The organism is Flagellimonas algicida (assembly GCF_049629585.1).
Taxonomy (GTDB): Bacteria; Bacteroidota; Bacteroidia; order Flavobacteriales; family Flavobacteriaceae; genus Flagellimonas.
Genome location: NZ_JBMYIX010000002.1, coordinates 920,750 through 1,036,092, shown reverse-complemented (window position 1 = coordinate 1,036,092; position 115,343 = coordinate 920,750). Strand labels below are relative to the sequence as shown.

Annotated in this window: 102 protein-coding genes and 1 tRNA gene (2 of these 103 running past the window's edge); 51 read left to right on the top strand and 52 right to left on the bottom strand. The window is 44.0% G+C overall.

From position 1 onward, the window contains the following. From ACPD8L_RS13500 to ACPD8L_RS13450, 11 genes are all read left to right on the top strand, one after another. Positions 1 to 326, top strand: the final stretch of a protein-coding gene (locus ACPD8L_RS13500) for a ThuA domain-containing protein (RefSeq protein WP_423943793.1). The gene continues 2,191 nt to the left of window position 1, outside the view; the window shows 326 of its 2,517 coding nt (coding positions 2,192-2,517); the start codon falls outside the window, past its left edge; its stop codon occupies positions 324 to 326. 45 nt (positions 327 to 371) lie between these two features. Then, positions 372 to 1,133 carry a ThuA domain-containing protein gene (locus ACPD8L_RS13495; RefSeq protein WP_220344483.1) on the top strand — a complete coding sequence of 254 codons (762 nt, stop codon included), beginning with the start codon at positions 372 to 374 and terminating at the stop codon, positions 1,131 to 1,133. Then, positions 1,133 to 1,543 carry a PTS sugar transporter subunit IIA gene (locus tag ACPD8L_RS13490; protein ID WP_181898134.1) on the top strand — a complete coding sequence of 137 codons (411 nt, stop codon included), beginning with the start codon at positions 1,133 to 1,135 and terminating at the stop codon, positions 1,541 to 1,543. Before ACPD8L_RS13495 ends, ACPD8L_RS13490 begins: the two co-directional genes overlap by 1 nt. Further along, entirely contained in the window at positions 1,536 to 2,006 is a 471-nt protein-coding gene (locus tag ACPD8L_RS13485) for a PTS sugar transporter subunit IIB (protein ID WP_116216183.1), read from the top strand. Before ACPD8L_RS13490 ends, ACPD8L_RS13485 begins: the two co-directional genes overlap by 8 nt. A 14-nt stretch (positions 2,007 to 2,020) precedes the next feature. Further along, on the top strand, positions 2,021 to 3,589 hold the full coding sequence (locus tag ACPD8L_RS13480; protein WP_116216184.1) for a PTS system mannose/fructose/sorbose family transporter subunit IID: 1,569 nt from the start codon (positions 2,021 to 2,023) through the stop codon (positions 3,587 to 3,589). 10 nt (positions 3,590 to 3,599) lie between these two features. Continuing rightward, the gene (gene ptsP / locus ACPD8L_RS13475; protein WP_293304497.1) at positions 3,600 to 5,327 is read left to right on the top strand and encodes a phosphoenolpyruvate--protein phosphotransferase; all 1,728 of its coding nucleotides are present in this window, start codon (positions 3,600 to 3,602) and stop codon (positions 5,325 to 5,327) included. Continuing rightward, the gene (locus tag ACPD8L_RS13470; RefSeq protein WP_165357298.1) at positions 5,324 to 5,590 is read left to right on the top strand and encodes an HPr family phosphocarrier protein; all 267 of its coding nucleotides are present in this window, start codon (positions 5,324 to 5,326) and stop codon (positions 5,588 to 5,590) included. The genes ptsP and ACPD8L_RS13470 overlap by 4 nt, the downstream gene beginning before the upstream one ends. Positions 5,591 to 5,599: 9 nt before the next feature. Then, positions 5,600 to 6,340, top strand: a complete 741-nt coding sequence (locus ACPD8L_RS13465) for a 6-phosphogluconolactonase (RefSeq protein WP_116216186.1) — start codon at positions 5,600 to 5,602, stop codon at positions 6,338 to 6,340. Positions 6,341 to 6,408: 68 nt separating this feature from the next. Continuing rightward, a complete protein-coding gene (locus ACPD8L_RS13460; protein WP_421810106.1) occupies positions 6,409 to 7,794 on the top strand; it encodes a glycoside hydrolase family 18 protein in 1,386 nt (461 codons plus the stop codon). Continuing rightward, positions 7,791 to 8,711 carry a ThuA domain-containing protein gene (locus ACPD8L_RS13455; RefSeq protein WP_423943792.1) on the top strand — a complete coding sequence of 307 codons (921 nt, stop codon included), beginning with the start codon at positions 7,791 to 7,793 and terminating at the stop codon, positions 8,709 to 8,711. Before ACPD8L_RS13460 ends, ACPD8L_RS13455 begins: the two co-directional genes overlap by 4 nt. A gap of 111 nt (positions 8,712 to 8,822) precedes the next feature. After that, the gene (locus tag ACPD8L_RS13450) at positions 8,823 to 10,037 is read left to right on the top strand and encodes an FG-GAP repeat domain-containing protein (protein WP_423943790.1); all 1,215 of its coding nucleotides are present in this window, start codon (positions 8,823 to 8,825) and stop codon (positions 10,035 to 10,037) included. Between the two features lie 61 nt (positions 10,038 to 10,098). Here ACPD8L_RS13450 and ACPD8L_RS13445 read toward each other — a convergent pair whose 3' ends face one another. From ACPD8L_RS13445 to ACPD8L_RS13430, 4 genes are read right to left on the bottom strand one after another with little or no spacing between them, the layout of a single operon-like run. Then, a complete protein-coding gene (locus ACPD8L_RS13445; RefSeq protein ID WP_423943789.1) occupies positions 10,099 to 11,244 on the bottom strand; it encodes an N-acetylglucosamine-6-phosphate deacetylase in 1,146 nt (381 codons plus the stop codon). Between the two features lie 4 nt (positions 11,245 to 11,248). Beyond that, positions 11,249 to 12,727, bottom strand: coding sequence for a sodium:solute symporter family protein (locus tag ACPD8L_RS13440; protein ID WP_423943787.1), 1,479 nt, complete (start codon positions 12,725 to 12,727; stop codon positions 11,249 to 11,251). Between the two features lie 30 nt (positions 12,728 to 12,757). Continuing rightward, positions 12,758 to 14,305, bottom strand: coding sequence for a DUF4838 domain-containing protein (locus ACPD8L_RS13435; RefSeq protein ID WP_423943785.1), 1,548 nt, complete (start codon positions 14,303 to 14,305; stop codon positions 12,758 to 12,760). A gap of 10 nt (positions 14,306 to 14,315) precedes the next feature. Beyond that, complete coding sequence (locus tag ACPD8L_RS13430; protein WP_293304481.1) at positions 14,316 to 15,077, bottom strand: 6-phosphogluconolactonase; 762 nt, start codon at positions 15,075 to 15,077, stop codon at positions 14,316 to 14,318. 221 nt (positions 15,078 to 15,298) lie between these two features. On the opposite strand from ACPD8L_RS13430, the gene ACPD8L_RS13425 reads away from it, so the two are divergent. The 5 genes from ACPD8L_RS13425 to ACPD8L_RS13405 all read left to right on the top strand — a co-directional run bounded on the left by ACPD8L_RS13425 (position 15,299) and on the right by ACPD8L_RS13405 (position 23,117). Beyond that, entirely contained in the window at positions 15,299 to 16,327 is a 1,029-nt protein-coding gene (locus tag ACPD8L_RS13425) for a LacI family DNA-binding transcriptional regulator (protein ID WP_116216191.1), read from the top strand. A gap of 263 nt (positions 16,328 to 16,590) precedes the next feature. Then, complete coding sequence (locus tag ACPD8L_RS13420) at positions 16,591 to 19,308, top strand: PSD1 and planctomycete cytochrome C domain-containing protein (RefSeq protein WP_423943783.1); 2,718 nt, start codon at positions 16,591 to 16,593, stop codon at positions 19,306 to 19,308. Beyond that, positions 19,305 to 20,828, top strand: coding sequence for a DUF1501 domain-containing protein (locus tag ACPD8L_RS13415; protein ID WP_116216193.1), 1,524 nt, complete (start codon positions 19,305 to 19,307; stop codon positions 20,826 to 20,828). Before ACPD8L_RS13420 ends, ACPD8L_RS13415 begins: the two co-directional genes overlap by 4 nt. Positions 20,829 to 20,852: 24 nt before the next feature. Further along, positions 20,853 to 21,728 (top strand): sugar phosphate isomerase/epimerase family protein, encoded by an 876-nt coding sequence (locus ACPD8L_RS13410; protein WP_423943781.1) that lies wholly within the window; start codon positions 20,853 to 20,855, stop codon positions 21,726 to 21,728. Then, positions 21,729 to 23,117, top strand: coding sequence for a c-type cytochrome domain-containing protein (locus ACPD8L_RS13405; RefSeq protein WP_423943779.1), 1,389 nt, complete (start codon positions 21,729 to 21,731; stop codon positions 23,115 to 23,117). It begins immediately after the preceding gene. Between the two features lies 1 nt (position 23,118). On the opposite strand, the gene ACPD8L_RS13400 is transcribed toward ACPD8L_RS13405, so the two are convergent. From ACPD8L_RS13400 to abc-f, 7 genes are all read right to left on the bottom strand, one after another. Further along, complete coding sequence (locus ACPD8L_RS13400; RefSeq protein ID WP_421810115.1) at positions 23,119 to 24,267, bottom strand: T9SS type B sorting domain-containing protein; 1,149 nt, start codon at positions 24,265 to 24,267, stop codon at positions 23,119 to 23,121. A gap of 3 nt (positions 24,268 to 24,270) precedes the next feature. After that, positions 24,271 to 25,221 carry a hypothetical protein gene (locus ACPD8L_RS13395; protein WP_421810116.1) on the bottom strand — a complete coding sequence of 317 codons (951 nt, stop codon included), beginning with the start codon at positions 25,219 to 25,221 and terminating at the stop codon, positions 24,271 to 24,273. A gap of 64 nt (positions 25,222 to 25,285) precedes the next feature. Beyond that, positions 25,286 to 25,987: a hypothetical protein gene (locus ACPD8L_RS13390; protein ID WP_421810117.1), complete on the bottom strand. Its 702-nt coding sequence runs from the start codon at positions 25,985 to 25,987 to the stop codon at positions 25,286 to 25,288. Between the two features lie 40 nt (positions 25,988 to 26,027). Then, entirely contained in the window at positions 26,028 to 26,909 is an 882-nt protein-coding gene (locus ACPD8L_RS13385; RefSeq protein WP_423943777.1) for a hypothetical protein, read from the bottom strand. 312 nt (positions 26,910 to 27,221) lie between these two features. Continuing rightward, positions 27,222 to 27,635 carry a potassium channel family protein gene (locus ACPD8L_RS13380; RefSeq protein ID WP_423943776.1) on the bottom strand — a complete coding sequence of 138 codons (414 nt, stop codon included), beginning with the start codon at positions 27,633 to 27,635 and terminating at the stop codon, positions 27,222 to 27,224. Positions 27,636 to 27,753: 118 nt separating this feature from the next. Then, a complete protein-coding gene (locus ACPD8L_RS13375) occupies positions 27,754 to 28,641 on the bottom strand; it encodes a leucine-rich repeat domain-containing protein (RefSeq protein WP_116216199.1) in 888 nt (295 codons plus the stop codon). A 135-nt stretch (positions 28,642 to 28,776) separates the two neighbouring features. After that, positions 28,777 to 30,690, bottom strand: coding sequence for a ribosomal protection-like ABC-F family protein (abc-f, locus tag ACPD8L_RS13370; RefSeq protein ID WP_423943774.1), 1,914 nt, complete (start codon positions 30,688 to 30,690; stop codon positions 28,777 to 28,779). Positions 30,691 to 30,756: 66 nt separating this feature from the next. On the opposite strand from abc-f, the gene ACPD8L_RS13365 reads away from it, so the two are divergent. After that, positions 30,757 to 31,161: a DUF983 domain-containing protein gene (locus ACPD8L_RS13365; RefSeq protein WP_116216201.1), complete on the top strand. Its 405-nt coding sequence runs from the start codon at positions 30,757 to 30,759 to the stop codon at positions 31,159 to 31,161. Here the strand turns inward: ACPD8L_RS13365 and ACPD8L_RS13360 are convergent. Further along, positions 31,158 to 32,213 (bottom strand): NAD(P)/FAD-dependent oxidoreductase, encoded by a 1,056-nt coding sequence (locus ACPD8L_RS13360; RefSeq protein ID WP_423943772.1) that lies wholly within the window; start codon positions 32,211 to 32,213, stop codon positions 31,158 to 31,160. The genes ACPD8L_RS13365 and ACPD8L_RS13360 overlap by 4 nt on opposite strands. A 159-nt stretch (positions 32,214 to 32,372) precedes the next feature. On the opposite strand from ACPD8L_RS13360, the gene ACPD8L_RS13355 reads away from it, so the two are divergent. Further along, complete coding sequence (locus ACPD8L_RS13355; protein WP_423943771.1) at positions 32,373 to 34,136, top strand: IPT/TIG domain-containing protein; 1,764 nt, start codon at positions 32,373 to 32,375, stop codon at positions 34,134 to 34,136. 118 nt (positions 34,137 to 34,254) lie between these two features. Then, positions 34,255 to 34,623, top strand: a complete 369-nt coding sequence (locus ACPD8L_RS13350; RefSeq protein WP_423943770.1) for a GIY-YIG nuclease family protein — start codon at positions 34,255 to 34,257, stop codon at positions 34,621 to 34,623. 472 nt (positions 34,624 to 35,095) lie between these two features. Here ACPD8L_RS13350 and porN read toward each other — a convergent pair whose 3' ends face one another. The 8 genes from porN to ACPD8L_RS13310 form a co-directional block, all read right to left on the bottom strand. Next, positions 35,096 to 35,998, bottom strand: coding sequence for a type IX secretion system ring subunit PorN/GldN (gene porN / locus ACPD8L_RS13345; protein WP_421810122.1), 903 nt, complete (start codon positions 35,996 to 35,998; stop codon positions 35,096 to 35,098). An 18-nt stretch (positions 35,999 to 36,016) separates the two neighbouring features. After that, entirely contained in the window at positions 36,017 to 37,588 is a 1,572-nt protein-coding gene (porM, locus tag ACPD8L_RS13340; RefSeq protein WP_116216207.1) for a type IX secretion system motor protein PorM/GldM, read from the bottom strand. A 66-nt stretch (positions 37,589 to 37,654) separates the two neighbouring features. Further along, on the bottom strand, positions 37,655 to 38,308 hold the full coding sequence (gene porL / locus ACPD8L_RS13335) for a type IX secretion system motor protein PorL/GldL (RefSeq protein ID WP_116216208.1): 654 nt from the start codon (positions 38,306 to 38,308) through the stop codon (positions 37,655 to 37,657). Between the two features lie 81 nt (positions 38,309 to 38,389). Then, positions 38,390 to 39,769 carry a T9SS ring complex lipoprotein PorK/GldK gene (gene porK, locus ACPD8L_RS13330; RefSeq protein ID WP_116216209.1) on the bottom strand — a complete coding sequence of 460 codons (1,380 nt, stop codon included), beginning with the start codon at positions 39,767 to 39,769 and terminating at the stop codon, positions 38,390 to 38,392. Between the two features lie 120 nt (positions 39,770 to 39,889). Next, positions 39,890 to 41,047: a formimidoylglutamase gene (locus ACPD8L_RS13325; protein WP_116216210.1), complete on the bottom strand. Its 1,158-nt coding sequence runs from the start codon at positions 41,045 to 41,047 to the stop codon at positions 39,890 to 39,892. 1 nt (position 41,048) lies between these two features. Continuing rightward, on the bottom strand, positions 41,049 to 43,532 hold the full coding sequence (gene topA, locus ACPD8L_RS13320) for a type I DNA topoisomerase (protein WP_421810124.1): 2,484 nt from the start codon (positions 43,530 to 43,532) through the stop codon (positions 41,049 to 41,051). A gap of 119 nt (positions 43,533 to 43,651) precedes the next feature. After that, complete coding sequence (locus ACPD8L_RS13315) at positions 43,652 to 44,914, bottom strand: LVIVD repeat-containing protein (RefSeq protein WP_423943768.1); 1,263 nt, start codon at positions 44,912 to 44,914, stop codon at positions 43,652 to 43,654. A gap of 59 nt (positions 44,915 to 44,973) precedes the next feature. Then, on the bottom strand, positions 44,974 to 45,708 hold the full coding sequence (locus tag ACPD8L_RS13310; RefSeq protein WP_116216213.1) for a hypothetical protein: 735 nt from the start codon (positions 45,706 to 45,708) through the stop codon (positions 44,974 to 44,976). 126 nt (positions 45,709 to 45,834) lie between these two features. Here ACPD8L_RS13310 and miaB point away from each other — a divergent pair, with 126 nt between their 5' ends. The 7 genes from miaB (at position 45,835) to groL (ending at position 52,559) form a co-directional block, all read left to right on the top strand. Continuing rightward, complete coding sequence (miaB, locus tag ACPD8L_RS13305) at positions 45,835 to 47,298, top strand: tRNA (N6-isopentenyl adenosine(37)-C2)-methylthiotransferase MiaB (protein ID WP_423943767.1); 1,464 nt, start codon at positions 45,835 to 45,837, stop codon at positions 47,296 to 47,298. Between the two features lie 3 nt (positions 47,299 to 47,301). Then, positions 47,302 to 48,579, top strand: coding sequence for a sigma-54 interaction domain-containing protein (locus ACPD8L_RS13300; RefSeq protein ID WP_116216215.1), 1,278 nt, complete (start codon positions 47,302 to 47,304; stop codon positions 48,577 to 48,579). Next, complete coding sequence (locus ACPD8L_RS13295; protein WP_421810127.1) at positions 48,579 to 49,106, top strand: LptE family protein; 528 nt, start codon at positions 48,579 to 48,581, stop codon at positions 49,104 to 49,106. Before ACPD8L_RS13300 ends, ACPD8L_RS13295 begins: the two co-directional genes overlap by 1 nt. Positions 49,107 to 49,111: 5 nt before the next feature. Then, complete coding sequence (locus ACPD8L_RS13290) at positions 49,112 to 50,008, top strand: hypothetical protein (RefSeq protein WP_421810128.1); 897 nt, start codon at positions 49,112 to 49,114, stop codon at positions 50,006 to 50,008. Between the two features lie 6 nt (positions 50,009 to 50,014). Next, on the top strand, positions 50,015 to 50,383 hold the full coding sequence (gene secG / locus ACPD8L_RS13285) for a preprotein translocase subunit SecG (protein ID WP_116216217.1): 369 nt from the start codon (positions 50,015 to 50,017) through the stop codon (positions 50,381 to 50,383). Positions 50,384 to 50,527: 144 nt separating this feature from the next. Further along, complete coding sequence (locus ACPD8L_RS13280) at positions 50,528 to 50,806, top strand: co-chaperone GroES (protein WP_116216218.1); 279 nt, start codon at positions 50,528 to 50,530, stop codon at positions 50,804 to 50,806. A 121-nt stretch (positions 50,807 to 50,927) separates the two neighbouring features. Continuing rightward, complete coding sequence (gene groL, locus ACPD8L_RS13275; protein WP_423943763.1) at positions 50,928 to 52,559, top strand: chaperonin GroEL; 1,632 nt, start codon at positions 50,928 to 50,930, stop codon at positions 52,557 to 52,559. 301 nt (positions 52,560 to 52,860) lie between these two features. Here the strand turns inward: groL and ACPD8L_RS13270 are convergent, their stop codons facing one another. The 8 genes from ACPD8L_RS13270 to ACPD8L_RS13235 form a co-directional block, all read right to left on the bottom strand. After that, complete coding sequence (locus ACPD8L_RS13270; RefSeq protein ID WP_293304444.1) at positions 52,861 to 54,594, bottom strand: efflux RND transporter periplasmic adaptor subunit; 1,734 nt, start codon at positions 54,592 to 54,594, stop codon at positions 52,861 to 52,863. Position 54,595: 1 nt separating this feature from the next. Further along, complete coding sequence (locus ACPD8L_RS13265; RefSeq protein ID WP_421810129.1) at positions 54,596 to 55,306, bottom strand: PepSY domain-containing protein; 711 nt, start codon at positions 55,304 to 55,306, stop codon at positions 54,596 to 54,598. Positions 55,307 to 55,309: 3 nt separating this feature from the next. After that, positions 55,310 to 57,805 (bottom strand): heavy metal translocating P-type ATPase, encoded by a 2,496-nt coding sequence (locus tag ACPD8L_RS13260; RefSeq protein ID WP_421810130.1) that lies wholly within the window; start codon positions 57,803 to 57,805, stop codon positions 55,310 to 55,312. 67 nt (positions 57,806 to 57,872) lie between these two features. Then, entirely contained in the window at positions 57,873 to 58,424 is a 552-nt protein-coding gene (locus tag ACPD8L_RS13255; protein WP_421810131.1) for a helix-turn-helix domain-containing protein, read from the bottom strand. 25 nt (positions 58,425 to 58,449) lie between these two features. Beyond that, complete coding sequence (locus ACPD8L_RS13250; protein WP_421810132.1) at positions 58,450 to 58,749, bottom strand: heavy metal-binding domain-containing protein; 300 nt, start codon at positions 58,747 to 58,749, stop codon at positions 58,450 to 58,452. Positions 58,750 to 58,765: 16 nt separating this feature from the next. Next, positions 58,766 to 59,986, bottom strand: a complete 1,221-nt coding sequence (locus ACPD8L_RS13245) for a TolC family protein (RefSeq protein WP_423943761.1) — start codon at positions 59,984 to 59,986, stop codon at positions 58,766 to 58,768. Continuing rightward, on the bottom strand, positions 59,983 to 63,720 hold the full coding sequence (locus tag ACPD8L_RS13240; RefSeq protein ID WP_423943759.1) for an efflux RND transporter permease subunit: 3,738 nt from the start codon (positions 63,718 to 63,720) through the stop codon (positions 59,983 to 59,985). The genes ACPD8L_RS13245 and ACPD8L_RS13240 overlap by 4 nt, the downstream gene beginning before the upstream one ends. A gap of 91 nt (positions 63,721 to 63,811) precedes the next feature. Continuing rightward, positions 63,812 to 64,174: an HYC_CC_PP family protein gene (locus tag ACPD8L_RS13235; RefSeq protein ID WP_421810135.1), complete on the bottom strand. Its 363-nt coding sequence runs from the start codon at positions 64,172 to 64,174 to the stop codon at positions 63,812 to 63,814. Between the two features lie 154 nt (positions 64,175 to 64,328). On the opposite strand from ACPD8L_RS13235, the gene ACPD8L_RS13230 reads away from it, so the two are divergent. The 7 genes from ACPD8L_RS13230 (at position 64,329) to rodA (ending at position 72,061) form a co-directional block, all read left to right on the top strand. Continuing rightward, the gene (locus tag ACPD8L_RS13230) at positions 64,329 to 64,781 is read left to right on the top strand and encodes a GAF domain-containing protein (protein ID WP_423943758.1); all 453 of its coding nucleotides are present in this window, start codon (positions 64,329 to 64,331) and stop codon (positions 64,779 to 64,781) included. A gap of 90 nt (positions 64,782 to 64,871) precedes the next feature. After that, positions 64,872 to 66,404: a bifunctional phosphoribosylaminoimidazolecarboxamide formyltransferase/IMP cyclohydrolase gene (gene purH / locus ACPD8L_RS13225; protein WP_423943756.1), complete on the top strand. Its 1,533-nt coding sequence runs from the start codon at positions 64,872 to 64,874 to the stop codon at positions 66,402 to 66,404. A gap of 55 nt (positions 66,405 to 66,459) precedes the next feature. After that, the gene (locus tag ACPD8L_RS13220; RefSeq protein ID WP_116216229.1) at positions 66,460 to 67,488 is read left to right on the top strand and encodes a rod shape-determining protein; all 1,029 of its coding nucleotides are present in this window, start codon (positions 66,460 to 66,462) and stop codon (positions 67,486 to 67,488) included. 62 nt (positions 67,489 to 67,550) lie between these two features. Continuing rightward, positions 67,551 to 68,366: a rod shape-determining protein MreC gene (gene mreC, locus ACPD8L_RS13215; RefSeq protein ID WP_293304422.1), complete on the top strand. Its 816-nt coding sequence runs from the start codon at positions 67,551 to 67,553 to the stop codon at positions 68,364 to 68,366. Then, a complete protein-coding gene (locus ACPD8L_RS13210; protein WP_116216231.1) occupies positions 68,359 to 68,865 on the top strand; it encodes a rod shape-determining protein MreD in 507 nt (168 codons plus the stop codon). The genes mreC and ACPD8L_RS13210 overlap by 8 nt, the downstream gene beginning before the upstream one ends. Positions 68,866 to 68,919: 54 nt before the next feature. After that, complete coding sequence (locus ACPD8L_RS13205; RefSeq protein ID WP_423943753.1) at positions 68,920 to 70,788, top strand: peptidoglycan D,D-transpeptidase FtsI family protein; 1,869 nt, start codon at positions 68,920 to 68,922, stop codon at positions 70,786 to 70,788. Next, positions 70,778 to 72,061 (top strand): rod shape-determining protein RodA, encoded by a 1,284-nt coding sequence (rodA, locus tag ACPD8L_RS13200; protein ID WP_116216233.1) that lies wholly within the window; start codon positions 70,778 to 70,780, stop codon positions 72,059 to 72,061. Before ACPD8L_RS13205 ends, rodA begins: the two co-directional genes overlap by 11 nt. Here the strand turns inward: rodA and ACPD8L_RS13195 are convergent. Both ACPD8L_RS13195 and ACPD8L_RS13190 read right to left on the bottom strand, forming a co-directional pair. Continuing rightward, on the bottom strand, positions 72,058 to 72,852 hold the full coding sequence (locus ACPD8L_RS13195; protein ID WP_421810140.1) for a DNA/RNA non-specific endonuclease: 795 nt from the start codon (positions 72,850 to 72,852) through the stop codon (positions 72,058 to 72,060). The genes rodA and ACPD8L_RS13195 overlap by 4 nt on opposite strands. 244 nt (positions 72,853 to 73,096) lie before the next feature. Continuing rightward, positions 73,097 to 75,277, bottom strand: a complete 2,181-nt coding sequence (locus ACPD8L_RS13190) for a carboxy terminal-processing peptidase (protein ID WP_423943751.1) — start codon at positions 75,275 to 75,277, stop codon at positions 73,097 to 73,099. 202 nt (positions 75,278 to 75,479) lie between these two features. Here ACPD8L_RS13190 and surE point away from each other — a divergent pair, with 202 nt between their 5' ends. Genes surE through ACPD8L_RS13165 form a run of 5 tightly spaced genes read left to right on the top strand, consistent with a single transcriptional unit; the run spans position 75,480 to position 80,273 of the window. Further along, entirely contained in the window at positions 75,480 to 76,259 is a 780-nt protein-coding gene (gene surE / locus ACPD8L_RS13185; RefSeq protein WP_129653490.1) for a 5'/3'-nucleotidase SurE, read from the top strand. Next, positions 76,249 to 76,536, top strand: coding sequence for a hypothetical protein (locus ACPD8L_RS13180; protein ID WP_116216237.1), 288 nt, complete (start codon positions 76,249 to 76,251; stop codon positions 76,534 to 76,536). Before surE ends, ACPD8L_RS13180 begins: the two co-directional genes overlap by 11 nt. Positions 76,537 to 76,556: 20 nt before the next feature. Beyond that, entirely contained in the window at positions 76,557 to 77,669 is a 1,113-nt protein-coding gene (lpxB, locus tag ACPD8L_RS13175) for a lipid-A-disaccharide synthase (RefSeq protein WP_423943749.1), read from the top strand. Beyond that, a complete protein-coding gene (locus tag ACPD8L_RS13170; protein WP_421810142.1) occupies positions 77,662 to 78,249 on the top strand; it encodes a C40 family peptidase in 588 nt (195 codons plus the stop codon). Before lpxB ends, ACPD8L_RS13170 begins: the two co-directional genes overlap by 8 nt. 17 nt (positions 78,250 to 78,266) lie before the next feature. Then, positions 78,267 to 80,273: a ComEC/Rec2 family competence protein gene (locus ACPD8L_RS13165; protein ID WP_423943747.1), complete on the top strand. Its 2,007-nt coding sequence runs from the start codon at positions 78,267 to 78,269 to the stop codon at positions 80,271 to 80,273. Here ACPD8L_RS13165 and ACPD8L_RS13160 read toward each other — a convergent pair. Further along, positions 80,270 to 81,802: a peptide MFS transporter gene (locus tag ACPD8L_RS13160; protein ID WP_423943746.1), complete on the bottom strand. Its 1,533-nt coding sequence runs from the start codon at positions 81,800 to 81,802 to the stop codon at positions 80,270 to 80,272. The genes ACPD8L_RS13165 and ACPD8L_RS13160 overlap by 4 nt on opposite strands. Positions 81,803 to 81,818: 16 nt before the next feature. Then, positions 81,819 to 84,017: a S9 family peptidase gene (locus tag ACPD8L_RS13155; protein ID WP_423943744.1), complete on the bottom strand. Its 2,199-nt coding sequence runs from the start codon at positions 84,015 to 84,017 to the stop codon at positions 81,819 to 81,821. Between the two features lie 181 nt (positions 84,018 to 84,198). Between ACPD8L_RS13155 and ACPD8L_RS13150 the strand changes: the two genes are divergently transcribed. The 7 genes from ACPD8L_RS13150 (at position 84,199) to ACPD8L_RS13120 (ending at position 93,796) form a co-directional block, all read left to right on the top strand. After that, a complete protein-coding gene (locus ACPD8L_RS13150; protein ID WP_421810146.1) occupies positions 84,199 to 85,503 on the top strand; it encodes a hydroxymethylglutaryl-CoA reductase, degradative in 1,305 nt (434 codons plus the stop codon). After that, complete coding sequence (locus ACPD8L_RS13145; protein ID WP_423943742.1) at positions 85,503 to 86,411, top strand: GYDIA family GHMP kinase; 909 nt, start codon at positions 85,503 to 85,505, stop codon at positions 86,409 to 86,411. The genes ACPD8L_RS13150 and ACPD8L_RS13145 overlap by 1 nt, the downstream gene beginning before the upstream one ends. A gap of 28 nt (positions 86,412 to 86,439) precedes the next feature. Further along, positions 86,440 to 87,171 carry a subclass B1 metallo-beta-lactamase gene (bla, locus tag ACPD8L_RS13140; RefSeq protein WP_293304396.1) on the top strand — a complete coding sequence of 244 codons (732 nt, stop codon included), beginning with the start codon at positions 86,440 to 86,442 and terminating at the stop codon, positions 87,169 to 87,171. Positions 87,172 to 87,340: 169 nt separating this feature from the next. Then, positions 87,341 to 88,042, top strand: a complete 702-nt coding sequence (locus ACPD8L_RS13135; protein WP_423943740.1) for a helix-turn-helix domain-containing protein — start codon at positions 87,341 to 87,343, stop codon at positions 88,040 to 88,042. 270 nt (positions 88,043 to 88,312) lie between these two features. Then, positions 88,313 to 91,540, top strand: a complete 3,228-nt coding sequence (locus ACPD8L_RS13130) for a SusC/RagA family TonB-linked outer membrane protein (RefSeq protein WP_293304392.1) — start codon at positions 88,313 to 88,315, stop codon at positions 91,538 to 91,540. Positions 91,541 to 91,552: 12 nt separating this feature from the next. Beyond that, positions 91,553 to 93,031: a RagB/SusD family nutrient uptake outer membrane protein gene (locus ACPD8L_RS13125; protein WP_423943738.1), complete on the top strand. Its 1,479-nt coding sequence runs from the start codon at positions 91,553 to 91,555 to the stop codon at positions 93,029 to 93,031. Positions 93,032 to 93,217: 186 nt separating this feature from the next. Next, positions 93,218 to 93,796, top strand: coding sequence for a hypothetical protein (locus ACPD8L_RS13120; protein ID WP_423943737.1), 579 nt, complete (start codon positions 93,218 to 93,220; stop codon positions 93,794 to 93,796). Positions 93,797 to 93,849: 53 nt separating this feature from the next. Here ACPD8L_RS13120 and ACPD8L_RS13115 read toward each other — a convergent pair whose 3' ends face one another. From ACPD8L_RS13115 to ACPD8L_RS13085, 7 genes are all read right to left on the bottom strand, one after another. Next, entirely contained in the window at positions 93,850 to 95,973 is a 2,124-nt protein-coding gene (locus tag ACPD8L_RS13115) for a peptidylprolyl isomerase (protein ID WP_423943735.1), read from the bottom strand. A gap of 84 nt (positions 95,974 to 96,057) precedes the next feature. Next, a complete protein-coding gene (locus tag ACPD8L_RS13110; RefSeq protein ID WP_116216249.1) occupies positions 96,058 to 97,347 on the bottom strand; it encodes a hemolysin family protein in 1,290 nt (429 codons plus the stop codon). 2 nt (positions 97,348 to 97,349) lie between these two features. Further along, a complete protein-coding gene (locus ACPD8L_RS13105) occupies positions 97,350 to 97,553 on the bottom strand; it encodes a hypothetical protein (protein WP_116216250.1) in 204 nt (67 codons plus the stop codon). Positions 97,554 to 97,555: 2 nt separating this feature from the next. Further along, positions 97,556 to 98,167 (bottom strand): LPS export ABC transporter periplasmic protein LptC, encoded by a 612-nt coding sequence (gene lptC / locus ACPD8L_RS13100; protein ID WP_116216251.1) that lies wholly within the window; start codon positions 98,165 to 98,167, stop codon positions 97,556 to 97,558. A gap of 1 nt (position 98,168) precedes the next feature. Next, positions 98,169 to 99,539 (bottom strand): hypothetical protein, encoded by a 1,371-nt coding sequence (locus ACPD8L_RS13095; protein WP_116216252.1) that lies wholly within the window; start codon positions 99,537 to 99,539, stop codon positions 98,169 to 98,171. 101 nt (positions 99,540 to 99,640) lie between these two features. Beyond that, the gene (gene bamG / locus ACPD8L_RS13090; RefSeq protein WP_116216253.1) at positions 99,641 to 100,906 is read right to left on the bottom strand and encodes a BamG family beta-barrel-assembly machinery protein; all 1,266 of its coding nucleotides are present in this window, start codon (positions 100,904 to 100,906) and stop codon (positions 99,641 to 99,643) included. Then, entirely contained in the window at positions 100,907 to 101,635 is a 729-nt protein-coding gene (locus ACPD8L_RS13085; RefSeq protein ID WP_423943733.1) for a type III pantothenate kinase, read from the bottom strand. Between the two features lie 99 nt (positions 101,636 to 101,734). Between ACPD8L_RS13085 and ACPD8L_RS13080 the strand changes: the two genes are divergently transcribed. Then, positions 101,735 to 101,807, top strand: a tRNA-Phe gene (locus ACPD8L_RS13080). 87 nt (positions 101,808 to 101,894) lie between these two features. Here ACPD8L_RS13080 and ACPD8L_RS13075 read toward each other — a convergent pair. The 3 genes from ACPD8L_RS13075 to ACPD8L_RS13065 form a co-directional block, all read right to left on the bottom strand. Next, positions 101,895 to 102,302, bottom strand: a complete 408-nt coding sequence (locus ACPD8L_RS13075; protein ID WP_423943732.1) for a type II toxin-antitoxin system HicB family antitoxin — start codon at positions 102,300 to 102,302, stop codon at positions 101,895 to 101,897. A gap of 43 nt (positions 102,303 to 102,345) precedes the next feature. Continuing rightward, positions 102,346 to 102,513 (bottom strand): type II toxin-antitoxin system HicA family toxin, encoded by a 168-nt coding sequence (locus ACPD8L_RS13070; RefSeq protein WP_423943730.1) that lies wholly within the window; start codon positions 102,511 to 102,513, stop codon positions 102,346 to 102,348. 803 nt (positions 102,514 to 103,316) lie between these two features. Beyond that, positions 103,317 to 103,553 carry a helix-turn-helix domain-containing protein gene (locus ACPD8L_RS13065; RefSeq protein ID WP_293304357.1) on the bottom strand — a complete coding sequence of 79 codons (237 nt, stop codon included), beginning with the start codon at positions 103,551 to 103,553 and terminating at the stop codon, positions 103,317 to 103,319. Between the two features lie 62 nt (positions 103,554 to 103,615). On the opposite strand from ACPD8L_RS13065, the gene ACPD8L_RS13060 reads away from it, so the two are divergent. Then, complete coding sequence (locus tag ACPD8L_RS13060) at positions 103,616 to 104,089, top strand: hypothetical protein (RefSeq protein ID WP_423943728.1); 474 nt, start codon at positions 103,616 to 103,618, stop codon at positions 104,087 to 104,089. A gap of 180 nt (positions 104,090 to 104,269) precedes the next feature. Here the strand turns inward: ACPD8L_RS13060 and ACPD8L_RS13055 are convergent, their stop codons facing one another. The 5 genes from ACPD8L_RS13055 to ACPD8L_RS13035 all read right to left on the bottom strand — a co-directional run bounded on the left by ACPD8L_RS13055 (position 104,270) and on the right by ACPD8L_RS13035 (position 108,717). Beyond that, positions 104,270 to 104,710 (bottom strand): hypothetical protein, encoded by a 441-nt coding sequence (locus tag ACPD8L_RS13055; protein ID WP_423943727.1) that lies wholly within the window; start codon positions 104,708 to 104,710, stop codon positions 104,270 to 104,272. A gap of 132 nt (positions 104,711 to 104,842) precedes the next feature. Beyond that, a complete protein-coding gene (locus tag ACPD8L_RS13050; RefSeq protein ID WP_423943726.1) occupies positions 104,843 to 105,796 on the bottom strand; it encodes an NAD(P)-dependent alcohol dehydrogenase in 954 nt (317 codons plus the stop codon). Positions 105,797 to 105,958: 162 nt separating this feature from the next. Next, positions 105,959 to 106,603, bottom strand: coding sequence for an alpha/beta hydrolase (locus tag ACPD8L_RS13045; RefSeq protein WP_423943724.1), 645 nt, complete (start codon positions 106,601 to 106,603; stop codon positions 105,959 to 105,961). Between the two features lie 183 nt (positions 106,604 to 106,786). Next, the gene (locus tag ACPD8L_RS13040; protein WP_423943723.1) at positions 106,787 to 107,980 is read right to left on the bottom strand and encodes a serine hydrolase domain-containing protein; all 1,194 of its coding nucleotides are present in this window, start codon (positions 107,978 to 107,980) and stop codon (positions 106,787 to 106,789) included. Between the two features lie 176 nt (positions 107,981 to 108,156). Next, positions 108,157 to 108,717 (bottom strand): hypothetical protein, encoded by a 561-nt coding sequence (locus tag ACPD8L_RS13035; protein WP_423943722.1) that lies wholly within the window; start codon positions 108,715 to 108,717, stop codon positions 108,157 to 108,159. A gap of 21 nt (positions 108,718 to 108,738) precedes the next feature. Here ACPD8L_RS13035 and ACPD8L_RS13030 point away from each other — a divergent pair, with 21 nt between their 5' ends. Then, positions 108,739 to 108,867 (top strand): hypothetical protein, encoded by a 129-nt coding sequence (locus ACPD8L_RS13030; protein WP_423943720.1) that lies wholly within the window; start codon positions 108,739 to 108,741, stop codon positions 108,865 to 108,867. A 24-nt stretch (positions 108,868 to 108,891) separates the two neighbouring features. Here the strand turns inward: ACPD8L_RS13030 and ACPD8L_RS13025 are convergent, their stop codons facing one another. The 4 genes from ACPD8L_RS13025 to ACPD8L_RS13010 form a co-directional block, all read right to left on the bottom strand. Then, positions 108,892 to 109,401 (bottom strand): hypothetical protein, encoded by a 510-nt coding sequence (locus tag ACPD8L_RS13025; protein ID WP_423943718.1) that lies wholly within the window; start codon positions 109,399 to 109,401, stop codon positions 108,892 to 108,894. Positions 109,402 to 109,508: 107 nt separating this feature from the next. Then, complete coding sequence (locus ACPD8L_RS13020) at positions 109,509 to 109,994, bottom strand: hypothetical protein (protein WP_423943716.1); 486 nt, start codon at positions 109,992 to 109,994, stop codon at positions 109,509 to 109,511. A 161-nt stretch (positions 109,995 to 110,155) separates the two neighbouring features. Next, complete coding sequence (locus ACPD8L_RS13015) at positions 110,156 to 110,632, bottom strand: hypothetical protein (protein WP_423943715.1); 477 nt, start codon at positions 110,630 to 110,632, stop codon at positions 110,156 to 110,158. A 98-nt stretch (positions 110,633 to 110,730) separates the two neighbouring features. Beyond that, positions 110,731 to 110,970 carry a helix-turn-helix domain-containing protein gene (locus ACPD8L_RS13010; RefSeq protein WP_423943713.1) on the bottom strand — a complete coding sequence of 80 codons (240 nt, stop codon included), beginning with the start codon at positions 110,968 to 110,970 and terminating at the stop codon, positions 110,731 to 110,733. Positions 110,971 to 111,078: 108 nt separating this feature from the next. On the opposite strand from ACPD8L_RS13010, the gene ACPD8L_RS13005 reads away from it, so the two are divergent. From ACPD8L_RS13005 to ACPD8L_RS12995, 3 genes are all read left to right on the top strand, one after another. Then, complete coding sequence (locus tag ACPD8L_RS13005) at positions 111,079 to 111,516, top strand: hypothetical protein (protein WP_423943712.1); 438 nt, start codon at positions 111,079 to 111,081, stop codon at positions 111,514 to 111,516. 86 nt (positions 111,517 to 111,602) lie between these two features. Next, positions 111,603 to 112,937, top strand: coding sequence for an alpha-L-fucosidase (locus ACPD8L_RS13000; protein WP_423943711.1), 1,335 nt, complete (start codon positions 111,603 to 111,605; stop codon positions 112,935 to 112,937). Positions 112,938 to 113,150: 213 nt separating this feature from the next. Beyond that, entirely contained in the window at positions 113,151 to 113,378 is a 228-nt protein-coding gene (locus tag ACPD8L_RS12995) for a hypothetical protein (RefSeq protein WP_116216278.1), read from the top strand. A gap of 516 nt (positions 113,379 to 113,894) precedes the next feature. Here ACPD8L_RS12995 and ACPD8L_RS12990 read toward each other — a convergent pair. Beyond that, positions 113,895 to 115,343: the 3' portion of a glycoside hydrolase family 32 protein gene (locus tag ACPD8L_RS12990; protein WP_423943709.1), read on the bottom strand. The gene runs 99 nt beyond the window's last position; only the last 1,449 of its 1,548 coding nucleotides appear in the window; the start codon falls outside the window, past its right edge — the gene reads right to left on this strand; it ends in the stop codon at positions 113,895 to 113,897.

Genomic DNA, 115,343 nt, shown 5'->3' with positions numbered 1-115,343 from the left:
CTGCAGCCACCCATTTGGGAGTGAGCCCAGAATTGGAGCAATCCATCAGTGCCTATCTGAATTGGATTTTAGGCACCAATCCCTATCAGGTGTGCATGATGTACGGTTATGGACAGGTCAATGTCCCCTATATGGCCTCCATGTATGGACACGGGTCAGGTATTGGGGGCATTTCCAACGGAATTACCGGTTTCAAGGAAAAGCCAGATGGTAGTGGCATCGATTTTAGATATGAGGATTCGGGCAATGAATGGAGATGGAGCGAGCAATGGATTCCCCATACCGCATGGTTTTTGCAAGCGTTGACCGCCTTGGAATCAAAATAAAAAAGGGTTTGTTTCCCGATATGACAACTTAAAAAGATCAATCAAATGAAAACGATTTCTGTACTGTTTGCAGCTTTACTGGGCTTGGCGATGACCACCTCAGCATATTCCCAAACCAAAAAGCGAATGATTGTGATCGCCGAAAGGGGTGAAATCCATGAAAGCTTTGTGGCCGCTGCTTTGGAATGGTTGGATGACTATAGCGATGCGAACCATCTTGAATATGACCTTATTACGGAAACTGATTCCATTTCCACCGATTTTTTGGCCCGGTATGATTTGTTCCTTCAATTGAACTTCCCTCCCTATCGCTGGTCGGGTGAATCAAAGGCCGCCTTTGAAGACTACATAGACAATGGCAAGGGCGCATGGATAGGGTTCCATCACGCTGCACTCTTGGGCGAGTTCGACGGTTATGGGATGTGGGGCTGGTTTTCCGACTTTTTGGGAGGCATCCGGTTCAAGGATTATATCGCCGAAAGAGTAGACGGAGAAGTCCATATTGAGGATAGGGACCACCCTATATTTAAGTCACTTCCCGAGCACTTTAACCTTCCAAGGGAAGAATGGTACACTTTTGACCGCAATCCAAGGGATGGCGCAAAGGTTCTGGCCACGGTGGATGAGGACAGCTATACCCCACCATCCGATATAACAATGGGGGACCATCCGGTCATTTGGACCAATCCCACCAAAAAAGCCAAGAATGTATACTTCCTATTTGGCCACCACGGTGGATTATTTGAGATACAAGAGTTCACCACACTTTTTGAAAATACCCTTCAATGGGCCCTAAAAAAAGATTGATGAGAAAATTTTTGATAGCAACACACGGCAAGTTTGCATCCGGTATAAAATCATCTTTGGATATGATCATCGGGGCACAGGACAACATTTTTGTCCTAGATGCCTATACCGAAAACAATGTACCCATTCAGGACCATTTGGATGCCATTCTAAATGAAATCGAAATAGGTGATGAACTGGTGGTGTTCACGGACATCATGGGAGGAAGTATCACAAACCAAATCATACAACGAATCAACTCTGGCAATGCACATATTGTTTCAGGGGTAAATCTACCCTTATTGATCGAAGTAATCCTTTCAGACCCCGACGAAGACCTTCAAAAAGTCTTGGATGATGCCGTTGAAAATGCAAAAACGCAAATCGTTTACGTGAGCAAATTGATAACTAAACAAACTCAAAATGATTAAATTAACAAGAATAGACGATCGACTAGTGCACGGTCAGGTCGCATTCACATGGGTACCTTCCCTCGGAGTGGACTGCCTTCTGGTGGCCAACGACAAGGTTGCCCAAGACGACTTTCAAAAAATGACCTTGGGCCTCGCCAAACCAGCCGGGGTGAAATTGGTGATCCGTTCCCTTGAAGAATCCATTCAGTTTTTGAACGATGAGAAAAACAAGTCCTTGAAAGTACTCATCCTAATCAACTCGGTTATGGATGCCTTTGCCTTGGTAGATGGGATCACTGAAATCAAATCAATCAATTTCGGGGGTATCCGATCCGGGGAAGGAAAACGACTCATCTCCAAATCGGTGGCCATATCAGAAGACGATAGCACACTTATACGAACCCTGCTGGAAAAAGGGGTGGAATTGGAGGTTCGTCAAGTTCCCACGGACAAAAAGCAAATGATCGAAACCCTATTATAACACCCTTCTTTTAGATGATAACCAATATTCTTATAACCCTGATAGCGGTGTTCGGTCATTTTGAGGACTTTTTGGGCACTACCCTACTCAGCAGGCCTTTGGTTTTAGGCCCTCTTGTAGGTCTCGTACTGGGCGATGTTACCCAAGGCATCATCATGGGCGCCACTTTGGAGCTGATATTCATGGGAAACATCAAAGTTGGGGCGGCCATTCCCCCCGATGTCATTACCGGAGGTGTTCTGGGAACCGCATTTGCCATCATGTCCGGCAAGGGAACGTCCATTGCATTGGGATTGGCGGTACCCATCTCCATTTTAGCGGAAATGATCTTGAGCGGACTCTTTATTTTCCGTGCCGTGTTCAATAAAAAGTTTGAACAATATGCTGAAGCAGGCGACATTCAAAAATTTCAGCGACTGCACATTATTTCTGGTTTACTCAAGCCTCTTTTAATGGGACTTATTGTCTTTTTGGCACTTTTTCTTGGTGCGGATGCCATGAAAGTGTTCTTGGATATGATTCCGCTTTGGGTGAACGATGGCTTAAAAGTAGCCGGCAACATGCTTCCCGCTTTGGGGTTTGCTTTGCTCATGCATGTAATGTTCAACAAAAAAGTGGCCCACTATTTCTTCTTGGGCTTCATTCTGAGTAGTTACTTAAAATTGCCCATGATCGCCATTGGCGGAATAGGGATTATCATAGCACTTGTCATCACCAAGTTTACAGAACAAAATTTTGATTCCGATGATGGGGACGAAACCGCAGATGGAGACGGGGCCATGTCTTCTCTTTCCAAAAAAGAAGTACGGGGTATTTTTTATCGATCCCTTGCCTTGGAAGCCAATTTCAACTTTGAGACATGTCAAAATACAGGGTTTGCATTTTCCATCATCCATATACTAAAGAAACTGTATAAGACCAAGGAGGACATTTCAGCCGCCCTTAAACGACACTTGCAGTTTTTCAATACAAGTCCATATGGTTCCACATTGATCTTAGGTGTGTCAGCAGCCATGGAAGAACAGAATGCCAAGACCAAGGATTTCAACCCAGAATCCATCAATGCCGTAAAAGTGGGCCTTATGGGACCCATTGCAGGAGTGTTCGATTCCTTGTTCTGGGGAACCTTAAAAGTGGTGGCTGCGGGTGTTGGGGCATCACTGGCCCTTCAAGGAAACATTGTTGGCCCTGTACTGTTTATCATCATATACAATGGTCCACACCTTTGGCTCAGGTACAAACTTACCTTTATTGGATATACCCAAGGAAACCGTTTTTTACAACGACTGTCAGGGAGTAAGCTAATGGATAACCTTACGTTTGGATCTTCCATTGTTGGCCTTATGGTTGTTGGGGCCATGCCCTCCCTGCTCATGTCGGTAAATACCCCAATTGAAATAGGAACAGGGGATTCCACGGTTGCATTGCAAGGAATCTTAGATCAATTGGCGCCGGGAATCATTCCATTGTTGCTGACCTTTTTGACTTACTTCTTTTTGAAAAAGAATGTGAAAGTTACCTTATTGTTATTGGGACTGCTTGTCCTTGGGTTCTTGGGAAGCATGTTCCACATATTCATCTAGACTTGTAAAAGTGGATAAAGAAGGAAAAATAGAAAAACGATTTATGGGAGTGGCCGCTTCGCCGGGCATTTCCATAGGATACGCCCATCTGATCATCAAGACCAGACCAACTTTATCTGGAATTTTGATCGATGTACAATCGATTCCCATCGAACTTGAAAAGTTTGAGGATGCCATCCGTAAGTCTATGGGACAACTTGAGCGGTTGAAGGACAAAGCAAAATCGAACCTGGAAGAAGTTGATATTCTGGAATCACATATTGAATTGTTGCAAGATCCACAGATCAACGATGAAGTCACAACCCATATTACCGAGGAAAGAAATAATGCACTGGACGCGGTGACCTTGGTCGTCAACAAAATGGCACAGCTCTTTGAAGGATTGGACGATGCCTATTTACGTGCCCGGTCTGCAGATATTAGGGATATTGGAGGTCGTATTGTGGAAAATCTACAGGGAAACCACAAAGTAATAACTCCTCTTGGCCCCAATTCCATTGTGTTGGCCAAGGAACTCTCCCCTTCGGACACCATAGCTATGGATCTGGAAAAGGTTTTGGGCTTCGCTACTGAAACCGGAGGAGCGGTTTCGCATACCGCCATCTTGGCCAAGTCCAATAATGTACCCGCAGTGTTGGGCTGTGGTGAGCTATTGGAAACCGTAATCCATGGGGATCACATCATTGTGGATGGTATCCAAGGAATAGTTATTGTGAACCCAGACGAAAATGTAAAGGAGGAATACCGACAAAAGCAGGTTGATTTCATCAAACACAAGACCTATCTCAACTCGTTGAAAGAAATGCCTGCCATTACCAATGACGGGGTTGGTATAACCCTATTGGCCAATATTTCCAATGACCAAGACATGAAGAAGGCCTTGGAATATGGGGCCAAAGGAGCTGGTCTTTTACGTACCGAGTTGATGTATATGGAAAAGGATGCCTTCCCAACTGAAGAGGAGCAATACCAATTCTATAAATCGGTGGCCATCCATGCCCAAGGCACTCCGGTCACTATAAGAACGCTTGACGTAGGCGGCGATAAACCCTTGGGGTATTTTGACCTCCCCAAGGAAGAAAATCCCTTTTTGGGGTATCGGGCCATTCGGATTTCATTGGACCAACAAGAAATATTTATCACACAGCTTCGGGCGATTCATAGAGCAGGTGTATATGGAAACCTTAAAATCATGTTCCCCATGATTTCCAATGTCATGGAGCTTCGGAAAGCCAAGGAGATTTTGAGTCAGGTCAAGGAAGAGTTGTTCTCCGAAGGCATTGTATTTGCCCCGAATATCCCCGTGGGAATCATGATCGAAGTCCCTTCAGCCGCAATTATGGCAGATGTATTGGCCAGGGAAGTGGACTTTTTCAGCATTGGCACAAATGACCTTTGCCAATATACCCTTGCCGTAGACCGCGGGAACGAAAACATCAAACAGCTGTACGACCCATTTGATCCCGCCGTGTTGAGGCTTGTTCATCAGAGTATTGAGCGGGCCAATGACCATAACATATCGGTGAGCGTCTGCGGAGAGCTTGCTTCAGACACTAGGGCTACCCTCCTTTTATTGGGAATGGGGCTAAGGGAGTTCTCCATGAGCAGTACTTCCATTCCCGAGGTAAAGGATATCATTCGCAAACATGACATCAAGAAAGCCAAAAAAATATGGAATCATGTCATGAACATGGACCATTCAAAAAGTATAACCGACTATCTCGAAAAACATATATGATTTCAAAAGAATACATCATCACGGATCCAGATGGAATCCATGCCCGACCAGCGGCAAACCTGATCAAAATTGGACGAAAATTTCAATCGACCATACAGATTAAAAAGGATAAGGACCCCATTGAACTCAACAGTATGATCGGGTTGATGACGTTGGGGGCAAAAGGGGGCGATTCCATAATGCTGACCATAGAGGGTGAGGACGAATTGGAAGCTGCCCAAGCCATAGAAGATTTTTTTCAAAACGAATTGAGTAAACCATAACAACAATACATGAAAATTACCATTACCAAGGACGAATCGGATTTTGATATCACCGCAGCATGGCGGATCATAGCACAGATTCTTGAAAAACCAAATTCCGTAATCGGGCTTTCAACGGGGCAGACCACAATCAACATGCACACCATTGTTTCCCAAATCCATAAAAAATACCCTTTTGCCGTAGATCAACTCACCTTGTTCAATGTGGATGAATTGACCAATCTTCCCCGTGAATATGCTGGCAGCTGCTATACCATGATCAAAAACCAGATTGCAGGTCCGCTAGGGATTCCAGAGGAGAATTTCATCATGCCCCCTACCATGTCCGATGACTTTGAGGCCGAAGCAACACTTTTCGAGGAGCGATTGGCAGAACGGGGTGGCGCCGATCTACAGATGTTGGGGCTAGGCACCAATGGTCATATCGGAATCAACCAGCCAGGAACCCCGTTTGAGAGTGAGACCTGGGTTTCTCCCATGGATCCAGATTTTGAGGCACGGGTGCGTAGGGAAACCAATGTTTCTGCCGATCATGAACTGGGCGGTCTAACCCGGGGCATCAAAAATATTATGCACACCCGAAAGTTAATCCTGATCGTAAAGGGAGAGCACAAGGCCGAGATGGTGGAAAAGGCCGTATTGGGACCTGTGACCACCGATATTCCCGCTTCGGTAGTGCAATTACACCCCAATTGTGAGGTATTGTTGGATGCTGCCGCCGCATCCAGAATCAAGGATAAGATTTCGTAATAAAATTGTAATGAACACTTAAGTTGATCATATAGGCCACATAAATGAATCTATTAAACCAAAAACAAATGAGGAGACTACTATTCTGTTTCGCCACATTGCTTCTATCCTACACGGGATGGGGACAATTCGCCACCACAAGCCTTCCCAAAACTTGGGACCAATATCCTTCGGGAATCCAAAAAAGGGGCTTCGGACTCCATGCATCACAATTGGTACAGATGGACAGTGACCCGGGCTTGGAAGACGTGCTATTGTTCAGTGCACACAATGGGCATTACCCCTACTTTGATCTCTTTAAAAATTACTATGTAATTCTAGATCACTACTCCAAGGAAGTGCAATACACCTCATCGGTTACCATTTCCACGGAACGGGACATCCTATTGGAAGACCGTGACAAGGATGGCAAATACGAACTCTATCGCGAGTATTTCAAGGATGATGCATTTACTGTGGATGAAGAAGGCAACCATCTGGATGTGGAGTGGTTTTATGATACGATTGAATTCGACAAAAAAGTGGTCGTGGCTTATGTGACCTCATGGAAAGAAGGGCTACCAGACCCATCGTATGTGACCCATATCAATTATGCGTTTGGACACGTCACCGATAGTTTTGATGGGGTCCGTATTGACAACGAGGAGCGTTTACAGACCATTGTGGACCTCAAAAAACAATATCCTTCCCTGGAAGTGATGTTGTCCATTGGAGGCTGGGGAAGTGGACGTTTTAGTGAAATGGCCGCCGACAAAGAAAATCGGGAGCGATTTGCAGCCGACTGCCAACGCGTGGTGGAACAATTTGGCCTTGATGGAATAGATATCGACTGGGAGTACCCTACCAGTGACTTGGCCAAAATTTCCGCTTCTCCTGACGATACCGCAAACTTTACCTTACTGATGAAAGACATCAGGAACGCTATTGGGCCTCATAAACTGTTGACCTTGGCCACGGTGGCCTCTGGGGAATACATCAATTTTAGGGACATCATGCCTTATACTGATTTTGTGAACATCATGGCCTATGATATGGGAATGCCCCCAAACCACCATTCCGCACTGTATAGATCTAAACGAACCGGAAACATCACCTCCGAGGAAGCCGTAGACGCCCATTTAAAGGCAGGTGTACCATTGGATAAACTAGTCATGGGGATGCCCCTTTATGGAAAAGGAGACCGGGACAAAGTCGGAGACGTGGATTACAAAAGTCTACTGCGGCAGACCAAATACGAGGTAAAATGGGATGAAGACGCCAAGGTCTCCTATCTGGTCAACTCACGGGGCCAGATGATATACACATTTGAGACTCCTGAATCCATAGCGTTAAAATGCCAATTCATATTAGATAGGGGACTACGGGGAGGTATGTACTGGTCCTACGAATCTGACGATGAAGAAGGGGCCATGATAAAAACCATTTACAACATCTTAAGAACCCAAAAGCCATGAAAAAACTAAAGCTGGCCCTGTTTAGCCTAATTACATTGTTGGGAGGTGCTTCCCAAATACAGGCACAAAAGACAATTAAAACGATGATAGTAACTGGACAAGATGGAAACCATTGGTGGAAAGGCAGTAGTGATGCCTTAAAACAAACTTTGGAGAACAGCGGCCTTTTTTCGGTCGATATAGAAACCACGCCCAATTGGGATGGGGATATTGCATTGTTCAATCCCAACTTTGACCAGTATGACCTAGTGGTGATCAATTATGGGGGAACCACTTGGGCCGAACCCACCCAAAAGAAGTTCGAGGAATATGTTGCCCAAGGAGGAGGTGTCGTGGTCATGCACTCTTCCATTGTGGCCATGGACGATTGGGCCGAATACAACAAAATGATTGGATTGGGCGCATGGAACGGGCGCAACGAGAAAGACGGGCCTTATGTATATTGGAAAAATGACCGCATTGTGTACGATTACGCCCCCGGAAGTGCCGGGCATCATGCCTTGCAGCATCCATTTACTGTGGTCCATAGAAAACCAGACCACCCTATTTTAAAAGGCCTTCCACCCGTATGGGAACATTTCAAGGACGAACTTTATGGGAAAACCCGTGGTCCCGCTCAACATATGGAGGTGCTGGCCACTGCCTATGATGAGCCCGAATTGGATGGCACCGGAAGGAACGAACCCATGCTTTGGACGGTAAAATATGGAAAAGGACGTGTATTTGTCACCGCCATGGGACATGCAGGAAACGACCCTGAACTAAGGTATTCCATGGAGTGTACGGGGTTTCAGGTTACCTTGCTTCGAGGTGCGGAATGGGTCGCTACTGGTAAGGTGACGCAAAATGTACCCAAAGATTTTCCCAGCGAGGGAGTCATTACCTTACGAAAACAATTCAAGTACTTGCCCCGATAGATCCAAAAGGCCTTTAGGCCTTTATTGTACAGAATTGGACCGATGGATTGGCAATGCACATTTTTTTGTGGGCATCGTCATTATTCCACTATAAACTTTAAAATATAGAACATGAAAAACGTACAACCGCACCATTACATTTTCATAGCACTGTTGGGTATCTGTACCAGTGCAAGTTCACAATCCAATGAAACCTCTTACTTTATTGATGTTACGGAAACCCATATTCCCGTTGATCCAGAAGCCCATGCTTTGGATGTTGCCTTGTTGGATGTGGATTCAGATGGGGATTTGGATGCCCTACTGGCGTTGGAATCAGACATCAACCGGCTGTACCTCAACGATGGTAAAGGAAAGTTCACATGGAAAAAAGGAGTGTTTGGAGGTGGGTCACATGACACGGAACATGTACGTATTGCTGATTTTAATGATGATGGGGTAATGGATGTCATCTTTGTTGCCGAAGATGACCAATACCATGAATATTATTTAGGCAATGGTGATACCTCCTTCCAAAATGTCAGCGACAGAATGCTTGGTCAAAGTGAAGGCAATGGACTGGATATAGGTGATGTAAATGGAGACGGGCTACCTGATATCTTGATTGGAAATTCAGGGGCTTTCGGGCAAAACTTCCTTTGGCTCAATGACAAAAACAAACCGGGATACTTTATAGACCATACGTCACAAGGATTGCCCCAAATCAATGATGGGACCCAGAGCATCGCACTGGCAGATTTGGATGGCGATGGGGATTTGGACATGGTCGTAGGTAATGAAATCCCCCCGAACAGGCTGTTTCTCAACGATGGTGAGGGAACATTTAAGGAAGTAGCAGACCAATTGGAACTTTCTGTCCCTTTGCACACTAGAAAGGTTATTTTGGTAGATGCCGAAAATGATGGGGATCGGGATATTGTATTTGCCAATCTTACCAATAATGGAGGGCAATGGGAAAAAGACCCCCGAACCCGGCTTCTTATCAATGATGGGAATGCCCATTTCAAGGACCAAACTGAACAAATGCCTTCCAATACCTTTTCAACCTATGCTGGCGCCGCTATAGATTTTGATCAAGATGGTGACATGGACCTTCTGATGAGTGCCATAGAAATCCCTCCTTTTGCTCCTATGCAAATGCATGCCTATGAAAATGATGGAAATGGAAATTTTACAGACAGAACGCATGAGATTATTCCAAAGGAAACTTTTGGCAGAAGCTGGGACATTGCCATTGGCGACGTAAACGGTGATGGTATTGATGATGCCCTCATTGGAGGATGGGGATCACAGCTGCGATTGCTGCTTGGAAAAAAACAGAGATAAAAATCAGTGCCCTCTCAATAAAGACATTGGTAAAACCTCATCATGGGGTTTGAAGTGGCATTTACTTAGAATAGACCACTCTTCCCGATTTTATGGTTTGAACAATTTCAATCTTGTTTGATCTACGTTCTAAAACCACAAGATCGGCCCTGCTGTCTTTGCTAAGGCCATAACCCTGAATGTTCATTACTTCCATTGGCTGGTTGGATGCCATGCGCCATGCCTTTGACAAGGAAACCAAACCCGAGTTTACCAAATGGTCTATACAATGAACAAGCGTTTGTGCAGAACCCGCCAAGAGTTCTGGATTTTTCTTCATGAAGAGCCTTCCCTCCCCATTCAATTCAATAGCGCCTCCAATATGGGAGGTATAGGTCCCAGCAGGTAATCCTGCAAATTGGGTACAGTCACTTACCAAAATGCTCTTCTCTGGTTTTACCTTGATAAAAATCTTCAACACGGATTCTGGAAGATGAAACCCATCGGCAATAAGGGAAATCCAGAGATCATCCGAAGCCAACTGCTCCCAAATATAATTGGGATGACGTGGTAAGTTAAGGTGGGCGGCATTTCCCAAATGGGTGGACATGCGGGCACCTGCCTTCACCGCATCCTTGATCTGATCTGGGGTCGCAGCGGTATGTCCAATGGAAACCAACACTCCCGAAGCAGTACATTTTTTAATAAAATCATCGGCTCCCTCCCGTTCCGGGGCAAGGGTAATCAGCTTTATCCGGCCTTTGGCATACTCTTGCCATGTTTTAAAAAGCTCCCAATCTGGATTTTTAATATGTTCAAGCGGATGTGCTCCACGCGGGCCTTCTTCACTGGAAAGGAACGGACCTTCCAGATGGATGCCCCCAATGGAATCATTCACAAGTTTGTCTTCCTCACAAGCTTCCACAATAGCCCGAAGGGCATTCTTTATATTCTTGTCTGAATTGGTGATCAAGGTAGGATAGAAGGTGGTGATCCCCACTTCCCATAAGCATTGAACCACCTTTGCCACCTCTTCTTTGGAAATGTTTCCACTATTGAAATCGATTCCCTTGTAACCATTTACCTGAAGATCCACCAATCCCGGGGCTATCCTATGAAAAGCTTCATTTGAAGGTACATCCACCACATGGGACATCGTCCCATTTTCAATATGGATTTCAATACCCTTCCCACTTTCAAAATGTATACCTCTCAACGGGGTTTCCATCGTATTATGCTTTTGACTTGCTATCCAATTTAAGGTGTAAATCCTTTACTTCAGCGGGCACAGGCCTATTATTCAACCATCCCCATAACACAAAAAGAAAAAATGACACCAAGGTCGGACCTCCAATTTCCAGGGCAAGGGAATGCGTTGGAAACAGTTTCAATCCCATAAAGGCCAAGAGCCCTCCAACAATGGAAATCAGGGCCGCCCTTCCATCACTTTTTGCAAAAGCGGGCAACAACCCCAAAATCATGGGAATGGAAATGGGCCCTAACAAGGCTGCAAACCAACTGACAATCAACCCAAACACTCCTCCAAAATAACTGGAATTCAGCGCAGTAATTATGGTGCATAGGGTAAAACAGAAGGTAGTGACCCTGGCAAGGCGCAACAACTTTTTATCGGTAAACATCCTTATTTTAGGAAACAAAACAGGAAGTATGTCCCTACTGATTACCGCCGATACCGTATTTGAATCCGAAGCGGTCATGGACAGGGTATTGGCAAACAATGAAGCCAGCACAAGCCCCACCAAACCGGAGGGTAAAAACTCTTTGACCAGCATTCCGTAGGAAAGGGTGGGGTCCGAAAGGTTTTCAAAGAACAATGGAGCGCTGAACATGGGATAAAAAAGCACCAAGGGCCAGACAAAATAAAGTATGGAAGATAATATGGCAGCCTTTTTGGCCATCTTTCCCGATCTGGAGGAAATGAACCGCGTTGCCAAGTTCCAGGTTCCCCCACTGTAACTAAAAAAGTTAATGATCAGTATCACACAGACAAAACCAAAGGTGTAGGGTTCATTGAACAGATTGGAATGCCCTTCCGGCAATCTGTCCCATACGGTAAAAATTCCATCGAGACCATCATCCAGTTTTAAAATGATTACCACAAACATGGTAATCCCGGCAAGCAATTGCACCATAAATTGACCAAAATCGTTCCAAACATCCGCCCAAAGCCCTCCAATGGTAATGTATATGAGTGATATCATTCCCACCAAGATGATACCGAAACTAATGGAAGTCCCGCTGAATACATTCAACAAAACGGCAATGGCGGCCAATTTGCCCCCGGTATCAAAGACCTTTATTATGGCCCCGGTCCATGCAATCAGTTGTTGGGTTTTCAGGTCGTATCGTTTGAGCAGATACTCTGTGGGGGATTGCACCCCTGAAAAAATGCGGAGGCGGGACCAGCGTGGGGCTATAAAGAATGCCGCCATCAAAGTAGCCAAGGCTACGGTAAAGGCCCACCAAACGTACAAACTGAAGCCATGGGTGTAGGCAATACCGGCATAGGCCACAAAAACAGCACCGCTATATCCCGAAACATGGTGCGAGATTCCCGATAACCACCAAGGAAGCTTTCCTCCCGCGGTGTAAAAGTCGGCCGAATTCTTTACTCGAAAGTAGGCCCAGAGACCAATGCCCAAGAGCATCAGAAAATAAAATGACAATACAATCCAGTCGAGTATCTGCATGATTTAAAATGGGATTATCCCTGTCATTGGTTATTTTGCCTTTGCAAGTCGGTCATAAAGCACCTTGACCTGCTGGACCCTTATGTTGTTCTGTTCCTGAAGTTCAGCATCATAAAGAAACCCCTTGTTGAGTTCGATGTACCGTTTGTTGAGCGTTTCCGCATCGGCCAAGACAGCGTCCAATTTTTTAAGTAAGCCTAGAGTTTCCGTAACTGAAAAATCTTTGGAATTGTATTGGGCCTCCACCGCTTTGAAATCCAAATAGTGCATCCGCAAATCGGCCATCAGCTTAAAATGCTCAAATTCCTGCTGGTTCTTTCGGGGTTCAATCTGGTTGATTTCTTTCCGAATGGGGTCATATTTGGCCTTCACGTCATCAATACTGGCACTTTGTTCAGGTTTTCCATTAGTAATCAACTCTGAATCCGCAGAAAGGAACTTCCATAACACTTGACTATCCTTATTGCTTAAACCAAACCGTTCCTTCCCATACTGCAAAGCAAAGGATTGGCCATTGATGGGAGTCTTTTTCTTCAAGGCCTCGGCATAACTCGCGATCAAAATTCGAAAACCGGACATGGGATAATTGTTCCTGATCTGTACCATATCCAGCACATCGTATCCAGAATCCCAAGTAAAACCATACACTCCGGAAGTGGACCAAGAAGTCATCACCATACCTGTGTAGCCCGCTTGTCTAGAGTAAGGGATAAAGTCGCTCTGGTTATTAAAATGTTTCTCCCATTTGGTCACATACCAATTATCCGGATGGGAGCGTATGGCCGGAGAGCCCCAAAAGGTAAAACCAATTTTCTGAAGGGAAGGAATGTCGCCAAAGTGACTTATTTTCCATCCGTAATTCCAATCCACAAAAATGGTTTCCGCCGGTAAATCCGCTGCTGCTTCGGGGTGTTTTAGAATAATATCGGCCCACATGACCGGTATTTTCCCCAATCCGATGACAATTTCTGATATCATTTTCATGTGGTCCACAAACAGCTTGGACTTGCTATATTTTTCCGATTTCTCCTTACATCGTGGACAATGTCCCAATAAATAAGTTTCATCCCCACCAATATGGATGTAATCTGAATTATGTGTTTCCGCCATATCGGTGAACAACTCCGTAAATAGGGCTTTGCTGGCTTCATCTTCCATGGGACAGAGTTGGGAAATATCCTTTTGGTCTTCTTTCAATTCACTATATCTGGGGTTCCTTAGGATATATTCCACATGTCCCAAACTCTGCTGTAGTGGAATCACTTTTATACCCAAATCGTCGCAGTAGGTAATAAAGTCATTGATTTCCTCTCGGGTGTACGAATACTTGTTGGAAATGGCGGGATGGTTCTTGAATGGATAGGTCCCCTCCCATTCCATGACCAAGGTATTCATCCCAAAATCTGCCAACTCCTTGGCAAACTCTTTTAGGGCTTCTGGCGTCATGACCTGTATCCTTAGGTCAATATGAAACCCCCTTACCTGAAAATCAGGGGTATCCTGCCCCCTCAAGATCAAAGGCATCTTAAAGCATAACACCAGAATCAACAGGGCTCTTAACATGTGTTTTGAAATCATATCGTTTCTTTTAAATTGAAATTTCCATAACTTTTTGATACGCATCTTCATCAAAGTAAAACGTGCAATCTGGGTGTGTGGTCAAGATAGATGCCGGACAGCTTTCGTTGACCGGTCCCATCAATGTATTTTTTACCGCCTCACTTTTGTTTGTTCCCAAAACAACGCAGAACATCTTTTTTGCACGGAACAAAGTGGGTACGGTCAAAGTCAGGGCTTTTTTAGGGACATTCTCCAAGCTTTCAAAGCATTTATCATTCACCTGTTGCATCCTGCAAGCTTCATCCAATTCAACTACCTTGATGGTCTTGGAATCGTTAAAGTCTGCCACTGGTGGGTCATTGAACGCAATGTGTCCATTTTCACCGATGCCCAAACAAACCATATCGATTGGCTTCTCATTCATCAAATTTGAATATCGGGAAATCTCACTTTCCACATTACCAAATGGGTCTATCAAGATTTGTTTCTTCAAGGGAACCTTTGAAAAAAGTCGCTTTTTTAAATATTCCGAAAAATGCTGTTCCGCACCTTTGGGCAAGCCCAAATACTCATCCATGTGAAAAGCGGTCACTTTACCCCATTCAATACGCTCTGAGTTTGACAAATACTCCAGCATGGCATCTTGTGAGGGTGCCGCCGCAAAAATAATCCGGACATCGTCTTGCTGCTGCTGAAGTTTAACCAAGTGTTTTTCAACTGCTCTTCCCGCTGCTTCACCTGCTTCCTTTCTGGAAGCATACACCTTTACATGGTTCTGGTTTTCTCCCATTCTGCTTTAACTAGAAAACAATTACGACCCAAATATAAAATTCGCAATACATTTATGCAAACGTTTGCATAAACTAATTTTGAATCAAAATGCACCAAATAGCGGCCATAACATTAAAAATCCACTAAATTTGTTTTTATAATTTGGAAAAAAGGTTCGAAAATTAAGTATTTGGAATTTCCAATTTCGCTGATTAACGCAAACGTTTGTAATTTGCTGTAATGTCCAACCCAAGAATAACCCTTAAAGATTTAGCAAAAGAGCTACAACTGTCGCCCTCTACCATTTCCAGGGCTATTGCGGGGCATCCGGCCATAAGCGAATCCACAAAAAAGAAGGTACGAAAAAAGGCCGAGGAGCTTGGCTTTGCACCCAACTCCATTGCTGCTGGTTTTCGGAAAAAAAGAACCCATTCCATTGGGGTGATCGTACCCCAAATAGATGTCCATTTTCATTCTTTGGTCATTAGTGGTATTGAAGACTTGGCCTATAGGGAAGGGTATAACATCACCATATTCCAATCCAAGGATTCCATCGATAGGGAAAAGGAAATTGCCAAGATCCTACAGAATAGATTGGTGGAAGGCATCATTGTGTGCCTTTCCAACGAAACCAAAAGCTACACCCATTTTAAAAGGTTGGTCAAGCTTGGGGTTCCCATCATATTCTACGATCGGGTCCCTACAGATTTTCAGGCCAATAAAGTGGTCATAGATGATTTTGGCTCTGCCTTCAAGGCCACAGAGCACCTCATAGAACAAGGGTGCAAAAGAATAGGTCATATTGCAGGAAATCAAGGTACCCCAATATTTAAGCATCGGTTTGAGGGATACAAAGCTGCACTGAAGGCGCATAATATCCCCTATAATCCTGATTTGGTCCTCGAGACCCAAAATCTCAGCTATGAAGAAGGGGCTATTTCCGCCCGTAAACTTATTGCCTTGCCGCAAATACCTGATGGAGTTTTCTGCTCCAATGACTACACGGCCATCAGCGCGGTCCAGGTTTTTCAAAAAGCTGGATTTAAGGTTCCCGAGCAAATAGCTGTTGTGGGATTCAGCAATTATCCCATATCCCAAGTAATCCAGCCCAACCTTACCACGGTAAATGATCGGGCATTCCAAATGGGAGAGGCTGCCGCCAAATTGTTGATACGGCAAATTGAGGACGAAGACAACGCCATTGACTTTGAAACCATCACCCTTAAAACGGATTTAGTGATTCGGGAATCTTCGCTTAGAAAAAAGTAATCCCAAAACCACTCTTTTGTCGATCACCAATCCAAAACTTATGTGCACCTCAAGTTTAGCACCATGCAATTTTCCTTGTTTTGATAAAAACACGACTCATTCAAAAGTCCAAAAAACAAACCACAAAAAAGTTTTCGTACAGTCTTAAGAAATTCCAATCATTACATACATTTACAAAGTGGCAAAAAAAGTACTATTTTTTGCATCATTTAATGTAGATTTTCATAATTATTCTATATAATATTTACAAATACTCAAAAAAAATGCCGATTCGACATTTTCACATATTTCTTGGAGCATCGATTTTGTCCGTTATGCTCATGGGTTGCAACACTGGTGAAAAGGTTGATTTTGCCAGTGAAGTAAGACCTATCCTGAACAAACACTGTATCACCTGTCATGGTGGGGTCAAAAAAAGTGGTGGCATCAGCTTCCTTTTTGAAGAAGAGGCCTTGGTCGAAGGCGAATCGGGCAAAAGGGCCATTGTTCCAGGCAACGCAAGTGCCAGTGAATTCATCCGCCGTCTTCATGAAGATGACCCCGAATTACGGATGCCTTATGAAAAACCGGCGTTGAACCAAGAAGAAATCGATTTACTGGAACGATGGATCAATCAAGGTGCCGAATGGGGAAAACATTGGGCCTATACCCCACCCCAAGACATTTCGGTTCCGCAACCGGATCAAGAGGCAGGCTTTTTACCCGAGAACAGTGACTTCATCCAAAGCGACATTGACCATTTTATCATGGCCCGTCTTGAAGAAAATGAGTTATCTCCCAATGCACCGGCCCCAAAAAACATCATTGCCAGGCGATTGGCCTTTGATTTAACCGGTCTACCCCCCAAAGCCGAATGGTTTACTTCCTACACTCAAGGCGAAATGGAATATGAAACTTTGGTGGACAGCCTTTTGGCTCAACCTTCCTTTGGTGAAAAATGGGCCAGTTGGTGGTTAGATCTTGCACGCTACGCGGACAGTAAAGGGTATGAAAAAGATCAAGGCAGAACCATGTGGAAGTACCGGGATTGGGTCATAAATGCCCTTAACGAAAATATGCCCTACGACCAGTTCACCACGGAACAGCTTGCCGGTGATTTATTGCCTGACCCGTCCATGGACCAACTCATCGCCACAGCCTTCCACCGAAACACCATGAACAACGATGAAGGAGGTACAGAGGATGAAGAATTCAGGGTTGCTTCAGTACTGGACCGCGTCAATACCACCTTCCAAGTATGGCAAAGTACCACCATGGAGTGTGTTCAGTGCCATAGTCATACGTATGATCCTTTCAGGCATGAGGAATACTATAATATGATGGCCTTTTTCAACAATGCCATGGATGAGGATACGCCCCATGAGGATCCTGTGTTGAAATTCTACAGCGAAAAGGACCAAAAGACCCTGAACGAAATCTTTCAATGGAACCTAAAACATGGAAACCAGGAAGTAGCCGATAAATTCAATAAGTTTTTAATGTACAACGAGCCGTTCTATCAAGTTCATCACGCGAAGAACTTTGTCAATGGCGAACTGGCCGACACCAAATACCTCTCGCTTTGGCCCAATGGTTCCTGTTACTATGATGACATTTATACCCAAGGCTCGCCCAACCTTTATTTTAAATATTGGGCCAATGACAATGGTACGGTCATGACGCTTCGAAAAGACAACAATGAAGGTGAAGTCTTGGCGCGTTTCAATATTGATAAGACTCCTCGGGAAATTATCCGTAAAGTGCCCTTTGCCGAGGTACAAGATTCCATTCGTTTGTTTTTTGAGGCCGAAAACCCAACACTGCCCCAACAGACGGGGACCAGCTTTATTTCTTGGTTTGCCTTTTTGCCCGACCTTCCCGGTGAAGGACAACCTGGACATGATCAAATCCAGAAAAAATTCCTAGATCTTTTGAACACCGTCACCCCAACGGTGCCCATCATGATAGAGAACCCGGATTATATGACCCGTACGACCCGGGTTTTTGAACGTGGAAACTGGCTTACACTGGCTGATACCGTCACCCCGGTCACACCAGCAATATTGAACCCATGGAAACAGGAATGGCCCAAAAACCGTTTGGGGCTTTCGCAATGGTTGGTGAGCAAGGAGAACCCCTTGACGGCACGCACCTTGGTAAACCGGGTTTGGCATCAATTGTTCGGAAATGGTTTTGTGGCTTCGCTTGAAGATATGGGATCGCAATCCGAACCTCCATCACACCCAGCTTTGTTGGATTGGTTGTCACTTCGGTTGATGAATGAAAATGGGTGGCAATTGAAGTCGCTCATCAAGGATATTGTCATGTCCGGCACCTATCGTCAAAGCTCTGAAGGAAATCCAACTTTACACCAAATAGACCCAGAGAACAGGCTTTATGCCCGTGGTCCACGATTACGTTTGACCGCAGAGCAGGTCAGGGACCAAGCCTTGGCCGTTTCGGGACTGTTGAGTTCAAAAATGTATGGCCCCAGTGTTATGCCCCCACAACCTGATGGGGTTTGGCAAACCGTCTACAGCAGTGAAACTTGGGTGGAAAGCAAAGGAGAGGACCGTTATCGTCGTGGTCTTTATACTTATATAAAACGCACCAGCCCATATCCCAGCTTTATGAGCTTTGATGCCAGTAGCCGTGAGGTATGTACCATCCGAAGAACCGTGACCAACACCCCTTTACAGGCCTTGGTGACCCTCAATGACCCTGTATATCTTGAGGCGGCCCACCAACTGGCCATCGATATGAAAAAAGCGGAAAATATTGAAAGTGCCATTACCCGGGGCTATGAAAAAGCCGTGTTCAGGGAATTGAGCCCAGATAAAAAACAGGCATTGTCCGAATTGTATGAAGAATCCTTGGCCACCTTTAAAATGGACGCGAAGGCCATGGATGACTTTTTGGGAACCGATGATGCCGAATTGGCCGCGTTGACTGTTGTGGCCAATGCCATTATGAACCTTGATGAATTTATTACAAAGTCATGAGCAAAGATTCTTTGGACCGATTGATCCACGAAAAACTGATGCGTGAAGCGCAGTCGCAGACCCGCCGACATTTTATGAAACAGTGCGCCACGGGAATGGGCGGCTTGGCTTTGAGCGGTTTCTTGGCTTCCTGTAATTTTCAAAAAAATGACCCGGCAGCAGCCCTTAAAAAAGGCTTGCAATTGACCGAAAGGGACCTGAATCCCTTGGCCACATTACCGCCCCCTTTTGCGCCCAAGGTGAAATCGGTGATCTATCTGCACATGGCTGGGTCACCTTCGCAGTTGGAGATGTTCGATTATAAGCCCGAGCTGGCCAAATTGCACAACCAAGACTGCCCACAATCGCTTTTGCAAGGCAAAAAATTTGCTTTTATCCGGGGTACCCCAAAACTTCTTGGGCCCCAAGCCGAGTTTGAACAGGTTGGCGAAAGTGGCAATTGGGTCTCGGAAAACCTGCCCCATTTCAAAAAAGTGGTGGATGAAGTAGCTTTTCTAAAAGCGGTGAACACGGACCAATTCAACCATGGACCCGCCCAATTGTTCATGCATACCGGAACCCCACGTTTGGGAAGACCCAGTGTTGGATCATGGGTCACTTACGGACTAGGGTCTGAAAACCAGAATTTACCCGGTTTTGTGGTACTCACCTCTGGTGGACAGGCGCCCAGTGCGGGAAAAAGTGTTTGGGGAAGTGGATTTTTGCCTTCGGTTTATCAGGGCGTACAGTGCAGGTCCAAAGGAGACCCTGTACTCTACATTGATGACCCCAAAGGCATGTCCCGTGACCTAAAAAAGAGCACTATTGATGCCATCAACAAAATCAACAAAGCCGAATACGCCCAGTATGCCGACCCAGAGATTCTGGCGCGCATCAACCAATATGAAATGGCCTATCGCATGCAGATTGCCGTTCCTGAAGTAATGAACATCAACAGTGAACCGGACAATATCAAGGAAATGTACGGGGTGGAACCTGGAAAGGAATCCTTTGCCAACAACTGTCTGCTTGCGCGAAAACTGGTGGAACAAGGAGTGCGCTACGTACAATTGTTCGATTGGGGCTGGGATAGTCACGGAACAGACCACAGTACTGCCGTGGATTTGGGACTTCGGAACAAATGCCGACAAATAGACCGACCTATGACCGCTCTCCTATTGGATTTAAAACAACGTGGTCTTTTGGATGACACCTTGGTGGTGTGGGGCGGTGAATTTGGCCGCACCCCTATGAAGGAAAACCGTGAAGGCAAGGAAATGGGCTTTATGGGCCGAGATCACCATGGTGATGCATTTACCATGTGGATGGCCGGTGGGGGCATCAAAAAAGGAGCCTGCCACGGGGAGACTGATGAGATTGGGTTCTCTGCAGTGGATGGGGCAGTTTCTGTACACGACGTTCATGCCACCATGCTGCACTTGCTTGGCTTTAACCATGAACAGTTCACTTTTGATTTTCAGGGAAGACCTTTTAGGTTGACCGATGTACACGGGGAAGTCATCAAAGAAATATTAGCGTAATTGCAACCAAACTTTAACATACTCATGAAAAAACACCTCTATCTAGTAATGATTCTTTTTGCCACTACCCTCTATCCCCAAAAAGGGGAAATCCTCTTTTTTCAGACCAACTGGGGAAACACTTTAAGTTGGGATGCATTTTGCGAACGGGCCAAAGCCTCCGGTTTTGATGGTATTGATGTTTGGCTGCCCAATGAGACGGAAAGTCAACAGCAACTCAAAGCTGCATTAAAAAAACATGACTTACAGCTTAATTTAATGCATGGGACCGACAACAGTCTTCCCTTTGAGGAAAGTTTGGAGGCCTATACAAAGAAATTGCATGTATTGGTGTCGTGGAAGCCTGTGGTGATCAACAGTCAAACCGGTAGTGACTTTTTCACTATGGAACAAAATACCGCATTTATCAAAGCGGCCAATGCCATCAGTAAGGAAACGGGTATTCCCATTTATCATGAAACCCATCGCGGGCGGTTCAGTTACACCTTGCCCATTACATTGGACTATTTAAAAAAGATATCCGATTTACGTCTTACTGCCGATATCAGTCATTGGATGGTGGTCCATGAATCCTTATTGGAAGGCAGGGATGCCATGCTTTCCGAAGTGATTGCAAAGACCGACCATATCCATGCGCGGGTAGGCCATGCCGAGAGTCCCCAAGTAAACGACCCCAAAGCTCCAGAGTGGAAAAGGGCCGTTGACCGTCATTTGGACATCTGGGAAAAGGTCATCAGAAAATTCTGGGCGGAAAATGACCGTCCCATGACGGTTACCTCAGAATTTGGGCCACCTTATTATATGCCTGCCCTTCCGTATACCCAACTTCCCGTATCGGACCAATGGGAGGCCAATGTTTATATGATGAACATTATAAAACAAAGACTCGGCATAGATTAAATGGATATTCTTTCACAGCTATTGGGGCGGTTACATCCTCTAATTGTACACCTGCCCATAGGGTTCTTGGTACTGGGCGTACTTTTATATTGGACCGACCGTAAGACAAAACAGTACACCGGGCTATTGTCCACCTTGTTCCTTTGGGCGGGGTTGGTCTCGGTCTTGGCCTGCATAAGTGGATTCCTGCTATACCAAAATGAGGGTTATGGGTTTGATACCGTCAAAGGTCACCTCTGGTTTGGAATCATCACGGCCGTGTTCTGCTTTGCATTGTATTTGAAATGGAAGTCGGATTCCGTAGCGGTGTTGCAAAAAGTGTCCTTTCCCATTATGATTGTTTTAGGGTTGGTGTTGATTTCCATCACAGGGCATAAAGGAGGTAACATCACCCATGGAGAGGGGTACCTGACCGAACCCCTTCCACGAGGGGTAAAAAAAGCACTGGGAATTCCGGTTTTTGAAGAACTCCCTATAGCATTGACCGAAGAATCCTGGGAGAATGCCGACCTGTACGCCGAAGTGGTACATCCCATCCTCAACAATAAATGTGTAAGCTGCCATGGTCCCAAACAGGCCAAAGGCGAACTGCGCCTACACCATATGGACGATATTCTATCCGGCGGCGAAAACGGTGAGGTGATCATGGCCCAAAATCCTGATGGCAGTGAACTTTTCACCCGGGTTATTTCTCCCAAAGATACCGATGGCCATATGCCGCCCAAGGAAAAAGAGCAATTGTCCAAGGAAGAGATTGCCATACTAAAAGCTTGGATCGAGGCCGGACACCCTTTTGATGGCAGTATTGCATCGCATGGATTGGACGAAAGTCTTTTTGAACCCTTCTTCCCCAAAAATGCGGAAGATTTTTATCCAGAGGCCACTTTATCCGCTTTGCCATTGGATAGTCTACGTGCCGTCAAGGAAACCGGATTGCATGTGGAGTATCTCAGCAAGGATTCCCCTTGGCTTAGGGTCACCGCAATCAATAAACCTGGATTTTCGTTGACAGATACCTTGGCCTTGACCCCCATAAACGATTTTATTGTGGAACTGGATTTGTCCAATACGGCCATAAACGATTCCATTTATCCGTATTTGGGTCATTTACCCCACTTGACCACGCTTAACTTGGGTCAAACCGAAGTCACGGACCAAGGCATTGAGGAGCTATCCCATCTTTCACATTTGAAACACCTCAACCTAACCCGTACCGGAATCACTTCAAACTTGTTTGACAAATTGGAGAATTTCCCATCCCTACAGAAAGTGTATGTTTTTGGGACTTCGTTGTCTTCCGATGGTCCAAAAGAAATCCATAAAGGATTGGAGGTGGATTATGGTGGATATACCCTTCCCAAAATTGCTTCGGATTCCATTATCTATTGAATCAGTCGCGGGCCAAGTATAAAAATCCTTGGAACTCCAGATTAAGGTCATCCATGGTAAGAAGATAAAAATAGACCCCCGATGGCAATCCACGGTTTCTATTGATGACCCATTTACCGTCCGTGGCATAGCCGTTGAATCCATTGGTGTAATTGGTCTGTTCAAAAACCAATAGGCCATTCCGGTCATAGATACGCATGCGGTTGTTCGGGGATTGTTCCAATGCATCAATCTCCAAAAAGTCATTGATACCATCGCCGTTGGGAGTAATCAAATAATTGGGCAAATCCACAATGAAGTTTGGGTTGTCCGTAGTGCCGAAAGTCAGGATTTCATAAACATTGGGGTCAAAGGTATCCGAAACCACCATCCCTTGGGAAAAATCACCCACCGCCATACCACCGAGGTTTTCCCATTGATGGTCCAATTTGTTCCAGCCCACCACAGTAATCTGTTCAATATTGGTGGTCAACAGCGATATTCCACTGCGCTCGTTCCACGAAATTTGTACCGTGGAAGGTATAGATCCCTCCAAATGCCAAAATTCTTGGGTACTGACATTTCCCAACCCCATCGCCTTGATGTTTGTATTGAAGGTTTCCGAAAAAGTGGTCGGAGTATTCGGGTCTTCATAAAAGTATGCACAAAGTGCGGTAGGATTCACGGCTTCCGATTTCAAGATCAAAGGGCGCAATTGTTCGGTATCCCCTACAGGAAAAGTAAAGCTCTGTTTTCCTTGTGCCGAAACATACCCATCAACCTTACTCATATCCGTTGCCCCGGTATGGAAAGCATCGGGCCAAAAATCCAAGGTCACAAAAGAATTTGCTCTTGTGGTCCGGATATCCCCATCCATAAAATTACCGTTGTTCGTTACCCCAATGGTAATGTCCAAAAAAAGACCAGTGGATGCTAAAATTTCCATATCGTTGAACAGTGGCGCAAAACTTCCCGAAACCAAAACAGGTGCATCACTATAAAATCCCATCAACCCTTCGTTATCATCAAAAATGCCATCATTGATCAAATTTCCATGAAGGCCTAGACCACCATCAGCATGTATTTTTAGCATGCCCCAATTGCGCATCCCATCTTGTGCCTCAAGGCATAGACTTGAAAGAAAAAATAGTATGATGCAATAGGTTTTCACGGATCAGCGTAATTTATTGATCACAAAACTCGAGGTGCCACTCCCTTCAAAGCGTACCGTACCGGAATTGGCTTCCCTGTAGGTAACAATGGTCACCACATCATTGGCACTTAATTCCAATATTTCACTTACATGGATACTGGAATGGTTATGCCCCTGTAGCAAGCTAAACGATATATAGCCCGATGCTCCCAAGGCGCCAACCGCAGTTCCGTTCACTGCAATGCGGGCATTGACATTGGTACCAAACTCCGTGTCACTTAAGATGCTGTCATCTATGCCCACTAGGGCCAAGTTGGCCCGAATATCATATCTCCCTGATTCTTTTACAATCAAGGTGTTTCCACTGACTTCGTAAAGGTTGGTACCATCGTCCACATAGTCATTGGACCCAAAAATAGGCGCAACGGTATTGTTTACGTTGAGGTTGGTGGAGGTATTGGTATTCGTCCAACGCCCTCCAAAATTGACTTTGGATGTGTGGATTACCCCATTGGCATCCGTTTTTACCACTTGGTCTGTGGTTTCGGCATTATCCATTGTCCTCACCCGGGCATAGCCATTCACATCCAAGGATTGGGAAGGCGTATTGGTGCCCACCCCCAATCTAAGGTTGGTATTGTCCCAAAAAAGTTGTGCATTGTTCTGCGTTGGGGTTCCATCGGTATCGGCAAAAAAGACTGAGCCAGGGGTTCCGGTAAAGGTGATTTCTTGCCACAAAGAACCATTCCAAATTTTGGTGCGTTGATGGTCGGCATCAGTGGTATCAAACCAAATGTCGTTCAATACGGGGGTAGATGGAGCTGTACTTCCAGTGGTGACAGTAGTATTCCTCACCGTGGTTTTGGTCCCCTTGTTATCAATTACCCTGACCTCTTGCGAATGGATAAAAAAGGGCATTCCAAGCAACAGCAGGAGTACCGTGTTTATTTTAAGACGCCGGGATTTGGTCATTTTGAAATCCTTTAAGTCCAGTAGTACAACAGTGGGAACAAGGGGAACTGCCCACTGTAACACCCTACTTTACATATTGCACCTCAATGACATCACCGGCATACACCGCCCAGTCATTGGGAGCCGATCCTCCAGGCACCAAGGTAACTGTTGATGCAGCTACCGTGTAATCCACATTGGCCACTAGCTTGGCCCCATTCCTATATACCCAAACTTGACTGAAGGCTGGCAAAACTGGGCTTCCTGTAAGTGCATAGGCGGTTTGACCTGCCGTGGCGGTAAAGCTCTCCTGACCACTTTGGATAAGGTTCAAGTCGGATGAAAGTAATTTTTTTACAGCGCCTGTAGCTTCGTCCCTTACCAAAATGGTATATCCGGTTCCGGTTCCATGGTCCGATTCCGTAGTCGCGTTCGTGGAGGGCAGTTCTGTTGAAATCAATTCAATCCCATCAAGACCGAATACATTGCCATCCACATCAATAAAAGTATCATTGGTAAGCGTGCCTCCCAGCTGCCAGGTAGTTGTGGTCACATCATTGGTGGTGTTGGATAACATGGTAATCCCATTGATGGATTGGAGGTACTTAATGGTCCCCCTGTTATCCACTACCCGTACGGCTCCACCTGTGGTAGTGGTGCCCGGGACAATATCGGTTGCTTTGGTAACATCGCCCGTGGTCTGCTGGGCGCTGGCCGTTCCAAAGGATACTATCCCGAGGACCAATAGGGCCATTCTGGTGATTATAGAATAATTTGGAGTTTTCATAGTGATTGTGATTTACATTTGGATTCTAGGTTTTTTGTTGTTAAAAGAATTGGACAATCCGAATCTCATCGTCCTGAAAACAGATGATGCCCGGGTCCAACGCAATGGTATTGCTTCCTATAGCGGTAAAGTTGATTTTGATTCCGTTGCGATACACGTCTATTTTTTTGGTGTCGGTAATGGCCAAGGGGGTAGCAAACTGGTTTTGACCATTGTTGGCCACCACCAAAGTCTCCTCACGTTGTAAAAGGAATGATCTGTCCATTTGCCTCAACACCTGGGTCGATGCATCCATGACAACCACAAAATCCGTAGGGTTGTTGGACATTTGTAATCCCTCAATAGCCAAGGTGTTGATTGAACTTGATTGTAGACTAGTGGGTCTTGTCAGCGCTCCTCCCAGTTCAATGGTATTGGTCGAAGTTTCCGTAATCCCGTTTGAAGCCTGTACGGCATTCCCCTGAACTATCCAGTTGGTCCCATCATACGTAAAGAGATCACCGGAGTTTTTGTCTACATAAATATCGCCCGCCAAAGGGTCATTTACCGTGATGGGGGAAGGCAATCCATTGCCACTTTTTGGATTTCTATTGATCAACACAAAATCTGACCCGTTCCAAATGTTTACATTGTTTTGGGTCGAATCAATCCAAACATCCCCTACTTGATTGGCAATTGGGGCCATGCTAGATGTTGTTACCGCCATTCCTGCACCACAAAGGCTTTTCCATGCAGTTCCATCAAACACAAAAATGCATTCGGCATCGGTATTATAAACCAATGCTCCATGTAGTGGTGTTATGGCACTCATTTGGGCCTGATTTACCCTTGTAAGTACCAAGGCCCTACTTGTACTTTCCAGTTCCAAAATCGATGCCCCATCCAATACTTGAAGATTCTCACCGATCTTTACTTGGGCCATACCCAAATGAATACCAAGACAGCATATTAGTGTTGTAACTATTTTACTGATTCGTCTGCACATAAAAAAACGTAAGTATCTGAATTTCTGTATTTAAGATATAAAACAATGGATGAGAATCCTTTTTTTTGTTGTGAAATCAACAAAATATGTAATTAAATACTTACAATATGTCGTTAACCATTAAAATAGATGCCAATCGAAGACTGCTAAACCATAACTATCTCACTAAAAGTAAGTTACAATACTTATTAAGAGTAATACCACTAAACATATGGATTCTGATACTCTCACCTATCTGATTTCTTGGTGCTAGTCGTTTTGCTTGTCTTTTCCAAAGAACCGTTTGTGCTTTCCATCATCTAAAATCAACCGCACAATTTTTGCGGTAAACGCCACAAAGGTGCCAATGGAAAGGAACGCATAGATTATGGTGAACATCTTTCCCAAATCCGTGGTCGGCACAAAATCGCCATACCCCACAGTAGCCATGGTCATCACCGAAAAGTACAACGAATCAATAACGGACCAATGTTCGGTTTGGGAATAGAAAAAGGTAGAGCCTATCAATAAAAACATCAAAAAGAAGCACAGGAATTTAAACTCGTCGTCCTTTCGGATTCCTTTGAGTATGGCTTTGGCAAATCGGAAAATATTGATGACAAAAGAGAGCACGGTTGTTGTATAGCTATTGGATGTACTATGGGTTGAAGTGAAGTTACACAAAAGACGGAATCTTTCCCAATATCCACAATCATCAAAACCTTTCTTGTTCTGAGAATTGCATAAAAAAAGGGGATACACGCCTGTATCCCCAAACCAAACAAACTAAAGTAATAACTAACTACTCATTTTCGTCGTCATCCTCAAATTTTGTGTCCGCCATGCGCGTACGCTCAAATTGGATGTCATTGAATCGTGGTGTCAAGGTCTTATCATCGGTATCAAAGACCAAAAACTGTTTTGTATCCATCATTTTGAGTCCAGTATAGGAATCAAATCGGTTATTTTGTAATTGCAGTACTTGTAAACTTGCCAATTGACCAAACTCTGTGGGAATCTCACCGCCCAACTGGTTGTTGGCCAACACCAATTCCTTTAGGTGGGTCAAGTTCCCCATTTCGGAGGGGATGTTTCCTTCCAGATTGTTCTCAAAAAGGCCCAAGGCTTCCAATTGGGTCAGATTTCCAATGGACTTTGGGATGATTCCTTTCAAATTATTACTGGAGAGGTTCAGTTCTTTTAAGTTAGTGAGGTTTCCGAACGAATCCGGTATGGGGCCGCTGAGAAAATTATTGAACATGGATAACACCTCCAATTGCCTCATTTTTCCAATACCTTCGGGAAGTGACCCTTTGATGCGGTTCATTTCCAAGCGAAGCACTTTTAGGTTTTTCAACTTCACAATATCCTTGGGAAGTACACCGGTAAGGCTATTGAATGCCAAATTTAATTGGGCCAAGTGTTTAAGTTTGCCCATACTTTCGGGAAGCACTCCGTCCAAATTGTTCATGAACAAGGTCAATCCCACCACATGGTTGTCCTTTACCTCAACGCCTTTCCATGTATGGATCGGGGATTCCAAATCCCACGAAACCTTCCATTGGTCTCCTTTGGTGTTGTTGTATAGGTCTACAAGGGCATTCCTCTCCTCTTGGGGGACTTCCTGGTTGGCATAGGTCCTACCTACGGAAACCAGTATACATAAGAAGAAAACGGCCAATCGAATCATTGATTACTTATTTTATCCTAAAGAATTTACCTACAAAGTAATCAAAAGACGAAAAAACTTACAAATATAATCGGCGAACTGACGGTAATTTGTTGTGAACTAGGCTAAATATGTGGTATGTAAATGGATTTTTTGCTAGTTCAGGGTCTCCAATTCGTGGGAAAGGCTCTCCCAGTCTTCCATTAAGTTCTCCAGCTTTTTCTTTTTACCCTGATATGTATCAAAAAAATTGGGGCGGGCTATCGTGCTGTCATAATCCATTAAGAGGTCATGATCTATGTCCGCTATCTCCTTCTCCAATTGTGAGATCTTTTTTTCCACCCCACTCAATTTGTTCTTGAGCGATTTCTGTTTCTTTTGGAATTGATAGTCGTTCTCCTTGGAAACCACCTCGACCTTCTGTGCTACTTTTTTCTCTCCTTTTTCTATTTTCCTGAAATCCTCTGCCTTTCGCTGTTCCAGATAAAAGTCGATATCTCCCAGATACTCTTTGATGCTACCGTCCTTGAACTCATAGACCCTATCGGTAAGCCCTTGGAGAAAATCCCGATCGTGGGACACCAAGACCAAGGTTCCTTCAAAATTTTGAAGTGCACTTTTTAGCACGTTCTTGGATTTAATGTCCAAGTGGTTGGTAGGCTCATCCATGACCAACACGTTGAACGGTTGCAGCAACATTTTGGCCAAGGCCAATCGGTTTCGCTCCCCACCGGAAAGCACCTTTACATATTTTTCCACCTCATCGCCACGAAAGAGAAAAGACCCCAAAATATCCCTGACCTTGCTTCTGTTCTTCTCATTCGCAGCATCGATCATGGTATCCAAGATGGTTTTTTCACCATCAAGATATTCTGCTTGGTTCTGGGCAAAATAGCCTAGTTGTACATTGTGCCCGGTCTTTAGGCTTCCCGTATGGTCCAACTCTCCCACCATGATTTTGGCCAAAGTGGTTTTTCCTTGTCCGTTCTGACCTACAAAAGCGGTTTTTGTACCGCGTTCAACCAATAGATCAATCTCTTTTAGAACCTCCTTTTTGCCATAGCTTTTGGAGAGATTTTCCAGTTCTGCCACCACCTTTCCGGGGTTTATGGAAACGGGGAACCGAAGGTTCATTACACTATTATCCTCATCATCCACCTCAATACGTTCTATTTTGTCCAGCTTCTTAATGAGGGACTGTGCCATGGAAGCCTTACTGGATTTGGCCCGGAACTTTTCAATCAAGCGTTCGGTCTGCTGGATCTGCTTTTCTTGGTTTTTTTGGGCGCTCAGTTGCTGTTCCTTGATTTCTTTTCGATACGCCAAAAACTTGGTGTACGGTTTGTTGTGGTCATAGATTCGGCCCAATGAAATCTCAATGGTCCTATTGGTGACATTGTCCAGAAACATTTTATCGTGCGAAACAATCACAACCGCACCTGCATAGGTTTTCAAGAACTGTTCCAACCAGATAATGGATTCAATATCCAAATGGTTGGTAGGCTCATCCAACAACAAAACATCATTGTTCTGCAATAGGAGTTTGGCCAACTCTATCCGCATGCGCCACCCCCCGGAAAAGGTATCTGTCAACTTATCAAAATCATCGCGCTTAAAACCCAATCCCAGCAATACTTTCTCGGTATCGCCTTGATAGTTGTAGCCGCCCAGAATTTCATAGCGATGGGTAACATCGTTCAAATCTACCATTAGCTGATGATAGCCCTCACTTTCATAATCGGTGCGCTCTGCCAATGCCGTATTGATTTCCTCCAGTTGTTGCTCCAAGGACTTGATATCCGAAAATGCCTGATAGGACTCCTCCAGTACGGTACGTCCTTGCTCAAAATCGATATCCTGCCTCAAAAACCCAATCTTGATGTCCTTTTCCATGGCAATGGTTCCCTCATCGGGCGCCATATCCTTGGACAATAATTTGAGCATGGTGGATTTACCCGCTCCGTTCTTACCGATAAGACCTACGCGGTCCCCACCGTTTAAACGAAACGCGATTTCTTCAAAAAGATATTCACCCCCAAAGGCTACCGAAAGATTGTGGACATTTAGCATTATATGTGACCTGAATTACAAAACAAAACTACCCAATTGCGTATTTTTGCATAAAAATCGGTGCAAATGTTAAAAAAAGGAACCAAACTGTACAGCATTTTAACAGGAAGTTGTCCTAAATGCCATGAAGAGAGTATGTACGAAAACACCAATCCGTATGCCATCTCCCAAATTTTCAACATGAACGAGCGTTGTTCGCACTGTGGCACCAAGTACAAGATAGAGCCCTCGTTTTTCTATGGCGCCATGTACGTGAGCTATGCTGTGGGCATTGCCTTTGCCGTGGCTGCCTTTGTGATCGCCTTTTTGTTTTTTGGGGCTTCTTTGGTGAATACCTTTTTTGCCATTGTGGGCACCATGATTGTTTTTATGCCCGTGATCATCCGGTTATCGCGTAACATATGGGTGAATTTCTTTTTTAAGTACGACCCCAACGCGGCATCGCACAAACACACCGTGGCAAAAGGTTAATCCCGATAGTATTTTTTGGTAAAACGTTGAATGTCCATTTCAGGGTCAATCTGTTTTTGGTGCTCAATGGCTTGGTACAATTGGTCTGAGGCATAGGGTGCAATAAGCACGCCCCTAGACCCAAAACCGTTGAGCACATACAGGTTTTTATGTTCTGGATGTTCACCGACCAAAGGTCGTCTGTCCACAACGGTTGGACGAATACCTGCCACATGGTCCACCACCTCAAAATCACATTGCAAAAAGGTAGTCAGCTTGTCCAAGAGTTCTTTTTTGGATGCTTCGGTGGGCTCGTTGGTCTTATCCTTCCATTTATAGGTAGCACCTACCCGATACAAATCCCCTCCCAACGGAATAGTGAACACAGAAGACTTGATCACTCGGTTTTCCATGTAGGTTGGCGCTTTAATCGTTAACAATTCTCCTTTGGTACCGTTCAAGGGCAGGTAGTTGAAAAAAGGGTTGTTCTGAAGTCCGTAACCACAGGCAAAGACAATCTGTTTAGCCTGTATGGTTTTATACGAAACCTTTTCATCTGCAACCGTAAGGGCGGAAAAATCAAAAGATTCTCGTTCCAGAATGCCTTTTTTATCCAGATAGGCCGCGTAGGACTCCACCAAAGTACCCGTATCTATTCTTCCGGTGTATTTGACTTCCCCAAAACCATGTGGCGCATCCAGGGCATTGTTCTGGTTGGGTACAATGGTGGTTGACAAAAAATGGTCCAACCCCGGTTTATCGGCAGCCTCAAACCAGAGGTTCTGCTCTTCAACGGAGGCAAAACGGCGCAATACAGGAACTTTATAGTCCAATTGAGCCCCTAATTTTTGCTCCAATTGGGCATAGAAAGGTTGAGCCAATTCCATTTGCTCCTTGGCCTTCCAGGCTAAGGTAAACCTCTTTAAAATAACTGGATTGTAAAGTCCGCCTGCAACTTGGGATGCTTGCTGCGAAGCATCGGAAACCACTTTAAAGGACTTCCCTTCCTTCTCCAGAACCTCACAAAAAGAGATTCCCGCCAAGCCCAGCCCTACTACAATGTAATCTACCATAGGGCCAAGGTATTGATCTTTGTTGATTTTTTAACCACAACCCTACGATTTGTGCCATCAACCCAAAACGGCCATCCATCAACCCAAAACTGTCATCCGTTAATTGCGCTCCTGAAAGCCCATTGATTACCAATATCTTGTTGATAAACAAATTTTATCATGAAAAAAATACACTACTTATACCTGGGCTTGGCCCTTGTCCTTGCCCCTGTCTCTTGCGGGAAGGACGACCCCAACCCGCCCGATGACCCGACCACCAATCCACCGACCATTGCAAGTTTTTCCCCAACGGAAGGTACTCCTGGGGCCACTGTGGAGATCATAGGAACCAACTTTAGTGCCACTGCAAGTGAAAACACCGTGAAGTTCAATGGAACTTCTGCCACTGTAAGCAGTGCCACGGCCACCAAGCTAACCGTGAGCGTTCCCAATGGTGCCACATCCGGAAAAATCGCCGTGACCGTAGATGGAGAGACCGCACAGAGTTCCGGAACCTTTACCGTGACAGAACCCTCGGCCAATGCGCCCACCATTGCAAGTTTTTCCCCAACGGAAGGTACTCCCGGGACCACTGTGGAGATCTTAGGAACCAACTTCAGTACCGTAAAAACTGAAAATACGGTCGAATTCAATGGAACCGAGGCCACGGTGAGCATTGCAAGTGCCACCCTACTCACTGTTGAAGTCCCCAATGGAGCCACCTCCGGGAAAATTACGGTCACCGTGGATGGACAGACTGCCCAAAGCAGCACCGACTTTACCGTATTGGACCCAACAACTGTTTCCATAAGCGGGTTTGCCCCGGACCAAGAAAATGTGGGTGCCCAAGTGATCATAGAGGGGGCAAACTTTGATCCCAACACTGCCAATAACACCGTTGAATTCAATGGCGTAGCCGCGCAAGTAACCGCTGCCAACGGCACAAACCTAACCGTGACCGTGCCCGAAGGGGCCACCACAGGGACCATCACCGTTACCGTGGGGCAACAGACCGTGGAAAGCGCAACGGCATTTACCGTAGGACCGTGGAGACAGCTAACAACCCCATCATGGATGGATTATCCCATACGTGGCGGTAATATGGCCGTGCTAAAAAACAACAATGACGAGGACGAAATCCATTTTGGATTTGGCCGATATAATGATGGATCTATTGCCTATACCAATACTATTTATGTCTATGACATAGAAAACGATACTTGGAAAAATAGTGGAGTATCGGAAGCAGCTGCAAGATATAATGCAGCTTCATTTGTACTGAACAATAAATGGCACATTATAACCGGAAAGAATGGCAATGGGGATATTGACGACAGTTGGTCCTATGATCCTACCACAGGAACATGGGAAAACCTTGGGGTAACCGCCTATGGCAGTGGGCTATCCTCTTTTTGTGGAGACATTGCATGTTTTGTATATGGTATAGAAGAAGATTTTGCAGAAGGTAAACTAAAGTCTTTTAATGGCTCTATATGGGTAGATAAACCATCCGCCTTAATACTTGAAAAAGGTATTTTAGATGCAGTAGGTTTTAGAATTGGTTCACAAGGCTATATTGTTACGGGTGAAGGGGCAGTGCATCTGGACTTATTACTCAAGTACAATATGACCACTGATTCATGGGCACAATTGGCCCCGGTCCCCTTCACACTCAGAACTGAAGCCATAGGTGTCGGCATGGGAACTAAAGCATACGTAGGTCTTGGAATAGATGATACTCAATCAAAATATCTAGACGATATTTGGGAATATAATCAAGGTGACAATACTTGGAGTCAGAAATCCAGTTTCCCTGGCGGAGGAAGACAGGGCGCTGCCGCCGTTGCACATGGAGAACATATCTATATTCTAGGTGGTGTTGGGAATGCCCCACAAGAAGAACTAAAGACCTTCTGGCGATACACCCCCGCTCTGGACAATTAAGAACCAACCCTTTTACAATAAAAAACGCCGCACAAATGTGCGGCGTTCTGTTTGTATTGTTCTGGAAGGCCAGCTGTTTACCGTCTGTTCTACTGGCTCAAAAACCAAAACATACTTTATGTCTTTCCTGCGAAGGCAGGAAACCACATCCCATCCCAACATGTCCCACAACATTCACCAATACTACGTTTACATTCTTACCAACCGCAAAAACGGTACTCTATACATTGGCATGACCAACAACCTACAACGGCGGGTACAAGAACATAAAAGCGGAAAATTAAAAGGTTTTACACAACGATACGGTCTCAGTCTGTTGGTCTATTATGAATTTCATCAATACGTTTCCAATGCCATTCTTAGGGAAAAACAACTCAAAAAATGGAAGCGTTCATGGAAAATACGACTTATTGAGGAAGAGAATCCGTATTGGCTAGATTTGGCAAAGGGGTGGTTTAATAATGGATTCCTGCCTCCGCAGGAATGACAAAAGAAAAGATTACGCAAAGCAACTAGCCTCCGCAGGAATGACCAAAGAAAAAGATCAAGCAAAGCAACAAGCCTCCGCAGGAATGACAAAAGAAAAGATTACGCAAAGCAACTAGCCTCCGCAGGAATGACAAAAGAAAAGATTACGCAAAGCAACAAGCCTTCGCAGGAATGACAAAGGAAAAGGATTTAGTTAACCAACAAACTTTTAGGAATGGGAATGATAAAAGAGAAAAGATTAGACAACAAAATACGCTGAAAAAAGGCAGGGACCATTGGCAGAAAAGGGCCAAACCCCTAAAACGAATCATGGTATAGCATACTTAAACAAACAAAAACGCCGCACATTTGTGCGGCGTTCTATTTTATTGAATTGGAAATATTATGTTATGTGGATTCCGAAACAAGTTCGGAATAATTCAACCATCACCTTTGAATACTACCTATGCAGTTTTCAAAGCTGGGTTTCATTAATACGCCCACATATCCTGTTCACGGTCGCGAATCGTTTCTTTGATCCGTTGTGCTTCCAGCAATTGGAACAGGGCATTGTCAAAAATGTAATCGTCTATCTTACGATCTCCGTGGACGTTGTCCTCCTTGTAGATCACCCCATTGAAACGTCTTGCGTTCAACAGCATGTCATACGAGATGGGTCTTGCGGAGTTCCGTTGGTTGTACACTTTGGCTTCGTGCAACACTTGTCGTGCGGCAGGATACCAAACCCAGAACAGCTCTACTTTGTTCTCTCCCGGGTCTATAGACTCATCGTCTATAAAGTTTACGTCCGGAGCCACTGGGGCAATCCCCAATAGACGGTACTTGAGTTCCCCTTGGCGCTTGTCAAAGTACCAGATTCCCTTTATGCGATACTCTTCAATATCGGCCGCGGTCAAATCCCTTTGGTTGATAAACTCAGGGGAAATTTGCTCACCGGCGTTCAATTGCTCGTATCCCAAATCGGTGGTATCCACTTTACTCAAGGTGGCGGAAAGATCGCCCAAGCTCCTTTTTTCGGTAAAGTACGAATCTGTGTACACCTCGGTCAGTTTCCCATTCTTGATGTTTTTCATCAACACGTGGTACAAAGACCTTCGGTCTGCCCCAATACCAATGGTATCGGTGGGATAGTACAACGGAAAGTTGACACGCTCATCCAGATCAATGGTTTCCCAAACGGTCTTGGACCATAGGATGTCCCTATCATCCACATAACCGTACTCGAGGGGAGCGTCATTGTCCTGCTCAATCTGAGCTTCGGTCTTTTTGCCAATATCGTCTGGTAACTTGGCGTTCAAAATGTTCGCCTGTCCCATCATTGATACGGGCAATACGCCCAACAATCCGATTATAATTACATTTTTCCAATTCATGATCACTTCTATACTTTATTAGTTTGTAAGCTCAACCACAACCGGAGATACTTTCTTCAACTTGTAGCTCTTGTTGTTGGTGATATAGGCTTGGATATCGAAAATCTGAACAGCATCGCCTCGCTGGGCCCTTTTCAAGGCAGACTTGGCACGGTTGTCCAATTTGTTTCCATTTACAACCACGGTAGGCTGACCAGGCACTTTGAACTTGAACTGCCCAACGGCAAGGTTCAAATCAAAATCGAAGTCTTCCAACATGGCACCAATGGTAGAGATCTCAAGATTCTTTCTTGGCATCTTAACGCTACCAGACTCTCCACGAACGGTACCACCGGGTCTTGGAATATCCTTGATACGGAACTCAGACTTGGTAGAGATACCTTTACCATCAGGCAATGTTCCTGAAGCGGTTATGGTAACAGACCTACCTGTACCTGGGTTCATTACATACTGGCTACCACTTCTTCTGGTCAAACCAGCAGCGGATGCAGATACCTTATTATCTGGAATACCAGGAATGGAGATGGTCATTGGGTTGGCAACACCTCGGTAAACCACGTTCATCTTATCTGCAGAGATAACTGCAGCATTAGGCATGGAAATGGTCGCAAAGGTATTGTTCACCTCAACGGGCACTTCTTTTCCATCCTGCATGAAGTACATGGTTCCTTTAATGGTGTGGTCACCTGGGGTACCGGCACTAATCAACATTTTAATACCTCCAGCTTCCAAAGCGTAGTCTTTACCTTCGGCCAAAGTTCTACCATCCAACGTCAACTCTGCTTTCACAGGAGTTGATGTCTTATCGGTTTTACTTACAATGATCTTACCATCATACTTTTCACCAGAGTAGTAGGCCGTTTTAGGGGCCGCCAAAGAACTGGCAAAATTGGTCAAGGATACAGCGGCGGTCAAGTTACCTTCCAAAAGGTTTTTCAATACCTCTTGCTCAGTAGTCTTGATATCGGCCTGCAATTGGGTCAATTTGGTCAAAGAGGCCACCAATGGGAACCCTTCGTAGTGATAGTTGATCCAATCTTGACGTGTACCGTCCCTTTTCTCTACCTTACCATCGGCGTCACCGGTGGCAAAACGGGTCTTTACAGCTTCTTTAACAGCGGTAAACTTCCCTTCGGGCAAGGTGTTCACTACACCTTCACGGTAATCGTTGATCTGCTTAAGGAACTCTTTTCCTTCAGGGCCTAGGTTATCTCCCTGAAAAAACTTTTGGTCCAAATAGTCAGATTTGTCCATGACCACATAATCTTTGGGATCTTCCAAATCGGCGGTCATTTCTTTTTTCAATCCTTCCAGATAGGTATAATACTTATCGGAAAGTTCTTTGATTTGCTGAGCATTTTGGTACAGTGACCCATACTCTGCCTCATTCTCTTCAGCTTTGGTTCCCAAGCTTGCCAAGAAATCGGAGTTACTGGAGTCCATTCTGGTATTGGAAGTTTCCAGCTTTTCGTTCATAAGTCCGAAAGCGGCAAGTACTTCCTTGCTCATATTAAGTGCCAACATCGCGATGAAGATCAAGTACATAAGGTTGATCATCTTCTGACGTGGTGTTTGTTTTCCTGATGCCATGTTTATCTAATTAGAATTATAAATTAATTTGATTTGGGGTTTGATATCATTTAATCGATATCCTAATTAGTTTTTGCTACCCATGGCGGAAAGCATACCTCCATATACTCCGTTCAAGGAGGAAAGGTTCGTGGCCAAAGACTCCATTTGGTCTTTCAAGGCTCCTGCATTCTGTACAACTTCCTCGTTAATGGAAGCTTGTCTGCTAGCGCTTTCCAATTGTACTTTGTACAAGCTGTTCAAAGACTCCATTTGGGCAGCGGCATGGGACAATTCCTCAGAATACTTTTTAGTGTGTTGGATGGCATCCGTGGTTGGAGTGATATTCTTGGCAGCACCTTCAAAACTCTTGATGCTCTCACCCAAGTTGGAGAAAAGCTCAGAATCGATCTTGGCTTCCTTAAGAAGGTCATCCAATTTTCTGGAAAGAAGTCCTTCTGCTTCTTGGGCATCCTTGACCTCATTCTTTTTTCCGTTGGATTGACCATTGGCCAACTCTGGATAAACCAAGGACCAATCGTATTCGTCATCCACAGGTTCAAATGCACTGATAGCAAAGATCAATGCTTCAGTAATAAGACCTACCGCAAGAAGAAGTCCACCTGTAAGTGGTCCAAACTCCCAGTGAAGGATCTTGAACAATGCACCAATGATTACCACCGATGCTCCAAGCCCGTAGGCCATGTTAAACAGCTTTTTTGTTGATTTTGACTGTGCCATAATTCTAGTTTTAATTAAGTTATATAAATAAGTATTTGGTTACTGGTTTATTTATATAATGTTCTCTCTAATTCTTAATTATTATAATCCACTTCTGCTTCCGTTGGTGGAATCCTCTTCACCCATATAGTCCTGTACGGTCCTGAAACCGATGTAACTTCTGGCGGAATCCTGATATTCATAATCCCTGGTACTCACCTGAAGGAAGTAAGCCACATCCTTCCAAGATCCACCGCGGATCACTTTTCTTTGGTTTTGTCCGGAACCTACGTTGGGGTTCATGGTGGACAAGTATTCATAGGCGCCTTGATCGAAGCTGGAGCTGGTCCATTCCGATACGTTACCGGCCATATTGTACAGATTGTATTCGTTGGGCTCAAACGATTTGGCCTCCACAGTGTACAAAGCGGCATCTGCTGCATAATCTCCACGTTGTGGTTTAAAGTTAGCCATAAAACAACCGGTATCACTGATCACATATGGACCACCCCAAGGGTAGGTACCTCCTTCAATACCACCACGGGCAGCATATTCCCACTCGGCTTCGGTAGGCAATCTGAACTGGTTCACAAATTGTCTTCCACGAGACTTTTGATCATCGTTCTTGAATTTGGTCCTCCAGTTACAGAACGCTTTGGCCTGCATCCAGTTTACCCCAACAACAGGGTAATCACTATAGGCATCATGCCAAAAGTAATCGTTGTGCATGGGCTCATTATAGGAATATTCAAAATCCCTGATCCACACTGTGGTATCCGGATAGATCTCCAACTCCTCATGCTGGATAAAGTCTTTTCTGCTTCCGGCACGGGCACGTGCTGCAGCCTCAATATTCATCCAACTGTACTTGTATTTTAGTTTGGTTACATCAATAGACCGTAGACCATTGTAGCTTTCCTCTTCCGAAAGATAAATGGAATCCATAACCTCGGCATAATATTCATCCGGATATTCGGAAGTATCCCATACCAAATCCGCATCTTTGTTCAAGGCGCGTCCTTCATAACCGGTTTCCCCTAGACCTGCATAATTGTCCAACATGTATTTGTCATACACGGAAAGGTCAGTGGTATCCGTATCCTTAAACGCATACTCCCCTATACCTTCATCCTCTGGGCTAATACCCAATTCATCTGCCAAGATGGCCAATCTGGTCCGTACAATGGAATCCTTTACCCACTCCACAAACTGACGGTACTCACTATTGGTGATCTCCGTATCGTCCATATAAAAAGAACGTACGGTAACCGTTCTTGTGGGAGCATTCAATACTTTGGCCTGGTCTTCCTCGGCTTTACCCATAACAAAGGCACCTCGTGGAATCAATTCCATTCCATAGGGTTTCTCGGGATGCCATTTCTTTCCAGGGGCCCCAACTAGTTCACCTTTCGACCTCGATTTAGAGCCGCAACTGCTAAGCAAAAAAACAAGTGCTATAGATGAAATGAATAGCTTTCTCATACTTTAGGTTAAATTTTCGATTCAAGATTATAAACGGTGCAACACAAATTCATTACTCTCAAAACTATTTTTTGAATAATTTATTGTGTAAGAACAATCAATGCTTAAAAATTAATTTGTTTAGTTAAGGCCCTTTCTATAGGCCTTGAACCACCTTTCTGGAATGTTCTGGTTGCAAGCATCCAAATAGTCCCCTTCGGTGCAAGGTAATAACGCCACCGAATTTGTTTTATTATGTTGGGGTAAAATTGATGGAACTTCAACCCACCAACGTTCGGTCACGTGGCTTTTATAAAAGACCAGTTCCTCGGTATCCGTAGGCACGGTAAACTTGGTGAAGTCCTCACTCTTGGATGTGGGCTTTTCCTGAATCCTAAAACTCAGCCCCTCTATAAAATACCATATGATCTGGGCGATCATTTGAAAGGCCTGATATGAATTTTCCCCTTCGTAGATGCCGAACAGGGATACCCGGTCGCTGATTCCCGCGTATCGGGCAATGGCGCAGATTTCCCTTCCCGTAAAACCATTGGGGGAAAAGTTTTTGTGCGATCCCATCTCGGCCGCCCTAATGGCGCGCAGGTCCAAACTTACAATGTCACTGCTTCGTAAAACAGGTTCGGCCAATTCTATGTTGGAGGCTATCTCCCCCAATCGATAGGCATCAAAGAACAATCGCTCCATAAGGTCTATTTCCTCTTGCGCATTGAAATAGCTTTGGTATCCTATGTTGGAAAAATTGAAAAGATTATTAGGCTTGTCCGTGATGATACGGCTCATATAGGAATGGGAGGAAATCAGCTCCTCATCCTCCCCAAAATCAAAACGACTATCTATGGAGACCAGGTTCACCATATCCCTGATCTTGTCAAAAGCCCTATATGTAGGTAGGGTTATGTCTTGGGTATATCCTATTATAATAGGTATAATGTTTTCTTCCAGTAGTCCAGCCGCAATTTCCTTGACCACAAAATAGGTGTCCTCAACGGTCTCACCTTCCTCCACATCCCCAATATCGATGATGGTGGAGTTCCAATTGCCCATCATAAGTCGGTACAATTGAATCCGGATTTCCTCCAAATCCAATTTTTCCGTTTTTTTCTCAAAGGCATTTCTGGATTCCTTTACTCCGAATATGGCCACATCGGCGTGGGCAAAGACGGGAAGCCCGTCCTTTTCGGTATGCATATGGATATTCTTTCCCAGTGCCTGTGGTGGCAACAATTCGGAAAATGCCAATACCTTGTCCTTGACGGGAACCAAAAAATCGAATGCCATATTATTTTTTCGCTTTTGCTTTGGCTTTTTTCTTGGGTGATTTCTTTTCCAAAAGGGCTTGGGCCTCTTCCAAGGAAATCTTTGTGGCATCTACATCCTTTGCGAGTTCCACTTTGATCCTTCCCTTTATGATATTATGCCTTCCCCATCTGGCCTTTTCTATGCGTATTTTTTCCTCTGGCCATTCTTGGACCAGTTTTTCGGCCTCTTTTTTCTTTTTATCCTCAATGAGCTGTTCAATATCGGATTGGGAAAGATTGTCAAAATCGTATTTTTTGTTCACGTTGATGAACATCCCATCCCATTTGATGAAAGGTCCAAACCTACCCGTACCCTTGGTAACTTCCTTACCTTCATAAGTAGCAATAGGGGCATCGGCTTTTTCCTTTTCCTTGATCAGTTCTATGGCGCGGTCCAAATCCACATCAAAAGCACTTTCACCTTGGGCCAAGGAGATAAATTTTTTCCCGAAACGCACATACGGTCCATATCGACCTACATTGGCTTCGATTTCCTCTCCTTTATATTCCCCTAATTTTCGAGGTAACTGGAAAAGCTCCATGGCTTCCTCAAAAGTGATGGTACCTATAGACTGATCGGGCAAAAGACTTGCGAACAAAGGTTTCTCTTCCTCATCCACGGTTCCAATTTGGACCATGGGACCAAAACGCCCCAGTCTGGCAGCCACTTGCCGCCCTGTTTTGGGGTCGGTTCCCAAAATGCGCTCCCCGCTGGCACGTTCCGCATTTTCCTCAACCTCGATTACATTCGGATGAAAATCCTTGTAGAAGGTTTTCATCATTTCTTGCCAATCTTCTTCCCCTGCGGCGATCTCATCAAAATCTTCTTCTACTTGGGCGGTAAAATTATAGTCGAGAATCTTGGTAAAGTGGTCCACCAAGAAATCATTAACGATCATTCCAATATCCGTTGGCACCAATTTTCCCTTATCGGAGCCTACCATTTCGGAAAGTCCTTTTTCGGAAACCTTCCCTTCTTCTAGGACCAACTGTACATATTTGCGTTCCGAACCTTCCACGGTTCCCTTTTCCACATAACCCCTATTCTGTATGGTGGAAATGGTAGGGGCATAGGTGGATGGTCTTCCTATACCCAATTCTTCGAGTTTCTTCACCAAGGAGGCCTCCGTATAGCGATACGGTGCCCGTGTAAAGCGCTCTGTGGCCGATATAAAAACATTCTGAAGGGCCTCACCGACCTGCATGGCCGGAAGCATACCTTCCTGTTCCTCGGTCAAATCCTCTTCATCGGTACTTTCCAAGTATACTTTTAGGAATCCATCAAACTTGACCACTTCCCCATTGGCCGTGAACTCTTCGTTATGGGAATTGGCCTTGATCTTTACATTGGTACGCTCCAATTGGGCATCACTCATTTGGGAGGCCAAGGTTCGTTTCCAGATAAGTTCGTAGAGTTTGGCCTGATCCCTTTCCAGGGAGGGCGACTGTAATTTCATATCCGTGGGGCGAACGGCTTCGTGTGCTTCCTGTGCCCCTTTTGATTTCCCGGTAAAGTTCCGTACTTGACTGTAGTTCTCCCCATAGTTCTGAACAATGGCTTCTTTGGCAGCGCTCAGCGCTTCGTTGGATAGGTTCACACTGTCCGTTCTCATATAAGTAATGAGTCCAGCCTCATACAACCGTTGGGCCACTTGCATGGTCCTGCTCACCGAAAAGTAGAGTTTCCTGGATGCTTCCTGCTGAAGGGTGGAAGTGGTAAATGGAGGAGCCGGGGATTTTTTTGCCGGTTTTTTGTCCAAATTCGCCACCGAAAAATCGGCGCCTATGTTCTGCTCCAAAAAAGTGGTCGCAGCCTCTTTGGTGGGAAAGGTTTTGTTGAGTTTGGAAGAAAATACATTCCCATTTGCAGTCTTAAAATCGGCCCTGATCCTGAACGATGCCTCGGGGGTGAACCCTTCAATTTCACGTTCCCGTTCCACAATCAAACGAACGGCCACGGATTGCACCCGTCCTGCCGAAAGTCCCGGTTTAATTTTTTTCCAAAGTACCGGGGAAAGCTCATAACCCACCAATCGGTCCAAGACCCTACGGGCCTGTTGAGCGTTCACCAAGTTATAGTTGATGTCCCTTGGGTTCTCAATGGCTTTTTGGATGGCCGATTTGGTAATGGAATTGAAAACAATACGCTTGGTCTTGTCCTTATCCAATTTCAGTTCTTCTGCCAAGTGCCATGAAATGGCCTCTCCTTCCCGGTCCTCATCACTGGCCAACCAAATAGTTTCCGCTTTTTTTGCCAAGTCCCTCAGTTTTTTCACCAAGGCCCTCTTGTCCTTGTCCACGGTATATTTTGGCTTAAAATCGTTTTCTACGTCTACGCCAAGTTCCTTGGAGGGCAGATCGGCAATATGTCCAAAACTGGATTCAACTTGAAACTCTTTTCCTAAAAAACGTTCTATGGTCTTAGCCTTTGCGGGGGACTCAACAATCACTAAATTCTTTGGCATGCACTGGGTTTTGTGGTAACAAAAGTATATCAAAATTTCGATTTTGAATTTTTTCCAAACTTTTGGGCAAAAAAATATCCCGTGAAAAACGGGATATTGAACTATAAAGTGGTGTCTTTTTAGTTGAGTCCTATCTGGCTGATAAGCTTTATTCCATCTTCCAAGTATTCATATTGATACAGTACCTCATCCCCTACCATGATCAAATGATTTTCCAAGGGAATGACATCAAACGTAACAATATCTTCAAAATGATTTAACTCCTGGAGGTCATTGATATCGGTCTTGTCATATACTTTGAGGCCAGAATCCCCATCGCAGATAAAAAGCTTTTCATCCTTGATCCCCAAACCATATGGCCCATCCATGGAATAGATAATGGCCAGCTCTGGGTTTTCAATATTGGAAATATCCACTATGTACAATCCACTTTCCGTAGCCCCGCACCAATTGCCGCCCCGCAAAGTAACATAGGCATAGTCCCCATCGACCACTACCGGGTCGCACGCGGTCCCATGCTCAAATTCGGAAACGAAAGTAGGTTCGGCAGGATTGGTAATGTCATAAATGTACATCCCGCGCATACTGCCCAAAAACAAATGATTGTCCCTATTGAAAATGGTCTCAATATCGAATCCGGCGTAGACATCTTCCTTCTCTTCCGGATTTTCCAGATCGGAAATATTAAAAATGTTGATGTTATGGCTGTCCACTGCATAGAGGTAATCGTCCACAATCTTAAACCGGGCCAAAGAACCGCCTTGCCCAGTTCCACCCCCCGCATCAGTGGCCACATTGGCATCTTCAGCGAAGGCAATCATATAATTTCCGAAACGGGTCTGGTATTCCTTTTCGGTAAGGCTCTCGGTGACCACTTCCCAGCCAACAAGAATTCCGTCCCCAATATTGTTAAACTCACCATATTCCACTACATCGGCTTCAAAAGGAAAAAAAGCTTGATTGTTCAATACATTTTTCAATCGGGCCACCTGATGAATATTGTTGATGTCCGAGATATCAAGCACCACCAAATCCATAAGACTGTCCGCATACAGATAATCGTCCTTGATGGAGATATCCACATTTCCGATAATCTTGATAAATCCGATTTTTACGGGTTGCTGTGGATTGGCATTGTTGATCACATGAATGCCCTGATACTTGTCATTGACAAAAATGTAGTCTTTATAGGTATATATCTTTCCAGATTCTTCAATGGGACGTGGTGCTATCACGTCCACACTTTCCGAAAATTCGGCTTGGCTCATGACAACGGGTTTGGCCACCAAGTACTCGGTATACTCCCCTTTGGGCTCATCGTTGTCACAAGAAATAAAAAGCAGTAGGGTCAAGGAAAATAGGAACAGGATTTTCTTTTTCATGGGTGTTGTTTTTATAACCCTAGATGAAAATCCAATAATAAAGTTGCGCAAAATTTGCCTTAAACTTCCATATCATCCTGAAATCCAATGGTGTTCTTATAGATAAAATATACTGGTATCTTACTCAACATGGCCGTAAAAAAGAACCCCACAAAGCACAATATTACTCCCAACTGAGCCACCAATCCCATCACAAGAAGCAAAGCAAAGATGATTCCCCAATTTTTGTTTCCCAAAGCGAATCCTGCCTTTGCCATCTCCATTCCCGTCAAATCTTTGCCAAAGGCCAAAAAAGCAGGGAACAAAGACATGGGAACAGCCAAGTAAATGGCACCCAACCCACAGGTGAGCATTGCCAAAAAAACCAATCCCAACATAATAAGGGAAAGCATCAGCGCCTTCCCCAAATACGGTTTCTTCAAATAGAAAAAATAGGCGTCCTTTCCTACTTCCCCAAGATCGTTCTGCTGGCATATCCTCAAAAAGGCCGCATTTAAGCAAAGACCTATGGTCATCACAGCAAGGAAGAAAAAGGGCATCAACAAAAACATAAAAATTAAGGCGCCTGGAGGCGCGTGTCCATTATCAAAGGATGTAGGGTCTGTAATGCCATAAGCAATCAAGGGACTGTACAGAACAATATAAAAGGGTAAAATGGACACAAAAGTCAGAAGCAAGGTAATAAATCCTTGAAGCCATACTTTCTTAAAGAGTTCAATGGAGCCATTGAATATGCTTCCAAAATCCAAAGGATTACTTTGTTCAATGCGTTGGGATAGGTCGGTATAGTTCATAATACAAATGATTTGGGAGAACCCGACGTCAACATTAACCAAAAAAACCTAATAGACCACTAAAAATTACTGCCAAATTGTCACTAAAATGGAATAAGCACTATCTTTGCAGCCCATTGTAGCTATATGATCAAGGACGAAAGCGTAGAGAAAATAATAGACGAAAGCCAACAAGGAAGTACCTTGGCCCTGGAGAACAACGAAAAGAACTCCCGTAAACTTTATATTGAAAGTTATGGATGCCAGATGAACTTTTCGGATAGTGAGATCGTGGCCTCAATTTTGGCCAAGGAAGGTTTCAATACCACCCAACAACTTGAGGAAGCCGACTTGGTGCTCGTGAACACCTGTTCCATCCGTGAAAAGGCGGAACAGACCGTGCGTAAACGGCTGGAAAAGTTCAATGCTGTAAAAAGGACCAACCCCGGAATGAAAGTAGGGGTCTTGGGCTGTATGGCCGAACGTTTGAAGAGCAAGTTCCTTGAAGAGGAAAAAATTGTGGATATGGTAGTGGGACCCGATGCCTACAAGGATCTTCCCAACCTTATCCAAGAAATTGACGAAGGCCGTAACGCCGTAAACGTTATCCTATCCAAAGACGAAACCTATGGCGATGTGGCCCCGGTCCGGTTGAACTCCAATGGCGTCAGCGCCTTTGTATCCATTACCCGTGGCTGCGACAACATGTGCACCTTCTGTGTGGTTCCCTTTACCCGCGGACGGGAGCGTAGTCGTGACCCCCAATCCATTTTGGAGGAAGTGAACGATCTTTGGGAAAGAGGCTTTAGGGAAATCACCCTTTTGGGCCAAAATGTGGACAGTTACCTTTGGTACGGTGGCGGACTCAAAAAAGATTTTGACAAAGCTTCCGAGATGCAGAAGGCCACTTCGGTGAACTTTGCCAAACTATTGGAGCTCGTGGCCTTAGCTCAACCCAAAATGCGCATTCGTTTTTCCACATCAAATCCGCAGGATATGACCTTGGACGTCATCGAGGCCATGGCCAAATATGAGAATATCTGCAAGTATATCCACCTGCCTGTGCAAAGTGGCAGCAACCGCATTTTAAAGGAGATGAACCGCTTGCATACAAGGGAGGAATATTTTGAGCTCATTGACAATATTAAAAACATCATCCCCGATTGTGCCATTAGTCAGGATATGATCACCGGTTTCCCTACAGAGACCGAAGAGGACCATCAAGATACTTTGAGTCTCATGGAGTATGTGAAGTATGATTTCGGTTTCATGTTTGCCTATTCCGAACGGCCCGGAACCTTGGCCGAAAGAAAGATGGAAGATGACATTCCTGAAGCCATCAAGAAAAGACGCCTCACGGAGATCATCGAATTACAACAAAAGCATAGTCATTATCGTACCCAGCAACATATGGGCAAAATCGAGGAAGTCCTTATTGAAGGTCCCTCCAAAAAATCCGACGCCCATTGGATGGGTCGGAATTCGCAAAACACGGTGGTGGTCTTTCCAAAGGAAAACTACCAAATAGGTGATTTTGTGAATGTAAAAATCAATGATTGCACCTCGGCCACCCTCATCGGCGAGGCTTTGGAATATTCAAAGAACAACTAATTTATGGAGAATGTTCAATCCATTAAACAACGGTTTGAGCTCATTGGCAATGACGTCAAGCTCAACCGTGCCATAGAAAAGGCCATCCAAGTAGCTCCCACGGACATATCGGTTTTGGTGACCGGGGAAAGTGGGGTAGGTAAAGAGGCTATTCCCAAGATTATCCATTCCTTATCACACCGAAAACACGCCAAATACATTGCCGTAAACTGTGGGGCCATCCCCGAAGGGACTATAGACAGTGAGCTTTTTGGCCACGAGAAAGGAGCCTTTACCGGAGCCACCCAAACCCGAAGTGGGTATTTTGAGGTAGCCGATGGCGGAACCATCTTCTTGGACGAGGTGGGTGAACTTCCCCTTACCACCCAGGTGCGATTGCTCCGTGTTTTGGAAAATGGGGAGTTTCTAAAGGTAGGCTCTTCCCAAGTTCAAAAAACCGATGTTAGGATCGTGGCCGCCACCAACATCAATATGTTCGAGGCCATTAAAAAGGAAAAGTTCCGGGAAGACCTTTATTACAGGTTGAGCACCGTGGAAATTGGACTTCCGCCCCTTCGGGAACGCAGGGACGACATCCATTTGCTGTTCAGAAAGTTTGCCTCGGATTTTGGACAGAAATACAAAATGCCCACTATCCGACTGGAGGATGATGCGGTTCAATTATTGTTGAAATACCGTTGGCCGGGCAACATTAGGCAATTGCGGAACATTGCGGAACAGATTTCGGTGCTTGAGGAGAACAGGAACATTTCTGCGGCAACCTTGAACAGCTATCTGCCCAATTCAACTGGTTCCAATTTACCGGCTGTGGTGGGGCAGACCAAAAAGGAAAGCGATTTCAGCAACGAGCGGGAAATCCTGTACAAGGTCTTGTTCGATATGAAAAGCGACCTCAACGATTTGAAAAAACTGACCTTGGAACTATTGAAAAACGATAATTCCGAAAAGGTACAGGAGGAAAATGAAACCTTGATCCGTAAAATCTACGGAGGCAAGGAAGAAGAGTTTGAACAGGAACAGGAAGAAGAGTCCATAGCAGAGGTATTGCACTTACCGGAACCCGTAGTGGAAAACCCGGTAGTGGTGTCGCAACCCCAGGAAGACCGGTATCATTTTGCCGAGGAGATCGAAGAGGAAGAAACCCTATCTTTACAGGAAAAGGAAATAGAGCTGATCAAAAAATCCTTGGAACGCAATCGCGGAAAACGCAAGGCCGCCGCAGCCGAACTGGGCATTTCGGAACGGACTTTGTATCGAAAAATAAAACAATACGATCTGTAATGGGATTCATGGAAAAAAATGGTTTTAAAGTTGGGCTTTTAGGATTGATCATCAGCTTTTATAGTTGTGGAGCCTATAATTTTTCAGGAGCGGATATTGGAACGGCCACCAGTTTTCAGGTCAACTTTTTCCAGAATTATGCCGACCAAAGCCCTGGTTCCACCATTGTGCCCGGACTAGATCGTGATTTTACACTGGCCCTTCAGGATATGATCAACAACCTCACCAGTCTATCACTCACGGGCAGTAATGGAGATTTATTATACGAAGGTGAAATTGTGGAATACAAGGTCATCCCCATGACAGCAACCTCCGACCAGAGAACGGCCCAAAACCGATTGACCATGAGCGTAAATGTCCGTTTTTATAATACCACAAAGGAAGATGCCGATTTTGAACGCCGCTTTTCCTTTTTTTACGATTTTGATGCCGCTGCTTCCTTGACGTCGATCCAAGCGGCAGCGCACGAGGAAATTTTTGAACGCCTTACCCAGGACATTTTCAATGCGTCCCTAGGAAATTGGTAATGATTATGAACGTATCGGATTTTATACATATTCTTCAAAAATCGAACACCATCCTGTCCCCAAAGCAGACCAGGGAGTTGGAAGACATCATTGAGGAATACCCCTATTTTCAAGCAGCGCGGGCACTGCATTTGAAGGGACTTAAAAATCTGGACAGCTATAAATACAATGGGGCACTAAAAGTGGCCGCAGCCCATACGGCGGACCGCGAGGTATTGTTCGATTATATCACATCCCAAGAATTTGTACAGAACAATATTGCCGACACCATTGCCGGAAGAGGCAGCAAACTGGAAGATCAAAATGCCGTTTCAGAAGAGATTGAACCCAGTGAAACCGTAAATGCCATGTTGGTGGATGCCGAAGAAGTGGCCTTGCCCCAAAATCTTCAGGATGCCGAACAGATATTGAATCCCGCCCTGTTCAAATCCAAAACCCCTGAAGAACCTGTTTTGGAAGAAACCAAGGAGGAAGACCCCACTCCGGAAGCCGAATTGCAGTTGGGCAAACCCATCCCCTTCACCAAAAAAGAGAAGCATTCCTTTACCGAATGGCTCAAACTCACTTCCAAACACGACGCAGAGGAACCCCAAGAGACGCAGGAGGTCATGGAGGAGTTGGAAAAAAAGAAAAAATTTGAGCTCTTGGACAAGTTTATCGAGAACAATCCCAAAATTGTCCCCACAGAAAATGCCAATGCCAAGGTGAACATCAAAGAGTCCACCAAGTTCGATAAAAACGAGCTTATGACAGAGACTTTGGCCAAGGTATATCTGGAACAAAAGAAGTACAAAAAGGCCATTCAGTCCTTTAAAATATTGAGTTTGAAATATCCAGAAAAAAGTGGTTTCTTTGCAGACCAAATTCGGGCGGTGAAGAAGCTGCAGAAAGAAAAAGAATAATATACAATGAGCACGTTTTCCATTTTTTTGATATTGATCATTATCGTGTGCCTTTTGTTGGTCTTGGTCATTATGGTCCAAAACCCTAAAGGTGGTGGGTTGTCCTCCTCTTTCGGAGGTGGCGGAAACCAAGTTGTTGGTGGTGTAAAAAAGACAGGGGACTTTTTGGATAAAAGTACTTGGACCTTGGCCACTTTGTTGATTGTTTTGATTTTGCTTTCCAATGTTTCCCTAAAGGGAAGCTATAGCCAAGCAGATTCCAAATTGTTGCAAGGTGATGGCACAGAGGCTGCTGTTCCTGAAGCGCTTCCTGAAGAAGTTCCAGAGCAGGTTCCTGCGGCGGATACTTCAAATCCCGCTGACACGATCAACTAAGAACAATGACAACAGATACAAAAATGCCAGCTTGAATGACAAGCTGGCATTTTTGTTTTCCATAATGTCAGTTTTTGGGCAATGGCATAATTTCTGCCCCAGTATTTCGAGAATTTTAAAAACAAATACCTAAAACGTAAAAATATGGCTAAAGTAAGCATCAAACCATTGGCGGATAGGGTCCTCATCGAGCCTCTTCAGGCTGAGACCAAAACTGCCTCCGGTATCATCATCCCGGACAACGCAAAGGAAAAACCCCAAAAAGGCAATGTAGTTGCTGTTGGTCCTGGCACCAAGGATGAAAAAGTGACCGTAAAGGTTGGAGATACCGTACTCTATGGAAAATATGCCGGAACCGAACTTAAATTGGACGGAACGGATTATTTGATTATGCGCGAGAGTGATATTTTGGCAATAGTGTAACCAACATGTCATTCCTGCAAAAGCGGGAATCCATCTAAACCTAAAAGTATAACTAAAAAGTTCCTGTTGGAGTTTATGTTGAGCATAATCGAAGTACAGGAATGACAAAACAAAATATAAAATGGCAAAAGACATTAAGTTTGATATAGATGCACGTGACGGCCTGAAACGAGGCGTTGATAAATTGGCCGAAGCCGTGAAAGTAACCTTGGGTCCCAAGGGAAGAAACGTGATCATCAGCAAATCCTTTGGTGCTCCCCAAGTGACCAAGGATGGTGTATCCGTTGCAAAAGAAATTGAATTGGAGGACGCCCTAGAAGATATGGGTGCCCAAATGGTTAAGGAAGTTGCTTCCAAAACCAATGACCAGGCCGGTGATGGTACCACTACCGCTACGGTTTTGGCCCAAGCGATTGTAAAAGAAGGTTTGAAAAACGTTGCTGCCGGCGCCAATCCCATGGATTTGAAACGCGGTATTGATAAAGCCGTTGAGGCTTTGGTGGCCGATTTGGAAAAACAAGCCAAGAAAGTAGGTAGCGATACCGACAAAATAAAGCAGGTTGCCGCTATTTCTTCCAACAATGACGATACCATTGGTGATCTTATCGCCACTGCTTTTGAAAAAGTAGGTAAAGAAGGTGTTATTACTGTGGAAGAAGCCAAAGGTACCGACACTTATGTAGATGTCGTGGAAGGAATGCAGTTTGACAGAGGTTATCTTTCTCCTTACTTCGTGACCGATACTGACAAAATGATTGCCGATTTGGAGAGTCCTTATATTCTTCTTTTCGATAAAAAAATATCCAACCTACAGGAAATCCTTCCTATTCTTGAGCCCGTTGCGCAATCAGGAAGACCGTTGTTGATCATTGCCGAGGATGTTGAAGGTCAAGCTTTGGCCACTTTGGTAGTGAACAAATTGAGAGGTGGTCTTAAAATTGCTGCTGTGAAAGCTCCAGGATTCGGAGACAGAAGAAAAGCCATGTTGGAAGACATCGCTATCTTGACCGGAGGTACCGTTATCTCTGAGGAAAGAGGTTTCTCTTTGGAAAATGCTTCTTTGGAGATGTTGGGTACTGCCGAGACCGTAACCATCGATAAGGATAACACCACTATCGTAAATGGATCGGGAAAAGCGACTGACATCAAAGCCAGAGTGAACCAGATCAAGGCGCAAATCGAGACTACAACCTCAGATTACGACAAGGAAAAATTGCAAGAGCGTTTGGCCAAATTGGCCGGAGGTGTTGCGGTATTGTACGTAGGTGCTGCCTCTGAAGTGGAAATGAAAGAGAAGAAAGACCGTGTGGACGATGCTTTGCACGCTACCCGCGCCGCTGTGGAAGAAGGCATTGTTGCCGGTGGTGGTGTTGCTTTGGTACGTGCCAAAAATGTCCTTGAGAAATTGGAAACCGAATCTTTGGACGAAACCACTGGGGTACAGATTGTGGCCAAGGCCATTGAAGCTCCATTGCGTACCATCGTTGAAAACGCTGGAGGTGAAGGTTCCGTAGTTATTTCCAAAGTTTTGGAAGGTAAGAAGGACTTTGGTTACGATGCCAAGGCCGATCAATATGTTGACATGTTGAAAGCTGGAATCATCGATCCCAAGAAAGTGACCCGTATCGCTTTGGAAAATGCCGCTTCGGTTGCAGGTATGATCTTGACCACTGAGTGTGCATTGACAGACATCAAGGAAGATACTCCTGCCGGACCTCCAATGGGTGGCGGCGGAATGCCAGGAATGATGTAATATCCAATAGGATTTAAAATAGGAACGCCCTGATTTTCATCAGGGCGTTTTTCTTTCTTTTCAGTTATGGCCCTTTGGGCCAAAAAACCACAAGTTACTTCTTCTTACCAGTAGCTTGGGTAGTCTTCTTGGCATTGCTTTTTACAGCTTTGGCAGGAGATGACTTTCCAGTTGACTTCGCTTGTTTCATGAGTCAATAAATTAAAAACTGAAGTAAATGTATATCAGTTTTCAATTCCAAAATTTTTATTGGCTAAATATTAACTAAACTGGATATAAAATATTTTTTATAGTTTGATTATCAGTTTATTACACCAACTGTGCTTCCGCATTTCAACATGGCTTCACCGTAATATGGATTTTTGATTTCCTCGTCCAGACTCAGCCAATTTGCCCCGTTATTTTGATTGGCCATGGGACATTGTTGTACATACAGTTTTTTACCCATTCCGGTTATTCGACTTCCAATCAGTATCATGCTTTCCGACAATTGGACAAAATGATTCCGTTGGCCGTCCAAGTCACTTTCTGAACCAATAGCCGCGAATTGATTCCCAATCTTCGAAAAATGAATCTTTGTCTTTTCATCCATTTCTATGGCAGCAATTTGTTTGGCATTCTCCATCCCCTCACTGGCAAATTGTTGTACCTGTTCCATATTGGAAGCCACCAAGGCATCTTTTAGTTTAAGATACGGATCCAACAATAAGTCAAATGCTGTCTTGGCTTCTTTTGAGATTTCCATATCCATTTGCATTCCAGCTCCATGCCCTTCATGTCCGGTCATGGTTCTTCCCCCACTTTTGTTCATCATGGATTTTTTTCCTTGGAGTTGCGCAGCGGCATCCACGGTAAACGTCCCCTTGGTCACTACCTCCTCACCTGAACTCAATCCAGAAACCACTATATAATTACCATTGACCAAATTCCCCAAGGTCACTTCGCGCATCTCAAAGATGCCTTCTCCTGAATTTGGCTTTACATAAACAACAGAGCGTTCCCCAGTCCAAAGAACCGCACTTTCCGGAACGGTAAGTGTCTCCGTTTCCGTATCGTTCTCCAATTGGATTTCGGCCGTGACAAACATCCCCGGTTTCAGCAACCCTTTTCTGTTATCCAGATTCGCACGCACCTCAAGAGTCCTCGTGGAACTGTTCAACAAGGGATCCACAAAGGAAATTTTCGCATTAAAAGTTTCATTGGGGTACGACTTTGTCAGCACCTCAAGGTTTTGTCCTTTCTTGAGCAGCGACAATTGGTTCTCGTAGGCATCAAACACGGCCCAAACCGAATTTAAATTGGCCACTTTTACCAAAGGTGAACCAGTGCTTACATAATCACCTTCTTCGACCATGATTTCCGAAACCACTCCTGAAACATTGGCATATACCGGGAAGTTTTCACGCACCTTCCCAGAACTTTCAATTTCATTGATTTGATTTTCAGACAGTTTCCAAAATGTAAGCTTATTCCGGACCGCCGCATAAAGTGCTGGTTGGGAAGCCTTCAAATTGGCCGCCGTAATCAATTCTTGTTGTGCCGCGACCAGCTCGGGAGAGTAGATGGTGGCCAGTTGTTGTCCTTTTCTTACTTCTTCCCCTTCAAAATTGATGTTGAGTCTTTCAATCCTCCCATTAAAGTAGGCCGATTGCACGGCATCCGCTTCTTGGTTGATAGCCACTTTTCCAGAGAGCTTCACACGGCCTTCCCCTGTCATCCCAGCACCCACGGTCACCGTTTCCACACCAGCAAGTGCCATGGCATTGCTGGACATTCTTATTTGTCCCATGGCAAGACCTACATCCGAAGAACCTACCGGAATCAAATCCATACCACAGATAGGACAATCGCCAGGTTCCGGCTGCATGATCTGTGGATGCATGGAACAGGTCCACATTTGATCGGATGCCATTTCATTGCTGTGATCATGCCCATCGGTAGAATTCCCATCCCCAGAACTTGAACCAAAAATCAGATATCCTAAAAGAAGTCCAACCACGGCCGCTACTCCAACATATACAATATTCTTTTTCATGCTATTTATTTTTTCGTTTAACCATTTTTCGAACCGATGGGGAAGACGTGAACCAAAGCAGGAAACCACTCAATACCGTAATCAGTCCCAATAAAGAAAACCCCCTGAGCAGTAGGGTATTGAAATCATCCCGTCCTTGATAGTCCATGGTGTGTGTCATCCACAAAAAATCAAACCAACGCCAATCCCTGTGCCGTACCGTTTGAAATGCCCCATTGTTCAGTGCCACATACGCCTTTAATTCTTCAGAAGTCGCATACGAAATTTCATAGGCGGGCAAGGGTCTTCCTCGATACTCGTGATGCGGTCCCACTTCATTGATCTGGACAATGGAGCTGACCTTAAGGTCAGGACGCATATGATCGGCCGCCACTTGTAAGGCCTCTTCTTCACTTACACGTTTCTTTTGTTCCCCAGTTCTGGCATTGAACAACTGTGCCCCATTGATCCAATAATAGGGCTGACCAGCAATCTCCAAAAGTTCCATGGACGCAATCCCGTTGACACCGTTTAGGCTATCCGTTCCCAAAAGATTGGAAAAAGATGTGGCTTTGGGCGGCATTTTTTTGAAATGATCTCCATGGATTTCATCAATATCCGTCCAACTGAAATACATCCCGCTGATCGTCCACATCAGGAATTGAATCCCCAAAAAGATTCCCAAGTACCTGTGGGTCTTTCGAATTTTGATTGCTGTTTGTCTTTTTACCATTATTTAGTCGATTGATTTAGTTCGAAGTCTGAGTGCATTGGCAATGACCGATACAGAGCTAAAGCTCATGGCCAAGGCTGCGATCATGGGAGAGAGCAACAATCCAAAAAATGGATAGAGCACTCCCGCGGCGATAGGAACCCCCAAGGTGTTGTACACCAAGGCAAAGAACAGGTTTTGCTTGATATTGCCCATGACGGCACCACTCAGGTTGAATGCTTTGACAATACCATGCAAATCTCCTTTTACCAAGGTAATGGAGGCACTTTCCATGGCCACATCGGTACCTGTTCCCATGGCAATCCCAACATCACTTTTGGCCAATGCAGGTGCATCATTTATTCCGTCTCCGGCCATGGCCACCACCCTACCTTGGGACTGCAATTCCGATACTTTTTTAAGCTTGTCCTCGGGCAGCATCCCCGCTTCAAAGTCGGACAAATGAAGTTCATTGGCCACGGCTTGGGCCGTATCCCGGTTGTCGCCGGTAAGCATGATCACACTCACACCTTTATCCTGTAGCGCCTTGATGGCCTTTGCACTGGTTTTCTTTATGCGATCCCCAATGACCACATAACCCACCGCTTTTCCATCGATGGCCAAATAGGACACGGTCTTTCCTTGTTTCTGATAGGTTTGTACCTCATTTTCCATGGCTTCGGACACTTCTACGCCTACTTCCTGCATCATCTTACGGTTACCCAAAGCGGTCTTCTTTGCATTTACAGTTCCTTGGACCCCTTTTCCGGTGACAGCTTCAAATCCATCAGCTTTTAAAAAATCAATATTCTTTTCTTTCCCATAGTTCACGGTAGCCTGTGCCAAGGGATGCTCGCTAAGATTGTTCAAGGAAACCATGTATTGCAGAACCGTGTTATCTTCATTACCCCCAAATGTTCCCACTTTTTCAACAGTAGGCTTCCCTTCGGTAATGGTCCCGGTCTTGTCCACAATAAGGGTATCCACCTTGTTCATCCTTTCAAGAGCTTTGGCATTTTTTATGAGTACGCCATTTTGGGCTCCTTTGCCCACGCCTACCATTACAGACATGGGCGTGGCCAATCCAAGGGCACAAGGACAGGCAATGATCAATACGGCGATTGCATTGACCAACGCATATACATAGGCCGGCTCTGGTCCCCAAATGGCCCACACGCCAAAAGTGACCACGGCTATGGCCACAACAATGGGCACAAAATATCCAGATACGGTATCGGCCAATTTCTGGATAGGCGCCCTACTGCGGCTGGCATCGTTCACCATTTTTATGATTTGGGACAATAGGGTGTCCGACCCCACTTTCTCGGTTTTCATCAAGAAGGATGTATTCCCGTTGATGGTACCACTGCTTACCTTATCTCCTTGTTCCTTGTTCACAGGAATGGGTTCGCCCGTGATCATGGACTCATCTATGGCGGTCTGACCTTCCATCACCACGCCATCCACAGGAATCTTTTCCCCGGGCTTTACCCGCAAAATATCCCCTAACTGAATGTCATCGATATGTACTTCCTTCTCTTCCCCATTGACTACTCTGATCGCTTTGTTCGGGGCAAGCTTTAATAGCTCCTTTACGGCAGAATTGGTCTTGCTATGGGCCCTGGCTTCCAATACCTGACCCAAAAGCACCAGTGTAAGGATGACTGTTGCCGCCTCAAAGTACACATGCACTGTTCCAGCTTCTGTTTTGAACTGTTCCGGGAAGAAATCCGGAAATAGCATCCCAAAAACACTAAAAGTCCAAGCCACCCCGGCACCGATACCTATGAGGGTGAACATGTTCAGGTTCCAGGTCTTGATACTTCTGAAGGCCCGTTCAAAAAACATCCAAGTGGCGTAAAAGACCACGGGCAGGGAAAGGGCAAACTGGACCCAGTTCCAATACTTTTGCGGCAACATGGTGTACAATGGGTTGTTGGGCACCATTTCACTCATGGCAATCAAAAAAATGGGCAGGGTAAATGCCAAGGCCAGCCAGAATTTTTTGATCAATTTTTTATACGTTTTCTCCTCTGCTGAAAGATCTGGTTTTTTTGGGACCAAATCCATTCCACAGATGGGACAGCTGCCGGGTTCGTCCCGAATAATTTCCGGGTGCATGGGGCAGGTCCATTGTTCCAAAGAGGAAGCGGATAAATTCTGTTCCTCCACCAAATCCATTCCACAGACCGGACAATCACCGGGCTGGTCATAGGTTTTGTCCCCTTCGCAATGCATGGGGCAGTAAAATACCCCTGTTCCATTTTTCACTTCGGGTTTTTCTTTCGGTTGGGGTGGATGGTGATGACCGGGCATATGGATACCGTACCTTCCCCCATCCTTTTCCAAGGCTTGTTGAAACCGTTCCAAGGGAATATGTTCCTTCATGGTAATCACGGCTTCGGCCTTTTCCAAATTGACCTCAGCGGAAATCACCCCCTCAACCTCGGAAAGGGTTTTCTCCACATGGCCCCTACATCCGTTGCAGGTCATTCCGTGTATGTGATAGGTGTGCTTCATTGTTTTTGTTTTTAAATCGAAACTACCGTATCCTCCGGTCAACTACTTTTACAATTTTGGTTAATTGTTATACAATTTGGTCCCAAGCTTTTCTGTCCCATTGCTGAAGCTTTTGATATTCCCCCATGGACATTCCGGTTATGGCCTTGAACTGTTTGGCCAAATGACTGCCACTGGCATAGTTTAGATCATAGGCAATCTCCGAGAAGGTTTTGTTTCCCATTTGTATCTGTTCCTTGGCCTTTTCAATTTTTAGCCTGATGAAAAACTTTTCAATGGTCATCCCCTCTGTGGCACTGAAGAGTTTACTCAGCACCGAATATTCCTTTTTCATTTTGTCGGACAGATACTCCGAGAGATTCCGGTCCACCCCATGGTTCAAAGCCATGAGTACATGCTTTTTAATTTCTGCGATGCGGGTGTCGTTCGGGTTCTCGATCAACTCAAACCCATTTCTGACCAGAATCCCTCGTATATCATCCATGCGATGCAAGACATCATCCAAGAATTGAATCTCACCCAAATCCATTTTTGCCACGGCAATGTCCGCCTTTTGAAATTCATCTTTCAAAACGCTCTTGCAGCGGTCGCATACCATATTTTTGACTTTAATGATCATATTGGATGGGTAAGGTTTTTAATGTTTAATTATGGGTATGCCCGTCCTTCATGTGCTCCGTATTCAAAACATAAGTCATCCCACAAGTTGGACATTTCCCTTCGGTATCGCTACCGCTGCCCTCGCAATGCATGGGACACACATAGGCTGATGCATATTCCTTGGTTTCCATATCGTTCATGTTGTCCATATCATGCCCTTCATGATCCATAGTCGCTTCCGTTGAAGTTTCTTTGGCCTCTTCTGTTTTTCCCTTACAAGATATGGTCAATACCAATGCTGAGGCAAATGCGATTCCGATAATTGTTCTGATGTTTGTTCTCATTTTTGTTAAAATTAAATTACTTGTTGATTACATAATTGATTAGTGCAGATTGCACATAGTACATCTGCACAGATTGTATTTGATTGAGCTGAAATTTCAATTGCAACTCTTGAATGTCCAGTACATCATTGAAATCAATGGTGCCCGTTTCATAGTTTTTGATGAGGATTTCCTCCGCATCCTTGGCCTGATCCAGATTTTTTGCCTGAATGGTATAGGCAATCCGGGCCTCGTTACGCTGTGAAAGCGCTTTTGCAAAAGTGTTTTCCAACACATTCAACCGTTCCTGCTTTTGCAGTTCAATCTCTTGTTGTCGCAATTGGTTCTGCTTGGTCACGGACTTGAACTTATTGTTGAAAATGGGAATGGAAAGGGTGACCATGGGCATTACAATGTCCTTACCATTGTCGCTAAAACTCATATCGGGCCGTTCCGAAACGGTTACATAGTCCAACCCAAATCCGAGACTTGGGGCATTCTCCTTCTGATTGAGGAGTTCGGATTGCACCACGGATTCATATAATTGATCATACTTGAGGAGTTCCGGGTTCAGGGTCAATGCTTCCTTTTCAAGAATGGGATCTTCCTCCGGGATATCCATTCCATCCACCACCTCAACCGAAATACTTTCATCCCGATTCAATAAATTGTTGAACACGGCCTGTTCCGCGATGTATTGTTGCTGCAATACTTCTTTTTGTTGTTGAAGTTCGTTCTGTCTGATCTGAAGTTTGAGCACATCCACTGCCGAAGCTTTCCCTACCTCCACTGATGTAAGGGCCAAGCGTTCATAGGTGTTGAGCAAGGCAATATTCTCATCGAGTTTCGCCTGGGTAGCCTGCAATGCGTACAATCGGTAATAGGATTGGGCCACGGACAATGCCAATTTACGTTTGGCTATGGCAATTTCCACATACTCGGTCTCCGCCATAGAACTGGCATAGTTTTCACGGGCCGTAATGGTCCCAAACCAGGGCAGCATCTGTGATACTGAAAATCGAGCTCGCTGTGGACCAGTCCGTGTTTCGGGTTCACTTACAAAATAACCCGCACCTATGGTCGTGTTGGGCAAGGTATTCACCTCGCTCACCTTTTCCTTGGCAATGTTGTACCGAAGCTCCAAAGCCTGGATCAATGGATTGTTCTGCTCCGCCTCCTGAAGATATAGCTCCAATGTCTGGGCATTCAGTCCAACCGTCAAAAGGGCAAATGCCATAAAAATGAGATTCTTTTTCATCGATTTTGCATTTTAAGTTGCCATTCGCTTTTCCAACTAAACAATACAGGCACCACAAACAGGGTGATCAATGCGATCAGCATTCCCCCAAAACTGGGAATGGCCATGGGAATCATAATATCACTTCCCCTGCCAGTACTGGTCAACACAGGTAAAAGGGCCAAAATGGTGGTCGCCGTGGTCATTAAACACGGTCTAATACGCTTCTCCCCCGCTTCCAAAACGGATTCCCTGATGGCTTCCAATGAGGTAGGGGTGTTTTTTCGAAAGGTCTGCGTTAAATAGGTGGCCATGACCACCCCATCATCCGTGGCAATTCCAAAAAGGGCAATGAATCCTACCCAAACCGCAACACTCAGGTTAATGGGGTGCATTTGGAAGAGGTCCCGTAGATTTTCACCAAAAAAGCTGAAGTTCAAGAACCAATCCTGGCCATACAGCCATATCATTAAAAACCCACCGGCAAAGGCCACTGCAATCCCTGTGAACACCATCAAGGAAGTGGCTACGGACCTAAATTGGAAATATAGGATGAGGAAAATGATCAATAGGGCCAAGGGCACCACTACAGACAATGTCTTTTCTGCCCGGAGTTGGTTTTCATAGGTCCCTGTAAACTGGTAACTGATTCCCTTGGGCACCACCAACGCACCACTATCAATTTTTTCCAAAATCTTGGCTTGGGCATTTTCCACCACAGCCACTTCCGCAAAACCATCCAGCTTATCAAAAAGAACATAGCCCACCAAAAAGGTATCTTCACTTTTAATGACCTGCGGACCTTGTTCGTATTTGATGGTAACCAATTCGCTCAACGGAACCGGGTTGCCCTTTTCCACCGGCACATAAATATTGCCAATATCTGTTGGATTTTCCCTAAGTTCCCTCGGATAGCGCACCCGAACCCCATAACGTTCCCTTCCTTCAACGGTCTGGGTCAAAGTCATACCGCCAATGGCCACCTCAAGAATTTGCTGTACATCTTCAATGACCACACCGTATCGCACCAATTTTTCACGGTCGATATCAATTAGCAAATAGGGTTTACCCACAATGCGATCGGCAAAAACAGCCTCGTCCTTTACCCCATCAGCTTCTTTGAGGATGGACTCCAACTGCAATCCAAACGCCTCGATTTCTTTCAAATCCTGTCCCTTGACCTTGATTCCCATGGGAGCGCGCATCCCAGTTTGAAGCATTACCAAACGGGTTTCAATAGGCTGCAGTTTGGGGGCCGAAGTAATTCCTGGCAATCGGGTCACCTTTACAATCTCATCCCAAATGTCATCCGGGCTTTTAATCTCTGGACGCCAATTCCTAAAATATTCTCCATCGGAGTCTGGGGTCAGCAGCTTTCTGTCAATCCGCAATGGTTCACTTACATGGGAATTTGTGTAATTCCCTTCATTCTGAACTTTGAGATTGGGATTGGCGGCCACTTTTCCGTTCTTCAACACAAAATACCCATCTTCATTTACCTTAAAACGTTGTGGTGATCCTGATTCATTTTTCTCGTATTCGGAGCGATATTGGATCACATTTTCATACATGGAAAGCGGAGCGGGGTCCAAGGCCGATTCGGTCCTTCCGGATTTTCCCACCACAGTTTCAATCTCCGGGATGGTGGCCACGGCCATATCCAACTGCTGCAACACCCTTTTGTTTTCCTCTACCCCGGCATGCGGGAGCGAGGTGGGCATCAACAGAAAAGAGCCTTCGTTAAGGGAGGGCATAAATTCTTGACCTGTGTTACGCATGATCAAAAACCCGAAGACCACAATCACCGTAGGAATTGAAAGGAAGAGCAGTTTGTTCTCCAAAGCCCACAACAAAATGCGGTGATAGTATTTTCGGAATAGATAGAACACGCCCAACAGTACCCCACAAATCAACCCCACAAAAATTAGGTTAATGGCTATGCTCCTATCAAAGCCAAGGGGGCGCCAATAGGTAGCCAATAGAAATAGTATGGTAGTGATGCAGAGGACCACATTGAGCCATGTAACCTCTTTTTCAGACACCAACTTTTTCAATCTTAAAATGCCCAAAACCCCAAAAGCCATCAAGGTCAGGCCAAGCCATTGTCCAAAAACAACCGCTACAACACCCAAGGTGATAAGCGCTCCGTTCCAAATGTATTTTAGAAGAGGGCCCTGCGGTTTTCTTTTGAAAATGATGGCCGCAAAAGGGGGTATTATGAACAAAGCAACAATTACGGAAGCTGCCAAGGCCATGGTCTTGGTAAATGCCAATGGGCGGAACAATTTCCCCTCTGCCCCTACCATAGTGAATACCGGGATAAAACTGATGAGCGTGGTCAGTACGGCAGTCAATATGGCTCCAGAAACTTCTGATGTGGCATTGTAGACTACCGTATTTATGGGTAGGTTTTGGGTGTTCTCATCCCGATGCCGGATAATGTTTTCGGAAAGGATAACCCCAACATCGACCATGGTACCAATGGCGATGGCAATTCCGGAAAGGGCCACGATATTTGCATCCACCCCAAACAGCTTCATGGAAATGAAGACCATGAGTACCGCTACGGGCAAGAGTCCTGAAATCAATAAGGATGCCCTCAGGTTGAAGACCATTACCACAATCACCAAAATGGTGATCAGTATTTCCAAAGTCAGCGCTTCATTTAAAGTACCCAAGGTTTCTTGGATGAGTTCCGTGCGATCATAAAACGGAACGATGGTCAATTGCGATGTAGTGCCATCCTTTAATTCCTTGGAAGGCAATCCGGCGCTGAGCTCCTTTATTTTCTCCTTTACATTATTGATGACTTCCAAGGGATTGGCCCCATATCGTGCCACCACGGCACCACCGACCACCTCGGCACCTTCCTTGTCCAAAACACCCCTTCGAACCGCCGGCCCCAACGAAACATGGGCAACATCCTGCACTCTTATGGAGGTATAATCCGTTGAAGTGACCACAGCATTTTTAATGTCTTCCAAGGATTTGATGTATCCCAGTCCACGGACCAAATATTCTGCCTTGTTAATTTCCAAGGTCTGTGCCCCAATATCCCGATTGCTTTGCTTTATGGCTTTCACCACTTGATCCAGGCCAATCTTGTACTGTTTCAGCAATTCTGGATTTACATCGATTTGGTATTCCTGCACAAAACCACCTATGGAGGCGACTTCAGAAACTCCACTGGCCGATGACAGGGCATACTTTACATAGTAATCCTGAACGCTTCTCAGTTCCTGTAAATCCCATCCGCCGGTAACATTGCCTTCTTCGTCCCGTCCTTCCAAGGTGTACCAGAAAATCTGTCCCAAAGCAGTGGCATCTGGGCCCAATGCCGGATTTACCCCACTGGGCAAAAGATTACTGGGCAAGGAATTCAGTTTTTCAAGAATACGGCTTCGGCTCCAATAGAATTCCACATCTTCCTCAAAAATGATGTAGATACTGGACAGTCCGAACATGGACGAACTCCGTATCGTCTTTACCCCGGGAATGCCCAACAAGGAAGTGGTCAACGGATAGGTGACCTGATCTTCCATATCTTGGGGTGACCGTCCGGGCCACTGGGTAAACACAATCTGTTGATTTTCCCCAATATCAGGGATGGCATCCACTGCGACAGGGTTCTTGGGAAGAAATCCAGTGTCCCAGTCAAATGGAATGTTCACCGTACCCCAACCTACAAATAGGACTAGAAGTAAAACGGCCACTAATTTGTTCTCTATGAGAAATTTGATGCTCTTGTTCAGCATAAAGGTTTGATTTAAACAATTGGATCAGAAAAAAGTGCATAAATAGGCACGCCCAACCACAAGGGGTCGGGTACAATCAACCAATGTTAAATCAAATGAGGAAAGTCTGATGCAGCACTTGGACGTCCTGTATCAGTGGGGGTGGGGCGTAGTCCCTAAAAGAACTTATTTCCTCCACCTTGTCTTCAAAAAGATAAAAATAGGAATGGACAAAGCTTACCAAAAACAGCTGTTGTCCAACACTAAAATCATCAAAGGAGATTTTTAGGTCATCCTGACCTTGAACCGTAAATGATTCTTCATCGCAGCAAGATTTTTCCATCTCCATGTCCATACCGCAATCATCCGCATGGGCAAAAAAGGAAATATCCTGTACTTTACCCATACAAATATGCTTGTCCACGGTCCAAGAAACCGTTGAGGCCAAGACCAAAAGGGCCATTACAGACGACATAATTTGATGAAAAACCTGTTTCATTTCCCTACAAAACTACAAAATTTGGTGATTTATTGTTTTGTTTAACAGAAGTTTAAAAATACAGTCCAGTAAGTTTATGGCTTTGCATCGGACAAAACCCCTATTCCATACCTTTGCAAAAAATAGATGTATGTTGGCAACCCTTCAACCCAAAGTACTTTCCATCATAACCGATGATTCGAAAACCGTGGACACCCGTTTGGGTGAAATCTGTGAACTATTACGCAGCGAAGTATCCTATTACGATTGGGTCGGGTTTTACTTCAGAAACGGGGATAAAGAAGAATTAAAATTGGGTCCTTACGCAGGTGCACCCACGGACCACACCATTATCCCTTTTGGCAAGGGTATTTGTGGACAAGTGGCGGTGAGCAACCAAAACTTTGTGGTTCCCGATGTGGCCGCACAGGACAACTATATTGCCTGCAGCATTACCGTTAAAGCGGAAATTGTGGTCCCCCTGTTTGTGAATGGGGAAAATGTGGGACAAATCGATATCGATTCCAACACCCCGGACCCCTTTTCCGAGGAGGATGAGCGGTTTTTGGAATTCATCAACAAAAAAGTGGCCGAAATTCTGTAAAACTCCTCCATTTTGTTGATAACCCATTCTACTTTTTAGCAACAAAACAAGTACTTTTGTGGGCTTAAGAAATTGATTTTTAAGATACCCATGAAGACTGCCAAAAAAGCCTCCGCTGCACTGATTTCCGTATTCCACAAAGATGGTTTGGAGCCCATCGTTAAAAAATTGGACGAACTCGGCGTAACCCTCTATTCCACAGGAGGAACCGAAACATTTATCCGCAATCTCGGTATCGATGTGGTACCCGTTGAAGATGTTACCAGCTACCCTTCCATTCTAGGTGGACGGGTGAAGACATTGCACCCTAAAGTGTTCGGCGGCATTTTAAATAGACAGGACAACGAAAGCGACGTGGCCCAAATGCAGGAATTTGACATTCCCCAATTGGACATCGTCATCGTGGACCTCTACCCTTTTGAAAAAACCGTGGCCAGTGGGGCTTCGGAACAAGATATTATCGAAAAAATCGATATCGGCGGTATCTCCTTGATCAGGGCCGCTGCCAAAAATTTCAAGGACGTACTCTGCGTTTCTTCCATGGAAGATTACGAAGACTTCCTCAACGTCATTTCCGAAGGAAACGGCACCACCACGTTGGAAGACCGCAAGCGTTTTGCCGCTAAAGCGTTCAACGTTTCCTCGCATTATGACACGGCCATTTTCAACTATTTCAATGCGGAAAAGGAAGAAACTGTACTCAAAATCAGTGAAACCAAAGGACAAGTGTTGCGCTATGGTGAAAATCCTCACCAGAAAGGATTCTTCTTCGGGGATTTTGATGCCATGTTCACCAAACTGCACGGCAAGGAGCTATCTTACAACAACCTTTTGGATGTGGACGCCGCGGTTAACCTGATGGGGGAATTTGTGAATGATGACCCCACTTTTGCCATTTTAAAACATAACAATGCCTGTGGGCTTGCTACCCGAAGCACCATCAAACAAGCCTATGTGGATGCCTTGGCCGGTGACCCGGTCTCTGCCTTTGGCGGTATTTTGATTTCCAACGTTGAAATTGATGCTCCAACTGCCGAAGAGATTCACAATCTGTTCTGCGAAGTAGTCATTGCACCAAGCTATTCCGATGAGGCGTTGGAAATCCTCAAAGGAAAAAAGAACCGTATCATCCTCGTCCAAAACCAAGTGAGCCTACCAGAGACTTTGGTCCGCACTTGCTTGAATGGATTCTTGGTACAGGACAAAGATTCCAAAACCGATGCAAAAGAGGACTTAAATTCTGTTACGGATAAAAAACCGACCTCGGAAGAAATCGAAGATTTGATTTTCGCTTCCAAATTGTGTAAGCATACCAAGAGTAACACTATTGTTTTGGCCAAGAACAAACAACTGTGCGCCAGTGGAACCGGTCAGACTTCACGTGTGGATGCTTTGAACCAAGCCATCCATAAAGCAGGGTCGTTCAATTTCGATTTAAAGGGTGCCGTAATGGCCAGTGACGCCTTTTTCCCTTTCCCCGATTGTGTTGAGATTGCAGACAAGGCAGGTATTAAAAGTGTCATCCAACCCGGGGGATCCATCAAAGATCAATTGAGCATTGATTATTGCAATGAAAACGGAATGGCCATGGTAATGACAGGCACACGGCATTTTAAACATTAATTTTAGTACATTAGCCGGTAATTTTTTACCGTTAATCCGAAAATAAACGCTTTTTATGGGATTTTTTGATTTCATGACCGAGGAAATTGCCATTGACCTTGGTACTGCAAATACCCTGATCATCCACTTGGATAAGGTGGTGGTGGACAGCCCTTCCATTGTGGCAAGGGATCGCGTGTCTGGAAAAATCATCGCGGTGGGGCGCGAAGCCAACATGATGCAGGGGAAAACCCATGAAAACATAAAGACCATACGACCGTTGAAGGACGGGGTTATCGCCGACTTTGATGCTTCGGAAAAGATGATCAATATGTTCATCAAGAACATTCCGGCCTTAAAGAAAAAATGGTTCCCGCCTGCATTGCGAATGGTCATTTGCATCCCTTCCGGTATCACCGAAGTGGAGATGCGAGCGGTTCGGGAATCTGCGGAAAGGGTAAATGGCAAGGAAGTATACCTTATCCATGAGCCCATGGCCGCAGCCATTGGTATTGGATTGGATATTATGCAGCCCAAAGGAAACATGATCGTTGACATCGGTGGGGGTACCACCGAGATTGCGGTAATTGCCTTGGGGGGTATTGTCTGTGATAAATCGGTGAAAATTGCGGGCGATGTGTTCACCAACGACATTATTTATTACATGCGTACCCAACATAACCTCTATGTGGGGGAAACTACCGCTGAAGCTATTAAAATTGAGATTGGATCGGCCACTGAGGACCTCAAATCCCCCCCAGAGGACAAGTCCATTCAAGGAAGGGACCTATTGACCGGAAAACCCAAACAAGTTCAGGTTTCCTATCGAGAAATAGCCAAAGCCTTGGACAAAAGTATTTTACGGGTTGAAGATGCTGTAATGGAAACACTATCACAAACCCCTCCCGAGCTTGCCGCCGATATTTACAACACCGGAATTTATTTGGCCGGTGGTGGTTCCATGCTCCGTGGATTGGACAGAAGACTTTCCCAAAAAACAGACCTTCCCGTATATATTGCGGAAGACCCCTTGCGAGCCGTAGTTCGCGGAACGGGAATTGCGCTGAAAAATTTGGAACGCTATAAAAGCATCTTGATCAAATAATTGGACCATATTGGGTTCCAATCCGCTTAAGGGCGTTTAAACTTTCATAACGATACGATTGCATGCAACGGATCATCAATTTTGTTTTACGCAATAGAAATGCCTTCCTATATGGTTTTCTCCTGCTTATTTCATTGGTGATCACCATTAGATCGCATTCCTATCATCAATCCAAGTTTTTTAACTCCTCCAAATGGTTGACGGGCAATGTGTATGGCTCGGCTGCTGATATTTCATCCTATTTTGGACTTCGGGAAGAGAACAATAGATTGGTTCGTGAAAATGAGCAGCTGCGAAAAATGCTGTTTAACATGAAAGTTGACAGTGTACAGCCCTTGGATTCTACATTGACAGCTTACGAAGTTCTCAGTGCCCGACTGATCAAGAACAGCTTTACCTCCCCTAGAAATTATATTACCATTGATAAAGGGGAAAACCAAGGGGTAAAACAGGATATGGGGGTGATTACCACCAAAGGCATTTTGGGCATTGTTGAAAATGTATCCTCAAATTTTGCAACGGTACAAAGTCTACTCAACACCAAATCCAACATCAACGCCAAGATCAAGCACTCCGACTATTTTGGGTCACTGGTCTGGGAAGGTGAGGATTATACCATTGCGCAATTGGTGGACATCCCCCGATTGGTACCACTGGTAGTGGGCGATACCATTGTTACTGGTGGCATGTCCAGTATATTTCCTGAAAACATTCCCATTGGGACCATCAAAAAATACGATCTTAACACGGCAGGCAGTTTTTATAATATTGATGTGGAACTGTTCAATGATATGGCCAACATAAAGAATGTGTATCTTATAGAGAACAAAAACAAGGAGGAAATAAAAGCATTGGAGGCGCGCACCCTAAATGAATAACACCGTATTTTTAAATAGTCTTCGGTTTGTATTGCTCATATTGGCCCAGGTATTGATTTTCAATGCCATGAACTTTATGGACAGCATCAATCCCTTGGTCTATGTGATTTTCTTTTATTGGTACCCCATCAAGGGAAACCGCACCTTGTTCATGCTCATTTCTTTTTTATTGGGATTGATTATCGACATTTTTTCGGACACCATGGCCCTGAATGCCATTGCTTCCTTGACCGTTGCCTACGCCAGACCCGTGATAATGCGTTTTTGTTTTGGAGTGAACTATGAGTTCCAGAACTTCAGTTTTAAAAACACCACCAAGGTTCAACGTATTACCTTTATGGCCCTGTTGATATTGATCCATCAACTTGTTTTCTTTTCGTTGGAAATTTTAAGTTTTACCCACATCCTTTTAATTTTGAAAAAAGTTTTTGCCACAGGTCTTGTAACTTTGGTACTATGTACACTCTTTAGTTCTCTTTTTAGCCCTACAAGCGAATAAAAAAGACAATGTCACGTTGAACTATAGAGGTTTAGACCTTAAACCATTTTGTCCATGAAAAAACTGCTACTATCTTCCGTGGTCATCTTAATAGGATTTACCTTTTTAGGCAGACTCTCCTATTTGCAGCTTTTTCGTTTTTCTCCCGATCAAATATTGGATGATCCCGCCATTAAAAAAATCTACGACTATCCTGAACGGGGATATATCTATGATCGAAATGGGGAACTCATGGTGGGCAATCAGCCTGCCTATGATGTCATGGTGATTCCACGGGAGGTAAAACCTTTGGACACTTTGGAATTTTGTGGGCTTTTGGGCATTGAAAAGGCTGTCTTTTTAGACAAAATGGAGAAAGCAAAAACCTATTCCCCAAGACTTCCCTCCGTATTGGTTCCCCAGCTTTCCAAAGAGGACTATGCCCGGCTCCAGGAAAAAATGCGTCATTATGCAGGGTTTTATATTCAAAAGCGTTCCTTGCGCTATTATGCCACCAACAGTGCCGCCAATGTATTGGGATACATTAGTGAGGTAAATGAATGGGAACTCAAGAACAATCCCAACTATGTGGCCGGAGAACTAAAAGGACACACCGGTGTTGAAAAACAATATGAAGAGGTTTTAAGGGGTCGAAAAGGAGTAAAACACATTCAGAAAGACCGTTTTAACCGCGATATTGGCCCTTATAAAAGCGGAAAACTGGACACCCTCCCCGAACAAGGCAAGGAAATCCATATCACCTTGGACAAAAAGCTTCAGGAATATGGGGAAAGACTCATGCACGGTAAGCATGGTGGCATAGTTGCCATAGAACCCAAGTCCGGTGAAATCTTGGCCATGATATCCGGCCCCACTTACGACCCAGCCCTTTTGGTGGGAAGAGAGCGCTCCAAAAATTATAGCAAGCTCCACTACGATACCATTTCCAAACCTACGTGGGACCGTTCCATTTTGGCGCAACAATCCCCTGGGTCACCGTTTAAAACCTTGAATGCCTTGGTTGGATTACAAGAGGGGGTTATAGAGCCGAATACCAAATTTCGGTGTTACCATGGTTTTTATGTGGGCAACACACTCCGTGGCTGTCATTGTGGTGGTGGAGTACGCGATTTAAATTCAGGAATCCAACAATCCTGTAACGCCTATTTTGCTGGGGTTTTTAGAAAAATCTATGATAAATACCGCACCACGGATGAGGGCATGGACGTATGGGAAAAACATATGAAGAGTTTTGGCCTGGGCAATTATCTGGGAACAGACCTGCCCACGGGCGCACCCGGTAGGATTCCCGATAAAGCCTACTATGACAAATGGTACGGGGATGGCAGATGGGCCGCATCCACCATTATTTCCAATTCCATAGGGCAAGGCGAGATTGCCGCCACACCATTACAATTGGCCAATATGACCGCAGCCATTGCCAACCGAGGCTATTTCTACACTCCCCATGTCATCAAAAATATTGGAAATTCGGGAGCCATCGACCCCAAATACACTGAACCCCATTACACGACCATAGATCGCAAACATTTTGACCCTGTTATCGAGGGCATGGCCAATGTATACAAATATGGAACTGCCCGGTGGATACAGATTCCAGATGTTGAAATAGCTGGAAAAACTGGGACCGTTGAAAATTTCATACGGGTTGATGGTGAACGCATGCAGCTCACGGACCATTCTGTTTTTGTGGCCTTTGCTCCTGTGGAAAACCCTCAGATTGCCTTGGCGGTATATATTGAAAATGGGTATTATGGTGCACGCTACGCCGGTCATATTGCCTCCCTACTTATTGAAAAATATATCAAGGGTGAAATCACGCGAAAAGATTTGGAGAAACGCATGCTGGAAAAGACCTTGGAACACGAATATGCAAAACCATATAGTGGAGAACCTTTCAAGATAAACGAATATGTTTGGTAGAGGGGTTTTTGGAAGGATAGACTGGATCACTATCATTCTTTATGCACTTTTGGTCTTTATAGGATGGATCAATATTTATTCCACCTCCTTAACGGATCAAAGCACTTCCATTTTTGACTTTTCCACGCTTTACGGGAAGCAACTCTTCTTTATAGGGGTATCCCTTTTAGGGATAATCTTGGTTCTTTTTGTGGAATCCAACTTTTTTGAGCGCTTTTCCTCCATTTTTTATGTTGTATCCATATTGCTATTAGCAGGACTCTTTGTTTTTGGGAAGACCATCGCCGGGGCCACATCATGGTATAACCTTGGTTTTTTCAACCTTCAGCCTTCAGAGTTGGGAAAGGTGGCAACTGCACTGGCATTGGCCAAATTCTTGAGCGATATACAGACCGATATCAGAACCCGGAAACACCAAATGTATGCCTTGGTCATCATATTGCTACCGGCTTTTCTCATTTTGCCACAACCCGATCCCGGGAGCGCCTTGATCTACTTTGCCTTCTTTTTTGTGCTTTTCCGTGAAGGGTTCCCCCTGTATTATCTCGGTATTTTACTATTCATTGTAGTACTCTTTGTTTCCACCCTCATGTTTGGAACGGTATGGGTCACTATTGGCATGATCGTCATCACCTTGTTGGTGTATACTTTTAAAAAGGCATCACTCAAGATTCCACTGCTACCGGTACTGGGGGTCATTATCATATCCACATTGTTTTCCCTCTCGGTGAACTTTGTATACGAGAATGTATTTGAACAGCGCCATCGTGATCGTTTCACGCTGTGGTTGGGTCTGGAAAAAGATGAAAAAAAACTGGAGGAAATTCGAAAGACCATTGGTTACAACACCTATCAATCTGAAAAGGCCATAGAATCTGGAGGTTTCTTTGGCAAGGGCTTTTTGGAAGGCACCCGGACCAAAGGAGATTTTGTCCCCGAGCAGCATACGGATTATATTTTCAGTTCCGTAGGTGAGGAATGGGGCTTTTTGGGAACTGCAACCGTAATATTGTTGTTTTCCGTTTTCTTTTTACGATTGATCTATATCGCTGAGCGACAAAAAAGTGATTTTAGCCGCATGTACGGGTATGGAGTCATTTCCATTCTGGTGTTCCACTATTTTATAAATATTGGCATGGTGATCGGACTCTTGCCCACTATTGGGGTACCTCTACCGTTTTTCAGCTATGGGGGTTCCGGGCTTATCTTCTTTACCATGCTACTCTTTATCTTTTTGAAATTGGACTCCAACCGCTTAAAGGACGGTATTTAAAAGTCCCACCCTTCTGCATCAATCTCATGCTCACGGGCATCTTGCCACGTTTTGGGTTGTTGTGCAAAAAAATCCAATCCCGTTTTTTCCTCCAATACGTCAATGGGAACCAAAAAGGTCTGCAACGGTGCGTTGCTTTCCTTATTGGGAATCAAAAAGGCAAGCACTCCTCTGGAATCATCTTTTGTATTGAGCACAATTTTATAGAATGCCTGGGGTACATCCACATCTTCTTCCCCAATCTCCTCAAGATCTTTCTCCAAAATACCCCCTGTGACCACAAATAAATCCCCGTGTTTTTTACACCATCTCCTTACCTGTTGTTCCAAACGGTTCCAGACGCCCGCGTTAAAATCCCTATCCTGTGGACTTATATTACTGGTATAAAAGGTCTCGTTATATGCATACTCCGAAAAGCGTCTGTCCCCTGCAGGGCACAAGTGTCCACGGTCATACCCAGACCCTCTATAATTCTTCCAATCTGCAGACTTGGTCCTAACTTCGGGGTCTTCTATAAAATAAGGTCGTTTTCTATCATCATAGGTCAAATGCTCCCTTTTAAGCTCATACGCCACCCACTCGGCCTGCTCATGGGGCTCGCTGTACGAAAGGGAGAAATACTGGTGATGGACCACATCCCCTGAAGTTGAGCTTGGAAAAAGAATTCCATTTGTTTTCTCGCCATTTTTGTTTGGGTCTGTGTATGTGGCGGGGGTGTAAAAATTCTCAAACACCCAAAATCCTATCACACAGATGGCCAAAAGAAGGGCATAAACAGTCTTGTTTTTCATTCTATTGATTTCACCACAAAGTTGAACAATAATTTATCATCCAAAAAATGAAGGAGAGCTTGCTGATTGATGTTTAACTTGATAATCGATAATTCCCCTTCGGAACCTGTAGTTTAATCCACTTCAAATGAAATAACAACTTCTTGAAGTCATTGACCAAGAAGACTTTTACATGCTACAGCGTACCATAAAACATAAAAGCCGACCCAAATGGGTCGGCTTTTATATCTATTTATAATTTTTATTATCCTTTTACGCTGGCCAATTTGCGCTCATTGTTCTTAATATTGTTCATTTTAAGGTCTTTGAGTACATTAACGGCTTCTTCCACATAAATATCCTTGGCCAGACTCTTGTGCCATCTATCCCTTTTCTCCCGCAAAACGGAATCTTGGGTGAACAACTCGGTTTCATACTCCAAGGACTCAAAAGCCAATTTGGAATCATAATCCCTTAAGGTCTTGAAGCTTTCGGAGCGTTTCTTTGCTTCATTTTCCCTACCGATATAGGTGTCATAATTCAAAGAAATTACAGTTTCATCCTGTTGCTCCTTCAACCATTTGGCATTCTCTTCGATAAGTTTGATCTGGGCATTGTTTTCCATCCGCTTTTTACTATTGGCAACGGTGGTCTCAAAATCGATGTAACCATCCCACACCTTGTAGTCGGCCGGAGTGATCTTATCCCAACCCAATGGGTTTTCCTGATCTCTTTCTCCCAAATCAATATAGCTGTACCTGTCCGGAACAACGATATCACTCTTTACCCCTTCCAATTGGGTAGAGCCTCCATTGATGCGATAGAATTTTTGGGTGGTCAATTTTATGGCTCCCAAATCACCATGCTCGTTGCTTCGCACAATGTTGTCCAAAGGAATCACATTCTGAACGGTTCCCTTACCAAAGGTCTGCTTGCTTCCTATGATCACGGCACGCTTGTAATCCTGCATGGCCGCGGCCAAAATTTCGGATGCTGAAGCGGATAGTTCATTGACGAGAATCACCAATGGTCCATCCCATTGGATGCGCTCATCCTTATCTTCATGTACTTCTTTACGCTGACCTGAGGAACGTACTTGGACTATAGGTCCGTCCTTGATGAACAACCCGGCCATTTCCACCACGGTTTTCAAAGATCCACCACCATTGTCTCTTAGATCGAGAACAATTCCTTCTGCTCCTGCTTCTTTGAGTCGCTCCACTTCCTTGGCCACATCGGTTGCGGCATTTCTTTCTGTATAGTCCTCAAAATCGATATAAAACTTGGGTAAGTTGATAAGCCCAAACTTGTGGGCATCATCTGTCTTTATGGTCGCTGATTTGGCATAGGATTCTTCCAACTCCACAACATCCCTGACAATGGACACCACTTCAATGGTCCCATCGACCCTTCTTACGGTAAGGTCCACAATGGTCCCTTTGGGGCCCTTGATCAGTTTAATGGCGTCATCAAGGCGCATTCCCACAATATCAATGGGTTCTTCGCCATCTTGCCCTACTTTTAGGATTTCATCCCCTACTTCCAAGGTTTGATCTCTCCAAACAGGTCCTCCTGAAATGATCTCTACAATTTTTGCGCCTTCAGGTCTTTTTTGCAAACGGGCCCCGATACCTTCAAACTTACCGGACATCCCAATATCAAAACGCTCTTTTTCTTCTGGAGCGAAGTAAAAGGTATGTGGATCAAACTCTTCCACTATGGTGTTGATGTACTGCACAAACCAATCTTTCCTTTCCAAATCACCCACAAAATCGAAGAACTCATCCAAGGTGTTCTTGGTATTTTCACGTGCCTCTTCCTCCGTAAGTGCTCTGTCCACTGAAGTTGGAATCTCGTTGTATTTGACCAAAACATCTGCCGAAGCTTGGGGACCATCCCCTTGTGTGGCATCGGAAATACGATTCTCCACCTTGTTTTCAAAAACGGCCAAGGTGTTGTATTTAAGTTGTTTTCTCCAACGTTCCTTGAGCTGTTTTTTATTGGCGGCAAACTCTTGCTTGTCATATTCAATGTCAATCACCTCGTCAAGGGTATAGTCGAATGGTTCGGCAAGTACTTCCTTATAAATCTCCTTGGCCTCGTTCATCCGTACCATCAAACGTTGATACACCACATTGAAAAAAGTGATGTCCGTATTCCTGATCTCATCATCGATCATAAATCGGTACTTTTCAAATTCCCTGACATCACTTTCCAGGAAATACCTTTTTGTGGGGTCTATGATATCTATAAAATCATCAAAAACATTGGAGCTAAAGGTATCGTCCAGATCTTTGGGCTCATAATGGCCCCGCTCCAAGACATAGGTAATCAAATCCAACAGTAATTTGTCCTTGTCATCGCTCTCAAAAGACTTATTGGTAAAGCTACAAGAGGCGACAGCTACAAGTATCACCAAAAGTGCCAAAACGAAGTTCTTCTTCATAATATGTTTTTATCGGACCGAAACTATCCGACCATAATAGGCTGGGTTTAGATTGCGGTTTCCGTCGTTTTTAATTGTATGAATTCCCTAAGATACTGAAAAAACCGTGCCAGTTCCTTACAGGTCCGCTTAATTTTTTGTTAAACGGTCGGGGCCTCATATCCTTATGAAAAACGTATTTTTATGCCATTAATTATACGAAATGGAAAAACCGCTTATCCTGGTCACCAATGATGATGGAATCACCGCTCCAGGTCTTAGGGCCCTGATACGGACCATGAAAGAAATAGGAGACGTTATTGTGGTGGCCCCGGACAGCCCCCAATCGGGCATGGGACATGCCATTACGGTGGATAGCACCCTGTTCTCCAAAAAGGTGGTAGTGGACCACAAAGAGGGGGCTCCGTTTGAATATAGCTGTAGTGGCACCCCTGCGGATTGTGTAAAATTGGCCCTTCGGGTAATCCTGGACCGAAAACCGGATATTTGTGTGAGTGGCATCAACCACGGTTCCAACTCTTCCATCAATGTTATCTACTCCGGTACCATGAGTGCTGCCATAGAGGCAGGTATCGAGGGGATTCCTGCCATTGGGTTTTCCCTTTGCGATTATTCATGGGAGGCCAATTTTGAGCCTTCCCTAAAACCTATCAAAAAAATTGTGGTCGAGGCCTTGGCCAACGGAATCCCAAAGGGAACCGTGCTCAATGTGAACATTCCCAAAACCTCTGAAGAACCCAAAGGCATCAAGGTTTGTAGGCAGGCGAGGGGGAATTGGAAGGAAGAGTTTGACAAGCGTACCAGTCCATCGGGAAAGGATTACTACTGGCTAACAGGCGAATTTGAACTTTTGGACAAAGGAGAGGATACGGATGAATGGGCGTTGGCCAACGGTTATATTTCGGTGGTTCCCACCCAATTTGACCTTACGGCCCACCATGCCATATCGAACATAAACAACTGGAACTTGAATGGACACTAAAAAGGAAATCATTATTGGTTTTGTTGTGGGTATCATAGCAAACACTTTCGGCACTTTACTATACATTCTTTTGTTTTCCGATATCGGTATTGTGGACACCTTCAATGCTGCAGTGGAACAAGGTCATATTGGCAGTTTATTGGCCTTGGGCGCCATTTTGAACCTGATCGCATTCTTTGGGTTTCTCCGCATTAAGCGGGATTTGAGGGCAAGAGGGGTCATGATTGCCACATTACTGACCGCCTTGGTGATTTTGGCCTACAAAGTTTTGTTCTAATTGAACTTGAGCATTATACGATGAAGTATTATATCATAGCGGGTGAGGCTTCCGGCGATCTGCACGGCTCCAACCTCATCAAGGCACTGAAGCAAGAAGATCTTGATGCGGATATCCGTTGTTGGGGCGGTGATTTGATGCAGAAAGCCGGGGGACAATTGGCCAAGCATTACAAAGACATGGCCTTTATGGGATTTCTTGAGGTGATCATGAACATCCCAACCATTTTTAAAAACATCGCTTTTTGCAAGGAAGACATTGAAAAATTCAATCCGGATGTCATCATTTTCATTGATTTTTCCGGCTTTAATCTTCGGATTGCTAAATGGGCCAAACAAAACGGATTTAGAACCAACTATTATATTTCCCCTCAAATTTGGGCCTCACGGGAGGGGCGCATCCAAAAAATCAAGCGTGATATTGATGCCATGTACGTCATCCTTCCTTTTGAAAAGGAGTTCTATGAAAAAAAACATGGATACCCCGTGCAGTTTGTGGGGCACCCCCTTATCGATGCCATAGAGAACACCCCTTTGGTGGACGAGGCCACTTTCAGAAAGGAAAATGGATTGGATGCTCAGAAACCCATCATTGCCCTACTTCCCGGAAGTAGGAAACAGGAGGTCCAAAAAATGTTGGACGTGATGCTATCCGTAAAAAGTGATTTTCCCGAATATCAATTTGTTATTGCGGGTGCCCCAAGCCTACCGGATGAATTTTACGCTCCTTTCCTAAAGGAAAATAGGGTGGGCTATGTATCCAACAAAACCTATTCCTTGCTCAAACATTCCCATGCGGCACTAGTGACCAGTGGGACGGCCACTTTGGAAACGGCCCTTTTTGGCATCCCCCAAGTGGTCTGCTATAAGGGCAACTGGATTTCGTACCAAATTGCCAAACGCATCATCACCCTGGACTTTATTTCATTGGTCAATCTTATTATGGACAGGGAAGTGGTCAAAGAGCTCATCCAAAATGACCTGACCACCAAAAACCTCAAAAAAGAGCTTTCAAAAATAGTGGCAGGGCAAGAGCGGGAGCGAATTTTAGAGGACTACGAATCGCTTCGAAAAAAATTGGGTGGAAAAGGTGCCAGTCAATTGGCTGCCCAATTAATCGTTGAAAATGCTTAGTTTTATCTTCCAAGAAAACAATACTATTTCTTGGATGTTACGCAAAACCATTTTCTTACTGTTTCTTTTTGTCCTGATCGGTTGCGGCCCGGGCAAGAGAAAACGAACCTACAGCAAGACCCGAACCGTTACGGTAGAGGGGTCCACAGAAGAGACATCCCCCGAAAAGAAAACCAGAAAGGAAGAACGTGAAAATGCCAAGGCCGAGGCCATCATTTCCACCGCTATGGAATTTTCTGGAACGCGCTACAAGTACGGGGGCACCACCAAAAAAGGTATGGATTGTTCTGGATTGGTCTATGTTTCCCTCAAGGAAAACGAAATCCTATTTCCTAGAACTTCGTACCAAATGGCCTTGGAAGGCAAAAAAGTACAGGTGGACGACGTACAAAAGGGCGATCTGCTCTTTTTTAAGACCAGTAAAACTGGAAAACGCATCAACCATGTGGGCCTTGTGGTGGACGTGGATGGAGATGAGATCAAATTTATTCATGCCACGACCTCAAGGGGCGTTTTGGTATCCTCATTACGGGAGGGATATTGGAACTATGCCTTTGTAAAGGCCATGCGTATCTTATAGTGCGCTCGTTTAATTTTGTGTCCATCAAACTCACAGTGTTCCTCATTGTGGGAATTGTTTTGGGCTTTTATCTGGATATCGCTCCCCACATCCCGTTTATAGCGATTATTGTGCTGTTCCCTGTTCTCTATTATGCAAATAAAAGGCAGGCAAGGAATGGCGTTCCTTTTTTTGAGTTTACCACCCTTCTCATAACCATATCCTTAGGTGTTTTGGTGGTTGGCCTATCCCTCTCCAACCATTTGGGGAGCCATTATTCGCATAACCATTTTACCCAAGACCAATTATGGCAGCTGAAGGTAAGGGAGGTCTTAAAACCCAATCCCTACACCCAACGCTATGTCGTTGAAATTGAAGGTCTAGAACATAAAAAGGCAACAGGCAAATTATTGCTCAGCCTTCCTGTGGATTCCACCAAAAAGAACTTTAAGATTGATGATGAGCTTTTTGTATTCTCCAAGGCGGAAATCATTCAACCTCCCCTGAATCCGCATCAGTTCAATTACAAGGACTATCTGGGAAAGCAGGGCATTTTTCATCAGATACGGACGGGTCATGAATCCATTGTCGTGCAGGAAACATCCTCTTTGACCATAGTTGGGTTGGCCTCAAATTTTAGGGAACACCTCATCGCAAAACTGAAAGAGTATCCTTTCGGTGCAGACGAACTGGCCGTTATCCAAGCCTTGTTGTTGGGACAACGGGACGACATTTCGGAAAGCACCTATAACAATTATGCCAACGCAGGCGCCATACATATCTTGGCAGTATCGGGACTGCATGTGGGTATCCTGCTTTTCATCTTTCAGTTTTTGTTGTCACCTCTGGAGCGTTTCCCTAAGGGAAAAACCTTAAAACTGGTCGGCGTGGTCGTCCTATTGTGGGCATATGCCTTTGTGGCCGGACTCTCCCCTTCCATTGTACGGGCTGTTACCATGTTTTCCTTTGTAGCCTATGCCCTGTATTTGAACCGCCCTACCAACGTCTTTAATATCATTGCCCTTTCCATGTGGTTTATTTTGTTGATAAAGCCTCTTTTCTTATTTCAAGTAGGGTTTCAAATGAGTTACGCTGCTGTTTTTGCCATTGTTTGGATCTATCCAAAATTGCAGCGGTTTTGGTTCCCGGAGCATATCATCGTCCGAAAAACATGGCAATTATTGTCCGTGAGCTTGGCCGCCCAATTGGGAGTATTGCCCATTAGCCTGTTCTATTTTCACCAATTCCCTGCTTTGTTTTTTGTATCCAACCTTTTGATCATTCCATTTTTGGGGTTGATTTTGGGTCTTGGCATTTTGGCCATGGCTTTGGCCTTACTGAATCAGCTTCCTACTTTTTTGGTGGTTTCCTACAATTGGGTCATACAAATCATGAATTCCATCGTGGGTTGGGTGGCCCAACAAGAGGAATTTGTGATCAAGGATATTCCGTTTGATGATGTCCAGTTGGTTTTAGGATACGCTATCGTAATTTCCTTGGTCGTATTCCTATCTCAACCAAAACTGAAACCCACTTTAATTTTATGTAGTGCCATCATTGCTTTTCAAACTTGGGGCATTTGGAACCAGATACAACTCCGGCAAAAAGAAGCCTTGGTCTTGGTCCACAGATCCCGAAACTCCATCTTGCTGCACCAACTAGGGAACGCTCTGCACATATATGCACAGGACAGTGTTAATGTAGGCCGTATTGCTCAGGATTATTTGGTCGCAGAGCGAATCAAGAGCATTGACAACACGCAGCTCAAGAACAATTACTCCATCGGTCAAAAAAAGTTATACATCATAGACAGTTTAGGGATTTACCCCATAGAAAGAAATCAAGATTTTGTCCTGTTCACCCAGTCCCCAAAAATCAATCTGGAGCGTTTTTTGGATTCCGTTCGTCCCAAAATGGTACTGGCCGATGGCAGCAACTATCCCAGCTACGTATCCCGTTGGAAACGGACTTGTGCCCAAAAAGAAATCCCTTTCCACCACACCGGCGAAAAGGGATATTATGTTTTTGATTTTGATACGGATTAGTGGACGTTCCCCATCAAGCGTTTCATCAATGGTGCAAAAATCAGCACCACTACACCCGCTACCAAGGAATATTTGGCAATGAGACTAAAACCATCCAAATACACATTCAAGGTATCGAAACCGCCCACGTTGCTATCGGTACTCTCAATGGCCAATTGCTTGGAGATGAACCCTACTATTTGGAACGCATAGGCCGATGACAAGAACCATATCCCCATCATAAATGCCACAATACGTTTGGGTGAAAGGTCGGTTATTTTGGAAAGCCCTACGGGCGACATGAACAATTCCCCTACTGAAATCAAGAAGTACAAAGCAAGCAAATAGGAAAAGGGAACCATCCCATTTTCATCCGCACTACCCCCACTCAAGGAAACCACATAAAAAGCCAACCCGGCCAATACCAGCCCCATACCAAATTTGTATGGTGTCCTTGGGTTGATTTTCTTCTTGGCCATATACGTCCACATAACCGATATGGGTATGGAAAGAATAACAATGAACATGGAATTCAAGGCATTCGTCTGGCTCGCATTGATCAAAGAAAGGTTGACATTCCTTGCGGCAAAAAGGGTGATTACACTACCATGAAGCTCATGGAATCCCCAAAATATGGTCATAAAGAACGTAATCAAAATGGCCATAAAGAGTTTTTTACGTTCGTCCAAGGTAGCTTTGAGCATAATATTGACCATGTATATAAGGATAGCAATCCCTATCAGTTTAAACAATACATTGACAATGTTCTGGTCTTCAAAAAAGGAACCTTCCCCACCAAGGGATTTGTACGAATAGAGCAAATAGGCAATCAATGGTGCCGACAAAAAGGCTATGATGGGTATCAGATGTTTTTGTGGAATTCCCCAAACTTTCTTTTCATATACTTCAACACTGGGCGGTTTACCTCCATCGCCAAATACATTTTTCTTGATACCGCTCCAGAAAAACAACAATCCGGTCAACATGCCTATTCCAGCCAGACCAAATCCGTAATGCCAACCGTAAGTCTGTCCCAACCAACCGCACAGCAATGGCGAAATAAACCCTCCAATGTTTATCCCCATATAAAAAATGGTGAAACCTGAATCTTTTCGGGTATCACCATCCTTGTACAACGTTCCCACAAAAGTTGAGATGTTGGGTTTGAAGAATCCATTGCCCACAATAATAAAAGCCAAGGCCAAAAAGAAAGCTGCATTGTTTTCTATGGCCAATACAAAATGACCCAAGGCCATTAAAATACCTCCCAAGAAAATAGAGGCCCGCATGCCCAAAATGGAATCTGAAATCTTTCCTCCGATTACTGTAGAAGCATAGACCAATGACCCGTAGGACGCATAAACCGCTGCCGCTGCATAATCACGGGTGGACAATGCCTCAAAAATAACATTGACCATGTAGAGTGTAAGCAGGGCCCGCATCCCATAAAAACTGAAACGCTCCCACAGTTCAGCAAAAAATAGATAGAAAAGCCCTTGTGGGTGCCCAAAAAGGGTCTTTTCACTGGCTGGTTTTACAATATCTGACATATCTTTTTACGTTTGGTTACAAATTTTCCTTGATGAAATTGGTCATTTTGGTGAACAGGTGCAATCGGGTATTGCCCCCATAAATACCATGGTTCTTATCGGGATAAATGGCCCAATCAAAGGGCTTATTGGCCTGTACCAAGGCTTCTATCATCCTCATGGAGTTCTGCACATGCACATTGTCGTCCCCAGAACCATGGACCAATAGGTACTTCCCCTTGAGCAGTTCGGGATAGTTGAATGGAGACTCATTGTCATACCCTTCGGGATTTTCTTCAGGGGTACGCAAAAAACGTTCGGTGTAAATGGTATCGTAGAACCTCCAGTTGGTCACCGGGGCCACTGCAATGCCCATTTCAAAGACATCATTCCCTTTTAACAAGCAATTGGTGCTCATATGCCCTCCAAAGCTCCAACCCCATATTCCGGTTCGGTTTTCGTCTACATAAGGCAGCTCACTCAATTTTTTTGCGGCGGCTATCTGATCTTCGGTTTCATATTTTACCAAGTTCAGATAGGTTACTTTTTTAAAGTCACGCCCTTTATAACCTGTTCCCCTTCCATCCACACATACCACAATGTAGCCTTCGGAGGCCAACATCTCGTGCCAATAATCATTGCTGCCCAACCAGCTATTGGCCACTTGCTGCGAACCTGGGCCACTATATTGGAACATGATCATAGGGTATTTTTTTGCAGGGTCGAAATCGGCCGGTTTCATCATCCACATGTTCAGGTCGTTCCCATTGATGTTGATGGTTGAAAACTCCTTGGGAACCAAATCATATCCCTCCAATTTTTTCAACAAAGCTGCATTGTCCTTGATCAAACGGCCTTTGCTGATGAGCTCATTGTCTTCTTTAAAGTCTTTCATACGCTTGCCTTGGGCCACTTGATGCAAGGTGAACTCGTAAGGCGTTATGGCACTGGAAAAGGTGTTGATGTAATAGGTATAATCCGCACTGAATGCGGCTGAATTGGTTCCTTCCTTGTTGCTCAATCGCTTTTTATCCTTTCCAGAGCTAGCGATGCTGTAAACGTCCCGATTAATGGAACCGTTTTCCACAGATTGATAATAAATTTTGTCATTGGCCTCATCATAGCCATAATACTGGGTCACCTCCCAAGGTCCTTCAGTTATTTGATTTTTCAGTTTACCCTTTTTGTTATACAGGTACAAGTGGTTGAAACCGTCCCCTTCACTGGTCCAGATAAAACTATCGTCGGGCAAAAAGGTAAGATCGTCATCAATATCCACATAGGCCTTGTCCTTTTCTTCCAACAAAATGGAAACCGAGTTGTCCTTGGCGTCAACATCCAACAGTTTAATATGGTTTTGGTGTCGGTTGATGGTCTGTACACTCAAATGATCTGGACTGTTCATCCATTTAATGCGAGGAATGTAGTAGGGATTGCCCAAATCCACCTTGGAAATGGAACCTGACTCCACATCCAGCATGTGTAAGGTTACTATAGAATTGTTCTCTCCGGCTTTGGGGTATTTAAATTCATACGGAAATGGATAGAGCCCTTGACCATAAACATCCATGGAGAATAGGGGCACTTCGGTTTCGTCAAATCGTAAAAAGGCAATTTTGGACCCATCGCTGTTCCACTCAAAGGCACGGACAAAGGCAAATTCCTCCTCATATACCCAATCCGTGACCCCGTTGATGATGGTTCCCTTGCTCCCATCCGTGGTGATTTGTTCTGCCGTCTTGGAAGCTACGTTGAATATATATAGGTTGTTGTTATCCACATAAGCCACTTTGGATCCGTCAGGGGACAACATGGGTTCTTGGATCTTGGTATCGCTGACCTTTGTCATGCTCTTGGATGCGATATCATATACATAGTATATTCCCAATCTAGATCTTCTGAAAATCGGCTCGACCTCTGTGGCCAACATTATCTTTGATTCATCCTCACTGAAGGTGTACGATGTAAAGAAGGGCACCGTACCTCCCGAAGCCACTATGGTTTCCACCTTTTTCAAGGTCCCATAGTCATACTTGTCCAAACTACTGGTCTGGGGGGAACGCATAAAATTCAAGATGGTGTACTGCTTTCCATTTTTCATGGAACGAAGCACGTCCATGTACTCGGTCCTAAATTCCCCTCCCCAAATTTCTTCAAGGGAGATTTTTTTCTTTTGAGCGGTTGAAAAAGTCAAACATCCTAAAAGGGATAGGATCAAGAGGAACTGTTTGTTCATGTGGAGAAAAAATTATTTAAAACCGTCAAGTTTACTAATATTTATCGGAAAAATAAACTTAAATGTTGCATTTGCAACAAGAATTGATTTCCTAAAAAAGCTCTTTATAGACCATCCCGAGTACAATCCGGATATCGAAAAGTACAATTATCTTTATATTTGAACCCTTTAACCAAACACTATGGACACCCCTGTTGAAGGTTTTTCCAAACGCTCCAAGGCCGAAAAGATAGCCTATATTGCCGAGCACTTCACCAAAGACCCCGAAGCCTCCAAAAAATTACTGGAGCAGTATTGGAATCCGGACCCTGCGGTCCAGAAGCTGCATGACGAGTTCATAGAAAACACCATTTCCAATTATTACCTCCCTTTTGCCGTAGCGCCCAATTTTTTGATCAACGGAAAATTGTATGTCATTCCCATGGCTATTGAGGAAAGTTCCGTAGTGGCCGCCGCCAGTAAGGCCGCCAAATTCTGGTTGGACCGAGGCGGGTTCAAGGCCAAAGTCATTGACACTGAAAAGGTGGGGCAGGTACATTTTATATATAAGGGAGATGTACAAAAACTCCAACATTTTTTTGAAGCGCTAAAACCGAAGCTCATCCAAGGTGTATCTTCCATCACCCAAAACATGGAAAAGCGTGGTGGTGGTATCAAGAATATAGAATTACGGGACCTCAGTGACAAAATAGAAGGCTACCATCAATTGCATTGTACGTTCGAGACCCTGGATGCCATGGGGGCCAATTTCATCAATTCGTGTTTGGAGCAATTTGCCAAAATCCTGAAGGATGAAGCAGCTTCATATGCCAACTTCAGTCCTGAGGAACAGCAGATTGAAGTGGTCATGAGTATTCTTTCCAACTATGTGCCCCAATGTTTGGTACGCGCCGAAGTAAGCTGTCCCATTGCACAATTTGAAGAAGGTGGAATATCCGCCGAAAAATTTGTGCGGGCCGTGAACATCGCCAAGGCGGAACCCTACCGTGCCGTGACCCACAATAAGGGAATCATGAACGGAGTGGATGCAGTGGTCTTGGCCACAGGAAACGATTTTAGGGCCGTGGAAGCCGGAGTACATGCCTATGCTTCCAAAGATGGACAGTATTCCAGCCTTACCCATGCTTCCATCAAAGATGGAATCTTTACCTTTTGGATTGAACTGCCCTTGGCATTGGGTACAGTGGGCGGACTCACCTCCTTGCACCCCTTGGTGAAATTGGGGCTGGAAATCCTTCAAAAACCAACCGCCAAGGAACTGATGCAGATTGTGGCCGTTGCTGGATTGGCCCAGAATTTTGCTGCACTGCGATCACTGGTCACCACCGGTATCCAAAAAGGGCATATGAAAATGCACTTGATGAACATGCTCAACCAAATGGGAGCCTCAGAAAGTGAAAAACAACAATTGGTCCAGTATTTCAAGGACCGAACCGTGACCAATGCTTCGGTAAAAGAGGCGTTGGAAAAGATCCAATCCCAATAATGCAGACGAAATTCCATAGCAATGGCAAGTTGTTGCTTTCGGGCGAGTACGCCATTTTGGATGGAGCTTTGGGTCTGGCCGTCCCTACCCAATATGGGCAATCCCTTGAAGTATTGGCTACAGAAACTGGTCTGCTGGAATGGAACAGTCATGATGAGAAAGGCAAAATCTGGTTTCAGGCGGTGTTGGATTTGGATGGCCTTAAAACGATTTCCACTTCAGACGGGAAAATTGCAACAACCTTAACGGGCCTACTTAACGAAGCTAGGGTACAAAACCCCCGTTTTTTATTGACAAGTAAAGGAACACAAGTGAACACAAAACTCGGTTTCCCCAGGTCTTGGGGGCTAGGTACTTCATCAACATTGATCAACAATATGGCACAATGGGCCCAGGTAGATGCCTACGCATTGTTGTGGAATGCCTTTGGGGGTAGCGGGTATGATATTGCTTGTGCCCAGCACGATTTGCCCATCACCTACCAACTAAAAAACGGCAAACCAGAAGTCACCGAAGTAGCCTTTGAGCCCATTTTTAAGGAGTCCCTTTATTTTATACATCTCAACCAAAAGCAAAGCAGCAAAGAGGCCATTGCCAACTATAGGAAACAGCAATTCAACAAGGACGATTTGCTGAACAGTATTTCCACGATCTCTCAAAAAATGGTCTCGGAAAACGATTTGACCAAATTTGAAATTTTGATGGTAGAACATGAGGCTATTCTATCCCATATTCTCCAAATCCCAACGGTGAAATCACGACTTTTCCCCGATTACCCCAATGCCATTAAAAGTCTTGGAGCTTGGGGCGGAGATTTTGTATTGGTCGTGGGAAATGGGAACACTTTGGATTATTTTAGGGGCAAAGGATTCCAAACGATCATCCCGTTTTCCAGAATGGTGTTGTGATTTATCCCATTTTCAAAAACATTTTATCATGAAAAAATTCGTTTCATACACTATTTTCATTTTTGTCCTTTTGGGCTGTTCCCCAAAAAAGACTGCCCTTCGCTATGAAAGCGACCAACTTGTGGTAGAGCAGCTGACCGAACACTCCTTTCGGCACATTACCTATCTGAACACCCAAGATTTTGGAAAAGTGGCCTGCAACGGTATGATCGTAGTAGATCAGGGCGAAGCCATCATCTTTGATACCCCCAACACCGATGTGGAATCCGAAGAACTTATCCAATGGGTCGAAGAAGAACTGGGCTCTACTGTAAAGGGAATTGTTGCCACCCATTTTCACACTGATTGTTTAGGAGGGTTGCAAGCCTTCCATAAGAGGAATATTCCCTCATACGCCACTGAAAAAACCATAGAATTGGCCACTGCAAAGGGGCATCCCATACCTCAAAATGGATTTATGGGCACCAAAGAACTGACCCTTGGCGATAAAAAAGTAATTCTGGATTATGTGGGCGAAGGCCACACCCAAGACAACAGCATTGGTTACTTTCCCAGTGAAGAAGTACTGTTTGGTGGATGTTTGATAAAATCACTGGGAGCCGGAAAAGGAAACCTGGAAGATGCCAATACAGAGGCATGGCCCCATACTGTACAAGATTTAAAATCCAAATACCCCAAGGCTGGCATTATAATCCCCGGACATGGAAAACCCGGTGATGCTGAACTGTTGGATTTTACCATGGCGCTCTTCACGGATTAAACCTTAGTAATCCCGATACATTTTAACACAAAACCTTTCATTTTGGCCATTTCGTGAACTCAAACAGGGTATTCGTCAATTGGCGGTCATAAAATTGAAGGGTTTTTCTCATCTTGGGAGCGAACCCCATGCATAGCTGTTGCCCAATAACCTTATAAAAGAAGCCGCTATGGTATTTTGGGAATATGCCTTATTGTTGTTTTCGCTACTGACCTTCTTGTTGGCCATGACACTCTTTCTGAAAGAACGGGAGAAAAAGTCCAAAAAGTTGTTTTTCCTGTTCATGTCATTTGTACTTTACAATATTCTATTGACCCTTTACAGTTGGACCAAATTTAATGATGGGTTATTTGTACTTCTGAGTTATGTCCAGTTCATCCCTTTGATATTCTATGCCATCATGGTTTATGGTTACTTCAATGAGACAATTGATAATGGAAAAACAAAAAGGGAAAACAGGTTTTCAGATTCAAAGAACAAGTATGGAAAAACAGGTCTCTCAGAAACCTTCTCCTTGGAATTGAAACAAAAATTGGAAGAGTTGATGGTCACCAAAAAACCCTACCTGAACCACGAACTAAGATTGGATGACATTGCAGATTTACTTGATGTTTCCAGACACCATGCCTCACAGGTCATCAATGCACATTTTAATATGGGATTTTATGATTACATCAATGCCCATAGAATAGAGGAAGCAAAAAGCAAACTGCGTTCCTCCGGTTTTGAAACCTCTTCCCAATCCATCTCCGACATAGCTTATCTATGTGGTTTCAACAATAGGGTATCGTTCTACAAAGCCTTTAAAAAGTTTACCCACACCACGCCTACCGAGTTTTTGGATGAAATGATGATGAATGCCCATGGATGATACCCCTGTCCCATTTTCAATGCCTTTTTTAGTCTGACACCTGTCAATGTTAATCTTGTTCGGCATTTTGGTAAAGGTTCTTAAACCTTAACAATACCCCTGTTTTCTTTCTTTTTTTTTGCTCGGCAATCTTCAGGGCAGGAGTACTAAAACCCTCCCATACAATAACAGGTTTTATTCTTATCAGCTTGAATTAGCTTGATTTAAGATAATGTTCTATCTCCTGCTTTGATGGATTGCACTAACTAACTATTAACTAAAAATTCTTTAATGAGAGCAAAAAAATGGATGATGCTAGTGCTGTTCATATGTACTTGTACCATAGCACTTGCACAGGAAAAAACGGTTACCGGAACGGTTACCGACCAAAATGGACTGCCCCTGCCTGGCGTTAATATTGTTGTTTCGGGAACCAATACCGGTACCCAAACCGACTTTGATGGAAACTATGCCATCACTGCCAGCCAAGGTCAAACCTTGCTGTTCACCTATTTAGGGCAGCAAGATGTCCGTATGGCCGTTGGGGCCCGTAATGTCATCAATGTACAGATGCAGGAAGATGCCCAAGCTTTGGAAGAGGTGGTGGTGGTTGGTTATGGAACAACGACCAAGCAGGCATTTGCCGGTACAGCATCAGTGGTAAAAGCTGAGGCTTTGGAAGTCAAATCCTTTTCCAATGTTTCCCAAGCATTGGCGGGTGAGGTTGCCGGTGTGACGGTAATCAATCAATCCGGACAGCCAGGTACGTCTTCAACCATACGAATCAGAGGATATGGATCAGTTAACGGAAACCGGGACCCTTTATATGTTGTGGATGGAGTGCCTTTTTCTGGAAGTATCAATTCCATTAACCCAGCTGATATTCAAAGTACTACTATATTAAAAGATGCTACTGCAACAGCTATTTACGGTTCTCGCGGCGCCAATGGTGTTGTATTGATAACCACAAAGTCGGGCTCTACGAGTGAATCATATGTCGAAATAGACGTCAAATCAGGATTCAATATGCAATTGATTCCAAGATATGATGTCATTACTTCACCCGAAGAATATGTGGGTTATGTCTGGGAAGGGATTTTGAATAGAGCAAGTATCAATGGTGAAGCAGACCCAGTAGCGTTTGCCAACGCCAACCTATTTACAAACAACTATATTCCCATTGGCTATAACATGTGGGAGGCTGCAGATGGTGGAGAATTAATAGACCCCGCCACTAGGATGGTAAGGCCTGGGGTTGCTAGAAGGTATACTCCACAACGGTATGAAGATTTGGCATTCGATGCTGCCATTAGGACCGAGACCAACTTAAGAATGGGTGGAGGTAATGATAAAAGCAAATACTTTACTTCCATAGGATACTTGGACGATAATGGATACGCCATCAACACTGGTTACAAAAGGTATACGGCAAGGCTAAATGCCGATTCCCAAGTGAAAAAATGGCTGAAAGTTGGCGTCAATGCAGGATACGCCTACTCTAAGAGCACCAATAATGGGCAAACTGTGGGGTCAGAAAATCTGTTCGAATTTGCGGATAAGATGGCACCCATTTTTCCCGTATTTCTAAGGGATGACAACTATCAATTGGTTGAAGATCCCATTTTCGGAGGATACCAATATGATTATGGTAGCGCTTCCGGGTTCAGGTCTAGGCCCAATGCAGATCAGCTGAACCCCATAGCATCGGCCCTGTATGATCATGTGGGAACGAACAGGCATGAAATAAATGGCAACTTTTCTGTTCATGTGAACTTGGCGAAAGGATTGACCTTTGAAACCCGTTTCGGTTCCCAATTTGCCACGGAACGTTACAAATCTTTCTCCAATCCATTTTATGGCGGAGGTATCTCCACTGGCGGTGATCTATACCAAAGAGACAGGGATTTTTTAACGATAAACTTTTTGAAGCTCTTGCGCTATCAAAACGAGTTTAACGATCATTCCCTTGAAATTCTCGCAGCACACGAAAACAATCAGTACGAAATGCAGGAAGCCATTGCTTCCAAAAGATTGGCTGTACACCCACGAATTTTGGAACTGAACAACTTTGTGGTTTCCCAAGGACCTCCCTCTGGATTCTCGGAAGGATATGGCATTGAATCTTATTTTGGGCAAATCAATTATGACTTTGACAAGAAATATTTTTTGACCGCATCGGTACGTAGGGATGGCTCTTCCAGATTCATCAATGAAAAATGGGGAACCTTTGGTTCCGTGGGTGCGGCCTGGGCCATTTCCAATGAAGATTTTATGTCCGATAGCGACTTCTTCAAATTTTTAAAAATCAAGGCATCTTACGGGCTAACTGGGGACCAAGCTGTTGATGATGACTACTATGTGGCTTATGACACCTACAATATTGCCAACCTTAACGATCAGATTTCCCTTTCCATAAGGGATAATGGAAATCCAGAGCTTTCGTGGGAGACGTCGAAAATGTTTCAGACTGGAATCGAATTCGGCCTTGGAAGGTTTTTGGACGGGGTTGTGGATTTTTATAGCAAGAAAACAGATAATCTGATTTTTTCAAGAAGGGTGGGACCTTCCCAAGGGATTGCCATTGTAACTGTAAACGATGGTGAGTTGTTAAACCAAGGACTTGAATTTGACCTTACCACACATATCTTCAACAAAGAGGATTTTAAATTGGACTTGTCCATCAATGGATCGCGGGTGAACAATGAAATCTTGACCATGCCCATTGAACCTTCAACCGGCGAACCTAGAATTTTGGACACTTCTGCTGCCCCATACGGATATTCTGAAGGAAGTTCCATATATGACTTCTACATTCGAGAATGGGCCGGGGTAGATCCTGAGGATGGCGTTGGAATGTACTACCAGTATTTTAATGATGCCAATAGCAATGGTACTTTAGATGATGGCGAAGACAGCATTGATGACATGCTTGCCTATTTGGATGAAAATCCCGATGCCAATGTTGAGCGCCAAACCACAAAAACGTATAACAATGCCACCCAAAAATACGTAGGTAAATCTGGAATCCCAGATTTAATGGGGGCATTTAGATTGGCGGCACAGATAAAGAACTTCGATTTTTCTGCCCAATTCACGTATAGCATTGGAGGATGGGCTATGGACAACCAATATTCAGAATTGATGAGCGACAACTTTGGTGCTGCCTCAACCAACTTTCACAAGGATATATCCCAAAGATGGCAAAATCCAGGTGATGAAACAGATGTTCCCCGCTTGGATGATGCCACAGGACAAGACCAGAGGGTCAGCTCCACCCGCTGGTTGATCAGCACTGACTATTTAGCCTTCAACAATGCTAAAGTTGGGTATACATTTCCCAAGAAAGACATTGAAAGAATGGGATTGAAAAATGTCAACATTTGGGTATCTGGGGACAATTTGGCTATCAAAACCGCTAGACAGGGCTTCAACCCATCTGTTAGGGAGGATGGTAGCTCACAAAGAAGGATTTATGCGCCTTTGACTACGGTAACCATGGGTGTTAGAGTTAAATTTTAGAATAAAAACGTTATGAAACATATATATAAACTTTCAGCTTTAGTCTTGTTCGTTGTGTCCGTAGGATGTACCAAAGACTATTTGAACGAAACCCCTTCAGAATTTTTGACACAAGAACAGGTTGGGGAAGCAGCCACATTTAATCCTGCTGTAATCGAAGGAACCATTTCCGGTATTTATTCCACAATGTTCGAGACCGGGACCGGAGGAACTACGGGTCATGATGATTTCGGACATAAGGGGTATGACATTTACGGAGACTTCCTCTCCGGCGATATGGCGCTCTCAGTAAGCACCTATGGGTGGTACAGGGCCGATATTACAGAGTTCCAAGCGACCCAGGATTTTACCAGAACCAGAAATTATATCGTATGGAGGTATTATTATAGAATCATTAGATCAACCAACTTGGTCATAGATGCGTTGGGTGGCAATGATTTTATCCCTGAATTGGAAGAAAATAGATACTTGATGGGTCAGGCCAAAGCCATCCGGGCACATTCCTATTTCTATTTGACCCAATACTTTGCCAATTCTTACGAACCAACTGCTGAGATTTTGCCCATATACGATAGTGCTGATGACCTGAACGGGCCCAAAGTGACCACTTCGGAAATCTATTCGTTAATGGAGAAAGACCTCAATGAAGCCATATCCCTCATGGACAATTTTGCCAGAACCTCTAAAAGTCAAGTGGATAAATCTGTGACACAAGGTATTTTAGCCTATGTATTGGCTTCAAAAGGAGACAGCCATCAACAAGTGATGGAACTTACCGAGGACGTCATCAATAGCGGTGGGTATACCCTAATGGATGAGACCGAAGTCTTGGGCGGTTTCAACGATTTGAATACCCCTGGCTGGATGTGGGGTGTGGACTTGACCGTAGATAATGGCTTAGGATTGGTTTCATGGTGGGGGCAAATGGACCGCTATACCTATAGTTATGCATGGGCTGGAGATGCCAAGGCAATAGACGCCGGGCTCTACGATGCCATTCCTGCAGATGATGTTCGCAAAGGGCAGTTTGCCGAGCCATTGGGTGAATATGAAGACCTAATGCCCTTGAACAAGTTCTATGCCCCGGATAAAATTATTGGGGGACAAAGCAATGTTACAACCGATTATATCTACATGAGAGTTGCCGAAATGTATTTGTTGAATGCTGAGGCGGCTGCCAAATCTGGGGATATGGCCAAAGCCCAAATGATGCTGAAAGCATTATTGGATAAAAGAGTGCCCAACACTGCATATATAGACACCCTTACAGCCCAACAACTGTTGGATGAGATATACTTGCAAACCCGCATAGAGTTATGGGGGGAAGGTAAGAGTTATCTATCACTCAAAAGGAATCAAGGTACTGTTTTTAGAGGATCCAATCATCTTTCTTTTGTTGGTGAAGCCATTCCCTTCGATGATGAAAGGTTGACTTTTGAGATTCCACAATCCGAAATCCAAAATAACCCTCATATATCAACCCAAAACTAGTTTACTTAAAAAGCATAACTGTCAATACCAAGCCCTACAATATTCGGTGGGGCTTTTTCTTTTTCAAAACAGTAAGAGTATTCCAAAGTGCTCATCCGTAAACCCAAACAGGGCATTCGTCAATTGGCACACCTGTAGCATGTAAGTTTGTGCTAGGTTTAAATCAATAAACCAAAACCCAATGCCATGTCACGGTTCAGTAAACTATCTGTACTTTATCTCTTAATGGGGCTTTTTATATCCATTTTCAATGGATATTCCCAAGTGAGTGAAAGTGCTTCCGCAAGACTTGATCGGTTCCTAAAAGAAAATTCCCATATTACCTTTACACCACTGGTTTCCGATGCCACAGAACACATCCTGAGGCACAACGTATACTGTATTGCCTTGGAGACCACCAATATCTATGATGATTCAGGCAAAGATGTGGATGAGTTCATCGTAATTGATGATGGAACGGATGTACAAAGTTGCCAGAAGTTCAGGAAAAATACTTCCATGGATTTCTTTCTGGATCACCTTCATGAGGATTTTTCCCTAACCTCTGCGACCGCTCCCCTATTTCAAGACCTGTTGGACATTTTATATCCCGTAGAGGGTTGGAAACTGGACAAAAGGGAGTTCTTCTTCAAAGATGGTAAGTGGTATTTTCTGCGTGATGCCTATATGAGATCCAAACAAGGTTTTGAAATACAGGTAGACCCTGAAGGAAAAATCAAGGACATGCGCTACAAAATGAAATGGGATGTCCCGGACCGATCATAAAAAAAGCCGCCCCGTAAACGGGGCGGCTTTTTTATAGGTTTCAAAACCATGTCCTAGTAGAACACAGCCCTGTTATCTTCAATTTCCGCCTTGTCTTTAAGGGCATTGTACACCCCACTATTGACACGGTTGGCGGCACTGGTGCGCAAACTGTTCGCATAAGTGCTAAAGTTTTCCATGGCGGGGGCATCCTCTTTTTTGGTCACCTTTACCATATAAACCCCAGATTCTCCCTTAATCAATCCAGAGGTCTGGTCTTGGTTGAGGGCAAAAGCAGTCCCCACTACCAAAGGTTCTCTTCCCGCTCCTGCCAAAGTAGGTGCTTTAAGAGTCACCGAAGTAGCACTGCTCAAGCTCACGTTGTTATCGGAGGCTATCGCATCCATGGCCTTTCCTTGATTGGCCGCAATGATCTGCTCTGCCTTTAGTTCTTTTCTGATTTCAGGTAAAGCCGTTGCCGAAGCATCCTCAGGGGTCATAAGGCCTTTTTTGTACTTCTTGGTCAACTGTACCACGGCATAGCCGTTGTTGACATTAAAACGTCTGATATCGCCCACACTGGTCTCTTCATTGAAGGCCCATTGTACAATGCTACGTTGTGAGCCCAAACCGGGAAGGTTCTCATCCATCTCCTTGATCTTGTTCACAGGTCTTACCGTATAGCTACTTTCCCTGGCAATGTCCCCAAAATTCTCTGGTTCGGCATCCAAAGCCGACATTTCAAACTTGGTGGCATTGGTAAATAGCGTATTGATGGTCTCTTCGGAAGGCTCTATTTCCCTAGAAAGGGTGGCCACTCGAAGCACATCTTGCTTATCATCGACCTTAATGACATGGAATCCAAACTGGGTCTCCACCAAACCAATGGTCCCAACAGGATTGCCAAAACAAAAATCGTTGAACCCATCGGCCATTACACCTTCCTCAAAATACCCTAGGTCTCCACCACGGGGTGCAGAAGGTCCATCTGAATGTTCCCTTGCCAAAGAAGTGAAGATAGCTCCCTCTTTTTTGGCCTCTGCCAAAATTTCCTTGGCCTTGGCCTCCGCTTCTTCCTTGGTCCTCGTGATGCTTGGATTGGCACGCTCGGCACCTTCCCAAGTAAAGAGAATATGGCTTGCTTTTACGGTTCCATTGGCTTTTCTGTCCATAACCTTGGAAACCTTAAAGAAGTCCCCATCCTTGTAAGGACCATACACCTCACCAATACTCATGGCCATTAGGGTATCTGCAGCAATAGCTGGCAGTTCGTTCTTCCTTTTATAAATCGTATCGTATTTGGTATCGGAATTCCTGTCCAAGAAAGCAGCCATATCCGTGGTGCTCCTAAACCCGGGAATGGTATCCGTTGTGTCGTTATCTTCGTTGTATTCAACCGTATCGCCAAGTAGTGAAGTAATGGCTTCCTTTACGGCACTTTCATCTTCAGCAGATGGCTTTTCCTCAAAATAGATAAAGCGGACATCCCGAGCCCTTTCTTGTTCGAACTCTTTTTTATGATTGCTGATGTAGGCCTGAATCTCACTTTTGGAAACTTCGATGGTGCTGTCGGCAATGGAGGTATAAGGTACTCGAACATACTGGATATCCACCTTCTCGTTGGCCAATTTGTAATCGAATTCCCCTTCGGCAAGGGTGGCGCCAACGCCTCCCTTGATCAGGTTAAAGTACAAACGCTCCTTGGCAGCTTCGATGATGGCCTGCTCATCTTGCAACCAGGCTTCGTAGCGTAGGGGATCGTTCACTTTCCAATCGGCAATGGCACTTTTAAAGACCTCTTCGTTGAAGATTCCGTTCTCATCCAAGAAATCGGGAATCTGGGCATAGCCTGAGGTTTTTACAAACTCAATGATCTGGTCACTTTCCACATCAATCCCCAAATCCTCGAACTGTTGGTTCAAGATGGTTTTTCTCACTTCCCGGTCGTATACCGTGTTTACCAACTGGGTGGAGGAGAAATTGGGTCCAAACTGTCTAGAGGCAGTTTCCACCTGTCTTCTAAAATCATCAATGGAAATACTTTCTCCATTTACCTCAGCCACTGCGGAACCTACTTTGCCTCCTCCTGCAAAATTGTTGCTGGAAAAGACCCCAGATATTACAAAGGCGAACAACGCCAAACCAATGATCAAAATCAGTACGGTCGTCCGTTTTCTAATATTCTCTAATATTGCCATTTTACTGCTTGTTTTCTTTATTTACGGTGGGCGAAAATACCACTTTCTTTTCAAATAGGAAAGCTTAAAAAAGCGTGGAATTTATTAATCCTCAGTATGAACGCGCACCATGACCAAATCAATTTTGGTGTTGGACACCTCTAAAATGTGAAAAGTGAAATTTTCTATTTTCACTTCGGAGTCCTGTTCGGGAATCTCACCGGTCTCGTTCATGATCAATCCACCGAGGGTTTCATACTCTTCTCCTTCGGGAAGTTCCAACTTATAGTTCTCGTTGATGTAGTCCACCTCCAATCGCGCTGAAAACTTATAGACATTCTCACTGAGCTGCTCTTCGTGAAGGTCCGTACTATCATGCTCGTCCTCTATCTCACCGAACAATTCCTCAATAATATCCTCCACGGTAAGTATCCCTGCCGTACCGCCATATTCATCCAATACCACGGCCATGCTCTTTCTTTTTTTGATGAGTACGTTCAGAATATCTTGGATGAGCATGGTCTCAGGGACAAACTCCACGGGCAACAGAATGCTCTTAATGGTCTTGGGTTTTTTAAAGAGCTCGTAGGAGTGCACATACCCAATGATCTCATCTATATTTTCCTTATAGACCAATATCTTGGAATAGCCCGTTTCCGAGAACAATTTTGCAAGGTTCTTTGGGGTTTCCCCAAGCTCAACGGCCGTGATTTCCGTTCTTGGCACCATGACCTCCCTAGCCTTTACGGTAGAAAATTCCAATGCATTCTGAAATATCTGGATCTCCGAATCCACTTCGTCCTCTTCCTCCACGGTCTCCATTTGCTCGGTAATATAATCTCCCAATTCCAACTTGGTGAAGGACAGTTGCACCTCATCCCCATCGGTCTTAAAAAACACCTTGAGGATGATGTCCGAAATCTTGATCACAAAGCTCGAAATAAACGAGAACAGTACATAAAAGACATATGCCGGTACCGCAAAGAACTTCAATAGGGTGTTGGAATAAATCTGAAAGAGCACCTTGGGTAAAAACTCCGCTGTGAGCAAAATGATCAAGGTGGAAATCACGGTCTGCGACAGTAGGCTGAAATCTGTCAACAAGGCATTTAAAAAGTCAGAGGACGTGGGCAACAGGCTTTGGAACCAATTCATGAGCACATCCCCCATAAAAAGTCCGTACACCACCAAGGCAATATTGTTTCCAATAAGCATGGTAGCTATAAACTTTGAAGGTTTTTGGGTAAGCAAGGTCAATACTTTGGCCAAAAAGCCTTCTTGCTTTTTCTCAATTTCAATATGGATTTTGTTTGCGGAAATGAAAGCAATCTCCATTCCCGAAAAGAATGCTGAAAATAACAGCGACAGGGCTATTATGGTAAAAGAGAAGTCCAAAGCTATTGCTGATTGTCCTTTTGTCGTTGTTCAAACCGTTTGCGATATCTCCTCCTGAACCAAAACATGGCAATGGAGACCACCGCAAAGAAGATAAAGATATAGGTTTCCTGTTGGGCTACGCTCCAAAGGGTAATGATCTTATAGATGGATACTACGGCCACGGCCAAGTAGAGGTATTCGGTATAACGTAAAATTCTTATCATGTCTACTCTTCTATTTCTTTTTCCTTGATGGTCATGAGACCATATGTTTTGTGCGCCTTGAAGAAACTAAAATCCCGATTGAAATCCATTCCTTCGCCATCCATTACGGTACCATCCTCGGGGTTGGTATAGGTAAAGGCTTCCTCGGTAAAGATCCAATTATTTTTTCTATCAAAAAACAATTGTGGGGTTTCCAGCTTCTTCCCATCATGGGTTTCAATGACCACATTGCCCTGTAAATCGTACAAATTGGTCTGCAAATACACAATCCCGTAATCTGCTGTGACCACACTTTTCTGGTTTTTATCGTCAAAAAACTCCACCTGAAGCCCCTCTGGAAAGGTCTGGAACTTAAAGTTTTGATTGTCAAAATCCTCAGACAATGGGCTGGTCAGGACCGCGACCACCTTGGATTTGGCCGAATCCTGTGAGCTCATGGCCTCCACGGTCTCGGTATAGGTAAAGGTAAAGTTTTGTGCCACCCTTTGTGGGAAGACCGGTTTAATGGCCTCTTCGCCCACGCGCTCATAGTCGTCCTTACAGGACATAAAAAGGATTGCCACGGTAAAAACCGTGGCAAAACACTTTAAAATATTTTTGGATGTCTGTTTCACATTACAGATTGGGAACCGCAATACTACCTCCAACCCAGCAGCTGAACGTAATGGTCTTTCCTGCCATTCCAGAACTAAAGATCATCTCTTTGGTTGGGGCTTTGGCATTGTAACTTGCTGCAGTCTGGTTGGCCCTACCACTCAAAGAGGGATCTACCCTTCCGGCCTTTCTTGCCATATCAGCGGCCTTCCAGTAGATGGCTCTTTTCTCGAATGCAGTGGTTCCACAATCGTTGGCACTACCGGCATATAGGTTGGCGATCAACAAATAGGCTTTTCCATTGGCAGGGTTGGCATCAACCGCTTTTAAAGCATAGCTTCTAGCTTGCGACTTACTGCTTCTGCGAACAATAGTGGCGATTTTGTATAGGATATTGGATTTTTTGTACGAATCCGTTTCTAATTCCACAGCCTTGTTAAAGTCTGCGATAGCTCCTTTGTTGTCTCCCGACTTTTGCTTCAACACACCCCCATACATATAGGCATCTGCGGAAGGATCAAGCGCCAACTGGGCCTCGAACAACTTTCGGAACATGGGGTCGTCCGTACACTCTTTGGAGAACATTCTTCCCACGGCACGTTTTACCCATGTTACGTCTCCTTTCTTTTCCTCATAACTCTTTTCGTAGAGAGGGATAAGGTTGTCACAATCAGCCAAGGCTCCCAACTTGGAGTCGATACTGGCTCCTACCTTTCCATAAGACTCTGAGTTTGTACTGGCCACCCTTAGCATTCTCTTCTCTTTGGAAGTAATGGTGTTCGCAGAATCCTTGGGAAGTAATTTGGTAACAACATCGGTCAACTTCTTGTTTTCCTCTTCCACCTTTTCCGTTACGTCATCATAGGTATCAAAAACATCTTGAAGGTCTTTTTTACCAGAATCATGCAAGTTCACCAAAGCTGAAAAATATAGGTAAAGGGCCTTGGGGTTCTTGAAATTGGAACGATCTTCCTTAAAAGCCTTGTCCAACATTTCGAACAATTCATCATCGGATGCCATTTTGTTATCGTATAGCAAAAGGGCCTTATCAATTTCAGTTACGGCTGTGGGATAATTTTTTGGAAAGTATTTCCCACTGTTATCATATAGGGACAACAATTCCTGGATATACCCGTCTTTGTCGGCACCGGAAGAGTTATCAATTTTGTGTGCCAAGATTTTCTCACCATAGGAGAAATTGGCCTTGTTGATGTCTGGGCAGCTTTCGTAAACCATTTTCCATGGTTCGTAAGCGGCATCATAGTTTTTTACTTTAGCGTGTTCTGCGTAAATGGAAAGATTGGTCATGCACTCTGGGTTTTGTGCTTGAGCCATACTTAATCCCGTCGACATAATGGCCGCTATCATCGTTAAGTAGTGTTTCTTCTTCATCTTACTAATTTTAAAGTGGTTAAAGTACAAATTTTCATTAAAAAATCCTGTTAAAGGGACTTATATGGGTGGTTATTTATGAATTCTCTAAAAAAAAGGTATCAATTTATTTTTCTCTTAACAAACCATCGGTCATTTAAGGATAACCCAACATTGACCTTAAAATAGCTTTCCTCGATAAGGTTCGCGTCCGTGGTTCCTCTTCTTCCCAGCTCAAAACCAAGGTTAAGATTGGAGAAGGAGTTGCCCAACGGTAATCCAAGTCCAAAAGTTATGCCAAAGTTATTTATCTCTTTATTGTTCACTACCAAGCCGCTTACATCGTATCGCAAACCTGCCCTATAGGTAATTCTTTTAAAATAGCTGGTGATGGAACGGTAGTCCGGAACATAATACCCTCCAAAAGAATAGGTAGCCGCATCATTATAGGTTACATTTTCCAAGCCTAGGAACGTATTTTCAAAATCCCCGAACTGCTGAAAACTGTACTCTCCTCCCAAAAACCATTTTTTATTCTCTCCAAAACCCAGACCTACCGTGGTACGGGTCGGTATTTTCAATTCTGTGTTCCTAAGGTTGTCCGCATCCAAATTAACATCCAACACTTCTATCTCTTCCCCTGTGACCAACGAGAACGAACCCAGCTTGGCCGAGTTCTTGGAAACGAGGTTACCTTGGGTGTTCACCAAGACCGAAGCATATAAGGTATATTTATCTTTTATGGTGGGGGTATAGTTCAGGGCATACTTAAAATCGTACCCGTTGATGCGGGACTCACGGTCGTCCAAGGTTCCAAACTGGACATCTTCCACGCTTTGGATCCTTCTGTATTCCAGTGTGCCAAAATTGTAGCTCGCCGTGACCCCAAGACTCAAGTTTTTTATAGGCTCAAACCCCACCGAAGCATATATTCGGTTAAGCCCCCCTTCTCCGGTAAAAACATTGGTAACGGAAGCTCCCCCTGTGGTTGTTCTTTCATCCCTGAGGCTATATCCCACGGAAGAAAGTGGCATCAGCCCAAAGCCCATCCCCATATTTTTGGCCAGTGGAAAACCAATTGCCAAATAATCCAAGTTGGTAACGGAAGTATTTTGTTGTTCGGACCAGTCCTTGAGCCTGAACTCGGTATGGGAAATCCCCGCGGTATACGCAGTAAGTTTCAGCTTTGAATATGCTGCCGGATTGGTTAGGTTTATGTGGATGCTGTCCGCATACATGCTAACTCCTCCCATCATTTGGTTATCTACCGTCCCATTGTTCCTTAGGTCTCCTATTCCAAAGTATGAGTACGGTGATATTGTACCGTTTTGCGCAAAAATGCCATGGGCAACCACGCAAAAAAAAGCGATCAAAAATTTCCTAACCATCTAGCTTTTGTTGTATTCCAGCAAGTAATTTAGTCCCTCCAAGAGAAATTTAGGGTTCGCAAATATGGTGTTTTTTAGCCTTTTGGCAAAAAAATGGGAGTCACCGCCTGTTAAAATAACTGTTAAATGTTCAAAGCGGGCACCATACTGGTCTATTATACCATCTACCTCACGGGACACCCCATTGATCACGCCACTGTGCATGGAAGTATGGGTAGAATTGCCAATAAAGTCCAAAACCTCTTCCGGTTCCAGCAAGGGCAATCCCGCGGTTTGCTCGTGCATGGCACGGTAGCGCATCCGTACGCCAGGCGAAATGGCGCCTCCCACATACTCTCCCGCATTGTTCACCATATCATAGGTAATGCAGGTACCGGCATCGATCACCAGGGTGTTGCCCCGGGGGTTGCGATAAAAAGCCGCGGTGGCCAAGGCCAACCTGTCCACCCCAAGGGTCTGGGGCGTGGCGTAGCTGTTTTTAAAAGGCACCTTTGAACTGTTGGAAAGCACATGCACCTTGCAAAAAAGGGACAGCACATCATGCTCCTTTTTGTCCATTTTCCCTACCGAACTGATCAGTGCGTGCCCAATTCTGGGGTATTGTTCAAAAAGCTCCTTGATCTGGGAAAGGAACAGGCCAGACCCTGAACTTTGGTCATACAGCATCCTACCGTTTTCAAAAACAGCATATTTCACCAAGGTATTGCCTACATCCACGACCAAATTCATGACACAAAGATCGAGAATTGAAAAAAAACCACCGCCTTTTTCCAGATTTTGTTTGTAAATCCTAATTTTGAAATTATATTTGCACCCGCTTAACGGCATGGTACCTTAGCTCAGTTGGTAGAGCAACGGACTGAAAATCCGTGTGTCCCTGGTTCGATTCCTGGAGGTACCACAAAGTGGTAACTACATAAAGCCCATCCAATTTGGATGGGCTTTTGTTTTGGAACAAAACGGAATCGAAGTGATTTTTGCGTCTAGATTAAAAAGTAACTGACTGAAGTTCCTTTCCCAACTCATGAATGGTTCCTTGAATCAATTTAAGACGCTCCTCGGAAACGGTAGCCCTACCCGTTGCATATTGGCGCATTAAAGAAGGGTTTATTTTTGCCCGCCTTGCTATTGCGGTGATTTTTACCTGCGGAACAAGGTAAAAGAAAGATTCAATATTCATTTTAAACTCGTATCCATTGATGGGTACAACTTCATCTATCCAATCCTCTTCCAATTCCACGGCAGTTTCAACATAATCATCTACCGCAACTTTAATGTTCTTTTTCAATTCTTCTAAAGTATCGCCATAGGCAGATACAACGCCTGGAAGATTTTGGGTAGTGCCCCAATACGTTCCATCGTTTGATTTCTCCACAAACACTTTTACTAATGCCATTTCTCCTGTTTCTATTGATGCCTTGCAAACCAACCCCGGAGTTTTATTCGATTCCGGCCTGTTTTAAAATAGATTTCACTGTCCCCAAGGGAACATCCTTCTTTGGATGCGGTATGGTTACAAGCCCTTTTTTCCTTGGGTGTTTAAAATGGTGGTGGCTTCCTTTGGTCCTGACCAATTTCCAACCATCACTTTCCACTATCTTAATCAATTGACTTGATTTCACCAAACAAAATTATAACAAAATTGTTATATAACAAAATTGTTATATTTAATTTTAATGATGCGGGTATGGAGGCACTATGCTACAAGCTGCCATCTCGCAGAAGTAGAGCAACTACTTGTAGCCATTGTTGGCAACAGTTTTTATTTCTTTTTTATTTTAAAATTTAGAGCGTTTTGTCCATTAAAGTTTCTTCGGTCATAAAAAAATAAGGAATCATACCCGATTATTCTCTTTGGAGAAACCCTCTCCCCATTTTTAAAGTAGACATTTGGTTTTTTATTTCCACTCGAACTTAGGTAAATCGATTCCGTTATATATCCAGTTCCATTGGAGTTGATTTTTAAATTTTTTTCATTTTTTGGATGAACGACCAAATTGATTTCTCCGACAAAATTGTCCGGTACAATTATTTTTAAAGGTGGGGAGTAGATGTAAATATGAAGTCCTATCGTAATTATGGACGAGACGACGGCGAACAGTGTCCAAAATGTATACTTTTTTAAGATTGGCTGTAGGAATGCAGCAAGAATTGTACCTACAATACTTACCCCTATTCCACAAATAATAAATGACAATATGAAGGGGAACCAAAATCCGTACGCAGATGGCAGATTTGCCATTTTAATAAGCAAAGTGACGAACAGTATCGATGATATCAACCATAAAATTCTTCTGTACTTTGTTTTCATCTAATTGTTGCCAACTTGTTCATAGAAACCCAAACACATCCCCATACCCCCAAAATAAGCATAAATACCGTGATAATCAGCGCATCTCATTTTCCAAGATCAATCCTTAAACTCAAAAAGCTTGGAAATATCAACTTCCATTGCCAGAGCCAAAGTCACCAATGTTTTTAAAGTTATATTGGTTCTTCCATTCTCTATTCTTGATATGGTAGTCTTATCATAATCACAAATAGAAGCTACATCCAATTGAGATAATTCCTTACCCTCTCTGACCTCTTTAATGCGTTGGCCTAATTTCTTTTGGTAGGCGATTAATATTTCGTCGGTTATTGACATAGATGTCAATATTAGTTTCTATATTCGCTGAAAGGGTAAACACATATGTCAACTTTATAGTCATGGAACATTCAGAATTTTTATCTAAAAACTGGCGGAAGCCAAATCCAAGCCCCCTACAAACCATTAATGATTTTCTCCACCAAAACTCCCCTGTCCCCTTGTACCTTACCTTTGCCAGCTTGGAAATCCAGAACCACCAAAACGGGCAATTGCTGCAACAGGTGCATAGGCCGCAGGGCCATGTGATCCTCCAGAAAACCCCACAAGAGGGCGTGGCCCAAATAACGGTGCTGGACTATATGGTGTTCCCCTTCTCCTTTCAATTTGGCATGCCCCACGCCCAAGGGCCCCATGAGGGCCAAATGCTGCAGCTGCCCCGCCCCCTGCACCAAGGCAGCTGGTTTGTGGACCATGATAAACTGCAGCTCTCCTTTTTCATAGATCCCCCTGACCCTTTTCTACGGCTACAGGTAACCCACGTGTACCAAGGCATACTGGTGCGCAACCACTGCTGTGCCCCTTGTTGCGGATAAGCTGTGGAGCCAACATTGGGCATTAGTTTCTTTCGTTTCCTTTTAAGTGTGTGTCTCAGGGGCCCATACCAAATCCCATGATCCTAAATGAAGTATTTATAAGCCGTTGTTACCAACGGCTGGGCCATGGGTTTTTGTGTACTTGCAATTTCTTATAGTCGGTGTTGCCCACTGCTTTATTCAGTCCTTGCCTAGAACGTATGTTTTAAAGACATACTTCCACGGAGTGAAAATAATTGGAATTACAATAAGCATGAAAATTCGCACCCAATCTTCGGCTTCACTACCCGCCAGTTCCCCATTTTTCCATAAAGGATATGCAACAAAACCAAGCCAAAGTCCTTTATATAAAAACATAAAGAGCATGATCGGCAGCATTTTTAAAGTGTGGAATATTCCTAAACCCGATAATGTTGTGTAAGCTGCAATAGAGCACCAGGCAATAGCTATTTCAGCTTCCCAGGGTCCATTGTGTGTTATTAATTCTGTCCATGCATCTTTGGCCGCAAAGAAAAACATGAGAAAGAAAAATAATTTTAAGACATACACTTTAATTGGCCAAACGCCTTTATACTTTGAAGATGGACTAAAACTAGCACTAAAGAAGGATTGAACTTTCATGGTTACTTGGTAAGTATAGAATCATGACGAAAGCACACCATAATTGTTACATAAAACAGGAAACGCCACACAACACTCTCGCCCATAGTTTTTTGCACACTATAAATTATGTATGGCCATTTGTGTTTTCGTTTATTTTAATAAATCAATTATAACATTTCCCCTTTTTCTTCCAGTGTCAACATATTCGTGGGCTTTTACTATTTCATTAAGTTTAAAGGATTTGTCAATAAAAGGCTTTAATGCTCCGTTTTCAGCCATATTTTTTATCAACTTAAGGTGCTCATCCTTCTCTTTTGTCAACATTTTAACCGAAACGAAAACACCTCCGGTTTTTAAAACTTTTTTTGCCCTCGCTTTTGTAGTTTTTCCAACCGCATCAAAAATCACATCAAATTTCTCACTGCCTTCGGAATAATCCTCTTCTTTATAATCCATAAGGCTATCAGCTCCCAATGATTTTACCATTTCAAAATTCGAAGTACTGCACACCCCTTTTACGTTTGTTCCTTTATTATGGGCAATTTGTACAGCGTAGCTTCCAACACTTCCGGAAGCACCATAGATCAAAACGCTTTGGCCTTTTTTTAAATTGGCTTTCTCCAAAAGGTACATTGCCGTCATTGCTCCAATCGGTAACGCCGCCGCTTCTTGGTAGGTCACGTTTTCCGGTTTTAACCCAACAACACCATGTTTCCATTTTTGGGGAAGGCAAATATATTCGGCATACGACCCTGAACTTAGCATTGTAGTGGTGCCGAATACACTATCCCCAATATTGAATTTAGTGACACTTTTCCCTGTTTCTTCCACTATTCCGGCCAATTCATGTCCCAAAATTTTCTTTTTGGGTTTAAAAAGTCCAAAAACCAACCTGGCCGGAAGCCAGAATAAAGGCGGGAAATCAGAACTGCGAAGTCTTACATCCCCGGAAGTAACCGTGGCTGCATGTATTTTTACCAGGACCTCATCATCTTTTGGTTTCGGTCTTTCCATATTCTTTAATTGTAGGACTTCTGGTGGACCGTATTTTTCATAAACTACTGCTCTCATATTTGTTTTTGGTATTCTGGAAATGACACACAATCTGCATATAGAAAAGTAAATCACATCCCTACACCTCCAAAATAAGAATAAAACCGATTATTGCGAAGCAATACCCAAAGGCACCATACCACTAGATGCCATTTTGTGGCAGCGGGTATTAAGAACTGCCTAATTGCGATTATACAATGTTGCCACGGTTTTTTATTCCAGCCCATAATCTCCATTTGCCCATTTTATGGTTGGCCCAATCCATTCTTCTAGCGGTTTGAACAAAAATCCGTGTCCCATTCCTGTATTCAGTTCAATTTCTTTAAAGTTCTTTATTTCACAGGTCGAGTTTTCTTTTCTTCGGATTGCGGATACTCCAAAAGGATCGGTTTTTTCGTAAATGGTCAAAATGTTTCCGCAAAAGTTGATTTCGGGAATATTTTCCAGATCGTTATTTCTAAAACTCGCCACGAACACAAAGTTCAGTTCAGGGTTGTTTGCCAAAGTAGAAACGTATTGGGCAATATACCCCCCTTTTGAAGTACCGACTATGGTTATTTTGCTGGGTTCGATTCCATTTTCCGTCAGACTGTCTATTTGGTTTACAATTCCAACGGCATAGTCACGGGCGTTCACATTTCCGTTTCTTTTTTCGCTGATGACTTTCAGTCCGCTTTTTTCAAATTCCGCCAAGATTTCTTTGTATTCGGTCCGTCCGAATTCTGGGTGCGATTCGTCCAGTTCATGTTCTTCTAAAAACCGGTTGTGAAGAAAGAAAATAAATCGGTCGTCTTCATTTTCTCCGCAAGCAAAAGCTGTTGAGCAAAAAAGAACCACTATTACAAAACGTATTCTCATTGATTTTTGAGGTGATTTTTCAATATTGACCACGACTTGTTCATACAAACGCAAAACACACCCCACACCTCCAAAATAAGAATAAAACCAATCATTGCATAGCAATACCCGGAGGCACCATGCTACAAGATGCCGTCTTGCAAGAGCAGGGCAATGAATTATGGCCATTGTTGTGCGCTGGCATTATTTTAAACGTGCCGAAAACCCATCTAATTTATTCCAAATATCAATAAACTGTTGCCACCCTTCTTCTTCTAAATCAGTATTCACAATTAAAATTCGCCCTAACTTGGTTTTCGGGTTAAAAAACATAAATGTCGATACACCTGGGTCTCCACCTGTATGACCAATATGCCCATTTGGTGTAAATCCCATAAATATTCCTGTATTGTACTCATCAGAGTAGTCCCTTGCACCTCTATCAATAAAATTATCTTCTCCTAATTGTTCCTTAAACAGTGTTTTATAACTTTCTGCACTGAGTAAGCTTCCACTTCCAGAGTAACCTCTAATCAATTCTGAAAGAAATAAACTCAGGTCATTTGCAGAAGTAATAAACCCACCATCTGGATAAGTAATTAGTTTGTAACGAGGGTATTCTGTTTGGTCTGTTTTATAAAGCATGGAATACTTTGATACGTCAATTGCATCGAAAGACCAACCAGAATTCGACATTTTGTAAGGCTTTAAAATGTATTTGGTTGTAAAGTCATCATATTTTTCGCCAGTAGCCATTTCTAAGACGATTCCAGCTAAAGTTGCGCCAATGTTAGTGTATTCAAAAAGTTCTCCGGGCTTATTTTTTAGAAAGCCATCTTTCTTGTAAAGTTTTCCATCTGTGGTCAGAATATCCTTCAAAAATTCTTTCATTGGAATATCAATATCCAGCTTGCCAAAATCATCTTTTAGAACATAACTTTTGTCGTAAAATTCAGTGTCTTTTATTGTAGAAGTATGGGTAGCTAAATGATTGATGGTTATTGGTAATTCGGGATGATAGGGATTTTTAACTTTAAAAGGCAGATATTTCTCTATTGGGTCATTAAGATTTAACTTTCCCATTTCCTGTGCCTTAAGCAGTGAAACACCTAACAAAGTTTTTGATATTGAAGCAATATTTTGAATTGTGTTTTCAGTATATGCTTTTTTGGCCTTAATATCTGAAAAACCAAAGCCGTTTTGATAAAGGGTTTTATGTTCATTTACAATAGACACCGACAATCCATTTATATGACCTTGCTTATAGATTTTGTTGAGTTCTATTGTTAACGAGTCTGCAACAGCTAGACTTTCTTGCATTGAAGCTTTTTCTTTACTTGACTTTACATTACAAGAAAACAGAATTCCGATTAATACTATAAGTATGGTTTTTTTCATATGGTAGATTTCTCTGTTTGCTGGTAACTCGTTCATAGAAACGCAAAACACACCCCTACACCCCCAAAATAGAAATAAAACCAAGCATTGCATAGCAATACCCAGAGGCACCAGACCACAAGATGCCATACACAGGAGTAAAACAATGAGCTACAAACGGTGTTGTAAAACGTTTTTTATTCAGGGTAGTATTCATACTCTTTCAATTCTTCTAGTCCCTTATCTATTTGTTTTCGCCATTCCATTTGTTCTGTTTTATTGAAGCGAACCTCTTTGTCATATTCATTTTGTACCGTCGAACATCTTTCTAATATTTTTTCAGATAAATTACTGTAAGCTGAATTTTCATAGACATTTTTTTTAACTAATTCTTCATATCCCTTCCTCAATTTTCTAATATATAACTCCTTAATATCAAAGTGTAATTGCTCATGAACCAATAAAAGGGAATCATTAGAAATAGTCCATGAGAGGGATTTGTAGAAATAATTTAGTGGATATGGAACCATATTTCCATTCTTATCCATTTTATGAATAAAAATCGGGCCAGTCGCAGTTTCCGCAGCTGTATGTATACCGGAGTGATTCTTTGGTGTTTTTGACTTACCATTAAAGTCTTTCCATGATAAAGGGCGTTCTTTTGTCCATAGAATCAGAGTGTCATTTTCTATTATTACATCTTGTCCAAATGAGATAAATCCTATTAATACCGATATGATTACTATTCCTTTTTTCAAAATGTTTTACAACTTGTTTATATGGAACACACCCCCACACCCCCACACCCCAAAACAGGAATAAAACCGATCAGTGGCATTGTTTTTAGCGAAGCTACACCCGGCACCTCTCCACAACATGCCATCTTGCAAGGGCAGAGCAATTACTAATTGTCATTGTCACCCACAGGACTTTTACCCTTTTTCAAATCTTGCCGCTAGACAACTGTCAGGATCTCCTAGTACAATAAGAATAATTGGATTTTTGTCTTTAAGATATATTTTCCAAGAGGTCCAAAAATCCTTCAAGTCAGTTTCTGCACTGTCAAATTTCACTCTAACATTTAATTCCGCAGTTCCTTCATCGAAACCGGCTGTCCAATGTCCAAATGCTCCGACAGTTGTAGAATCCAATTCATGATAATGTATATGATCGAAAGTCCCTTTCGGTATACCTGTCATTTCGAAAGTACCATCTACATTTAATTCCAGTTTAGCATTTTGGGCTTTATCATATCCGGGAACATGGTTTAGTGTTCTTTGATCAAATTGGTATTTTCCTATTAACAATTCATTCTTAGGTTTCTCATCGAATAAATCCAAATCAGAATCCCAAGGACAGGGAATTAATCGACAACTTGATATAAATACTAAAGCCGCCAATACATATGTCCTGATTTTTATTTTAGTCAGCAAACTTGTCATGTTTTTTACAACGGTCCCGGCCAAGACTTCGTTCTTGGTCTTCTTAAAAGTAGGGAATTTAGTTAAGGCAGGAGGAAACAATGAATTATGGCCATCGCTGGTAGTAGTTATTTTTTATCTTGTTTATTCCAATTCCGTATAGTATTCTCCATGTTCTGTTCTGTCATTTTTTGCATTCTAATTAAGGTCCTCACTCCGTGAATCATAATCATTGATGCTTTTCCCGTTTCAATTAAATATTTCTGCTCTGTTCCATTTGCAAGTTCCACTAATCCAAATGTCAGTGAGGCGTCTTTATATCCTTTAAAATCTCCATATCCTTTGTCTTTCGCATTAATCAAGTTTCCAATGGTTGTAGTTCCATTTTCACGTGTAATTAATTTTTGGCTGGTCAGAATACTATAGTTTTCGGAATCAACTACTATTGAACATATAATCAGTTCATTTTCCGCTAAACCAATATTCAGTCCTGAATATGGAAAATCCGAATTCGATTCATAAAATTTTGTCCATTTAAAATCATATGGTTTTATAGTACTTCTTTTAATCGAGGCAACGGAAATATTATGTTTCGATTTATCGGTCTTTCTCATTCTAATTACCACCAATATTCACGGATATGATTTCGTTATCGCAGGCGACTATCGCGGGACAGAATCATTCCCGAGGGTTTTAATTTTATTAAAAGTAGGGAATTTAGTTCAAGGCAGGGGGGAACAATGGATTATAGCCGGTGTTGTAAGGCGTTTTTTTATTAGGTTATTTCAGTTCTTCTTGGAATTTTTTCCAATTCCAGCATTCTTTTCGGTATTAATTCAGATTGGGATATTTCAATTATCTCCTCATTTCTCCCGTCTGCTTTCCACTTTGTTTTAGCCGAAATTTTAAAAATTCTGTCATTTTTGTTCCTTTCATATGGCAAAGTATTTTTAAAATCAGTCCAGAAGCTTATTTCGAGCTTTTCTAATTTATTTATGTCACAATTATGATTCAAAAAATGTTCAGGTAACCAGCTTAAATAATCGTCCATTAATTGTCGGCTTTCATCCGTATCGGCTTGATTTGGTTCAATCGATTTATTTTTAAAATCAAAAGTCACTTTGCTCTCAATTCCTAGATTATGCAATTCAATCAGCACATTTACAGCAAGTCTTCCACTTTTCATATAGTCAATACTAATTAACGAATGAGTGAAATTGTGAATTGCTGATTTATAATTTTTGTACTTCATTGTGTTTTTCTCAAATGCCACATAACTTGTCCATAGGAACACAAAACACATCCCTACACCCCCAAAATAAGCATAAATACCTTGATAATCAGCCTAGCTTATTTTCCAAGATCAAAAAGCTCTTCAATACTAATTTCAAGAGCTTTGGCAATTTTATGCAGTTGAAGAAGATTGGCTGCCCGCTCACCGCGCTCAATTCTGCCTATCATGTTTCCATGAACCTTGGCTTCAAAAACCAAATCCGCTTGGGTCATTCCTTTTTCTTTGCGTAAGCGCCGTATCCGAGCACCAAATTTCAAGAGATACTGTTCTTCTTCTTTTGTCAAGTCTTTCAGCATAGCAGCAAATTGCCCATTCCCAAAACCGAATAAAAACACCGTATGGTGTTATTTTGTGATATTTTACCTACCTTCCGTCTATAAAATCCCCAAATTCTATAATCTACTATGCCAACACCTTCCATTTTATCCGCCTTTGACCGCTTTCTCCACCAAAACTCCCCTGCGCCCTTGTACCTTAGCTTTGCCAACTTGGAAATAGGCAACCACCAAAACGGGCAATTGCTGCAACGGGTACATAGGCCGCAGGGCCATCTGATCCTCCAGAAAACCCCACAAGAGGGCGTGGCCCAAATAACGGTGCTGGACTATATGGTGTTCCCTTTCTCCTTTCAATTTGCCATGCCCCGCTCCCAAGGACCGCATGAGGGCCAAATGCTGCAGCTGCCCCGCCCCCTGCACCAAGGCAGTTGGTATGTGGACCATGATAAACTGCAGCTCTCCTTTTTCATAGACCCCCCGGACCCCTTTCTACGGCTACAGGTAACCCACGTGTACCAAGGCATACTGGTGCGCAACCATTGCTGTGCCCCATGTTGCGGGTAAGCCGCGGAGCCAACATTGGGTATTGGTTTCTTTCGTTTCCTTTCAAGTGCGTATCTTAGCGGCCCATACCAAACCTTAATACCCAAATGAAATACGTTACAACCCGTTTTATCCAGATCTTAGGCTGTATGTTGTTATTGCTGCCTGTTTCCCTACACGCCCAAGAAGAAATCCTTAACCTGAACAAACCGGAAAGGGAAGCTTGGTTTTCCGAGCAAGGTTTTGGCATGTTCATCCATTGGAGTGTGGATGTGGAACTGGGCTCCGTGATCAGCCACTCGCTGGTCGGGGCATCGGAAGATTACACCAAACGCTATTTTGAAGAGCTACCAAAGACCTTCAACCCCAAGGCATTTGACCCCGAAAATTGGGCCAAACTGGCCAAACTGGCCGGGATGCGGTACGTGATGTTCACCACCAAGCACCATAACGGCTTCTGTATGTACGATACCAAGACCACGGACTACAACATCATGAACACGCCCTTTGGGCGGGACGCCACCCGCGAGGTCTTTGATGCGTTCCGAAAAGAAGGCATTGCCATTGGCGTATACTTTTCCCCGGACGATTTCCACTTTTTATATGAGCAGGGCGTTACCATCAGTCGGGTAGATCCCAAGGCCAAGGCTTCCGGCAACCCAGAACTCAACGCTTTTGCCAAAAAGCAGTTGCGGGAACTGTTGAAGAACTACGGTAAGGTAGACCTGATCTTTCTGGACGGCATGGAGCAATATGCCGAGACCGAACTGGCCAAGGTGGCCTGGTCCATGGACCCGGACATTATAGTGACCCGTGGCGTAATGCACACCCCGGAACAGAACACGCCCAACGAACCCATGCCCGCCCCTTGGGAGGCTTGCTACACCATGGGTACCCAATGGCAGTACAAACCCACCAACGAGACCTATAAAAGCGGCAAGGATATTATTGAACAACTTATTGAGATCAGGGCAAAAGGCGGCAACTGGTTGCTGAACGTGGGCCCAAAACCGGATGGCTCATTGCCCATTGAGCAGGAAGAGCGCCTTCGCGAAGTGGCCCTTTGGCAGTTTGTGAACGGGGAGTCCATCCATGAGGTGGAATCTTGGGGCGTGATCCGCGAAGGGAACATCTGGTTCACCAAAAAGAAGAACCAGAATACCGTTTATGCCTTTATCACCAAAGAGGCCATGCCCTTTGGAAAACGGAAGGCGTTTACCCTAAATTCCGTAAAAGCGGGTCCCAATACCAAGATCAGCGTTTTGGGACAGAATGGAAAGGTGTTGGAGTACGCCCCGAACACGGACCCATCACCCAAGATCTTGTCCACGGAAGGCGGTCTTACCATAAGCGTGATGCGATCGCAACGCCTCTACAACGACCAGACGTGGCCCAACCCGGTGGTGGTGAAGATTGAAGGGGTAGAGTTCCAAAATCCGTAGAAGACCGAAGCGCTTAGCGACTACCTAGACTCAGGTCAAATGACTTTAAAGGGCTGTTTTTCACCCGTCCACGTTTTTGAAACCTAGAAAAAAAAGTTAAAACGACTTTTTTCTCTTAAGGTTTTCATAAATACAAAAATCGAATGGCATTATAAGCACAAACTATAAAACAAACCCTTATATTTAGCCAATTCAGATTAATTTTAAACAAAAATGACTCAAGAGTTACTTACAAAGGCCCAAGAGTTTGAAAGCAGACCTCTGAGCCACATGTCTACCAGCGATAGGGTTGAAGCTTCAAGGGAAGCCAAACAGCTTATACTTTCCATCAATGAAATCTATAAAAAGACAAAAGATTCCAAATTGATGGAAGTGATGAAAAATTTGACCCTGAAAAAACAAAAGATTGAAAAACGCCTTAAAGGGACCCCTCTAGTGTAGAGCAAGGTTTCCGCAAAGGAAGGAATGGGGCCGTGAGCAAGCATGCTTATGGTCCCATTCCTTTTTTATATGGGGCCTTCCCTGCCAAAAATCACATCAACTATTTGATTTTTAGTGAAATAAAAAACATAAGGCCCACTATTCCTTCTCCGGACGCACATTTAAATAATGTGGTTTCTGCCATTTACAAAACAATTTGTACCAATTATATCCCATTTACTGCCATAAATAAAATTGTGGATTAACAGGACCATGCTTTTAGTAATTTCGGTGACAGAACATCTCAACCAAGAACAAACACTATTGCAAAATGAACACTGTAGAAGTAAAACTGGGTTACCTTTTCTGGTATGTTGTCATTGCCATTTCAGTAGTTTCCCTTATCAGCAACCTATACAATTATATTAGTTAAGCTATACTAAACACCATTCATAAAAATTCCCAATCAGTATAATGTAGTCTCTCTAAAGGGTGTCTTTTTTTAAGATGCCCTTTTTATTTCCTGTCATCAAAAATTCACCAAATGGTTTGCATGGTTTCTATGCCTTCCAATAAAATGTCTTGCCCACTTTGCCCATTGGATATGATCAAGATGGTATAAGGCGCGGTTGGGAAAACTTGGTCGGTCATCACCCAAAGCCCTTCATTTATAAAAACCTCAACAGACGATCTGTCCAAAAAGATACTTAGCTCCAGCCCCCCTACCTTGGAGCAATCCAATGGCATTTGGTGATGCTTATTGCCAAACTCTTGTTGAAATTCAACCTCCCCCGAATTGGTCCGGTCCAACCTAAACATATTGGTATTGGAATCCATAGACAACACCAATGCTTCATCTAAATGGTTCTTAAAAGTGATGCTGAAATCCTTGCAAGCTGTTCTTAATTTGATTCGGGATTGGTTCAGTCCATCTAAAACCAACTCCTTTTTTCCACCTGATGGAACCCTTACATCTTTTGCCAGCATTTCTGCAGTCAATCCATCTACTTGCTCCAACGGGAAGTTTTTCAAGGTATATTCCTCTCCCATTTTTACCAACGACAGTTTTCTGGGCAAGGTCATGGCACTTCTCCAAACTTGGGTCGGTGTATCCCTGGCATAATCCCAGTTGCTCATCCACCCTATAAATATTCGGTCACCGTTGGGTATATTATTATAGGTGACCCCTGCATAATTGTCCGTTCCATAATCCAACCATTTTGCCTTTTTCTGATCTGAAGTGAATCTCTCCCCATCAAAATCCCCAACAAAATACTGTGTACCACTCCCTCCATTGGGTGCTCCCGGATTTATACTGATGATCAACACCCATTTTTCCTCATCGGTGCCCTCTACCGGCAATTTAAAAAGGTCCGGACACTCCCATACACCGCCATGCGCGCCCTGATTTTTTCCAAAATCACTGAGATACTCCCATTCCCTTAAATTTTCCGATGCGTAAAACTTGGCATGGTCCCCTGCCACCAAAGCCAATATCCATCGCTTTGTGGACTCGTGCCAAAAAACCTTGGGATCTCTAAAATCCTTTATTCCCTCATTGCCAATAACCGGATTTCCTTCGTACTTGGTCCATGTATCCCCATTGTCCAAACTGTACGCAATGCCCTGGGTCTGAAAATCGGTCCTGCCCTCTTTTTCTCCTTCCATGGAGTGATAGGTGAAAATAGCCACCAAGGGTGTTTCTCCATTCTTGGCAAAACCCGACGTATTGTTACGGTCCACCACGGCACTTCCTGAAAAAATAAGGCCATGCTCATCCGGATACAAGGCAATAGGCTTATGTTCCCAATGTACCATATCCTCACTAACGGCATGCCCCCAATGCATAGGTCCCCATACAATGTCATCTGGATAATATTGATAAAAAAGGTGGTAGATTCCCTCGTTGTATACAAGTCCGTTGGGGTCGTTCATCCACATCTTGGGAGGTGAAAAATGGTATTGGGGGCGGTATTGCTCTTTATA

Excerpts from the sequence above, each read along its gene's own strand:
- ACPD8L_RS13190 (WP_423943751.1), bottom strand. The coding sequence starts at position 75,277 with ATGAAGAAGAACTTCGTTTTGGCACTTTTGGTGATACTTGTAGCTGTC.
- ACPD8L_RS13350 (WP_423943770.1), top strand. The coding sequence starts at position 34,255 with ATGTCTTTCCTGCGAAGGCAGGAAACCACATCCCATCCCAACATGTCC.
- ACPD8L_RS13255 (WP_421810131.1), bottom strand. The coding sequence starts at position 58,424 with ATGATCATTAAAGTCAAAAATATGGTATGCGACCGCTGCAAGAGCGTT.
- ACPD8L_RS13030 (WP_423943720.1), top strand. The coding sequence starts at position 108,739 with ATGGAACACACCCCCACACCCCCACACCCCAAAACAGGAATAAAACCG.
- ACPD8L_RS13010 (WP_423943713.1), bottom strand. The coding sequence starts at position 110,970 with ATGCTGAAAGACTTGACAAAAGAAGAAGAACAGTATCTCTTGAAATTT.
- ACPD8L_RS13445 (WP_423943789.1), bottom strand. The coding sequence starts at position 11,244 with ATGGAAACCCCGTTGAGAGGTATACATTTTGAAAGTGGGAAGGGTATT.
- ACPD8L_RS13410 (WP_423943781.1), top strand. The coding sequence starts at position 20,853 with ATGAAAAAACACCTCTATCTAGTAATGATTCTTTTTGCCACTACCCTC.
- ACPD8L_RS13280 (WP_116216218.1), top strand. The coding sequence starts at position 50,528 with ATGGCTAAAGTAAGCATCAAACCATTGGCGGATAGGGTCCTCATCGAG.
- ACPD8L_RS13150 (WP_421810146.1), top strand. The coding sequence starts at position 84,199 with ATGGACACCCCTGTTGAAGGTTTTTCCAAACGCTCCAAGGCCGAAAAG.
- ACPD8L_RS13375 (WP_116216199.1), bottom strand. The coding sequence starts at position 28,641 with ATGATTCGATTGGCCGTTTTCTTCTTATGTATACTGGTTTCCGTAGGT.
- ACPD8L_RS13360 (WP_423943772.1), bottom strand. The coding sequence starts at position 32,213 with ATGGTAGATTACATTGTAGTAGGGCTGGGCTTGGCGGGAATCTCTTTT.
- ACPD8L_RS13170 (WP_421810142.1), top strand. The coding sequence starts at position 77,662 with ATGCTTAGTTTTATCTTCCAAGAAAACAATACTATTTCTTGGATGTTA.
- ACPD8L_RS13425 (WP_116216191.1), top strand. The coding sequence starts at position 15,299 with ATGTCCAACCCAAGAATAACCCTTAAAGATTTAGCAAAAGAGCTACAA.
- ACPD8L_RS13145 (WP_423943742.1), top strand. The coding sequence starts at position 85,503 with ATGCAGACGAAATTCCATAGCAATGGCAAGTTGTTGCTTTCGGGCGAG.
- porK (WP_116216209.1), bottom strand. The coding sequence starts at position 39,769 with ATGAGAAAGCTATTCATTTCATCTATAGCACTTGTTTTTTTGCTTAGC.
- ACPD8L_RS13470 (WP_165357298.1), top strand. The coding sequence starts at position 5,324 with ATGATTTCAAAAGAATACATCATCACGGATCCAGATGGAATCCATGCC.
- ACPD8L_RS13390 (WP_421810117.1), bottom strand. The coding sequence starts at position 25,987 with ATGAAAACTCCAAATTATTCTATAATCACCAGAATGGCCCTATTGGTC.
- ACPD8L_RS13230 (WP_423943758.1), top strand. The coding sequence starts at position 64,329 with ATGTTGGCAACCCTTCAACCCAAAGTACTTTCCATCATAACCGATGAT.
- ACPD8L_RS13235 (WP_421810135.1), bottom strand. The coding sequence starts at position 64,174 with ATGTCGTCTGTAATGGCCCTTTTGGTCTTGGCCTCAACGGTTTCTTGG.
- ACPD8L_RS13310 (WP_116216213.1), bottom strand. The coding sequence starts at position 45,708 with ATGAACTATACCGACCTATCCCAACGCATTGAACAAAGTAATCCTTTG.
- ACPD8L_RS13355 (WP_423943771.1), top strand. The coding sequence starts at position 32,373 with ATGAAAAAAATACACTACTTATACCTGGGCTTGGCCCTTGTCCTTGCC.
- ACPD8L_RS13130 (WP_293304392.1), top strand. The coding sequence starts at position 88,313 with ATGAGAGCAAAAAAATGGATGATGCTAGTGCTGTTCATATGTACTTGT.
- ACPD8L_RS13005 (WP_423943712.1), top strand. The coding sequence starts at position 111,079 with ATGCCAACACCTTCCATTTTATCCGCCTTTGACCGCTTTCTCCACCAA.
- ACPD8L_RS13450 (WP_423943790.1), top strand. The coding sequence starts at position 8,823 with ATGAAAAACGTACAACCGCACCATTACATTTTCATAGCACTGTTGGGT.
- ACPD8L_RS13265 (WP_421810129.1), bottom strand. The coding sequence starts at position 55,306 with ATGGTAAAAAGACAAACAGCAATCAAAATTCGAAAGACCCACAGGTAC.
- ACPD8L_RS13440 (WP_423943787.1), bottom strand. The coding sequence starts at position 12,727 with ATGCAGATACTCGACTGGATTGTATTGTCATTTTATTTTCTGATGCTC.
- ACPD8L_RS12995 (WP_116216278.1), top strand. The coding sequence starts at position 113,151 with ATGACTCAAGAGTTACTTACAAAGGCCCAAGAGTTTGAAAGCAGACCT.
- ACPD8L_RS13420 (WP_423943783.1), top strand. The coding sequence starts at position 16,591 with ATGCCGATTCGACATTTTCACATATTTCTTGGAGCATCGATTTTGTCC.
- ACPD8L_RS13120 (WP_423943737.1), top strand. The coding sequence starts at position 93,218 with ATGTCACGGTTCAGTAAACTATCTGTACTTTATCTCTTAATGGGGCTT.
- ACPD8L_RS13055 (WP_423943727.1), bottom strand. The coding sequence starts at position 104,710 with ATGAAAGTTCAATCCTTCTTTAGTGCTAGTTTTAGTCCATCTTCAAAG.
- ACPD8L_RS13240 (WP_423943759.1), bottom strand. The coding sequence starts at position 63,720 with ATGCTGAACAAGAGCATCAAATTTCTCATAGAGAACAAATTAGTGGCC.
- ACPD8L_RS13250 (WP_421810132.1), bottom strand. The coding sequence starts at position 58,749 with ATGAGAACAAACATCAGAACAATTATCGGAATCGCATTTGCCTCAGCA.
- rodA (WP_116216233.1), top strand. The coding sequence starts at position 70,778 with ATGTTTGGTAGAGGGGTTTTTGGAAGGATAGACTGGATCACTATCATT.
- ACPD8L_RS13455 (WP_423943792.1), top strand. The coding sequence starts at position 7,791 with ATGAAAAAACTAAAGCTGGCCCTGTTTAGCCTAATTACATTGTTGGGA.
- bamG (WP_116216253.1), bottom strand. The coding sequence starts at position 100,906 with ATGGTTAGGAAATTTTTGATCGCTTTTTTTTGCGTGGTTGCCCATGGC.
- ACPD8L_RS13085 (WP_423943733.1), bottom strand. The coding sequence starts at position 101,635 with ATGAATTTGGTCGTGGATGTAGGCAATACCTTGGTGAAATATGCTGTT.
- groL (WP_423943763.1), top strand. The coding sequence starts at position 50,928 with ATGGCAAAAGACATTAAGTTTGATATAGATGCACGTGACGGCCTGAAA.
- ACPD8L_RS13495 (WP_220344483.1), top strand. The coding sequence starts at position 372 with ATGAAAACGATTTCTGTACTGTTTGCAGCTTTACTGGGCTTGGCGATG.
- ACPD8L_RS13270 (WP_293304444.1), bottom strand. The coding sequence starts at position 54,594 with ATGAAAAAGAATATTGTATATGTTGGAGTAGCGGCCGTGGTTGGACTT.
- ACPD8L_RS13245 (WP_423943761.1), bottom strand. The coding sequence starts at position 59,986 with ATGAAAAAGAATCTCATTTTTATGGCATTTGCCCTTTTGACGGTTGGA.
- ACPD8L_RS13040 (WP_423943723.1), bottom strand. The coding sequence starts at position 107,980 with ATGAAAAAAACCATACTTATAGTATTAATCGGAATTCTGTTTTCTTGT.
- porM (WP_116216207.1), bottom strand. The coding sequence starts at position 37,588 with ATGGCATCAGGAAAACAAACACCACGTCAGAAGATGATCAACCTTATG.
- ACPD8L_RS13480 (WP_116216184.1), top strand. The coding sequence starts at position 2,021 with ATGATAACCAATATTCTTATAACCCTGATAGCGGTGTTCGGTCATTTT.
- ACPD8L_RS13000 (WP_423943711.1), top strand. The coding sequence starts at position 111,603 with ATGAAATACGTTACAACCCGTTTTATCCAGATCTTAGGCTGTATGTTG.
- ACPD8L_RS13395 (WP_421810116.1), bottom strand. The coding sequence starts at position 25,221 with ATGACCAAATCCCGGCGTCTTAAAATAAACACGGTACTCCTGCTGTTG.
- ACPD8L_RS13460 (WP_421810106.1), top strand. The coding sequence starts at position 6,409 with ATGAGGAGACTACTATTCTGTTTCGCCACATTGCTTCTATCCTACACG.
- ACPD8L_RS13435 (WP_423943785.1), bottom strand. The coding sequence starts at position 14,305 with ATGATTTCAAAACACATGTTAAGAGCCCTGTTGATTCTGGTGTTATGC.
- porN (WP_421810122.1), bottom strand. The coding sequence starts at position 35,998 with ATGAATTGGAAAAATGTAATTATAATCGGATTGTTGGGCGTATTGCCC.
- ACPD8L_RS13315 (WP_423943768.1), bottom strand. The coding sequence starts at position 44,914 with ATGAAAAAGAAAATCCTGTTCCTATTTTCCTTGACCCTACTGCTTTTT.
- ACPD8L_RS13325 (WP_116216210.1), bottom strand. The coding sequence starts at position 41,047 with ATGGCATTCGATTTTTTGGTTCCCGTCAAGGACAAGGTATTGGCATTT.
- ACPD8L_RS13300 (WP_116216215.1), top strand. The coding sequence starts at position 47,302 with ATGGAGAATGTTCAATCCATTAAACAACGGTTTGAGCTCATTGGCAAT.
- abc-f (WP_423943774.1), bottom strand. The coding sequence starts at position 30,690 with ATGCTAAATGTCCACAATCTTTCGGTAGCCTTTGGGGGTGAATATCTT.
- ACPD8L_RS13095 (WP_116216252.1), bottom strand. The coding sequence starts at position 99,539 with ATGAAGAAGAAACACTACTTAACGATGATAGCGGCCATTATGTCGACG.
- ACPD8L_RS13405 (WP_423943779.1), top strand. The coding sequence starts at position 21,729 with ATGGATATTCTTTCACAGCTATTGGGGCGGTTACATCCTCTAATTGTA.
- ACPD8L_RS13160 (WP_423943746.1), bottom strand. The coding sequence starts at position 81,802 with ATGTCAGATATTGTAAAACCAGCCAGTGAAAAGACCCTTTTTGGGCAC.
- ACPD8L_RS13125 (WP_423943738.1), top strand. The coding sequence starts at position 91,553 with ATGAAACATATATATAAACTTTCAGCTTTAGTCTTGTTCGTTGTGTCC.
- ACPD8L_RS13220 (WP_116216229.1), top strand. The coding sequence starts at position 66,460 with ATGGGATTTTTTGATTTCATGACCGAGGAAATTGCCATTGACCTTGGT.
- ACPD8L_RS13135 (WP_423943740.1), top strand. The coding sequence starts at position 87,341 with ATGGTATTTTGGGAATATGCCTTATTGTTGTTTTCGCTACTGACCTTC.
- ACPD8L_RS13060 (WP_423943728.1), top strand. The coding sequence starts at position 103,616 with ATGGAACATTCAGAATTTTTATCTAAAAACTGGCGGAAGCCAAATCCA.
- ACPD8L_RS13210 (WP_116216231.1), top strand. The coding sequence starts at position 68,359 with ATGAATAACACCGTATTTTTAAATAGTCTTCGGTTTGTATTGCTCATA.
- secG (WP_116216217.1), top strand. The coding sequence starts at position 50,015 with ATGAGCACGTTTTCCATTTTTTTGATATTGATCATTATCGTGTGCCTT.
- ACPD8L_RS13105 (WP_116216250.1), bottom strand. The coding sequence starts at position 97,553 with ATGATAAGAATTTTACGTTATACCGAATACCTCTACTTGGCCGTGGCC.
- mreC (WP_293304422.1), top strand. The coding sequence starts at position 67,551 with ATGCAACGGATCATCAATTTTGTTTTACGCAATAGAAATGCCTTCCTA.
- bla (WP_293304396.1), top strand. The coding sequence starts at position 86,440 with ATGAAAAAATTCGTTTCATACACTATTTTCATTTTTGTCCTTTTGGGC.
- ACPD8L_RS13490 (WP_181898134.1), top strand. The coding sequence starts at position 1,133 with ATGAGAAAATTTTTGATAGCAACACACGGCAAGTTTGCATCCGGTATA.
- ACPD8L_RS13290 (WP_421810128.1), top strand. The coding sequence starts at position 49,112 with ATGAACGTATCGGATTTTATACATATTCTTCAAAAATCGAACACCATC.
- ACPD8L_RS13385 (WP_423943777.1), bottom strand. The coding sequence starts at position 26,909 with ATGGCCCAAGTAAAGATCGGTGAGAATCTTCAAGTATTGGATGGGGCA.
- ACPD8L_RS13365 (WP_116216201.1), top strand. The coding sequence starts at position 30,757 with ATGTTAAAAAAAGGAACCAAACTGTACAGCATTTTAACAGGAAGTTGT.
- ACPD8L_RS13205 (WP_423943753.1), top strand. The coding sequence starts at position 68,920 with ATGAAAAAACTGCTACTATCTTCCGTGGTCATCTTAATAGGATTTACC.
- ACPD8L_RS13485 (WP_116216183.1), top strand. The coding sequence starts at position 1,536 with ATGATTAAATTAACAAGAATAGACGATCGACTAGTGCACGGTCAGGTC.
- ACPD8L_RS13015 (WP_423943715.1), bottom strand. The coding sequence starts at position 110,632 with ATGAAGTACAAAAATTATAAATCAGCAATTCACAATTTCACTCATTCG.
- ACPD8L_RS13075 (WP_423943732.1), bottom strand. The coding sequence starts at position 102,302 with ATGGCATTAGTAAAAGTGTTTGTGGAGAAATCAAACGATGGAACGTAT.
- ACPD8L_RS13020 (WP_423943716.1), bottom strand. The coding sequence starts at position 109,994 with ATGAGAAAGACCGATAAATCGAAACATAATATTTCCGTTGCCTCGATT.
- purH (WP_423943756.1), top strand. The coding sequence starts at position 64,872 with ATGAAGACTGCCAAAAAAGCCTCCGCTGCACTGATTTCCGTATTCCAC.
- ACPD8L_RS13155 (WP_423943744.1), bottom strand. The coding sequence starts at position 84,017 with ATGAACAAACAGTTCCTCTTGATCCTATCCCTTTTAGGATGTTTGACT.
- ACPD8L_RS13430 (WP_293304481.1), bottom strand. The coding sequence starts at position 15,077 with ATGGGAGAAAACCAGAACCATGTAAAGGTGTATGCTTCCAGAAAGGAA.
- ACPD8L_RS13115 (WP_423943735.1), bottom strand. The coding sequence starts at position 95,973 with ATGGCAATATTAGAGAATATTAGAAAACGGACGACCGTACTGATTTTG.
- ACPD8L_RS13295 (WP_421810127.1), top strand. The coding sequence starts at position 48,579 with ATGGGATTCATGGAAAAAAATGGTTTTAAAGTTGGGCTTTTAGGATTG.
- ACPD8L_RS13415 (WP_116216193.1), top strand. The coding sequence starts at position 19,305 with ATGAGCAAAGATTCTTTGGACCGATTGATCCACGAAAAACTGATGCGT.
- ACPD8L_RS13260 (WP_421810130.1), bottom strand. The coding sequence starts at position 57,805 with ATGAAGCACACCTATCACATACACGGAATGACCTGCAACGGATGTAGG.
- lpxB (WP_423943749.1), top strand. The coding sequence starts at position 76,557 with ATGAAGTATTATATCATAGCGGGTGAGGCTTCCGGCGATCTGCACGGC.
- ACPD8L_RS13025 (WP_423943718.1), bottom strand. The coding sequence starts at position 109,401 with ATGACAAGTTTGCTGACTAAAATAAAAATCAGGACATATGTATTGGCG.
- surE (WP_129653490.1), top strand. The coding sequence starts at position 75,480 with ATGGAAAAACCGCTTATCCTGGTCACCAATGATGATGGAATCACCGCT.
- ACPD8L_RS13195 (WP_421810140.1), bottom strand. The coding sequence starts at position 72,852 with ATGAAAAACAAGACTGTTTATGCCCTTCTTTTGGCCATCTGTGTGATA.
- ACPD8L_RS13180 (WP_116216237.1), top strand. The coding sequence starts at position 76,249 with ATGGACACTAAAAAGGAAATCATTATTGGTTTTGTTGTGGGTATCATA.
- ACPD8L_RS13065 (WP_293304357.1), bottom strand. The coding sequence starts at position 103,553 with ATGTCAATAACCGACGAAATATTAATCGCCTACCAAAAGAAATTAGGC.
- topA (WP_421810124.1), bottom strand. The coding sequence starts at position 43,532 with ATGCCAAAGAATTTAGTGATTGTTGAGTCCCCCGCAAAGGCTAAGACC.
- porL (WP_116216208.1), bottom strand. The coding sequence starts at position 38,308 with ATGGCACAGTCAAAATCAACAAAAAAGCTGTTTAACATGGCCTACGGG.
- ACPD8L_RS13045 (WP_423943724.1), bottom strand. The coding sequence starts at position 106,603 with ATGAGAATACGTTTTGTAATAGTGGTTCTTTTTTGCTCAACAGCTTTT.
- ACPD8L_RS13465 (WP_116216186.1), top strand. The coding sequence starts at position 5,600 with ATGAAAATTACCATTACCAAGGACGAATCGGATTTTGATATCACCGCA.
- miaB (WP_423943767.1), top strand. The coding sequence starts at position 45,835 with ATGATCAAGGACGAAAGCGTAGAGAAAATAATAGACGAAAGCCAACAA.